This window comes from Mycolicibacterium canariasense (assembly GCF_002101555.1).
GTDB classification, from domain to species: domain Bacteria; phylum Actinomycetota; class Actinomycetes; order Mycobacteriales; family Mycobacteriaceae; genus Mycobacterium; species Mycobacterium canariasense.
Genome location: NZ_LQOL01000033.1, coordinates 1 through 84377, shown reverse-complemented (window position 1 = coordinate 84377; position 84377 = coordinate 1). Strand labels below are relative to the sequence as shown.

Annotated in this window: 117 protein-coding genes; 56 read left to right on the top strand and 61 right to left on the bottom strand. The window is 67.4% G+C overall.

Annotated features, from left to right (window positions below):
• Window positions 1-67: 67 nt before the first annotated feature.
• The 4 genes from AWB94_RS06120 to AWB94_RS06105 all read right to left on the bottom strand — a co-directional run bounded on the left by AWB94_RS06120 (window position 68) and on the right by AWB94_RS06105 (window position 2016).
• On the bottom strand, window positions 68-319 hold the full coding sequence (locus tag AWB94_RS06120) for a cyclic-phosphate processing receiver domain-containing protein (protein WP_062656020.1): 252 nt from the start codon (window positions 317-319) through the stop codon (window positions 68-70).
• Window positions 316-570, bottom strand: a complete 255-nt coding sequence (nrdH, locus tag AWB94_RS06115; protein WP_062656169.1) for a glutaredoxin-like protein NrdH — start codon at window positions 568-570, stop codon at window positions 316-318. Before nrdH ends, AWB94_RS06120 begins: the two co-directional genes overlap by 4 nt.
• A gap of 190 nt (window positions 571-760) precedes the next feature.
• Complete coding sequence (locus tag AWB94_RS06110) at window positions 761-1513, bottom strand: hypothetical protein (RefSeq protein ID WP_230021246.1); 753 nt, start codon at window positions 1511-1513, stop codon at window positions 761-763.
• A 197-nt stretch (window positions 1514-1710) separates the two neighbouring features.
• Window positions 1711-2016 (bottom strand): hypothetical protein, encoded by a 306-nt coding sequence (locus AWB94_RS06105; protein ID WP_230021217.1) that lies wholly within the window; start codon window positions 2014-2016, stop codon window positions 1711-1713.
• A 167-nt stretch (window positions 2017-2183) separates the two neighbouring features.
• Here AWB94_RS06105 and AWB94_RS06100 point away from each other — a divergent pair, with 167 nt between their 5' ends.
• Entirely contained in the window at window positions 2184-2417 is a 234-nt protein-coding gene (locus tag AWB94_RS06100; protein ID WP_131805240.1) for a hypothetical protein, read from the top strand.
• 9 nt (window positions 2418-2426) lie between these two features.
• On the opposite strand, the gene AWB94_RS06095 is transcribed toward AWB94_RS06100, so the two are convergent.
• The 13 genes from AWB94_RS06095 to AWB94_RS06040 all read right to left on the bottom strand — a co-directional run bounded on the left by AWB94_RS06095 (window position 2427) and on the right by AWB94_RS06040 (window position 16958).
• Window positions 2427-2609 carry a hypothetical protein gene (locus AWB94_RS06095; protein ID WP_036376390.1) on the bottom strand — a complete coding sequence of 61 codons (183 nt, stop codon included), beginning with the start codon at window positions 2607-2609 and terminating at the stop codon, window positions 2427-2429.
• Window positions 2606-4693 (bottom strand): hypothetical protein, encoded by a 2088-nt coding sequence (locus AWB94_RS06090; protein ID WP_230021220.1) that lies wholly within the window; start codon window positions 4691-4693, stop codon window positions 2606-2608. Before AWB94_RS06090 ends, AWB94_RS06095 begins: the two co-directional genes overlap by 4 nt.
• Window positions 4694-4810: 117 nt before the next feature.
• The gene (locus tag AWB94_RS06085) at window positions 4811-5800 is read right to left on the bottom strand and encodes a C40 family peptidase (protein WP_062656023.1); all 990 of its coding nucleotides are present in this window, start codon (window positions 5798-5800) and stop codon (window positions 4811-4813) included.
• 3 nt (window positions 5801-5803) lie between these two features.
• Complete coding sequence (locus AWB94_RS06080) at window positions 5804-6175, bottom strand: hypothetical protein (protein ID WP_062656024.1); 372 nt, start codon at window positions 6173-6175, stop codon at window positions 5804-5806.
• A 13-nt stretch (window positions 6176-6188) separates the two neighbouring features.
• Window positions 6189-6539 (bottom strand): hypothetical protein, encoded by a 351-nt coding sequence (locus AWB94_RS06075; RefSeq protein ID WP_062656025.1) that lies wholly within the window; start codon window positions 6537-6539, stop codon window positions 6189-6191.
• A 351-nt stretch (window positions 6540-6890) separates the two neighbouring features.
• Window positions 6891-9293 (bottom strand): PE-PPE domain-containing protein, encoded by a 2403-nt coding sequence (locus AWB94_RS06070; protein WP_062656026.1) that lies wholly within the window; start codon window positions 9291-9293, stop codon window positions 6891-6893.
• Window positions 9294-9334: 41 nt separating this feature from the next.
• Window positions 9335-9754, bottom strand: a complete 420-nt coding sequence (locus AWB94_RS06065; protein ID WP_064961263.1) for a helix-turn-helix transcriptional regulator — start codon at window positions 9752-9754, stop codon at window positions 9335-9337.
• A 49-nt stretch (window positions 9755-9803) separates the two neighbouring features.
• Complete coding sequence (locus tag AWB94_RS35010; RefSeq protein ID WP_165605291.1) at window positions 9804-9965, bottom strand: hypothetical protein; 162 nt, start codon at window positions 9963-9965, stop codon at window positions 9804-9806.
• A gap of 116 nt (window positions 9966-10081) precedes the next feature.
• Window positions 10082-10477, bottom strand: coding sequence for a hypothetical protein (locus tag AWB94_RS06060; protein ID WP_131805241.1), 396 nt, complete (start codon window positions 10475-10477; stop codon window positions 10082-10084).
• 295 nt (window positions 10478-10772) lie between these two features.
• Window positions 10773-12299, bottom strand: a complete 1527-nt coding sequence (locus tag AWB94_RS06055; protein ID WP_207626217.1) for a PE-PPE domain-containing protein — start codon at window positions 12297-12299, stop codon at window positions 10773-10775.
• A 95-nt stretch (window positions 12300-12394) separates the two neighbouring features.
• Window positions 12395-14536, bottom strand: a complete 2142-nt coding sequence (locus AWB94_RS06050) for a cellulase family glycosylhydrolase (RefSeq protein WP_165605293.1) — start codon at window positions 14534-14536, stop codon at window positions 12395-12397.
• A 122-nt stretch (window positions 14537-14658) separates the two neighbouring features.
• Window positions 14659-15867: a hypothetical protein gene (locus AWB94_RS06045; protein WP_207626216.1), complete on the bottom strand. Its 1209-nt coding sequence runs from the start codon at window positions 15865-15867 to the stop codon at window positions 14659-14661.
• 218 nt (window positions 15868-16085) lie between these two features.
• The gene (locus tag AWB94_RS06040) at window positions 16086-16958 is read right to left on the bottom strand and encodes a chymotrypsin family serine protease (protein ID WP_062656032.1); all 873 of its coding nucleotides are present in this window, start codon (window positions 16956-16958) and stop codon (window positions 16086-16088) included.
• An 882-nt stretch (window positions 16959-17840) separates the two neighbouring features.
• Here AWB94_RS06040 and AWB94_RS06035 point away from each other — a divergent pair.
• The 3 genes from AWB94_RS06035 to AWB94_RS06025 all read left to right on the top strand — a co-directional run bounded on the left by AWB94_RS06035 (window position 17841) and on the right by AWB94_RS06025 (window position 20720).
• A complete protein-coding gene (locus AWB94_RS06035; protein ID WP_062656033.1) occupies window positions 17841-20009 on the top strand; it encodes a helix-turn-helix domain-containing protein in 2169 nt (722 codons plus the stop codon).
• Window positions 20010-20022: 13 nt separating this feature from the next.
• Window positions 20023-20283, top strand: coding sequence for a type II toxin-antitoxin system RelB family anti-toxin (locus AWB94_RS06030; protein ID WP_062656034.1), 261 nt, complete (start codon window positions 20023-20025; stop codon window positions 20281-20283).
• Between the two features lie 92 nt (window positions 20284-20375).
• Window positions 20376-20720, top strand: a complete 345-nt coding sequence (locus tag AWB94_RS06025) for a hypothetical protein (RefSeq protein ID WP_062656035.1) — start codon at window positions 20376-20378, stop codon at window positions 20718-20720.
• A 556-nt stretch (window positions 20721-21276) separates the two neighbouring features.
• Here AWB94_RS06025 and AWB94_RS06020 read toward each other — a convergent pair.
• From AWB94_RS06020 to AWB94_RS06005, 4 genes are read right to left on the bottom strand one after another with little or no spacing between them, the layout of a single operon-like run.
• Window positions 21277-21504, bottom strand: a complete 228-nt coding sequence (locus tag AWB94_RS06020) for a hypothetical protein (protein WP_062656036.1) — start codon at window positions 21502-21504, stop codon at window positions 21277-21279.
• Window positions 21504-21719, bottom strand: coding sequence for a hypothetical protein (locus tag AWB94_RS06015; RefSeq protein WP_131805243.1), 216 nt, complete (start codon window positions 21717-21719; stop codon window positions 21504-21506). Before AWB94_RS06015 ends, AWB94_RS06020 begins: the two co-directional genes overlap by 1 nt.
• A complete protein-coding gene (locus tag AWB94_RS06010; protein ID WP_062656038.1) occupies window positions 21698-21916 on the bottom strand; it encodes a hypothetical protein in 219 nt (72 codons plus the stop codon). The genes AWB94_RS06015 and AWB94_RS06010 overlap by 22 nt, the downstream gene beginning before the upstream one ends.
• Complete coding sequence (locus tag AWB94_RS06005) at window positions 21916-22146, bottom strand: hypothetical protein (RefSeq protein ID WP_062656039.1); 231 nt, start codon at window positions 22144-22146, stop codon at window positions 21916-21918. Before AWB94_RS06005 ends, AWB94_RS06010 begins: the two co-directional genes overlap by 1 nt.
• 370 nt (window positions 22147-22516) lie before the next feature.
• On the opposite strand from AWB94_RS06005, the gene AWB94_RS06000 reads away from it, so the two are divergent.
• From AWB94_RS06000 to AWB94_RS05915, 19 genes are all read left to right on the top strand, one after another.
• The gene (locus AWB94_RS06000) at window positions 22517-23356 is read left to right on the top strand and encodes an ATP-grasp domain-containing protein (RefSeq protein WP_230021225.1); all 840 of its coding nucleotides are present in this window, start codon (window positions 22517-22519) and stop codon (window positions 23354-23356) included.
• A 187-nt stretch (window positions 23357-23543) separates the two neighbouring features.
• Entirely contained in the window at window positions 23544-23765 is a 222-nt protein-coding gene (locus AWB94_RS05995) for a hypothetical protein (RefSeq protein WP_230021226.1), read from the top strand.
• On the top strand, window positions 23762-24088 hold the full coding sequence (locus AWB94_RS05990; RefSeq protein WP_109762102.1) for a hypothetical protein: 327 nt from the start codon (window positions 23762-23764) through the stop codon (window positions 24086-24088). The genes AWB94_RS05995 and AWB94_RS05990 overlap by 4 nt, the downstream gene beginning before the upstream one ends.
• A 639-nt stretch (window positions 24089-24727) precedes the next feature.
• Complete coding sequence (locus AWB94_RS34030) at window positions 24728-25048, top strand: hypothetical protein (RefSeq protein WP_131805244.1); 321 nt, start codon at window positions 24728-24730, stop codon at window positions 25046-25048.
• 93 nt (window positions 25049-25141) lie between these two features.
• Entirely contained in the window at window positions 25142-27214 is a 2073-nt protein-coding gene (locus AWB94_RS05980; protein WP_230021228.1) for an ATP-binding protein, read from the top strand.
• A gap of 44 nt (window positions 27215-27258) precedes the next feature.
• Entirely contained in the window at window positions 27259-28476 is a 1218-nt protein-coding gene (locus AWB94_RS05975) for a hypothetical protein (protein ID WP_062656043.1), read from the top strand.
• A 161-nt stretch (window positions 28477-28637) separates the two neighbouring features.
• A complete protein-coding gene (locus tag AWB94_RS05970) occupies window positions 28638-28994 on the top strand; it encodes a hypothetical protein (protein ID WP_062656044.1) in 357 nt (118 codons plus the stop codon).
• Window positions 28991-29332, top strand: coding sequence for a hypothetical protein (locus tag AWB94_RS05965; protein ID WP_062656045.1), 342 nt, complete (start codon window positions 28991-28993; stop codon window positions 29330-29332). Before AWB94_RS05970 ends, AWB94_RS05965 begins: the two co-directional genes overlap by 4 nt.
• A gap of 3 nt (window positions 29333-29335) precedes the next feature.
• The gene (locus AWB94_RS05960) at window positions 29336-29566 is read left to right on the top strand and encodes a hypothetical protein (RefSeq protein ID WP_062656046.1); all 231 of its coding nucleotides are present in this window, start codon (window positions 29336-29338) and stop codon (window positions 29564-29566) included.
• 277 nt (window positions 29567-29843) lie between these two features.
• On the top strand, window positions 29844-30314 hold the full coding sequence (locus tag AWB94_RS05955; protein ID WP_165766687.1) for a hypothetical protein: 471 nt from the start codon (window positions 29844-29846) through the stop codon (window positions 30312-30314).
• 172 nt (window positions 30315-30486) lie between these two features.
• Window positions 30487-31176, top strand: coding sequence for a hypothetical protein (locus AWB94_RS05950; protein ID WP_062656048.1), 690 nt, complete (start codon window positions 30487-30489; stop codon window positions 31174-31176).
• Window positions 31173-31667 carry a hypothetical protein gene (locus AWB94_RS05945; protein WP_062656049.1) on the top strand — a complete coding sequence of 165 codons (495 nt, stop codon included), beginning with the start codon at window positions 31173-31175 and terminating at the stop codon, window positions 31665-31667. Before AWB94_RS05950 ends, AWB94_RS05945 begins: the two co-directional genes overlap by 4 nt.
• 1 nt (window position 31668) lies before the next feature.
• The gene (locus AWB94_RS35005; RefSeq protein ID WP_165605294.1) at window positions 31669-31824 is read left to right on the top strand and encodes a hypothetical protein; all 156 of its coding nucleotides are present in this window, start codon (window positions 31669-31671) and stop codon (window positions 31822-31824) included.
• On the top strand, window positions 31824-32270 hold the full coding sequence (locus AWB94_RS05940) for a phosphatase domain-containing protein (RefSeq protein ID WP_062656050.1): 447 nt from the start codon (window positions 31824-31826) through the stop codon (window positions 32268-32270). The genes AWB94_RS35005 and AWB94_RS05940 overlap by 1 nt, the downstream gene beginning before the upstream one ends.
• 95 nt (window positions 32271-32365) lie before the next feature.
• Window positions 32366-32629: a hypothetical protein gene (locus AWB94_RS05935; RefSeq protein WP_131805246.1), complete on the top strand. Its 264-nt coding sequence runs from the start codon at window positions 32366-32368 to the stop codon at window positions 32627-32629.
• A gap of 38 nt (window positions 32630-32667) precedes the next feature.
• Window positions 32668-32949, top strand: a complete 282-nt coding sequence (locus tag AWB94_RS05930; protein WP_062656052.1) for a hypothetical protein — start codon at window positions 32668-32670, stop codon at window positions 32947-32949.
• Window positions 32950-33064: 115 nt separating this feature from the next.
• The gene (locus tag AWB94_RS05925) at window positions 33065-33256 is read left to right on the top strand and encodes a hypothetical protein (protein ID WP_062656053.1); all 192 of its coding nucleotides are present in this window, start codon (window positions 33065-33067) and stop codon (window positions 33254-33256) included.
• Window positions 33257-33261: 5 nt separating this feature from the next.
• The gene (locus tag AWB94_RS05920; protein WP_036376474.1) at window positions 33262-33501 is read left to right on the top strand and encodes a hypothetical protein; all 240 of its coding nucleotides are present in this window, start codon (window positions 33262-33264) and stop codon (window positions 33499-33501) included.
• A 237-nt stretch (window positions 33502-33738) separates the two neighbouring features.
• Window positions 33739-34527: a hypothetical protein gene (locus tag AWB94_RS05915; RefSeq protein WP_085122394.1), complete on the top strand. Its 789-nt coding sequence runs from the start codon at window positions 33739-33741 to the stop codon at window positions 34525-34527.
• Window positions 34528-34583: 56 nt separating this feature from the next.
• Here the strand turns inward: AWB94_RS05915 and AWB94_RS35000 are convergent, their stop codons facing one another.
• Window positions 34584-34724: a hypothetical protein gene (locus tag AWB94_RS35000; protein WP_165605295.1), complete on the bottom strand. Its 141-nt coding sequence runs from the start codon at window positions 34722-34724 to the stop codon at window positions 34584-34586.
• Between the two features lie 198 nt (window positions 34725-34922).
• Between AWB94_RS35000 and AWB94_RS34995 the strand changes: the two genes are divergently transcribed.
• From AWB94_RS34995 to AWB94_RS05885, 8 genes are all read left to right on the top strand, one after another.
• On the top strand, window positions 34923-35084 hold the full coding sequence (locus AWB94_RS34995) for a hypothetical protein (RefSeq protein WP_165605296.1): 162 nt from the start codon (window positions 34923-34925) through the stop codon (window positions 35082-35084).
• Window positions 35081-35311 (top strand): hypothetical protein, encoded by a 231-nt coding sequence (locus AWB94_RS05910; protein WP_062656054.1) that lies wholly within the window; start codon window positions 35081-35083, stop codon window positions 35309-35311. Before AWB94_RS34995 ends, AWB94_RS05910 begins: the two co-directional genes overlap by 4 nt.
• 106 nt (window positions 35312-35417) lie before the next feature.
• Window positions 35418-35654 (top strand): hypothetical protein, encoded by a 237-nt coding sequence (locus AWB94_RS34990; protein ID WP_036376486.1) that lies wholly within the window; start codon window positions 35418-35420, stop codon window positions 35652-35654.
• A 40-nt stretch (window positions 35655-35694) separates the two neighbouring features.
• Window positions 35695-36186 (top strand): ribonuclease HI, encoded by a 492-nt coding sequence (gene rnhA / locus AWB94_RS05905; RefSeq protein WP_062656174.1) that lies wholly within the window; start codon window positions 35695-35697, stop codon window positions 36184-36186.
• The gene (locus AWB94_RS05900) at window positions 36183-37109 is read left to right on the top strand and encodes a hypothetical protein (protein ID WP_062656055.1); all 927 of its coding nucleotides are present in this window, start codon (window positions 36183-36185) and stop codon (window positions 37107-37109) included. The genes rnhA and AWB94_RS05900 overlap by 4 nt, the downstream gene beginning before the upstream one ends.
• A gap of 217 nt (window positions 37110-37326) precedes the next feature.
• Window positions 37327-37569: a hypothetical protein gene (locus tag AWB94_RS05895; RefSeq protein WP_062656056.1), complete on the top strand. Its 243-nt coding sequence runs from the start codon at window positions 37327-37329 to the stop codon at window positions 37567-37569.
• Window positions 37570-37583: 14 nt separating this feature from the next.
• Window positions 37584-37976, top strand: a complete 393-nt coding sequence (locus AWB94_RS05890) for a hypothetical protein (RefSeq protein ID WP_062656057.1) — start codon at window positions 37584-37586, stop codon at window positions 37974-37976.
• Entirely contained in the window at window positions 37973-38320 is a 348-nt protein-coding gene (locus AWB94_RS05885) for a DUF4031 domain-containing protein (protein ID WP_064961265.1), read from the top strand. Before AWB94_RS05890 ends, AWB94_RS05885 begins: the two co-directional genes overlap by 4 nt.
• Window positions 38321-38348: 28 nt before the next feature.
• Here the strand turns inward: AWB94_RS05885 and AWB94_RS05880 are convergent, their stop codons facing one another.
• The 8 genes from AWB94_RS05880 to AWB94_RS05845 all read right to left on the bottom strand — a co-directional run bounded on the left by AWB94_RS05880 (window position 38349) and on the right by AWB94_RS05845 (window position 40990).
• Complete coding sequence (locus tag AWB94_RS05880; RefSeq protein WP_062656058.1) at window positions 38349-38621, bottom strand: hypothetical protein; 273 nt, start codon at window positions 38619-38621, stop codon at window positions 38349-38351.
• A 24-nt stretch (window positions 38622-38645) separates the two neighbouring features.
• Window positions 38646-38828 carry a hypothetical protein gene (locus AWB94_RS05875; RefSeq protein ID WP_062656059.1) on the bottom strand — a complete coding sequence of 61 codons (183 nt, stop codon included), beginning with the start codon at window positions 38826-38828 and terminating at the stop codon, window positions 38646-38648.
• Window positions 38825-39112, bottom strand: coding sequence for a hypothetical protein (locus AWB94_RS05870; protein ID WP_062656060.1), 288 nt, complete (start codon window positions 39110-39112; stop codon window positions 38825-38827). The genes AWB94_RS05875 and AWB94_RS05870 overlap by 4 nt, the downstream gene beginning before the upstream one ends.
• A 51-nt stretch (window positions 39113-39163) precedes the next feature.
• Window positions 39164-39439 carry a hypothetical protein gene (locus tag AWB94_RS05865; protein ID WP_062656061.1) on the bottom strand — a complete coding sequence of 92 codons (276 nt, stop codon included), beginning with the start codon at window positions 39437-39439 and terminating at the stop codon, window positions 39164-39166.
• A 39-nt stretch (window positions 39440-39478) separates the two neighbouring features.
• Window positions 39479-39820 carry a hypothetical protein gene (locus tag AWB94_RS05860; RefSeq protein WP_062656062.1) on the bottom strand — a complete coding sequence of 114 codons (342 nt, stop codon included), beginning with the start codon at window positions 39818-39820 and terminating at the stop codon, window positions 39479-39481.
• Window positions 39821-39870: 50 nt separating this feature from the next.
• Window positions 39871-40314 (bottom strand): DUF4190 domain-containing protein, encoded by a 444-nt coding sequence (locus tag AWB94_RS05855; RefSeq protein WP_201029521.1) that lies wholly within the window; start codon window positions 40312-40314, stop codon window positions 39871-39873.
• Window positions 40315-40493: 179 nt separating this feature from the next.
• Window positions 40494-40739, bottom strand: a complete 246-nt coding sequence (locus AWB94_RS05850; RefSeq protein ID WP_062656063.1) for a hypothetical protein — start codon at window positions 40737-40739, stop codon at window positions 40494-40496.
• Window positions 40736-40990 (bottom strand): hypothetical protein, encoded by a 255-nt coding sequence (locus AWB94_RS05845; protein WP_036376516.1) that lies wholly within the window; start codon window positions 40988-40990, stop codon window positions 40736-40738. Before AWB94_RS05845 ends, AWB94_RS05850 begins: the two co-directional genes overlap by 4 nt.
• Before the next feature lie 125 nt (window positions 40991-41115).
• Between AWB94_RS05845 and AWB94_RS36245 the strand changes: the two genes are divergently transcribed.
• The 3 genes from AWB94_RS36245 to AWB94_RS05830 all read left to right on the top strand — a co-directional run bounded on the left by AWB94_RS36245 (window position 41116) and on the right by AWB94_RS05830 (window position 41988).
• Window positions 41116-41394 (top strand): DUF4160 domain-containing protein, encoded by a 279-nt coding sequence (locus tag AWB94_RS36245; RefSeq protein WP_084395070.1) that lies wholly within the window; start codon window positions 41116-41118, stop codon window positions 41392-41394.
• The gene (locus AWB94_RS36240) at window positions 41360-41674 is read left to right on the top strand and encodes a DUF2442 domain-containing protein (RefSeq protein ID WP_409371351.1); all 315 of its coding nucleotides are present in this window, start codon (window positions 41360-41362) and stop codon (window positions 41672-41674) included. The genes AWB94_RS36245 and AWB94_RS36240 overlap by 35 nt, the downstream gene beginning before the upstream one ends.
• An 83-nt stretch (window positions 41675-41757) precedes the next feature.
• Window positions 41758-41988 (top strand): hypothetical protein, encoded by a 231-nt coding sequence (locus tag AWB94_RS05830; protein ID WP_062656064.1) that lies wholly within the window; start codon window positions 41758-41760, stop codon window positions 41986-41988.
• A 41-nt stretch (window positions 41989-42029) separates the two neighbouring features.
• On the opposite strand, the gene AWB94_RS05825 is transcribed toward AWB94_RS05830, so the two are convergent.
• The 15 genes from AWB94_RS05825 to AWB94_RS05755 all read right to left on the bottom strand — a co-directional run bounded on the left by AWB94_RS05825 (window position 42030) and on the right by AWB94_RS05755 (window position 53549).
• The gene (locus tag AWB94_RS05825; RefSeq protein WP_036376526.1) at window positions 42030-42254 is read right to left on the bottom strand and encodes a hypothetical protein; all 225 of its coding nucleotides are present in this window, start codon (window positions 42252-42254) and stop codon (window positions 42030-42032) included.
• Window positions 42251-42943, bottom strand: a complete 693-nt coding sequence (locus tag AWB94_RS05820) for a hypothetical protein (protein ID WP_062656065.1) — start codon at window positions 42941-42943, stop codon at window positions 42251-42253. Before AWB94_RS05820 ends, AWB94_RS05825 begins: the two co-directional genes overlap by 4 nt.
• 71 nt (window positions 42944-43014) lie before the next feature.
• Window positions 43015-43302: a hypothetical protein gene (locus tag AWB94_RS05815; protein WP_062656066.1), complete on the bottom strand. Its 288-nt coding sequence runs from the start codon at window positions 43300-43302 to the stop codon at window positions 43015-43017.
• Window positions 43303-43323: 21 nt separating this feature from the next.
• Window positions 43324-43677: a DUF6283 family protein gene (locus AWB94_RS05810; protein WP_062656067.1), complete on the bottom strand. Its 354-nt coding sequence runs from the start codon at window positions 43675-43677 to the stop codon at window positions 43324-43326.
• 2 nt (window positions 43678-43679) lie between these two features.
• On the bottom strand, window positions 43680-44198 hold the full coding sequence (locus tag AWB94_RS05805) for a hypothetical protein (RefSeq protein WP_062656068.1): 519 nt from the start codon (window positions 44196-44198) through the stop codon (window positions 43680-43682).
• Entirely contained in the window at window positions 44195-44611 is a 417-nt protein-coding gene (locus AWB94_RS05800; protein ID WP_062656069.1) for a hypothetical protein, read from the bottom strand. Before AWB94_RS05800 ends, AWB94_RS05805 begins: the two co-directional genes overlap by 4 nt.
• Entirely contained in the window at window positions 44608-44916 is a 309-nt protein-coding gene (locus AWB94_RS05795; protein WP_062656070.1) for a hypothetical protein, read from the bottom strand. Before AWB94_RS05795 ends, AWB94_RS05800 begins: the two co-directional genes overlap by 4 nt.
• Window positions 44916-45770, bottom strand: a complete 855-nt coding sequence (locus tag AWB94_RS05790) for a hypothetical protein (RefSeq protein WP_062656175.1) — start codon at window positions 45768-45770, stop codon at window positions 44916-44918. The genes AWB94_RS05795 and AWB94_RS05790 overlap by 1 nt, the downstream gene beginning before the upstream one ends.
• Before the next feature lie 2 nt (window positions 45771-45772).
• Window positions 45773-46114 (bottom strand): hypothetical protein, encoded by a 342-nt coding sequence (locus AWB94_RS05785; RefSeq protein WP_062656071.1) that lies wholly within the window; start codon window positions 46112-46114, stop codon window positions 45773-45775.
• Window positions 46115-46235: 121 nt separating this feature from the next.
• The gene (locus AWB94_RS05780) at window positions 46236-46505 is read right to left on the bottom strand and encodes a hypothetical protein (RefSeq protein WP_062656072.1); all 270 of its coding nucleotides are present in this window, start codon (window positions 46503-46505) and stop codon (window positions 46236-46238) included.
• 1 nt (window position 46506) lies between these two features.
• On the bottom strand, window positions 46507-46800 hold the full coding sequence (locus AWB94_RS05775) for a hypothetical protein (protein ID WP_062656073.1): 294 nt from the start codon (window positions 46798-46800) through the stop codon (window positions 46507-46509).
• Window positions 46801-46937: 137 nt separating this feature from the next.
• Window positions 46938-47711 (bottom strand): YdcF family protein, encoded by a 774-nt coding sequence (locus AWB94_RS05770; protein ID WP_131805247.1) that lies wholly within the window; start codon window positions 47709-47711, stop codon window positions 46938-46940.
• Between the two features lie 24 nt (window positions 47712-47735).
• Window positions 47736-49874, bottom strand: a complete 2139-nt coding sequence (locus tag AWB94_RS05765) for a DNA gyrase subunit A (protein ID WP_062656075.1) — start codon at window positions 49872-49874, stop codon at window positions 47736-47738.
• A gap of 15 nt (window positions 49875-49889) precedes the next feature.
• Complete coding sequence (locus AWB94_RS05760) at window positions 49890-51923, bottom strand: toprim domain-containing protein (RefSeq protein WP_062656076.1); 2034 nt, start codon at window positions 51921-51923, stop codon at window positions 49890-49892.
• 96 nt (window positions 51924-52019) lie between these two features.
• Window positions 52020-53549, bottom strand: coding sequence for a hypothetical protein (locus AWB94_RS05755; protein ID WP_131805248.1), 1530 nt, complete (start codon window positions 53547-53549; stop codon window positions 52020-52022).
• 245 nt (window positions 53550-53794) lie between these two features.
• On the opposite strand from AWB94_RS05755, the gene AWB94_RS05750 reads away from it, so the two are divergent.
• The 5 genes from AWB94_RS05750 to AWB94_RS05730 all read left to right on the top strand — a co-directional run bounded on the left by AWB94_RS05750 (window position 53795) and on the right by AWB94_RS05730 (window position 57605).
• Window positions 53795-54148: a hypothetical protein gene (locus tag AWB94_RS05750; RefSeq protein ID WP_062656078.1), complete on the top strand. Its 354-nt coding sequence runs from the start codon at window positions 53795-53797 to the stop codon at window positions 54146-54148.
• Window positions 54149-54455: 307 nt separating this feature from the next.
• Entirely contained in the window at window positions 54456-54836 is a 381-nt protein-coding gene (locus tag AWB94_RS05745; protein WP_062656079.1) for a hypothetical protein, read from the top strand.
• 163 nt (window positions 54837-54999) lie between these two features.
• A complete protein-coding gene (locus AWB94_RS05740) occupies window positions 55000-56289 on the top strand; it encodes a WGR domain-containing protein (RefSeq protein ID WP_062656080.1) in 1290 nt (429 codons plus the stop codon).
• Window positions 56290-56363: 74 nt separating this feature from the next.
• Window positions 56364-56957 (top strand): hypothetical protein, encoded by a 594-nt coding sequence (locus tag AWB94_RS05735; protein WP_131805249.1) that lies wholly within the window; start codon window positions 56364-56366, stop codon window positions 56955-56957.
• 66 nt (window positions 56958-57023) lie between these two features.
• Window positions 57024-57605, top strand: coding sequence for a hypothetical protein (locus AWB94_RS05730; protein WP_062656082.1), 582 nt, complete (start codon window positions 57024-57026; stop codon window positions 57603-57605).
• A gap of 239 nt (window positions 57606-57844) precedes the next feature.
• On the opposite strand, the gene AWB94_RS05725 is transcribed toward AWB94_RS05730, so the two are convergent.
• Window positions 57845-58087 (bottom strand): hypothetical protein, encoded by a 243-nt coding sequence (locus AWB94_RS05725; RefSeq protein WP_062656083.1) that lies wholly within the window; start codon window positions 58085-58087, stop codon window positions 57845-57847.
• A 253-nt stretch (window positions 58088-58340) separates the two neighbouring features.
• Between AWB94_RS05725 and AWB94_RS05720 the strand changes: the two genes are divergently transcribed.
• A complete protein-coding gene (locus AWB94_RS05720; RefSeq protein ID WP_062656084.1) occupies window positions 58341-59285 on the top strand; it encodes a helix-turn-helix domain-containing protein in 945 nt (314 codons plus the stop codon).
• 203 nt (window positions 59286-59488) lie between these two features.
• Here the strand turns inward: AWB94_RS05720 and AWB94_RS05715 are convergent, their stop codons facing one another.
• The 4 genes from AWB94_RS05715 to AWB94_RS05700 all read right to left on the bottom strand — a co-directional run bounded on the left by AWB94_RS05715 (window position 59489) and on the right by AWB94_RS05700 (window position 61219).
• A complete protein-coding gene (locus AWB94_RS05715) occupies window positions 59489-59725 on the bottom strand; it encodes a hypothetical protein (protein ID WP_062656085.1) in 237 nt (78 codons plus the stop codon).
• On the bottom strand, window positions 59725-59928 hold the full coding sequence (locus tag AWB94_RS05710) for a hypothetical protein (RefSeq protein WP_062656086.1): 204 nt from the start codon (window positions 59926-59928) through the stop codon (window positions 59725-59727). The genes AWB94_RS05715 and AWB94_RS05710 overlap by 1 nt, the downstream gene beginning before the upstream one ends.
• A gap of 80 nt (window positions 59929-60008) precedes the next feature.
• Window positions 60009-60734, bottom strand: coding sequence for a DNA adenine methylase (locus AWB94_RS05705; RefSeq protein ID WP_165605297.1), 726 nt, complete (start codon window positions 60732-60734; stop codon window positions 60009-60011).
• A gap of 95 nt (window positions 60735-60829) precedes the next feature.
• Complete coding sequence (locus AWB94_RS05700; RefSeq protein ID WP_006246584.1) at window positions 60830-61219, bottom strand: heavy metal-responsive transcriptional regulator; 390 nt, start codon at window positions 61217-61219, stop codon at window positions 60830-60832.
• Between the two features lie 105 nt (window positions 61220-61324).
• On the opposite strand from AWB94_RS05700, the gene merA reads away from it, so the two are divergent.
• From merA to AWB94_RS05675, 5 genes are read left to right on the top strand one after another with little or no spacing between them, the layout of a single operon-like run.
• Entirely contained in the window at window positions 61325-62749 is a 1425-nt protein-coding gene (merA, locus tag AWB94_RS05695; protein ID WP_006246583.1) for a mercury(II) reductase, read from the top strand.
• A gap of 37 nt (window positions 62750-62786) precedes the next feature.
• Window positions 62787-63446 carry an organomercurial lyase MerB gene (merB, locus tag AWB94_RS05690; RefSeq protein WP_006246582.1) on the top strand — a complete coding sequence of 220 codons (660 nt, stop codon included), beginning with the start codon at window positions 62787-62789 and terminating at the stop codon, window positions 63444-63446.
• Window positions 63447-63477: 31 nt separating this feature from the next.
• Window positions 63478-63771: a mercuric ion transporter MerT gene (locus AWB94_RS05685; RefSeq protein ID WP_006246581.1), complete on the top strand. Its 294-nt coding sequence runs from the start codon at window positions 63478-63480 to the stop codon at window positions 63769-63771.
• Entirely contained in the window at window positions 63768-64292 is a 525-nt protein-coding gene (locus AWB94_RS05680; RefSeq protein ID WP_006246580.1) for a TlpA family protein disulfide reductase, read from the top strand. Before AWB94_RS05685 ends, AWB94_RS05680 begins: the two co-directional genes overlap by 4 nt.
• Before the next feature lie 3 nt (window positions 64293-64295).
• The gene (locus AWB94_RS05675) at window positions 64296-65174 is read left to right on the top strand and encodes a cytochrome c biogenesis CcdA family protein (RefSeq protein WP_048472691.1); all 879 of its coding nucleotides are present in this window, start codon (window positions 64296-64298) and stop codon (window positions 65172-65174) included.
• 48 nt (window positions 65175-65222) lie between these two features.
• On the opposite strand, the gene istB is transcribed toward AWB94_RS05675, so the two are convergent.
• From istB to AWB94_RS05660, 3 genes are all read right to left on the bottom strand, one after another.
• The gene (gene istB / locus AWB94_RS05670; RefSeq protein ID WP_006246577.1) at window positions 65223-66032 is read right to left on the bottom strand and encodes an IS21-like element helper ATPase IstB; all 810 of its coding nucleotides are present in this window, start codon (window positions 66030-66032) and stop codon (window positions 65223-65225) included.
• On the bottom strand, window positions 66029-67747 hold the full coding sequence (gene istA / locus AWB94_RS05665; protein ID WP_008720624.1) for an IS21 family transposase: 1719 nt from the start codon (window positions 67745-67747) through the stop codon (window positions 66029-66031). Before istA ends, istB begins: the two co-directional genes overlap by 4 nt.
• 308 nt (window positions 67748-68055) lie before the next feature.
• On the bottom strand, window positions 68056-69009 hold the full coding sequence (locus AWB94_RS05660) for a hypothetical protein (RefSeq protein ID WP_131805250.1): 954 nt from the start codon (window positions 69007-69009) through the stop codon (window positions 68056-68058).
• 133 nt (window positions 69010-69142) lie between these two features.
• Here AWB94_RS05660 and AWB94_RS05655 point away from each other — a divergent pair, with 133 nt between their 5' ends.
• From AWB94_RS05655 to AWB94_RS05630, 6 genes are all read left to right on the top strand, one after another.
• The gene (locus AWB94_RS05655; RefSeq protein WP_062656089.1) at window positions 69143-70036 is read left to right on the top strand and encodes a phosphoribosyltransferase family protein; all 894 of its coding nucleotides are present in this window, start codon (window positions 69143-69145) and stop codon (window positions 70034-70036) included.
• A 14-nt stretch (window positions 70037-70050) separates the two neighbouring features.
• Window positions 70051-71592: a nicotinate phosphoribosyltransferase gene (locus AWB94_RS05650; RefSeq protein ID WP_084395071.1), complete on the top strand. Its 1542-nt coding sequence runs from the start codon at window positions 70051-70053 to the stop codon at window positions 71590-71592.
• Between the two features lie 56 nt (window positions 71593-71648).
• Window positions 71649-72338, top strand: coding sequence for an NUDIX hydrolase (locus tag AWB94_RS05645; RefSeq protein WP_131805251.1), 690 nt, complete (start codon window positions 71649-71651; stop codon window positions 72336-72338).
• Window positions 72339-72427: 89 nt separating this feature from the next.
• Complete coding sequence (locus AWB94_RS05640) at window positions 72428-73702, top strand: hypothetical protein (RefSeq protein WP_109762105.1); 1275 nt, start codon at window positions 72428-72430, stop codon at window positions 73700-73702.
• 56 nt (window positions 73703-73758) lie between these two features.
• Window positions 73759-74106 carry a hypothetical protein gene (locus AWB94_RS05635; protein WP_085122389.1) on the top strand — a complete coding sequence of 116 codons (348 nt, stop codon included), beginning with the start codon at window positions 73759-73761 and terminating at the stop codon, window positions 74104-74106.
• The gene (locus tag AWB94_RS05630; RefSeq protein WP_062656092.1) at window positions 74106-74330 is read left to right on the top strand and encodes a hypothetical protein; all 225 of its coding nucleotides are present in this window, start codon (window positions 74106-74108) and stop codon (window positions 74328-74330) included. Before AWB94_RS05635 ends, AWB94_RS05630 begins: the two co-directional genes overlap by 1 nt.
• 515 nt (window positions 74331-74845) lie before the next feature.
• Here AWB94_RS05630 and AWB94_RS05620 read toward each other — a convergent pair.
• The 6 genes from AWB94_RS05620 to AWB94_RS05595 all read right to left on the bottom strand — a co-directional run bounded on the left by AWB94_RS05620 (window position 74846) and on the right by AWB94_RS05595 (window position 77769).
• Window positions 74846-75040 carry a hypothetical protein gene (locus tag AWB94_RS05620; RefSeq protein ID WP_062656094.1) on the bottom strand — a complete coding sequence of 65 codons (195 nt, stop codon included), beginning with the start codon at window positions 75038-75040 and terminating at the stop codon, window positions 74846-74848.
• Between the two features lie 454 nt (window positions 75041-75494).
• Window positions 75495-75782 carry a hypothetical protein gene (locus AWB94_RS05615; protein ID WP_064961280.1) on the bottom strand — a complete coding sequence of 96 codons (288 nt, stop codon included), beginning with the start codon at window positions 75780-75782 and terminating at the stop codon, window positions 75495-75497.
• A gap of 50 nt (window positions 75783-75832) precedes the next feature.
• A complete protein-coding gene (locus AWB94_RS05610) occupies window positions 75833-76120 on the bottom strand; it encodes a helix-turn-helix domain-containing protein (protein ID WP_062656096.1) in 288 nt (95 codons plus the stop codon).
• Window positions 76121-76182: 62 nt separating this feature from the next.
• Window positions 76183-76458, bottom strand: coding sequence for a helix-turn-helix domain-containing protein (locus AWB94_RS05605; RefSeq protein ID WP_062656097.1), 276 nt, complete (start codon window positions 76456-76458; stop codon window positions 76183-76185).
• A gap of 125 nt (window positions 76459-76583) precedes the next feature.
• Window positions 76584-76799, bottom strand: a complete 216-nt coding sequence (locus AWB94_RS05600) for a hypothetical protein (RefSeq protein ID WP_036376616.1) — start codon at window positions 76797-76799, stop codon at window positions 76584-76586.
• 163 nt (window positions 76800-76962) lie between these two features.
• On the bottom strand, window positions 76963-77769 hold the full coding sequence (locus AWB94_RS05595; protein ID WP_201029523.1) for a DUF6884 domain-containing protein: 807 nt from the start codon (window positions 77767-77769) through the stop codon (window positions 76963-76965).
• A 110-nt stretch (window positions 77770-77879) separates the two neighbouring features.
• On the opposite strand from AWB94_RS05595, the gene AWB94_RS05590 reads away from it, so the two are divergent.
• The 5 genes from AWB94_RS05590 (at window position 77880) to AWB94_RS05570 (ending at window position 80574) form a co-directional block, all read left to right on the top strand.
• Window positions 77880-78113: a hypothetical protein gene (locus AWB94_RS05590; RefSeq protein WP_131805252.1), complete on the top strand. Its 234-nt coding sequence runs from the start codon at window positions 77880-77882 to the stop codon at window positions 78111-78113.
• A complete protein-coding gene (locus AWB94_RS05585; RefSeq protein ID WP_062656099.1) occupies window positions 78113-78484 on the top strand; it encodes a hypothetical protein in 372 nt (123 codons plus the stop codon). The genes AWB94_RS05590 and AWB94_RS05585 overlap by 1 nt, the downstream gene beginning before the upstream one ends.
• Window positions 78485-78528: 44 nt before the next feature.
• Entirely contained in the window at window positions 78529-78738 is a 210-nt protein-coding gene (locus AWB94_RS05580) for a hypothetical protein (RefSeq protein ID WP_062656100.1), read from the top strand.
• Between the two features lie 355 nt (window positions 78739-79093).
• A complete protein-coding gene (locus tag AWB94_RS05575) occupies window positions 79094-79582 on the top strand; it encodes a hypothetical protein (RefSeq protein ID WP_234811639.1) in 489 nt (162 codons plus the stop codon).
• Between the two features lie 464 nt (window positions 79583-80046).
• Window positions 80047-80574: a hypothetical protein gene (locus AWB94_RS05570; protein WP_131805253.1), complete on the top strand. Its 528-nt coding sequence runs from the start codon at window positions 80047-80049 to the stop codon at window positions 80572-80574.
• Here AWB94_RS05570 and AWB94_RS05565 read toward each other — a convergent pair.
• Window positions 80544-82376, bottom strand: coding sequence for a BamB-related PQQ repeat family beta-propellar protein (locus AWB94_RS05565; protein WP_062656102.1), 1833 nt, complete (start codon window positions 82374-82376; stop codon window positions 80544-80546). The genes AWB94_RS05570 and AWB94_RS05565 overlap by 31 nt on opposite strands.
• Window positions 82376-84130, bottom strand: a complete 1755-nt coding sequence (locus AWB94_RS05560; RefSeq protein WP_109762107.1) for a PQQ-binding-like beta-propeller repeat protein — start codon at window positions 84128-84130, stop codon at window positions 82376-82378. Before AWB94_RS05560 ends, AWB94_RS05565 begins: the two co-directional genes overlap by 1 nt.
• Window positions 84131-84377: the final 247 nt, after the last annotated feature.

Here is an 84377-nt window from a genome sequence, read left to right as displayed (position 1 = left end):
TGTGTTCCTCGTTGATTCCGCACCCTCAAACCAAGGGCGGTCACTGTCTTACACACAGCGATTCCCGTTACAGATAATGTACGCGCACCTGGTCGGGCCAGTACCGTCGCCGCGTGTGCGCAGCGTCCATCTCGCACAGCCACAGCACGATCGGACGTGTCGTCTGCGGCTCGTTGGTTTCCGGGTCGATACCGAGATCGTGGTCCAGGCTCAGATCGGTGACGGTTCTGGTGGCCAGCGCTCTGATCGCCTCGGCGGGCCGGGTAACCCACACCCAGCCCTCGGGTGCGGGGCGTTCGTCGTCGACCCAGAGCTTCACGCCGACAGTGTGCGCGGGCCCGCCAGCGCCTTCACCCTGTCCGGACGGAATCCGGACCAGTGTTCGTCCCCAGCGACGACAACGGGTGCGCTGAGGTATCCCAGGGCCGTCACATAGTCGCGGGCATCGCTGTCGCGGCTGATGTCGATCGTCTCGTAGGCGACACCGGCCCGGTCGAGTGCTTTGGCAGTAGCGGTGCACTGTACGCAGGCGGGTTTGGTGTACATGGTGACGGTGGTGAAGGCGGACATGGTGAGTTCGTCGCTCCGTTCTCGAACGTTGTGAGCCAGCAGAAGAGTCAGTGCAGGCAACCCCACGAGGCGCATCCGGGCGCCCCGCAGAGTTGCGGACAGGTGTTCTCGGTGTTGGCCTCGGTCAGTCGATCTATCTCGCGGTCCAACTGCGCGCCTGGATCGTTGGGCCGCGGGTCTGCTCGTCCGGTCACGGAGCCGGGGGAGGAGGGGGCGCAGGTGCGGGCTCAGACACCGTCAATCCGCCGGAGGTGCCCTCCAGACGCCCGGGTACCTCGACCTCGGTGATCGCGGTCTGCAGCCGCGCGGTGGTGTCCTCGGCACGCGAACTGGTCGCCGTGCGCTCGGCCACCGACAGCTGCACCACGCCCTTGTCGACCAGCTGAGCTGTCACGTTCCCGTTGCGGTAGACCGCGATCGACGGATCGGGGGTGGCCGTCTCGATCCTTGACTGCGGTGACGGGGCGATGCCCGCGACTGCCTCTTTGAGCGGAAACTGGATCCGGCCCAGCTGATTTCCGATGTCGACCCAACCCACGAAGGACGTCGGCACCCCGATCGTCGACCAGAACGCCGAATTGGCTCGCAGGAACGTCGAACCCGCTGCGACCAGAAGTTCAGCGGTTTCGGACCCGGACTTCACCGTGCCGATCGAGTCTCCGCTGGCGGCCTGCACCGCCTCGGTCACCTCGAACTTGGCCACGGGCGTGGTCACCTGATGGGTCAGGGTGATGTACCCCTGTGACAGCCGCTCGGAGACCAGCGTCGCGGCCAGCTTCTCGGTGACGGTCAGCTCCCGGTCCGGCGGCGGCGGAGGTGCCGGCTCGGTGCGTACCGCCAGCCAGACCGTCAACGGAGCGGCCACCAGGGCCCACACCAGTGCCAGCACCACACCCGAACGGATCAGTTTGGTCTTCACCGTAGAGCTGGGCAGCTCCCACATCTCGCGCACTATTCGGCTCCATTCTCCGCATGTAGCCCCGTCCCAGGGGATCTCGCGCGAAACGTAGCCGTGCACCGCGGTCGGTGGCGTGCTGCGGCGCGCAGTTGCTGAGTCGCAGACAACGAAACACCGTCGGCCCCGAAACCGGGGCCGACGGTGTTTGTCGGTGTGGTCGGCGCGGTGGCCGGCAGACAGGCCTACACAGCCAGGATCGCCGAGGACCCCAACGCCTGCAGCGTGTCGAACGTGACGTTCTCACTGGTGGTCTCAGCTGCGCGCTCGCCCAGCTGCTCCAGGCCAGCCGCCAGCATCGAGACGAACTCCGCGGTAGTGGTGCCCTGCTGCGCCACTGCTCGCAACGAGTCGGCGTCGTTACCCGGCGGGGTGACCGCAGCTGCGGCAGCGGTTGCGGTGGATGATGCCGTCGCGAAGCCGGTGGTCTCGGCAACCAGGCCAGCGACCTGGCTCACCACGTCAGCGAAGCTGGAAACTCCGGTGATCATTGTGTTCTCTCTTCCATGGTCGGATGATGCAGTACCCCATTGTCTCATCAGTCGCGCACCAGATGCATGTGCAACGACATCTGCATCGCAAATCGCTGCACACAGCGAGCCGGCGCGGTGAGACCCCGGAGTCAGCGTCGCCGATGGAAGAGGCCACCATAGACGCCGTGAGCACCGATGCGAGTTCGTTCAGCACCCGCGAAACGCCACGACGGCGACCCGCAGGCGAGACCGTCGCCGACTTCACCATGCTGGTGCGCGTACCCGGGAAGCCGGCCAGTTTCCGTGCCTTCACCGAACCGGAGCGCGGAGAAGCCGAGCAGTACGCCGAACGGACAGGTGGCACCCTGATTGAGCTGCCGCTACCGCTGCCGGACTCTGCTGCGGTGCCGCCCGCGTGAGCGTGGATCTCAGCCCACCGCGCGCGGCTGAGGAAGGCTCAGCGGACGCGGGAACTCCGCGGGATCCTCGGTCATGAAGTGAATCGAGGACATGACAGCCGCGGCCAGTTCCGCCCCGGTGCGCTCGGTCACCGGACCTGCCAGCCGCACCAGCGGAAGCCCGCCCACCACGCGTACATCGATCTGGGTCATCGCTGCCCCTGCGTTGCCGCCGGCACCCGCAGCGCGTTGCGCAGGCAGTAGCGGGCGTTGTCGACATCTCCGGCCTGCAGGTCGACCAGCGCCGCTGACAGCAGGTAGCGCACCCATGTCTGGGCGTAGCGCTCACGGCCCAGTCCGTCACCGCTCCATCGCGCCGTCACGGCACGCTCGAGCAGCTCTGCCGGTGCCACCGACGGCCTGCCCCACACACCGCACAGGTAGTCGAATACATCCTCGATGTCGCCGGTGTCGATGGCGTCGAACGCGTGGCGTTCCGTGGTGGCCGGCGCGGTGTTCACCTCGTCGACATCGGCCGCGGACAGCACCAGCACGCCCAGCTGGGACGCCGACAGGTCCGTACTCACCAGCGAATCCAGGGGTGCGATCAAGCCCACCTCGGCTGCCGCCAGCAGCGGACGCCACGGCTGGGCACATCCCAGCCAGCGATCGACGAACCGGTCAGGCACCGCCGTGATCAGCGGTGTCAGGTGCGCAGGTGCTTTCACCCCCGGCGCGAGGAAACTCAGCCCGTCGCTGGTGGCGAACACCGCCTGCGAACCGCTCAAACCAACGGCCACCGTGGTCGGTTCGCCGCTGCGCTGATGGCCGTGCACCAGCGATGCCGCCATCGAGGCTGCGATGTGCTGCATGTCGGTGGCGTGGACGAGCCCACGCCGTTCGGCGCCGAAGTCGACCAGCGCCGTGTCCGCGGGAGGTTCCGGCCGGTAACCGGGGCGTCGGTCCTCGACGTCAGTGCCTGAACCTCCACCCGCGCCCTGCCCGGCCGAACCGCCGCTGGCCGGCTGCGCGGCGGGGCCGGGCGCAGCACCGCCCATCATCGGCGCCATCATCGGGCCCATCATCGGCGCTGCCCCGACGGGAGCCGCACCGGTGGGGGCTGCGGCTGAACTCAGGGGCGCGGCGAGGGTGGCGGCCTCACCGGAAGACACCCGCGTCTGCGGGGAGGCCAGTGTGTCCGACCCCAGCCCGCCACCACCAGAAGACAGTGTCGTGCCCACCGAGCCCGACGAAGGCAACGACGTCGCCGGGGCAGTGGTCGGCACACCGGCTTCGCCCGTCGACAGGGCAGCGGCACCGGCCTCGGTGCCGGGATAGGGCGCAAGATCCTGATCCTCGCCGGTCTCGGACCCCGCCGCGGGGGATCGTCCGCCGTTCTCGCCGGCGGTGCTGCCGCCGCTGAGCGGTGAGGTGCGTGCAGCAGGGCTCTCCTCACGGCTCTCTTCCGAAGACTCGCCCCGCGCACTGGAAAGCGACGCGCCCTGGTTTGTCAGCCCCGCGGCGGTGGTCAGCTTTTTCAGTGCGTCGTCGGTGACCGGAACGCCCCCACCGCCGGCCTTTTTCATCAGCTCCTGAATCGCCTGCTGCGCGGACTGCGCCATCGGCTGGGCCATCTGGCCGAGGTTGGGCATCGGCAGATTCGGTGGCTTCATCATCTGGCCGGCCACGTTCTGCAGCAGCGACCCCATGGCGTTATCCGGCATCCCCGGCACCATCGGGTTCGATGACGAGGTGGGAGCCATCGTCGAAGGAACCTCCGGAGTCGCACCTTTCTGCACCCCGGACACCAGCTGGTCCTGGGTGGACTTGTGATCCTTGCCGATCTTCTCGGCCTGGTCTTTGGCCTGCTGCAACAGCTCCTGGTAGCGCTGCTGGAACTCGGCCTGGTTCTGCGGGGAGCTGGGACCCCCCGATCCGGCGTAGGAAGAGATCAGCTCCTCGACCGCAGCCTCGAAACTGAGTGCAGTCCCGTTCAATGCCACTTTGGCGTTGAGGATGTCCTGGGCCATCACCGAAGCGCCCTGACCCATGTTCAGTTGCCGCAGCGAGCGGTCGAACGCCGCACGCTGGTCCTCGGTGAACTCCCCGAGCAGCGCGGTCGGGGTCTGGCCCGTGGCATTCGCCTCGATTAGGGCATGCATCACCTCAGCGGTGCTGCCTGTGCCAACCGACTCGGCTGCCTGCTCGAACAGCGCGATCACCGATGCCACCGTGCCGGTCTCCGAGGTGGTCGGGTAGTTGGCCCCGATGATCTGCGCAGAATGCGGGGTGGTCACCGGAGGCAGGTCAGGCGGCATCTCGGGTGTCCTCTCTGTCAGCGCCGCGTGCCCGCAGCGGTAATGGGTGTGCTCATCGTGGCTGCCAGGGTCGGGGTGTCACGCCTGCGGCGCGGATCACGCGGCGTCAACCACGCGCACGTACTGAGTGACGCCGCGCTGTGCAGCGTCGCTGAACATGATGTTGGTCCCGGATTGCTGTGCCTCCACGACCTTTCCGTCACCGACGTAGACCATCACGTGCTGCCCCGGGTTGTTGTGGAACGCGAGATCGCCCGGGCGCGCGTCGGCCGCGCTGACCAAGTACCCCGCGCCGTACTGGTCCCCGGAGACACGGGGGATCTCGACGCCGGAGGCCTGATACACCAGGTATCGCGCCAGGCCCGAGCAGTCAAAGCCCTGCTTGGCGTAGTCGCCGGCCGCGTCGGCGGCACCCCCGTCGTGGATACCTTGACTGATCCCGTCGATGGTGCCGCCGCCCCACGCGTACGGGATACCCGCCGCGACCACCTCGTTGGCCAGATCGATGATGCGCTGCTCGTACTCGTTCTGCCCGGGTGTAGTCGGTCCGCCCTCGCCGCCGGCCCCGCCGCGGCCGAGCGCGCGGCCGACACCGCCTCCGGCTCCCGCGCCCGATCCACCGCCCGCCCCACCGCTGAGCAGTGAGGCCAGCGCCTGTGACGGATTGGCTCCCGAGAGCAGACCGGGCAGTGACTGGCCGGCTGAGGCCGCGGGAACCTGTGGCATCTGCGGCATCTGGGCGCCCTGCCCCCCGCCGCCCTGTCCGAGTGCGCCCATCAGACCACTACCGGCGCCACCGAGTCCGGCCAGAAGAGCAGGCCCGATATTGTTGATACCGTCGGAGCCTTCGGCGTCGATCCCGGTCTTGCCGGTGGAGTCTCTTTTGGTCGTGTCGATGCCGCGGTCGACTTTGTCTCCACCCCGGCGGTTCTGCTCAGCCGTGTCGTCCACGGCGACGGCCAGACGCGGGTCGACACCCGGGGCGTTGGCCCGTCCGCCACCGGTGCGTGCGCTTTCCAGCGCGGCCGAAGCCTGTCCGGACCCGGACTGGATCGCGCCGTCGTCGGTACTGATCGATGAGGTCATGGGCTAGGCCCCCTGAATTCCGGATTCGCCGCGGTTGTCCGAGCCGGTGATCCCGTCCTGCAGCGCACCCAGATCGGTGATCACCGCCGAGAGCGACTGCGATGCCGCGCGGGCCGCGTCGGTTGCCGCTTTGATGGCAGCGCCGGCGGCGGAGAGGGTTTCGGCAGCCGCCGGTGCCACCGTCTTGCCGCCGGTTGCGGCCGCTGCGCCGCTGCTGGAGACCACGCCCGCACTGGCCGCCGCCGTGAGTGCGTCAGTGAGCTTGGTGCCCTCGGATGTGAGTTTGTCCGCCTCGGCCTGCAAGGTACGCAGATCCTGCAGGCCGGCGCGGTAGCTCTCGTGCGAGGTGATGGAAATCGTGGAGGGAGAGGTCATGTCACGTCCTGGTCTAGGTGTGGTGGATGTCGGCAGCAGCGGTGATGTCGGTGCCGGTCATGGCGGTGAACTTCTCGCTGATGGTGTCGGCCGCGGCTTGGGCCTGGTCGGCGACAGAGCGAGTGAGCGCCGCCGCGGCCTTGGCCCAGGCGTCGAGGCCCTCCAGTGTCTGGGCGTATATGGGCGCCGGCATGCCATCACGAGTGAACTGCATGGTCTCCGTGCGTGCGGTATCCGCGATCGTGCCCAGCTCCCCGGCGATGGCGGAGAGGCCCGCCGCGGCTTCGCGGATACGTGTCACTTTGGCAGGGAAACCGTCGGCGTCGGCGATCTCGATCGTGGTCCCTGATGGACTGTTGCCCACTATCTCTCCTCCCGCGGCCTGCACATGTGCCATCTCTTTTGCCGCATGAAATGCACGGCCTCTCTGGGCAGTGTATGGGCGCGAGCGCTGCATCGACGGCTGATACGCGTCTAAGTGCACGCATCGGATGCCGATGCAAATGCACGGGCGCCGGATGCGTGCTGGACGTGACGCTGACTGAGCGGGAACGCCGCTGCGATCATCGCTCTGGCAGGAACCGGACCCAGCGCGGTGGCGGATCGGGGAGTCGGTGCCTGCGCAGACTGAGCAACCGTGCGGACCGGCGCGGGGCGATCACGGTGGCCACCGCTGATAGAGCGGCTACGGCGACCAGGAGGAGCACTGGGCCGCTCATGCGTCACCGGAACGGCTGCCGCCTGCGTCCGCACCTGAGCGTGCTCCCTTCGGTTCGGCGGCCGTGCGTGCGGACCGCGGGCTCGACGACGTCGCGTCGGTGTCACGATCCGGACGCAACGAGACCCGGGGAGCGCTTGTGGACCGCTGGGTGTCGCGCGCAGTGCGCGTTCGCACGGCGTCGGTGCGGCTGGTCACCGGCGAGTCGGCGACCGCTGCCGGTGCGTCCGCGGCTGCATCGGGATCAGCCGTCGTGCGGACTTCCCGCGGGGCGGATCTCTTCTCTGCCGCGGTGGACTCAGCTCTGTCTGGCGACGGGGCCGTGGCTTTCCCGGTGTCTTCAGTGGCGGCGGTGTCCTCGGGTGCGTTCACCTCCGCTGTGGTCGCCGCGGTATCGGTGGTGGGGATGGTTCCGGCGTCGTCGGCGTCGGCGGGCGCGTGTTCCTCCTGTTCGGCGGTTGCGTCCAGAGGGAGCATCGTGGAATCCGGTGCTCCCAGGGTGTCGGTGATCGTGGGGACCTGATGCGCCGCGGTGGCCGCCGTCTGCAGCTGGGCCCCGTTGCCGGCCGACCGCAGCGCGGGTGGCGTGTCGATGGGCTTCAAATTGAAGATGCTGCGAATGCCGTTGTTGATGCCGTCGCCCACCTGGTTGGCGAGACGGTTGGCGTCGAGCATCGGCCCGTTGAGGTCCACCCCGAGATCGGTGACCGCGCCCAGGCCGTCGTCGATGACCCGGTTGACCTCGGCGGTGGCGTCGTCGAGTGCTTTGGCGATCGGGTTGAGCGCGCCCTGCGCGTCGTTGATCAGCGGGTTGAGTGCATCGCGCACTTGCTCCAGCGCCTGTGAGATGAACTGGGCGGCCGCGACACTGACCGCGTTGCGGTAGACCAGGTTCCCGATCTCTTTGTTGCCGAAGATCTCAAACTCGCCTTTGGCCGGGTCGAGAAGGTTGTCCTGCAGCCCCGAGATCACCGAGTTGAACACGGTCTGCGGGGTCTCCAAGCCCATCTGCCAGGAGACCGGATTCTGCCAGAATTTCGCCTGTGTGCCGGCCATGTCCCAGCCGCGGGTGAAGGTGGCGACACCTTCGGCGTCCACGGCCATACCGACGTCCTGGTAGCCCTGGGCGACCAGCTGGGTCAAGACATCGGCGAACGAATCCGACACCGTGGTGGAGAACCCGAATCCCGGCAGGTAGCTCAGCGTCCGCGGGATGAACTGAATGGGCTCCAGCAGGGGCAGCCGACCCGAGTCGTAGGTGACATACAGGTTGCCGTCCCCGCCGACGTCGACGTGCAACAGGCTCGCGACGTCCACGGTCTCCAGCAGATGGTTGATCGTCCCGGCGCTCAGGGTGCCACCGGTGAGATCGCCGATCACTTCGAAGAACGCGTCGACATTCGGCGGCAGCAGATAGGTCGGCATGACCATGCCGACACCGCTGTTCAGCCACGCCAGCGGATTGAGCAGTGTTGAGGGCGCGTCGGAGACGATGTCGTAGGCGGCGCCGAAGTCCCACACGGTGACGTTGCCGTCCATGACCGTGATCGGCACCCCAAATCCGTTGGTGCTTCGGTGTGATGCCGTGCCATCGGCGTTCGACAGATTCAAGCCGACTGTGGATGACAGCGGGTTGAGCAGCGAGAGAATGCCGCCACCGGTGCGGCTGGGGTTGCGCAGGGCGATCGCCAGGATAGCGGTCTGAGCGAATGCGGGATCGTTGAGGAACGTGGGTGAGGCGAGTGCGAAGTTGGTGCCGCCCAGGCCGATTGCCGGCACGATGGCGAGCTTGCCGGCTTTCGAGAAGAACGGCCCGTCCCAGGCGCCGGGCACGTTGAGGGGCAGGTCGGCCACGAGGGTCTCGATGATGTCGGTGTCGATGCCGGTGATGTCGTCGAGTAGTCCGATGATGACTGCGGCGGCGTCACCGGCGGCCAGTGCGGTCTTGAGCGCCGACAGCGTGCCCTGGGTCAGCGTCGACCACTGCAGCGTGTTGATCTGGTCGATGGTTCCGGCCGGTCCCATCGGCGGCACGGCCATCTCGGGAATCGAGATGTTGCCCAGCAGGGGCAGGTTGATGCCGGTCTGCAACGCGGCGACCAGGGCAGCCAGGTTCTCCACCGTCTGCTTGAGCCCTTGTCCGGCATCGCCGGGAACGATCTGCGCCAGCCCGGCCATGCCGTTGAGGAAGTCCTGCGCGGTGCCCATCCCCATGGTGCGGAAGGCCTGCGGGATGGGTCCGATCGGGTATATCCCGGTCGACGCGGCCAGGCGCACCTGAGCATTGACTGCCGACACCGGGGCGGGCGAAGGTGCGGGGGCGGCTGCCGCTGTGGTCAGCGCGGTGACGGTGGCCGCTGCCACGACGGTGGTGGCCAAGCGGCGCGAGGTGGTGGACATGCTGCTCCTAGAAGGGTGTTGGGGCTGGTGGGCAGGGGTGTTCAGATCCCGACGTCGGCCATGAGCCGCTCTCGGGTGTCGGTGTCCAGGTCGGTCAGCATGGTGGTGAGCCTGCGAACGTCGGGGTTGCGTGCGAGGGCGAGCCACTCGAGTTCGGCGTCAAGCCGTTGCCTATAGTTGCCTTCGGGATCGGTGAAGTATTCGCTGCCGATCCCGAAGAACTCGGCGATCAGTTCGATCATGTACTGCGAAGGCCGCTGACGGCCTCCAGTGCGGAGCTGGGACAAGTAAGGTGCCGATAGCCGCATACCGCCGGCGTGAACCCACTGGATGAGTTCCTGACTGGTGAATGGACCGCGACCTGGCGGATAGATCGTCTCGAACAGCTGATTGAGTTGTGCGGCAAAGCCATCCGGCACGCCGAAGGTTCCCTTGTAGGTCGCCGCGCTTGTTGTCGTCATCGTGTGAGTCCCCTGTCTGTCTACCTGTTGTGCTGCGCTGCGCTGTCGTTCACCGCGGTGATGGGGCGGCCCGCCGGATCACCACTTCGAGGTCTGCGTCGTCGCCGAAGGCGGCAATCATCCGCTGGATGACATCGCCGACGCGGTTGTATTCCGGTGTGCGTGCATCGAATTCGCCGGGATCGGTGATGTCGCTGTGGCAGCGGGCCACTTTTGGCGGCCCCTGACGGTGCGTGGTACGCGAAGTGGGTTCGGATCGCGATGACGGCGGGCTTGGATCGGTCGCTGAGCAGGCGGTGTTCGCACGGCGGACGTGCGTCATCGGAGTCAGCCACGGTGTGCCCATCTCTGGTAACCGGCGATGGTCGTCCAGGGCGGCTGTTGACGGTGGAACAGGCGGGCGGCGCGAACGGAATATGCGGTCACCCATGCCCAGGCGGTCGCGGCTAGGACTGCTGGCCACAGCCACCGTCCGGTTCCGATAGATGCGGCAAGCGCCCGGTCATCGATGGGCGGACTGGCGATCAGATACGGCACGAGAATCACCAGCAGCGCCAGTACCGCTCCCGTGACGGCGATCGGCAAGGCCAGCAGGGCGGGGCGCTGAACAGCGGTGTGGCGACCGTAGCGAGCGAGGATCGCCATCGCCGAGAACGCTGATACGGAGAGGATCACCACGGAGAGCCACGGCCCCACGCCACTGGCAAACGCTGTGCCGTTCACAGCGAATCCCTTCGGTGCCGGAGCCAGCACACGGTGCCGCGCTGTGGCTGCGGCGACAGCGAGAAGGAAGCTGACCGGCCCGATCACGGGGTGCGACCGTGAGGGGCGGCGGGCGTGGTGCACGGGTTGGCATCAGGGCCGGCTGTTGGTGCCTGCGTACCGGCCGCTGGTCGGGGTTCGAAAGTGTCGGTGCAGTGGCGGATGTGGGCCGAGGCCGCTCGGACGCGGCGCCGCGCCTCCCAGCACAGGAAAAGAACACCCGCGGCGCCGACCAGCCAGCCCACCGCCGTGAGAGTCACGACTCGGCTCCTGAATCCTTCGCGGTGCGGGAGGAGTCTCTGCGCGGTGACGATCCGGAGAGGCTGCGGCCGCTACCGCGATCGGGGGAGCCGGACCGGATCGCCGTCCTGGCCGTCTTCGGTGCCCGCGGCCGCGACACGGCTTCGGAGCCGCCGCCGCCGACCTGGCGGGTGTGCAGCCGCGTACGCGTGCTGGCGGTCACGCCGGCGTCGGCGGGCGCAACCGTCGCGCCGTCGTCGCCTTCGGTGGAGTCGCCGCGGTCGGTGATGCTCGTCGCGTATTCCTGCGCACCGGCCGAGTCCGTGGCTGCCAGGTCGTCGCTATCGGCGACGGCATCCAGATCGTCGGTGAGCACGGTGGCCGGTTCTGCCGGTATGTCCGGTTCGGCCGGTGGGGCCGGTGCGGGGACCGGCTGGCTGCCGGCATCTCCGATTGCTTCCGTATTCGGCTGCAGCACTACGTGATCGGTGTCTACTGCCGGAGCAGGGCGCGGTTCCCGCGAGTCTGATACCGCCACGACCTGTGTCAGTGACGGCGGTGGCGGGTCATGCTCTGCTGGGCCCGCCGCCGACTCCTCGCCGGTGTCCGCCCCCGCTTCGACCGCCGGTGTCGTGCGGGCCCGGTGTGCCGCGTCAATACGGCGCAGTGCCGAGCCGATCCCGTCTGCCATGGCGGTGATCTGGTTGACCACCACCCGCACCATCGACTGCACGACCCGCGCCACCATCGGCGCCTGGCCGGGATCGTAGGCGGAGTCGATGATCGGTTTGAGGGTTCGGTTCCAGTCGTCGAGAAGGCCGGCGCTGACTCCGAGCGCTTGCAGTGGCCGCAGCAGCGGCAGCAGCCCCGTTGCCCGGATCAGGTAGGTCGTCGTGGTGGCCCCGAGAGAGTTCACGGTGGTAGTGATGTCGGATTCCGGGAACGCCGACAGGTCCACTGCGTAGGCGTTCGGGTTGTGGAACGTCAACGTGCCCATGACCGCGTTGAGCACCGCCAGCACGTTGAGCTGGCGGACCGGCCAGTGCCCGAGACCGTCGTATTCGTGGTTGAGCACGACCTGATCGAACGGCGATTCGTCCGGCCGCGTGACGAACGACAGCCCGGGGAGCTTGAAGCCCCAGTTGCGGCCCATCACCCCGGTGTCCCCGGACGGGCCGGCCATCCGCACGAACAGCACGTCGCGGGCCTCGCCCGCCGCGAGCAGCGCCTGCTCCAACAGGCTCAGCACAATGTCGCCCTGCGAGACCCCGATCAGCACCAACCGATCTCCGGCCGGCGCGGCCTCCAGCGCCGCCACGAGGTTCGCCAATCCCTCGGCTACCGAGGCGTTCAACGCGGTCGCGCCCTGGAACGGAAACAGCGCCGCCGCATAACCGATCTGCAATGCCTGCTCACCGAAATACGTAAAGGCCGCACCGATGTCGGCCAGATCGACCATCTGCTGCGGCGCAGGATTGTCGCGGGTCCCGGAGAGATGGAACACCGAATCAGCGGCCTGCGCAGGTGCAGGGCTGATCACCACCGCGGGCGAAACGATCAGCGCTGCGCACACTGTCGCCCCGATCCACCGCCTCGTCCGGTGCGTGTGTCGGCGGCTTCGCTGGGCCCGAGCGGCCGTCATTCGCCAGCCCTGGAATTCGACCGGCTGCCCTCGCGCCCGGATTCCCGCGGCGCGGACCGCGCATCGTCCCCGCGATGGCCGCGTTGGGCCGCCGGCGAGGTCGACCTGTCAGCCGATGGCGCCATGGCCGTGCGCGGCGCCCGACGCGGGGACCGCTCAGACTTCGCGGCACTGCCCTCGCCAAGGGCTTCTTCCGCTCGCTGTGACTCAGCCTCGGTGTCAGTGCCCTCACCGGTGACCGTGGCGTCGTTCGTGGCGGGTTCAGCCTCGGTCTCGGTGTCGCCCGCAGGTTCGTCGGAGCCGACCGTTTCCGTCTCGGCTGAGGAATCGACGACTTCGGCTTCGGTGTCGGTTTCGATCGGAGCTGGGTCGGAGCTGGGTTCGGTCTCCTCGACTGGTTCGGTCAGGGAATCCTCGACCAGGGCGGGCTCGACTGCCGGCTCCTGTGCAGTGTCGGGGTCGGAGATGGTGACCAGCTCACCGGCGACAGCATCGGCGGTCGGGGCCCCGACTGGTGCAGCATCGATGTCGTCGGACACCGCGGCGGCCTCGCTCGTCGGGTTACCAGTCTCCTCGCCCGCGTCGTCGTTGTCGGCCTCTTCCTGCGCCAGGGCGGTTGTCTTGTCGTCTGTCTCGTCCTCGGTGGCGTCGGTAGCGGGAGCGGGAGTCTGTGGCAGAGCGCGGATTACCAGGCCCAGCGCTGCCTGCACGGCCGGGGTCACCGCGATCGCGACCTGGGCGACGACCGCCGAGACCGCGTTGGCTACCGCGGTGAACGCCTTGCGCAGCGGGCCCGGCATCAGGTTGTAGATCACGGCGATCGCTGCGTTGGGAATGATCAGCGCGGTATTGGCCAGCCCGAATCCGACCGATGCCAACTGTAAGTACAGGTCCCGTGCGGCACCCATTTTGGGCGCGGTGTAGTCGGGTAGCTCACCGAGGCCGCTCGCCGCAATCAGCTCGGCGAGCACCTGCGCGGCAAGCTTGGGCGCACCAGAGGAGGTGAACAGTCCGAAGTTGTACTCGTGGTTGAGAATTCCGGTCTGCGCGTCCTGGGACGTGTACACGAACGCCGGCCCGGTGTAAGACAGCTTGGACCAGGCGGTGAGGAAGTCCCGCAGCAGCGCCGCCTGCTCGGTCTGGGTGACGCCCCAGCCCGGAGTGGTGGCGGTGCCGTATTCGGTGGCCCAAATCTGTTTTCCCCCATCGCCGTTGGCGACCATCAGCTCGTAGAGCGCTTTGACCTGCTCCAGCGGCGTGTTGGCGGTACCCGTGCCCGCGGAGAAAGGGAGCGTGTAGTGGTAGGGGTGATAGGACAGCGCGTCGAAGTAGCCGGCGGCGCCGGCGGCGTACATCTGTTCCAGGAAACGCTGCGGAGTCACCGAGATTCCGTTGACGTTGGTGGTCGCGCCCAGTGATCCGGCGAGGACCGCCGCATCCGGATTGGCGGCCTTGATCGCGGTGTATGCGGCCTTGAGCATCTCGGTGTAGCCGGAGGCGCTGACCGGGGCGTAGAACATCACACCGTTCGGCTCGTTCCAGATCTCATAGCTCGCGATCTGCGAGCCGTACCGTGCCGCCACCGAGCCTGCGAATGCGGCGTAGGTGTCCGGATTCGGGGCGCCGGCCAACGGCAGACCGGCCCAGGTCGGCGTAGCGGTGACTGCGCCTGTCAGGGTGAACCCCATATCGCTGGCCTTGGCCACCAGGGCGTCCATCTTCGACCAGTCGTATGTGCCGGCCGCAGGTTCGATGTAAACCCACGGAACCGCGACCCGCAGGTCGGTCACGCCGAGGCCACGCAGCTCCGTCAGCCGCGCCGTGAGTTCCTCGGGGCCAAGGTTGTACAGGTGAGAGTCGGCGACACCGAAAACCGGCGCGGAGTCGCTGATCTCGGACAGCAATGTGACAGCTACCCGGTGAGTCGGCCGCAACAGATCATTGGTTGCCGTTGCGGGCGCAGCGGTGAGCACCGAGGCCAGCGTGACGGCCGCGACGGTGCCCGCGGCGAGCTTGGCCCGCAGGAGGGGGGTGGGTACGCCCGTCGTGGTGGAGACATGTCGGGCCTGATCGCGGGACTTCTGACCTGCAACTTTAGGGCTCAGTGCGGGACGGTCAGGCTGCTTACGTGAGTTCACGCGCGCATGCGACCACATTCACGGGTGTGAATCGCACTGCGGCGCGTCGCAGGTCAGACGCGGGAATGGCCGAGAGACTGGGCGGGTTAAGCAGCGAACCTGCAGCTAGAAGACCTGGGCTGTCAGTCCAACTCGCGACGTTGCGCGATCGTGCCGCCCCGCACCGCTTCGTTGATGGAACTGGCGCCGTGGTCGCGGCCGCTGTCATAGGCGGTCACCTTCGATCCGTCACCGCCGCGGGATCCGCCGCCGCCGGCCCCACCGCCGGGCATTCCGCCCATCGGGACCATCGGCATGTGTGGCATCCCCGCACCGACGCCCATGCCGCGGCCGGCCAGCGGCGTCGCCGGAGCAGCCGCTGAGCCAGTGGCGTGCGAGGTTGTCGTGGTCGGGTTGTAGGCCGTGCGTGCAGGCTCGGAGCGCCCCGAGGTGTCTGCGGCCGTCGACAGGTTGTTGGCCGAGGTACCCGGCGTCTGCGACACCGGCGCGGCGGCGGCGGCAGCCGGTGCCGGGGTGGACGGACTCACCGTGGCCGCAGGCGATCCGCCGCTGGCCAGGCCCAGACCGACCGGTGCGGGGGCGATGGTGCCCCCGAAGTCATCGGCTGTCAGCGCGCCGGAGGTCTTCGCGTTCTGCGCCGGCCCCGCCGCTGTCGGCGCGCCGGACTGGGCGGCTGGCTGCGGCGCCGGCTGCTGGGGCGGTGCTGCCATCTGTGGCTGCTGCGGGTTCTGGGCCTGGCTCGCCAGCAGTTTCAGCGCATCCGCGTTCAAGCCGGGGGAGGAGGAGCTGGTACTGGGCGCGGTGGCCGGCGGTGCCGATGACGGACGCGTCGCCGGCGGAGCGGACGGTGCCGGAGTACCGGGCGCTGGAGCACCAGGTGTCGACGGGGCGGCGGCCGGCGGGGTATCGAGCTTGTTGGCCGTGGTACGTGGAATGTCGGCATCGGTGTCTTCGCTGCTCTGCGGAACACGCCGCGGAGTACCACCCTCGGGTAGCTGGCACTTGCCTCGAGTGCCCAGCTTTTCCGCTGCGCGGCGACACGCACGTTCGTAGGCTTCGTCCGCTGCGGCACGACGAGACTCCAACTCCCGCAGCTCATTCTGAGCAGCGGCCAACCGCTCCTGAATCAGGCTCGCCGGCAGCCCCGACAGCGCCGCCAGCTGCATCTCTGCGCGAACCGACGCCACCTTCTGCTCGGCGCGCTCTAGATCGGCCTGCTTGGGGGCATCCCGCAACCAGGCATCGCCGCCGGCGCGCATACCGCGCATCGTCTGCGCGGCTGCGACCGCAGACGTCGCACCGCCGTCGACGGTGTCACGCGTTCCGGCCATGTCGCCGAGCGCACCTTCAAGTGCCTCACCGGTCGCCACTGAACCGAAATGCGTGCTGCTCGCCTCCACGCCGCGGCCGAAATTGTCCAAGGCCGCTGCCATAGCGGCAGCCGCGGCGACCTCTTCGGCTGTGGGTCGCGATACGTCTAGGTCAGGCGCTGCTGGCATGCATCCAGCATGGCATCGCGGAGGTCAGTTCCACCGACGAGACGCATCGATCAGCGCGGGAGTACGGGCTGCGCAGAAAGATCGGCAAGCACGGGTGCGAGGTACATCGCCTCGCTCCATTGCGGGACAGTACGTCCGTCAGGGCGGTCAACCACCCATTCGCCGCCGAGGATTCCGATCAGTCGGGCTCGCCCATCGTGGTCCACGACGAACACCGGAGCCCCAGAGTCGCCCCCTGTAGTGATCGGCCGGAACCGAATGCTCTGCTCATCGGCCTGAATCAGGGGACTGCACTTGACGCCAGAGACTGCGCCGTTGACGCAGATAGGTGTGCCAGGACGGAGGCCCTGGACATCACTGACCGTCATCGCGTCGAGGACCGGCCACTTTCCGGCGACCCAGCCGTCATCTGCTGCTTCATCTGTCCAGATCACTCCACTGTCACGCACAGGCCGGGCATCGACAGCGACCTCGACGGAGACGACAGCGCCGAGCGAGTCGTCAGCGAAATCTCGGTCTCCGATCTGCACGTACTGGTCAGCGCCGTTGTCCGAGCAATGGCCGGCGGTTACGAAACCTGATCGACCAGCATGCGTGATGATTGCAGGACCCAGACTGCAGCGCTGAGGGGCATCCTGTGCATCCCTGCGTGTGATTTTGATGCCGGGGGCCGGGTCGCCGTACTGGGCGGGCAAGCCGGAGGTATCGAACGTGAGAGCGAGGGGTACGTCGCTGACATCGACGTACCCCTGCGGCTCTTCGTTGGACGGCTTCGTCTCGGGCTGCAGAAGCTCGGGGGAGGGCGTCGCAGTCCCAGCGGTCGACTGCACGGCGATCCCGTCACCCGGCGAGCAGGCAGCCAAAGCCGCGACAGCTGCGACAGCTGCCGTCAGCCTCGTGACCTGCGCAAATCGGGTGGACATACCTCCATGGTCACACGGGGATGACAACTCGGCAAATATGCGATCACCGCCGCGACCTGCACTTTTGTCGCGGCGGTAGCGTTGAAAGCAAATCATCCACGGTTTACGCATCGGTCACGGCCCGCTGACCTGCGGATTCAGCAGCCTCCTCCACGCTCACCTGCACCGCCTCCCAGCAAAGGCCTTTCCACGGTTTCACTGTCACGTCCCCCTTTCGTCAGCTGATCATGAAACCCCATGCGGGCCGGTCTGCGCACCCCTCAGCGGTCGAGGCAGCGCCGGGGTTCCGCTGGCGCAGATCGCACGAACTTCTCCGGTTGGCGCACCGTTGACCTGTGGAAAGTGTCAGAGTTTTCGGTGATCTCGGCGTGAGCTGGACAGGTGCGTTGGTGTCGCCAGAGGAGGGAGGGGGTCTGACGGTAACCGTCTCTACACCGTGGCCTGTGGCGTGGCTCACAGCGGTTTATCGGGGCGGTGAATGGTGACAGTTTCTCTTACTCGTTCATATTTTTAGTTAGTGTATCTAGTTATATGTATCTATCAGGCACTTCTACTTTTACGCATCCGACAATAAGACCGTTGTTGTAGCGAAAAGTGTTTCATTGAATTTCTTCATGATTGACGACCCCCTCCCCCTTCTGGCGACATGGATGCTGCGCTGCAGGTAGCTCGGAGATTGCACGCGGTGCTGACAGTTTCCGCTGGTCGAAGGTGCGTCAATCGAGAATACTCGTGCGTTCTACGCCAGCGGTTTGGCGTCCGACAACTGTCTACGAAATCCTGTGAGATGAGTCACGCGATCGGCAGAGTCTTCGCCGCGACACGGTGATGCACGTGCATCTAGCGGCTGCACTGCGCGATGCATCCGCTACCGTGTGCGCCATGACCGACGCCGACAGCAACTGGATCGACCCCGCGGACTACGCGGACGAAGTGCTGCCATCGTTCTGGTCCCGGCCTCCACACTGGCAGCAGGAGATTCTGCGCCAGCTGCAGGCCAGTCGCCGCCATCAGGAAGCCGAAGCACAGCGCTGGCGCGAACAGGAACTGCCGACCCCGCCGGACCCACCGCGCGCCACCGCGCTGGAAGCCGCCGCCTCGATGTTCGGCCAGCCGTGGCACCCCGGCATCCAGCTGCACCCTCTGCCGGCGCAGCAGCAGGCCGAACTGGAAGCCGCTGCACTACGGGCCGGCGGTGTGCGCCAGATCGACGGCCCCGTCTACAGCCAGCAGGTCCGGATGCTGACGATCGCCGAAGCCGCAACGGCACTGGGCACCAGCGCCAGCGGTGTACGGCGCTTGATCAGTGGCGGACGCCTACCCAAAGTGACGTTCGGGCGCACGGTGCGGGTGCGCTCGGATCTGGTGTGGGCGCTGACACATCGTCCCGACCTGAAATTCGGCGCCGACGTCTACTTCCGCACCGACACCGCCGCCTACCGGCCCACCGCCCCTGCCGTCGACAGTGACCTGGGCGTGCCGCTGGCAGAGGTCGCCAAGACCATGCGCGTCAGCGAGGAGACCGTGCGCCGCTGGTCGCGCCAGGACCCGTTCACGTTGCCGATCGTGGGGCGGGGCCCGCACGCGCTGATCAAGGCCTCGCTGCTGGCCACGCACACGGTGCCGTTCAAGTCTTCGCAGCTGCAGTTGATCGATTTCGCCAAAATCGCGCTGGCCAAACGGAAGACACCGGAAGCCAAGCGCGCCTACCTCAACGCGTTGCGTGTGATGGCACCTGCGATCACTCCCGACCAAGTGCGCCGCACCGACGAGGTTTTCGACACCGCGGCGGGCAATGCGCTGTGGCCGATGTCCAAAGTCGCGGAGACACTGCGGCTGTCGCTGTCGGGGGCGCGGAAGCGTGTGGCCGCCGCCGGGATCCGCACGCAGGTCATCGGCGGCGTGGCCCGAGTGCGCGCCGACGACGTAATGCACCTGATCTATCTGCGCCAGGAGCTGTACGCCAAGCAGCAGGGCCGCCCTCCTGTCGACCCTGACGACCCGAACCACATAGACCTGCCCACAGCTGCGGGCAGGCTGGGGGTCACGGTGCGCACACTGCGGCGCTGGATCGCGGCTAAGCGCATCGAGGCGATCACCCGCGCCGACAAACTGTGGGTGCGTGCCGATGACGTTGTGGCACTGCGCCGCACGCTGCGCATCGACAAACACAACGACCGGGTGGCAAAGGCCCATGCTGAGGCCGCACCGAAGCGGGGTGCGGCGCTGACCGCCGAACACATGAACAACTACATGGCCTGGCTGGAAGAGACCATGAAGCTCGAGCGCCCCTCGGAGTGGATCCACACCCGCCGCGCCGCCGCTCTGCTTGCCGGCTGCCGCAAGTCGACCATCGAGACCCTGGTGCGTGAAGGGCTCATCCCGGCGATGCGCGACGGTCATGAGCTGCGCATCCGTCACGGTGACCTGTACGCCGCCGGCGTGTTCTCGGCGCGGGTTGCTCGGCTGTGCCCAAACTTGCGGCCTTCCGGCGCCGATCATGGCCGGGCGATCACCCGCGACTTTCTGGCCCTGGACTTCGCCGCACGGTTCCTCAACCGCCCGCTCTCACAGGTCAAGCAGCTGATTCGGGCGCGCAAGCTCCACAGCGTGCATTTCGGCACCGTGCACCGCATCCACGCCAGCGAACTGCTGGGGTTGGGCCGCCAGAAACTGGAATACGCCGCGGGGCACTACCCGCGATTGCGAGTCGACCGCTGGGACGGGGTGCTGACAGTCGGCGAGGCGGCTGACCGGCTACAGGTCAGCGAGCGCACAGTGCAGCGCTGGTACCGCCGCGGTGCACTGGCCGGCGGGCCCGCGACCAAACCGAAGTGGAAGCAGTTCCCGAACGGTGCCTGGATCGAGATCGGCGTGCCGATCAACCGCGGCGGCCTGCTGCTGTTGGACCGCCACGTGGAGGCCGCCCGCCGGGCCCGACAGGTCGAAGGAAAGGTTCCGCGTGACCCGGTGCCGGTCACCGCGTCGCAGGTGCGCAGCGAGCATCTTCCGCAGCTGATGCCGTGGCAGCAGTTCGCGGTGAGTCACTGATCGGGGTGTAGCTGTGCTGGACTCGGTGGCGCGGCGCGCAGCTCGGCTGTCGGCACGCGCGCAGGTGGCGTTCACCCGCGACCTCGCCGCGGCACGCGCCGCCGCCGGACTCAGTCAGGCGCAGCTGGCGGCGCTGATGGGCGCGGACGCGACGACCGTGGCCGGCATGGAGCGCCTGGACAGTGACCCGCGGCTCTCGCAGCTGCGCCAGTACCTCACCGCGTGCGGCGCGTCGCTGGTGCTGTCGGTGGTGGCTCCCGCGTCTTCGGAATAAGCGGCCGCACGACTGGGCGGCACACCCATGCCGCGAAGTGGCGTCGCGCCGCGGCGCAGCGGTGTTGGGTGCGTGAGCTTAGTTTGCCGCCCATGCAGGTCGTAGTGAAGCCGACAGCGCGGCAGCACAGTGTCACGGACGCCGAGATCAGGTCGGTCATCGAGCACTTCATCACCCGGTACCCGATCAATGCCGCCTTCGACCCCACTGCGAACGCATACATGTATGTGGGACGGATCGGGGGCGAACCATGGATTGAGGTTGCGACCGAAGAGACCGAGCGGGTGGAAGTTTTTCATGCGATGTTGTTGACCAAGGCTGTGGCCGAAGACCTGTTTCGGATCAGCCGCGGATCGCTAGACTTGCGGGGAATGCTCTCGGGGCAGCGTCCGTACGTTGGCCCGCAGACCGAGCCCATCGACTGGCCACTCGGGTAGAAGGGATTCAGCGGTGACAACGAGTTCTGATCATCCGGTGCGCGACGACGCGTACTACGCACAATTCAGCCGCGCAGTAGAGAACCACGAATACACAGTCGGGGAACTGGAGTGGGGACCCGCCGCGGGAGAAGTGGGCGTGCCATCCGGCTGCCCAGTCTGGGTTCCAGGAGAAGTAGCGGCGCGGCTACGACTTCGCGCAGAGCGTGAAGGTGTGAGCCTGGAGCAAGCTCTGCAGGATGCTTTGGACCGCTACCTGGCTAACTGACAACTCGCTGCGCAAAGCGCCGGTGCCTGTAGCGCCCGCAACCTGTTCGCCCGGCAGCTAAGTCGCGAGTTGAGCGCGTTCCCCGCGCGGGCTCCGGATCCTCATCGCACGGCTGCTGCAATGCGCGGCGCCGGCACCTTCACCGCCGCCCCCGTCGCGTCGATGGGTTGCGCCACTTCGGCCACGGGGGACTAGCTGCTGCTGCTGCTGGGGCTGGGGCCGGCGCATCGCCCCGATTAACACGGCTGGTGCACCGGCGGTCTCTCGGTCCCGGGATCTCGCCGGTATTCAGCGGCGCAGGCGGGATCCGGCCAGTTCGTGGTCGACGGCCTCCTGCAGCTCCTCTCGGCTGTAGTTGCCATGGCCGGAGTGGACTTTCACGTGGTACCCGCACGCGGCGTAGGACCGTGCCGGCTCGTTGTGGTCGACGTAGTCGTAGGGCTGACCGTCGGCGGTGTAGACGGTGGCCACCGGGTAATCGGGGTGAAGATCGTTGGGATAGCGGGGGAGTGGCATCAGGCTTTGCGCTCCGCTTCGTCAGCGGCGCGGCGCAGTCCCTCAGCAGCGACGGTGTGCTTGCCCTCGCGTTCCAGGTTGCCGGCGATGACCCGCGCCTGGTCCGGTGTCAGCCGCGCGTCGAGGGTGACGTTCAACTCTGCCTGGGCGTCGCGGACGAAGACGTATCCGGGGTAGGTGTCGGTGTCGGCGATCACTTCGCGTTCACTTCCCATTTCGCGACCAGATCGGTGAATTCCTCGTCGGTGCAGTGGTCGCCGTAGAAGTCGGTCCCGGGCAGGACGCGGCACAGCTGCGGGGAGCACGGACCGGCGTAGGCGGGTCCTCCCTCACAGACAATCTCGGCGGTGCGTCGTCCTCCTCCGAGGCTGCTGTGTGTCTCGCACAGATCGAACACTGTGGTCTTTCGCATCACAGGCCCCATTCGAATTCGCGGCCCACCAGGTCGGGGCGATCGGCGAAGACGGTGATCGTGGCGAAGTATGCGGCTCGTTCGTGGGCGCGGCCGTCACCGGTGCGGGGAAAGATGTTGTCGTAGGCCCAGTCGTCGAGATCCCCGGATGGTGGTTCCACGTCGAAGGTTTCGGTGCGCTTGTACTCGCTGCCGTCATAGAGATCGGTGAAGTCCACGGTGATCTGCATGGGATGGGTCCTTTCGCTGTGGGCGGCTGTGCGCCGACACGGTGTCAGCCGGTCCGGTGTCCGCGGGTGCGCGGCGCGTGAGGGGCAACTTTCCGGAAAGTTCACCTGACTCTGACGGCAGCGCTGCTGCTGCTGTCACGTCCCGCCGATTCAAAACGCCGGCGGGCGCCGGCCGGCCGCTCGAAAGCAGAGAGCCGTGTCGACCGCGAAGATCGAATACCGGACTCTCCTGAAATCTGAACCAATACATCACCGGATGCACCTCTGACCTTTTGTGCGAGCGAGTGTGTCCTCGCCCATCTCCGCGCCCGGTTGCGGGCACTGCTGCCCACGGCGCTACCGTCCGCGCCGAACAGAGGAGCCCGATCCCGTGCCCATCCCCGCGCCGGTCATCGCAGAGCTGACAGTGGTGACGCACGCCAACTGGCGCGTGCAGCAGCTGTGCGAGCACACCGCAGCCCGTCAGCATTTCGGCATGGACCTCGATGGTGCCGACGATCCCTGCGCATTGTTCTGGTGCCCGGGGGCCTGGGCCGCAGCGGCGACGACGCGCTACCCGCAGCTGCGGTTGTCCTCGGCGGGGCCGCGCTGGCTCGACACGTTGCCTGTCGCGGTGACCGGGCGCGAAATAGTCACGCGCACAGCAGGTGCCGTCGCCGAGACGGCAACAGGTGTCGGGTCGTCGGTGTTCGCGAAGTTGCCGGAGTCCAAGCACGACTGTTTCGCGGCAGCAGTGCGCACCCCGCGGGAGCTGGCCGATGCGTGTGCGCGACTGCCCGTCGACGAGCCCGTCCAGCTGTCCACGCCGGTGCAGTTCGCCTACGAGCTGCGGTGCTGGGTCCGTGACGGGCAGGTGGTCGCGTCCAGTCCGTACTTCGTTGACGTCGACCGGCAGGTGTGGCCGCAGCGGCAGATGCGCACTTGCGATCGCGAAGGTCGCGGCTGGCTGCAGTCGGTGCTCGACGCCGGACTCGATGTCCCGCCCGCGGTGGTGCTCGACATCGGCTGGTGCGCTGCGCCGGCGACGGGGCCGCCCGGGTGGAAGATCGTCGAGGCGAATGCTGCGTGGTCGTCGGACTGGTACCTGGCCGACGACATGGCGGCGGTGTGCGCCACGGTCGCCGCCTCGCAGCGCGATGTGCCGGACCGGTGGCTCTGGAGGCCCAGTCCGCTGTTGTTCACGACGTGCCGGGCGCCGCTGCGCCGTTGAGACCTGTGAGCCGCGGCATTACCGCGGCGGGCACGGTCGGCGTGTCGGTGCGTGCGGGTTGGTCGAACAGCGCAACGGCGGCTGAAATGCGCCTGTTCGGGCACATGGCCCGCGGAACGACAGACGGGGTGCGCGAATGCTCAGCGACTGGGAGGCCTGTCCACTACAACCCGGGCAGGTGGCCGACATGTCACCGAGGCATGCCCCTGAGATCCGCTTTCGCCCACACACGGTGAGCGCCCGGCGTGATGCTTCCGGCGCCGTGGTGGTGCTGAGGATCAGCGGTAATCGGCTGCCGCCACGCGGCGGTCTGCCGATGGCCGGCACGCTCGACAGCTGGGAATGGGACCGCACCCGCGACCCCGCCGAAGACTGGCTCGACGCCGTGATCGCGGGACTGGACCGGTGAGCGCACCGATGACCGCCCCGTGCCGGTTCGTCACCAAGCGGCGGTTCGAATCCAGCGACGCGGCGTTGGCCGGCGCCGAGACCATCCGGGGCGCCGTCCAGGCGCGTGGGGACCGGTACGAGCAGCTGCACCCGTACCTGTGCCCGGACGCCGCTCACTGGCATCTGTCGCACTACCCGCAGGGCACTGCTGTGTGCCCCTGTTGCGGGGAGGAGGTGTCGGCGTTCGATGTCGGCGCCGGCTGGGTGGTGTCTCCGCACGGCGGGCAGGACACGGCGTGCCTGGGGGCCGGGATGCAGGTCGAACGAATCGTGGCGTCGTGATGTACGCCTCCGACGACCTGTACTGCGAGGGGTGCGGCGCGGTGGTCGATCAGCAGCATCTCCAAGAGTGCTCGGTGTGGCGTGAGTTGCGTGAACGCTGCGGCGTCGCATGAGCAGTGTCGCGACGCAGTTCCCTGCGCGCACCGATTCGAACGGCAACACCTGGTATCGCCCGGTGCGTGACAAAGGTATGGCCCACGACCAGTGGGGGTGGACATCGAACCCAGCGATGGCCGATCCGAGCTACGCGCAGGACGTGACACTGTGCGCGATCGGTGATGTGACAGCCGGTGACCGCGCCGCAATCTTGGACTTCGCCGCGGCACTGGCCTCCAAGGCGAAAACCGGTGCAACCGAGACTGAGTCGGTTTGCGCAGCTGAGCCTGTGGTGGCCACCTGCGCGAATGCTGCATCGGCGACGTGCTCCCCAGCTGTGACCGGGACTGAGTCGGACCCGCTGGTGCCCGTGCTGCCTGCGACGGTCCCGGGATGGTTGCCCGCCTGGACGGTCCACCAGGACTGTGTTTGATGAGCGAACTGTCACGTCCCCGCTCGTCTCGGCGTGTCGGTCCGCGCGGGTAGGTGCGCGGGACCGGCGGCTGATGGACTCACCGCGCCCGGCCTACCCGAGGAGAAGCGATGTCTGTCACCACATCACGAGCGGCTGCGCAGGCGGCGATGTTTCTGGAGGGCCGCAGTGCCGATGATCTCGGTTGGCCCGACCGCGACTGTGTGGCACGGCAGTTCGCCGCGGCGGTGCTGACCGGTCTCGGTCCCGAGCAGTGGGGCACCGATCCGGTCACATGGTGCATTGAGGTGCTGGAGCCGGCCATCGAGCGCCGCATTCCCGGTCCCCACGACGACCTGCGCGCGTTGGGTTGGCCGCACACTCCGACGGTCGCGGCCAACCTCGTGCAGTGGCTCGTCGACGACGGAATCCTGGCCGAAAACGACGGATGAGCAGCACCGTTGGATGAGTGTTCGCACTTGTCGGTGGTCGCATGTATTCTCTAAAACAGAGAACGATCCACACCCCAAACAGGAGTTTTGACGATGCGCCTTCCCGCCCCCGCCTCCACGCTGGTCACCGCTGGCGACGCCGCCGACGCCGCGCCGACGATGGCGAGTCGCGTGGACCCCGAAGGCGCGCGGCGCATGATGGACATCCTCATCAACCTCTACGCCGACCGCCGACTGGCAGTGGTCCGCGAGTACGTCTCCAATGCCGTGGACGCCACCCGCGCCGCAGGCAGCGCCGCGCCAGTGCGCATCACCAGCCCCACCGAGCTGGAACCCAACCTCGTCGTCGCCGACGCCGGGGTAGGCATGTCGGCAGCCGAGGTCGAAGACACGTTCCTGGCGTTCGCCGCCTCGACCAAGCGCGACAGCAACGACCAGATCGGCGGACTCGGTGTCGGCGCGAAATCCGCTCTGACCCTTGCTGAATCATTCCTTGTGGACACAGTGAAGGCCGGACGGCGCACCCTGGTGCGCGCCGCACGTGACCTGACCCATCAGGTGCTGCTGGCCGACTCGCCCTCCGACCTGCCCAACGGCACCACGATCACCATCGCAGTGGAGGTCGCCGGCCAGCTCGACACGTGGAACACAGTCATCACCGAGGTGGCGTCCGCACACCCCGCAGGGGCGGTGTTGGTGGACGGCAAGCCGGTCGCGAGCCTGACCGGCGGACTGCGCTGGATCGGCCCGGTCGGCTGCCTGCGCGCCGGTGCGCGCACCGTCGCCGTGCTTTCCGGCGGCACCCTGTTCAGCGCGGTCCCCGAGGTCACCAATCGGGTGCTCGGCGCGACCAAGTTGCAGGGCGCGGTCATCGAACTGCCCATCGGTTCGTTCGACCACACCCCGAGCCGTGAGTCGGTGGTCGCCACCGAACGCACGATGGCCGCGGTGGACGCCGCGCTGGCCGAGTTCGCCGTCCTCTACGCCGACCTGGCTGAGCAGGTGGCGACCCTGGCGCTGACCGACGTGCACGCTGCGGCCACCCTGCGCGCCAGCGTCCTGGGTGACGTGGCCCGCGCCGATCTGCTGCCGGTCCCGTTCCACGCGGCGGTGCCCGCCGGCGCGGGTGTGCGGCACGGGTCGGAGAAGGGACGGCGCACCCAGCGCCGCCGCTGGAAGATCGCCGGAGAAGACGAGGTGGTGTTCACCGCGCTCTCGGCTGAGCGTGCGCTCAAAGACGTTGTGGTGGTGACCGGTGTGCCAGCACGGCGCGGCCTGCGCAGCTTCGCCACGATGATGGCCGACACACACCCCGAGGCTCGGTGGGTGGTCCCTATCGTCGAAGGCCAGGATCGTGTCGAGTTGCCCATCCTGGGTGAGGGCGACACCGCCACCGGACAGGTATGGCCGATCAGCGCCGACACCCCCGGCGTCACCGTCTACAGCTTCACCGAGTGGCTGGCCGCTACCGCGACCACGCGCGCCCCGCGCAGCGGTCTGGCCGGATACATGACGATGCGCGTCATCAGCGATGACCGTCCGCAGCACCAGGAGCTGTTGACCGGAGCGGAGATCGCCGCGCTGGGACTGCCGGTCTTCTACCTCGAAGAGGACTGCGGCCGCACCTACGACCAGCGCATCGCCGGGTCCAACGCGGTCGCCGTATACCTCGGTCGCCGTAAGTCGGGGCCGCTGCTGGCCGCAGTGCCTGCCGCACAGACCTACCACGAATGGGCCAAGGCGCGGTTCGTCGTCGAGACCGCCGGGTGGACTGAGACCGAACTGGTCGCCGCTGCCATCGACTCTCAGTCCTACTGGCACGGCGACCGCGTTCGCCTCACGCTGGCCGCGACCGCCGCGTCGCAGGTGAACGCGACCCACCCGCTGCGCGCCGTGCTGTCCCGGGCGGCGGAGATCGAAGCTGCGTGCAAGGCCGTACCAGCGGCGCACACCGCGGTGATGGAGCGCGCACGCAGCATCGGCCTCGCGGGCCAGTACATGCGCGAGGTCACCGACCTGTTGACGGCGATTCGGCGCGCGTACCCGCTGCTGGAGCATCTGCGCGGTTCTGCCTTCGACAACGAGAAGCAGGGCTTCATCGACTATCTCGTGCACACCCCGCCGCGGATGCCCGCAACGCCCAACTCCACCGCCGACGCCGCCTGACCGGCCCGGACGACCAAGCCGCGAAAGACAAGGAAACACACATCATGCGCGCATTCATCGACGCCAGCTCCATCATCGTCACAGAGGGCGATGACACCGTGATGGTCGGATCTGCAGACCCGGCCTACCAGAGCGTGCGGTCCTACCTGGTCGATGACCACGGCCAGGACTTCGCCACGATCAAGACCATGGTGGACGTGGTGCGAGTCACCGTGAAAGCGGCTGTCGCCGAGGCGGTATCGGTGGTGGACGGAAACGCCGACGACGCTGACAATGCCTACCGGATCACCCACGGCGACCCGGTGGCTGAGACGGTGCTGTCCACCGCACTGCGGTTGGCCCGGGAGAACTCTGACCTGGCACCGCTGGGGGAGTTTCTGCGCCGGTTGGAGCGCAACCCTTCCGAGGCGTCGCGCTCACAGCTGTTCGGCTGGCTCAAGGCCGGCGGATTCACGCTGACCACCGACGGTCTGATCGTCGGCTACAAGTCGGTGCGCAACGACGGATTCTCGGCTCACGCCGGTCGTGAGGCGGTGACCGTGCTGCACCAGGATGGCACGCGAGAGACGATCACCGGCAACGTGCCCTACCCGGTCGGTGCGACGGTGTGGATGGATCGCGGGTTGGTCAACTCTGACCGTCATTCCGCCTGCTCGGTCGGCCTGCATGTCGGCACCTACAGCTATGCAAGCCATTTCAGCGATCAGATGCTGGTGGTGCTCGTCGACCCCGCCGATGTCGTGTCGGTGCCCGCCGATCACAACGCCGAGAAGATGCGTGTGTGCCGGCTGACTGTGGCCGCGCGCCACGACGGTGAGCAGATCTCGGACGTGGTGATCGAGCGCATCCGCACCGTTCCCGATTTCGAGGCCTCCGACGAGTACGCCAGCCGCGAGGAGAACCAGCCGCCCCGTCGCAGTTTCGCCGTGGCGGGCATCGGTGACACCGACGACGAGGACGACGACAGCACGGACTGGGGCGACGACTACGACAGCCACGGCGACAGCGACAACGATGACGACACCGACTGGCCCGCCGACTACGACCTCGACAACGAGGAGTACGGAGGGTCCGATGACGATGACGATGACGATGACGATGACGATGACGATGACAGCGGCGCTGATGAGGACACCGCTGATCGGGCAACGGAAGCCGAGCCCGTTGTCCGCGATGTTGTCCCGCTCGTCCCGCGCGCACGTTCGTTCATCGGACCGGTGACGCGGGCCTGGACTAACCGCAAGCGCGGAGCAGGGGAGTAGATAGCAGTGCTTCACACAGACTGCCGCCGCTGCGGGCACAGCTACACCTCCCACCAGCACCACCGCGCCGGAACCGACTGCTGTGCACCCTTCTGCAGTTGCCGCGTCTACCGCCGTCGATGGTCGCCGATGCACCGGCTTCGCGAGAGCCTGGCGCGGCGATGAGCACCACCTACGTCCCGCTCACGCTCGGGGAGCTGGTCGCCCATCTTCGCGAACTCGGTGACGCGCCGGTGCGTGGACTTTCCGGAAACGTGCATTCCCACAGGGCGTTCTACGACCGCAGTGCGACGGAGCCGACCGACGATGTGCGTAACGGTGCCTGGCTGGCCGAGGCCTACAGCGCCGAGATCGATACGCCGCTGCCCGGCTATGGGGGCGGGCAGTACCGCGTCAGCGCTGACAAGGTGGTCTACTACGCCCGCTACGGCCACGACGGGCCGGTCATCATCGGATTCGAGCGCGCCGCCGACGGCGTTCACGAACTGGTGCTGCTCGATGACAGGTACCGGCTGTGACGATCCCGTCGCTTCGGCTGCCCGCACCACCGACACCGGCGGTCGCCGGCCGATTCCGTGCACGAGCAGTCGACGTCGATGCTGTGCGCGTCGTGCTCGGCGTGACCACCAAAGCCGACATCCTGGCGCTGTGTCCGTCGGCCAACGTCGGTGTCGGTGGCTGCACCGACAACCCGGACAGCGCTGATCTGCGCTGGGTCATCGTCGCCACCAGCACCGGTCCGGTCCCGGCGCTGGACGGTGACTGGATCGTCGCGCTGTCCGCCGGGTTCGAAGTGCTGTCCAACGCACGATTTCGGGCACGCTTCGCCCCACTGGGCGACAGCGACGGGAACTGAGCCATGGACACACCCACATCGGTGATCGAACCCGCCAGCGCCGCTGCTGGCCGTGTCTATCGCATCTCTTTCCACGACGACGACTGGGATCACTGGACCGGCCCGGAGCAGTGGGCGACCTACCTGGGCGTGCGTGACCCCGCGTCGGGTCACTGGCAGGTGCGCAGTCTCGACGGGACGCCCATCGACTGGACCTACGCCGACGACGAGATCATCGTGCTGGGGCAGGCGTGAGCACCCGGAACCATGCGCCCGGCACTGAACCCGGTGCAGAATGCCGGCTGATCCGTGAACTTCGCCCACGGTGCTCGTGCGGCCAGCCCCTGCACGGCTGTACCTGTGCCGGCGAGCCGAGATGTGGACGCGACTGCATCGAGTGTGAGCTCGAGTGAGCCGGACAGGTGCCGAAGATGCGCTCATCGCGCGAGTTCTCAGTTGCTCGGATAGCCGTGGGTGGGACCAAGCGCGGCATGAGTGGCAGGTGATTCGCGTTGAGGACACCGGAGAACCCGTGCACACCTGCATCTGCACGCACACGGGTCTGCGTTACTTGTTCACGATTCACAATCATCGCAACGGCGCACAGCTGTACCCGGTTGGATCGGTTTGCATTCACCGATTCGACGTGCCGGCGATGCGCGACCAGCTCCGGGATCTCACAAACATTGTTGAGCTGGAGGAGGAGGTCCGTCGTTCCGGAGGTCTGACGTTGACCTCGAAGGGGGTCAGTCGATCTGCGTTGCAGAGCCTGCATCGCTACGGCGCGTTCAGGGCGACTCAGTGGAATGGGGGGCGTCCGCGCCGCGATTACCACTTCCTTCTGGATATGTTCAACCAGCGGCGTCCGTTGAGCGAGCGACAGGCGGGGAAAGTGAACGCGATCTTGAGCGGCGTCAGTGCGTTTCTTCGTGAAACGGCCTCTGGTGCACAGCCGCGCACGGCGGTGAATGTCCCTGACGGGTACTGGGGCTTTTGGCCTTAGCGGATCGGTCACCGTTCTTGATCCGGCGCGGGCGCGGCAGATCGTCGATGCTGGCGACGCCGCTTGTGGCCGACGGGGGACGTGACATCTCCCGGTGGGCGCTGCGTTGCGCGCTGTCGACATGTACGGCTAATCTCTAAAATGGAGAACAGAGGATTGGGGAGCCGCTCGTATGACCACCACCGCCGTCGCCGACACGCTGCGCGAGTTGGCACGCCAGACTGACCGGCAGCTGGCCGAGGTCGGCAGCCAGATCGCGCGCCATCAGCGTTCCCGCACCGGCCACATCGCGAGGCTGCGCGACCTTCTCGGTGTACACAAAGACACCGCCGCTGAGGACGTGCTTTCGCAGGCACATCGTTGCAGCGGCGAGGATTCCCGCATCGCGCTGCGGTGCAACGAGATCGCCACGATCGAGGAATCCCTGGCCGACCTGCTCGCTGAGCGCGCCGCACTCGATGATGTCTATGCCGCCAACGGCGGCTGGTCGCGGTTCTTTCTCGTCTCCGGCGGACACATCCACGCCAGCACCGCCTGCTCAACCTGCAACAAAGGCGAGACACCCACCGAGTTCGGCTGGCTGACCGACCTGTCAGCGCTGACCGAGGCCGACGCGGTGACCACGCACGGTGCGTTGCTGTGCACAGTGTGCTTCCCCAGCGCTCCCGTGGAGTGGACCAACTTCTACGAGACCCAGGCCGCAGCGAAGAAGGCCGCCCGGTGCCCCGGGTCGGGAACCCGGGATTACCCACGCGAGACAGCCCGGATGGGCTATGCCGCAGGCAACTACGGCACGTGCAGCCATTGTGGTCAGAACACCACCCTGACCGCCACCAACAAACTCCGGGGACACAAGCCGTGACGGCGACCATCCAGGGCGCCCCCACCGATCCGGCGGGGGCACCGGCACGCAAGCTGACCGGCGACCAGTACATGGAACTGCTGCTGGCGCGCCAGGCCGAGTTCATGGCGCAGTACGAGCCGCGACCGGGCGCGAAAGCGCTCCTGGCGCCGACGCTGGAGACGTTCGTGCGTGCCGGCGACGAGGATCTGGTCGAGTTGCCCGAGCCGCCACCGAAGCGGGTGCCGGCCCCGCGGCGCTACCGTCCTGCTTCGTTCTGGCGTGGGCGGGTCCAGGCGCTCGACGCGCAGATGGCCGCGGTATCGGCGAGCGTTGATCTCGGGGACCGTGCGGCGGCCGGAGGTGTCGGACTCGGACCGAAGCGCAACGCCAGGCATCGGAAGCGCATGGACGCGGCCCTGCAGCGCTACGTCGCGCTGAAAAAGCACAGGGACCACGCCGAGATGATGCTGCGCAGCGCGACAGCACGCGAACAGAAGCAAGGAGACTGAGATGGATCTGGAGAACGTAGCGCAAGGGTTGCAGGCGACGTTCGGGGTGTGGGGCGAGTCGCCGTCGTACCCGTCGGCGGACTGGAAGTACGAGGTCGCCAACGGCGACACCCGGCTGGGCTACTGGCAGTGGGTCGCGGCAAAGATGGAGGGCTGATGGCCGAGGCGGTCATCGTCGATGTCGACGGCACGTTGTGCGATGTCTCGACCGTGCGCCACCACATCGCGAAGCGCCCGAAGAACTTCGACGCTTTCCACGCCGCGTCCGCGCAGTGCCCGCCGATCGCGCAGACACTGGATTTCGTCGAACGTCACCACCGGGCCGGACGCACCATCGTGGTCGTTACCGCGCGCCGTTACCAGTGGGAGGGGCTGACCCGCGCCTGGTTGCAACGGCATCTGACTGTGCCGTTCGTCGGGCCGTTCATGCGCGGTGATGACGACGTGCGTCCCGACGTTGAGGTCAAGCGACGAATCCACGAGATCCTGCTGCGAGACCACGACTACCGCATCGTCGAAGCCATCGATGACAACCCGAGCATCGTCGCGCTGTGGCGGGAGCTGGGTATCCCGACGACCGTCGTGCCGGGATGGGCGCACTGACGGCACGCCGAGCGACATCGCCCGCGCCGCGTTCGCTCTGGGCGGCCGACGCAGAGCAGGATCGCCGCATCGCGACCGAACATGAAGGAGACTCCATGGCGACCCCGGACCGGCTGCAATTCATCCACGGCGACACTGACATCACCGCCGAAATCCACTGCGAAGACGACGCCACAGAGGTCCGCGTGTGGGACATCGCCGACCTGGTGCTGCTCGCGGTGGGTTGCCGCAGCGACGGCCAGTGGGAGTTCCGGGCCAGCGACTACGGTGCCGAGCCGGACAAGGACATGACACGTACCTTCGCGCGCTGGCAAGACGCGCTGGGCTACTTCGGCTACGCCGACCTGATCAGCCGCTGAGCGGCACACTGCCCGAACACCGTAAGACGAGGGGAACCGTGGGATTCTGGGAGAGCGTCGACGCGGCGCTGGTTGGCGCACGGCGGTCGAAAACCGCCGATGAGTTGATCGCAGCACTCAACGAACAGCACCCGCCCAGCAGCGGCGCTGCGTTCTTCGCCGGATCCGGCGGCGACCATCAGCTGATCGGTGCGCTGGACCGCACCTACTGGAAGGTGCACTCGGTGGAAGCTGACTACCACTGGCAGGCCGTGTCGAAGGTCGACGGCAGCCACATCGAATACGTCGAGGGCGACGTGTACCGCAGGGAAGGGAGCTGATCACCGTGGCAGGAAACGAACCCACCCAGTCCGAGATCGACGCCGCCATCGCCGTTCTCGCCCGCACCGACCGCTACAGCGTCAAAGACAACGACCGCGACGATTGGATCGCCTGATGCGTGAACTTCACTTCGACCACCGGGGCCAGACCTACCGGCTGGAGATCGACGACTACGGCGACCACGAGTCTTCGGACACCCTCACCGTGTACGGCCCCGACGACTGCGCGCTGTCCAGCTTCGACTCCACGGCACACACCGACGCCGCGCGCATCGCCGAGGCCAAGCGCGAGATCGAAGGACTGTAGCCGTCATGGACATCCCTGACTCGGTCATCGACCCGGCAGCCGCGACCCCCGACACGTTCCGCTACGTCGTCGCACTCAAAGACGACGACTGGGATCACTGGGACTCTGCGGGGCAGGTATCGAAGTACAACGGAGCACGTCGCGCCGGCACCGGGCGCTGGAACCTGCGCGATCTCGTTACCGGATCCCCGGTCGCCTGGGATTACGCCGACGACGAAGTGGTGGTGCTGGCGGTGCTGAACTGAGCCACCGCTGCTCCGGTGGTCTGACATTTCGAGCAGGCCACGGGGCGCTGTACCAGCATCTTGAACACGAGTCGGGTCACGCGTCATTCGCGCACTTCTGACCCTGCTTGTCCGCGTGTCGGCACTCGCTAGTGGACCTCGACGGCGCGGCGCCTCACACTCGTCGCAATCGACACCAATCAGCTTCTGCGCGGGTGCTTGTCGTAGCGCGCAGACCGTCGAAAGGAACCCGAGTTCATGTCGCGTGTAGAGATCACACCAGACGCGATCGCCGCTGTGCTCTCGGAGTACCCGCAGCTGACTTGGCACGGCTTCCGTGAGGACCCGAGTCCTACACCGTGGAGCGGCGATGCTGCCCACGCGCAGGTACAGCGGGTGGTCGATCATCTCGTGGCGACATATCCGCGCGGAACGCGGATCAACCCGAACGCATACTCCTACAGTCTCAAGCACGTCTACGAGCGCCTGGCCGGCGAGTACATCACCAACGGGACGTTCATCCTTGCCGCACTGCTGGCCGGCTACCGCTGCGAGCCCCAGGACCGCGGCCCGAACGCCACGTTCGACATGCGCCAGCGGGACGTGTTGCGTGCCTGGTCCGCGAGCCACAATCAGCCCCTGCGCCGGTCATGCACCCCCGAAGAACGCGCGGGGGACACGCAGCGTGAGTTCGCGGTCGACTGGGATGCGCTCGTCGATACCGGCCGTTACCGTGTTCCCGCCCGCGATGCGCTGGAGGCGATCATTCTCGACTGCGTGATTGATACCCGCGGCGCCTATGACCCGCTTGACGAAGACGACCCCGCGGCGGTGTTCGCCGAAATAGTGGTCGACGATCTTCGCTCGGACGGGGCGGAATCGCGGATCGGTCAGCAGTTCGGCGATCTGCTGGCCGCAGCGCCGATCGGTGTTGACAGCGCGGAGCCCGGACAGGACTGCCCCCGGGGTTACTTTCGCGTCACGATCGCCGGCGAGGCTTTCGAAGGTCCGCTCGTCGACATCCCGTGCAGCTACGTCTTTTCCTGATGCTGTTGCCGCGTGTGCTGCAGTCGTGTTTGGTCGCAGCTGCGGCACAGGTGTTTTCAGTCGCCGAACATGGCCCGCTCGTAGCTGCGCTCGGCGCGCTCGGTCGCGGCCTCTTCGTCGAAGTTGTCTTCGCGCATCTGCTCGAAGTCGGGGTCGTCGGAACCGTAGTCGTCGTCATCGTCGCGTCGGCGGCTCATGGGATGCCTTTCGGTGCAGCAGCAGTGACGTGCGCAAGCTAGGCCGCCGATGCCGGCGCACCGGGCCCGCGGCGCGACTGTCACGTCCCGGCTGGCCAGAGGTGCACGTCCTGACCCCTGCCGCGCCGGGCACCCGGCCTGAGCGGCACCGGTTCTAGCGTGGGCGCAGGTATCCGCACCGAGAAAGCGAGTCACATAGTGGCGACCATCACCATCAACGTCCCGGCCAAAGACGCCCGCAGTTACCTCGAAGAGGTGTTGCGGCAGGTCGATTCCGGATTCACTTCTGGGCACGTCGACCGCGACACGAACTGGGATGCGAAGTTCGATGCCGGCGAACACGACGGCTTCGCGTCGTGAACACCTGGCCCGGATACGGCGGCTGGGCCGTCCAGAAGCAGGGCGACTGCGAGTACCACATCGCCACAGTGGCCGGCGGTCACCGTGCGGCGTATGTCACCCGCAACGACGCCGGAGAATGGGTCGCCGGCGTGTACGACCGACAGGGAACTGCGACGGTGGTCGGGTCCGGTTATCCGTCGCTACACGTGGCGAAGCTCGCGGCTGACGCCGCGCGCAACCCCTGACTGCTTCCGACACGGAACTCGCCGCGGTGTTCGGCGTGGCGTCGCGTGTGGACCCACCAGTGATGCGGGATCTGACACGATCCGGGCAGGCTACAGAGGAGAACAGATGTCCGAGGTTAAGCCGACGCTGCCGGCGCAACTGTGTGCCGGGGACCGGATCCACCTGGCACCGCTGACCCGTTACGCGCTCACCGAGACCACCCGGGAGCAGCGCGTGGCGGCGTGTGAGGGACCGGTCGAGGTCATCGGTCATGACCGCGACGGATCCCGCATCGTGTTGCGCACGGCCGTATTTGACGTGGCGGTCCCGTCCACCGTGGAGGTCGGCCGTGTCATTGGCTGACCCAAGTGCGGTGGCTATCGCACCTGCTGAGACCGTCGTCATCTACACCGACGGCGCCTGCCACGGAAACCCCGGCCCCGGCGGCTGGGGAGCGGTGCTGCGCTTCGGTGAGCACGAGAAGCAGATCCTGGGCGGGGACCGTCACACGACGAATAACCGCATGGAGCTGACCGCAGCGATCGAAGCGCTGGCCGTCCTCACCGTGCCCGGCTCGCGGGTGCAGCTGTGGACCGACAGCCAGTACGTCCGCAACGGCATCACCAGCTGGATCTCCGGCTGGAAACGCAAAGGGTGGAAGACCGCTGCCGGGCAGCCGGTGAAGAACGACGACCTGTGGCGCCGGCTCGACGAGTTGGCCGGCCGCTTCACCGTCGACTGGCGGTGGGTGAAGGGCCATGCCGGACACGAAGGAAACGAGCTTGCTGACAAGCTAGCCACCCGTGGCGCAGTCGAGTTCGGCGGTTCGACCGGTGCGGTCGGCGCACCACGACAGAGCCCTGGCCGACGGCCAGGGCGGGGGAGGCGGCAGTGACCGCTGATATAGCTAACCAGCTCTGGCCGGTGTACGTGCCTGGAAAACCCATCCCGGAACTGCTGAAGATCGCCACCTTTCGCATGGGCCTGCGGGAGTCCGGACTACTGCCGCCTCTCGGGCTGGACGAGGCGGTTGCTGCGTTTGTCGATGCGCTGAACAGTGAGTGGTTCTTTGAGCCGGACGGAACGTTCAACAGGGCGCGAGGTGCGGCCGCACTCGTGGAGGCATGGCGGGTCAATCCTGCGCCGTGTGCGTTTATGGGTGCGAGAGACTGGCTGAGCCTATTCAAGTTGGCGCAGAATGAGATTCATTCCGCCGGGTTCGGCTACCCGCAGGATGCCGGGCCCGTCGAGGTATTCCGCGGCTGCCGACGCGAACACGCTGTAGGTCTGTCCTGGACAAGCGACTTCCTCACCGCTGTGTGGTTTGCCATGCGCCAGCGGTCGAGGGGCTTCATCGGTGAGGTCTACCGGGCAGTTGTTCCAGCGGACGCCGTGCTCGCGGACTTTCGCGGGAACAACGGCGCCAGGCAGGGGATCATCACCGATCCCGAACAGGAACTCGTTATCGACCCAGGCAAGCTTGGAGCGGTGCACCGCGTCGTGATGCGCCTCGACGACAAGGAACTGCTGCTTCGCAAATGGCTCACGCGTGCTCGACTGATCGATGCTGCCGCGCGGGCGCGCGGGTACACACCAATGGCGCCGCCGAGTATCGCCATTGAGCCGGAACCGGAAGGTGGATGGGCTCCGTACCCGCAGTCCGTGTACCCGGAACAGCCGGGATACCGGGAATTACCCAGAACCCCAAGTCACATCATCTGGCCGCGCGCGGACGAGGTGGAGTTCTTCGCCGAAGGCGGAGGTGTCGGAATGGTGGGACGCGTCTATCACGACACTGAATCGGTGGTCCCCCAATGAGCGCACCCGCACTGTCACGTCCCGCACCGCCGCTCAGCGTCTGTGATGCCTGTGACGGCGATCACCAGAAGCGCTACGAGCCACTGAAATTCAACGGCACCACCCGCGACTGGCTGTGCGCCTCGTGCCGAGATGCGCTACTGGAACCTGCAGCGCCACGAGCAACCGAGCCAGCGCCGAACGGGCACACTGACAGCAGCGAATCGAACGGAGACTCATGCCCCAGGTAACCGCCGAGCAGGCCCGCGTGGCTCAGACGCTGACCTCGTGGTTCAACAACCTCGACGAGGCGGCGCGCATCGACGCGCTCTGCGCCGTGCCGTGGGACGATGTGGTGGCGCAGTGGGCGGACGCCACCGGGGCGAGCGCCGCGGACTCCGGCACCGCGAAGGATCTTGTGTCCGACGGCGTGATCGAAGTAGAGGACGGCCGGTTCTTGCGCACCCGCGCCTGGTCCTGAACGGGACCTGACGCATGAACCCCGATACCGACGCGCAGGCGTGCGCTTTGCTACTGGATCTGATGATCGACTGGAACGACCGCGATGTGGCCGCATACGCCGCGGCCAACGCGGGAACCGCGATACCTGCACTGCAGTGTGTCCTGGTCCGTTGGCGGGCGCACAACCTGTTGGCCGACAGCCCGATGCAATCTATAGCTGCGATGATCTACGTCGCGGCCTACGCCATGTTGCGCCTGACGATCGGCAGCGACTCGAAATCCCCTGAGCACCACTACACCGCACCGTTTCTCGTGCGCACAGCAGCGGCTGAACTCGGTCGCGAAGGCCGTGTAAACGTCCGTAAGCTGATCGACGACAGCTGGGCCGTCCTGTGCGCGGACACCGACAGCGCTGGTCCGCAGTGACCGTCTACGTCGACGACATGCGCCTGCCGGTGCGGACCGGCCAACACGAGGTGCACTGGTCGCAGTTGCTGGCCGACAGTGAGATCGAACTGCACGTCTTCGCGGCCCGACTGGGACTCGGCCGGCACTCGGCCCGTGAGCTGGAATCACCGATCGCGCACTACGAGGTCAACGAGACGATGCGTCGAAAGGCCCTGGCCGCCGGCGCCGTCGCGATCGGCTACCTGAGCCCGGAACGGGCGGAGCTTATCCGTCGCCGGCGCGCGGCGACACATGTGCCGGTGGACTCACGTGTCGCCGCGGCCATCGCCCGCACGAGAAGCGTTGACGCGCAGACCGGCTGAGTCGGCTCGCGCGGTCAACGATCAGGGGTCAGCTCACTCCGGCCCAGCGGCAGAACGCCCGGTATCGCTCATCGAGGTCGGCCCGCGCAGCGCTCGCCGGGCGAAGGTCGGACTCGTTCTTCGCGTACTGATCGAAGGGGTACGCCGCGGGCCCGACGCCGAGGACGTAGTAGCCCTGCTGTCCCGCGTTGAGGGGGATCGGGCCGCTGGACACTACCGCGGGGTACCAGAACGGGTTCCCGGTCTCGTCGCGGACGTTGGGTCCGCTGTACACCTCGACCTGCGTGCCCTTGGTGAACATGTCGATTCCTTTCTCGTCGAGCGACTACACGCGGAGCTTGGCGTTGAACTCGGCGAGGCGCTGGGCATCCACCAGCGCCGTGGCGTTACCGACCTGCTTCCCGTTCACCGCTACCACCCAGGTGCCGACCATCAGGGTCAGCTCGGCGGTGTTGCCGGAGGTGTCGCCGCCGGTCCACCGAAGGTCATCGATCTGCAACCAGTTCACGCTGCGCGCCCCTCGAAGTGCGTGGCCACGCGGTCGTCGGACTGCTGGACCTCGCGGTCGACACTCTTTCCGTCGTAGGTGGTATCGACGCGGACGTCGAACCAGAGTGCGTACCGGTTCTCGGCGCTGTTCCACTCGTACTCGGCGCGGTGCAGATCCACGACACCGCGGTCAAGGTTGTTGGTGAACACGCGCAGCCCGTCGGCGAGGACTACGCCGTCGGCGGTTTTCACCTGCTCGCCGGCGTAAAACTTGCGGTACTCGTTGTTGGGCGGGTTGGACACGGGGTTCTCCTTACGGTTTCGGATTGGTGCGACAGGGTGCGGGCTGTGGTGTCACGCGTTCCATGCGGAGATGGCGCCATGCTCCTGCGGGTTGTGCGCGGCCAGGAACGCCAACGCTTTTCGGTGTAGCGGTGTCTTGCCGGTGCGCACGTGAACCCAGACATCGACGTCGGCGACGAAGGGGTACGGCGAGGGAGCGCCGAGGTGCTGGTCCGGGTCGTCGAACTTCTGCAGCTGCCACGGTCCATCTTCAGATCCAGAGCACTCGAAGAGGCCCCATCCCTCGGCCTTCGCCTGCTCGGCGTCCTCAGCGGTCCATTCGGACATGTCGCACCTTTCAGGGTTGTCTGTTGTTTTGATCGCGCGTCACACGCCCGGGACTCGCGAGCCCGGATACTTCGACGCGATCTCGCGTTTGGCGTCGGAGGACAGGTAGGCATACCAGCTGCTGTCGAGTGGGTTGTAGAACGGGCGGTCAGTGTGCAGGCGCGAGACGACCGCCCATCCGCGCCCCACGTTGTCCGAACCCGTGGAGGCGATCCGGAAACCCATTCGCCCCAGCTCGTGCTCCAGGCGGGACTCATCCAGATCGGCGGCCGGCACAGTCACCGGGGCGGTGATGTGCGTGTTGGGGTCATTGTCGTCCCAGTGCACGATGATCTGACGCTTGTCTCCGTCGAGGGCGATGGTGGTCGTGTACAGCGACATGGTGCGTGGCTCCGTTCGTGGGGGTGGTGAGATGCGTTGCGCGTGCGCACTCAGTAGATGTAGGCGGGCGAGGAGCTTGTCCCCATGACGCCCGCCACCAGCGTGATCAGCAGCACGACCAAGCCCACCGCTGATACCAGCGTCATCAGGGCGCCCAGAGCGATGCCGGTGATCGCCATGCCGTCGCCGGACTCGCCGCCGTGGGATGCAGCGATCTGCTTGCGGGCTTTGAGGCCGATGATGATCGCGGGGATGCCGGTGAGAAAACCCAGGCAGAACACCGCGGAGAGGCCGAGCCACAGACTGGTTGTCGCGGCGGCGTTCGTCTTCGGGGACAGCGGGTAAGGCGGCGGGTAGCCAGGCGCATGGCCCGGTGTCGGCGACATCACCGGACCGGGGGCCGGGTGCGTCGAATTCACCACCTGCGGCATCGGTGGCATCGGGACCTGCGGCGCGGGCCCGTACACCACCTGCGGTGTCGAAGGGACGTGCATCTGGGTCATCTCCGGCGGCAACTGTGTCGGCGTCTCTGGGCAGGGGGAGCGCCGGCGGGTAGGGCCCGCCGAGACCCGGAGGCGCCGGATGCGGCACCGGTGGGACACCGTGCGGCAAACCACTGCTGGTGTAGGGGTCAGGGGTGGTCATCAGCTTCTCCAGTCGTGGGGTGTGCCGGTCAGGCGCGCAGTGACAGCCGGGCGCGCTCCACCTCGACGGTGGCGCGGTGGGCGGTGTGCTCGACGATGGCGTACTGCGGATGCCGCGACGGGCCCCGGAATGTCCAGCCGTCCTCGGCCGCGGTGACGTTGGAGCCGTGGCGATCTGGGGCGACCCGCACCGGCTGGCCGGGGTCGAAATCCGGGTAGGTGGCGGTCACCTGGCCGGCGAGGTTGGTGACGGTCAGCGTCTTCGGGGCGCTCACGCGGCGTCCTGGGCCCAGGACGTGACCAGTTCGGTCCAGTTGACGGCGGCTAGGTCGACCCAGCTCGGCAGCGTCGAGGCCACCGCGCCACGCACGGCGACCGAGTCTCGCAGTTGATCTGCGGCACCGGCGATGTCGCCTCCAAGCGCGACCGCGGTGATCCGCGCGACGGTGTCCTGGAAGCTGCCGGTGTTGTCGCAGGCCCCGGCCACTCCCCAGGTGTGGTCGTTGGTCCATCCGTTGTAGGTCATGGCTGCAGATGCTGCACGCCGAAAGCAGCAGCGCCCGCCCGCGGCGCGGAGCACGCCGATGTCACGTCCCTACGCTGACGGTGATGGCTGACTGACCGCCGCGGTCGCGTCTCGGCAGGGCGAGAATGGGCTGGCGGTCTACGTTCCCGTCCCATGCCGCGCATTGCCGAGTTCTTCGGGATCGTCATCTACATGTATGCCTAGAACCTTCGGAGCCGCATTTTCATGCGACGTACGCCGGCGATGAGGCGAGGTACGCCATCTCCGACGGGCAGCTGATCGAGGGAGAACTGCCCAAGTCGCAGGACAAGAAGGTGCGAGAATGGGCGCAAGCGCACCGCGAGCAGCTCTCCCGAAATTGGGATCTGTGTGAGAGCGGGCAAGCGCCGGAGCGCATCAGCTGACGGGAGGAAACCAAAAGTGGAGTATGGGTTGAAGCACGCGTGGAAGATCGTGCAGGTGGTACCCGAGTTTCCCAGCGTTCGAGTGCTTTTCGCCGACGGAACGACCCACCGGTTCGATCTCAGCTCCCTGTTCGAGCGTGGTCCACTGTTCCACCCGCTGCGGGATCGGGCGTTCTTCGACCGCGTAGGGGTCGTGAACGGAGCACTGACCTGGCCCAACGAAGCCGACATATCGCCGGACACGCTGTACGCACAAGCAACCGGTCGATCGGGCTGGTAGCCGCGCCGCGTCGTGTTGGCCGTGCCGCCGCTGCGCCAGGATGCGCACGCGGACGCCGGCCACGGCGCCGGGAAGGGGGCGCCGTGAACACCAACGACGTCGCGGTGCTGCCCGACGGCAACGGCGGATACACGATCCAGGTTGTGCGCCGGCCGGGCCTGGCCCACTCCGGCGAACGCTTCGCCGAGGCATCCGTGCACGACTGCCTGCAGCGGCTGGTGGTGCTACGAGACGCCGGCGTCGCGGTACCCAAGCAGCAGATCAACTGGTTCGCCGATCGCAGCGCGGGACAGGCCGCGGTCCTCGGGTGGTGAGATGCAGCAGCGCAACCGGATCGACTGCGCCGCTGCGGGTCTCAACTCAGGTACTTGTACTCGGCAAGCACATCGGCCCGCGCAGGGATCAACGCGCTGTCGGAAGCGGTGAACTGAACACCGATCGCTGCGCCGGTATCTGAGTCGATCTGCTGCAGCACGTACGGTTCGTCGCCGCCGGAGATGCCCACCACGCGGATCGCGGCGCGGTTCCACAACTCGTCGGCGACCTCCACAAGGTCACCGACGGTGAACCGCAGGCTCACAGCGGGTTGACGGCCGGCCGGGCCAGCGCGCCGACATCGGCCATCTTGAGCGCTCCGAACACCGCCGCTGGGTTGTAGGTGAACTCGATCGGGCCGCCCTTGGGGTGGGTGAAGACCGTCTCGACCAGTGCATCGTTGGTGGCCACGGCGAACACCTCCATCCATGCGTCGTGGGTCTCGATCAGGGCGTGCGCCTCGGTCGGGTCCAGCACGGACGTTCCGACAGCGGCGTTGACGTACGGGGCGACTGTCTCCGGCGCAGTCCGGCAGGCGTCCAGGTAGCGGCGGTAGGACGCCAGCGCGTAACTGGCCTCGGCGACACCGTTGTAGCCGGCAGCCGAGACGGTGGCCGCCCATCCCCGCGGATCGCCCCCGGGCCGCAGCTGCGCGGTGAACGCCGGTGTGGCGGCCCGTGACCGCGGGTCCAAGTCCACAGGGGCGGGGACATGGTTGATCGAGCAGATCGTGATTCCGCGCAGGGTTTCAGCGCTGCTGTCGTGGCCGAGCACGGTTTCCCACCGTGCAGTGTCATTCAGCGGCAGCGCAGCGGTGTCGATGACGCTGAATGGGGCGTCGGTGGGGGCCAGGTCGCCGGGATCTGCAGCGGCGGTGGACACCGAGCTGAGCAGTGCCGCTGCAGCCAGCGACAGCGAAGCGACCGGACGGATGAAGCGGCGAGTCAGGTTCATGGGCGGCACGGTAGACGTCTGCGTTGACGGTGGGCTCGCGCGGCGCGCACGGCGCTGTCGGCGGGGCAGTGTCACGTCCCGTTTTCGTCGCCTGTTTCAGGCACCGCGATCGAGGCAGGTTCGCCGAGGATGCGTGCGACAGTTGTGCGCTGGGCGTCGGTCAACATGTCTGTGGTGAATCCGTCAATTACCAGTGCCCACCAGACAGTCTGCTGGATCGGACAATTCGGACAGGTGCGGGCGCTGACGATGGTGAACGCCCCCATATGTGGCGGGTAGTCCCAGCCAGCGGCGTGCGCAGCCTCGCAGTCCAGCACCGCGTCGGTGCCACAGACCTCACAGATGTGCCGCAGCTGCATGACCTAGACGGTAGCGATGCACTACCGGTTCCTTTCCGCCATCTCGTCGAAGCTGCTGAACAGTTCGGGCCAGTCCGGGCCCTGGGCCAGCGACGTGGCAGGCAACCGGCCCATCGCCACTGCCAGGCGCACTCCCAGATGTGTGGAGCCGGCTACCGCCAGCCAGCCGGCGCAGGCACGGTCGCGGCCGGGGACCGTCTTGTGGCAGGCGAAGATCGGCGCGTCGAGACCGGCTTCCGCGCCCGGCCGCCCCACCGTTGAGCGCAGCTGTTCGTAGCGCTGAGATGTGAACTCGCCGGCGGGGGAGTCGCGGCGCCAAGGACAGTTGGCACACGGCTGCTGCCGGTGTGGAATCTCGGACGCTGCTTCGGCCACCGTCAGACCACCGTGGCGAGATCCACCGCGGTGGGCGGCGCGGTGGTGAAACTCAGATAGCAGTCAGATTCGTCAACCCACTCTTCGTCGATCTCCCAGGCTCCGATCGGTGTCTGTTCGATCTGCTCGGGCCACTCCGCATCAATTCCGGCGACGATGCAGCCGCGGTAGGGGACCGTCCATCCCCACCCGTTGCGCCAGGTATGGGTGACGCCGTGAAAGTCGAACTCCTCCTGGTCGAACCATGGTGGGCGCGGCCGGTTTCCGCCCTCGCCGGGTCCCTCGCCGAGACAGTTCGGGTGACCGTCTGGGCAGTCGCAGCTGTGCGGGCCGCACGCCGCCGAGATGCCGTCGAACTCGTGTGGCTCAGGGCATGCGGTCCAGCCTTCGCAGCGCTGCGGATCAGTGCACACAATCGTGTAGTCGCGCTCGTCGGGATGCTCGGGGAAGATGTGCTGTTCCGGATGTACCGGCCCGGGCCGGTGGTCGTCAAGACCGATCACCAGCACATGGCCGCTCACAGCGGATCAACCTTGCCGTCGGGGTAGCACACCAGCACCGGGCGCTTGATCGATACGGCGTAGTCGATGGTGTACCAGGTGCCCGATCCGCTGCGGCGGGGACCGTCGGGTGTGGCCAGCAGCAACGTGGATGCATCGACGATGTCGCGGTCACGGTCCAGGTAGTCCTTGGCCGGCAGCCACAGCGCCCGCGGGTCATACGGCATGCGCAGGCGCGGATTGATCGGCGGATGTACCGTCACGGCGTCAGTGTCTGGAGTCCGCTCAAATGCGAACGCGTGCATCTGCGCGTCCGCGCCGACACACCCGCCGTGATGCAGCAGTGTGCCCGGCGAGAAGACCGAAGGCAGCCAGGCGTGCTGGGCAGCTGACATCCCGTTGCGGGTTCCGGTGAATCCGATGCGGTCGGTCATGTGCTCTCCTGGGTTCGGGGGACGAGACGGGGTGTGAAGGTGACTACGTTCTTGGTTTGGGTCACAGCGGTGACAGGGTAAGGGTCACCACTGACTTCGACTCCGTCGTAGGTGGATTCACCGACCAGGTACTGCCACAGCCCGCCGTCGGGGTCGACGACGGTGATCGTGAAGTACACGTTGCTGTGCTTGAAAGTGGTGTATTCGCGGGCCACCGCTGTCCAGCCCCCGGTGGTGTCACCGATCGCGTTGAGCCACACGCCGTGCTCGGCGATGAAGCGGCGGGCCTGCGCGAGGGTGGCCATCAGTGTCTCTCCCGCACGCCATTGGCGAGGACCAGTCCCGCGCCCGCGCAGTGGTTGCACACGGCTGCCGGCTCAGCGATGCGGGCTCGGATGCTCTGGGCGATCTGCTCGACCTGCTCGTGGGCCTGGGCCAGTGTCTGCGCGGTCAGCACCACCGGAACCTGCTCGGACAGCTGCACATACTTCGTGTCGGGAACCGGGATGCGCTTGGCGTTGCGCCGGTTGTTGAGCGGATCCTTCTTCACCAGCTTCGTGCGCGCATCGGCGAAAGGGACCGAGAAGTTGACGAGCAGGGTGGTCTCCGTGGCACTCCACGCGGGTTTGTGCACCTGCACGCGGACACCGGGAATGTCGAGTTGGCCAGCGACCAGATCCGGTACGCCACTGAGCGTTCCGGGGACCAGGGCCGACAGCGGGGACAGGATGCCGAGGTAGTCCGGGGCCGGCGCCCATCCCGCAGCGGTTGCCGGGATGTCGTCGGTGTCGACGCCGAGGATGCGCATCTGCGCCAGGTCATAGACCGTTTCCGGGGTGTGCGTGGTGCGGTTGCTGTCCTCGACTCGGCGGTAGAACGCATCGACGTTCTCCCATTGGGCCCGCAGTCGGGCCATCTGCTGCTCGGTGTCAACGATGGCGGGCAGTTCGACGACAGCAGTGATGCGCTCGAAGCGCAACAGGGTCCGCGTCGTCTCGGTGCGTGCCGGGCCGGCCACGGTGAAGCCTGTGGACCCGGCCTCCAGCACTACGAAGCCGCTCGCGGCGTGCACGGTGGCTGACTCCCGAACAGACTCACCGGCGGCGAGCCGCACGGGTACCAGGGTCTTGTCGTTGGACAGCCGCAAGGCGACAGCCATGTTCACCACCCCGCGTAGCACATGGTCAGATCCGCGATGATGCGTCGGCGCTTCTCATCGAGCGCGGCGGCCACCGCGCCCGGACTGTCGGCACCGAGGCGCGTCAGCATCGCGGCGCCGTCGTCGGCGTTGTAGAAGCTGTACATGGCGGCCAGGAACACCGCCTCGCCGGTCGACAGCACGCCCAGGGCGTCGCTGATGCGGTCGAAGTTCGGACAGAAGTTCCACTTCGACGTGCGCTCGCCGCTGTGGTGTGAGGCGTAGAAGTACCGAGGTCCGGCGAGCTGGACTCCCCGGTGCCACGCCGCGTCGAATGCGGCTTCGTCGTAGAACGGGCTGGACATGTTTACTGCCTCTCGGCGGGGTGGTTGTCGGCCGGGTCGGAGACGGAGTCGAACTCGAATTCAGGATCTGCCAGGCACATTCGGCACCTGCCCAGATGTCCGCATCGGCGGCAAGGCGGGTTCATCCCACAAGCACATTCTCGTGCAGGTCGAACCACTCGCCGGGGTGTGTGCCGAAGTAGATCGCCACTGCTTTGTCCGCGTCGGCCGGCGGGTCAGCAGGAACGACGAGCGTGTGGCCGTCATCGTCGTACTCGCCGCCGGCGACTTCGGCCCACCACTGGTCCACATAGGCCGTCAGTGTGGCCTGTGCGCGCGCTTCGCTGGTGTGTGCCGAGATGTCGCTGCCGTGGCGGTGGTGGATCTCCAAGATCCAGGTCTGTGCGTCCATGTCAGAGTCCTTTCACCGCGGCGATCCACTTGTTTAGGGCCGTGGTCGTCACGACCCTGCGGCGGTTGGCGCCGTGGCCGTAGAACTGTCCGTCGGAGATGATGTCTCCGTGTCCGGCCACCCGAGCGATCTGGTGGGTCAATGCTGACTCGTAGACCGCGACAACCTTGCCGTCTCGCACGGCCACACGCGCGATGTCGTTGCCGAAACCGTTCCCGCCCCAGACGGACTTGGCGTAGACGACGATTCCGTTGCGGTACGGCTTCTGCGGGTGGAACAGCGCGTCGGTGGTCACTGCGCCCAAGTCTGTACGGACGCCGTTGGTGCTCAGGTCGCCGGATACGGCGAGACGAGTTCGATCCGTGATCATCCCGACTCCTTAATCTCTAAAATAGAGAATAGCGTGACGAGCCGACAGGGGCGAACCGGGTGCTAGATCCCCGCCACCGAACGGGCATCCGCGTAGATTCCCGACAGCTCCTGCGGGCTCGGCGGTCCATGGGCAGCGCCATCAGCAGCCAGCACCGCCTGCAGCGTGATCCCCGCGGTGAGAAAATCCGCGACCGAGCGGCGTAGGTGATTCGACGAGGTAACCAGCACCGCACCGGAGCCCAGACCGGCGATGCGAAGCAGCTCGGCGGTCTGCAATGCGTTCGTGGCCGTGGACACCGAGGTCGACTCCTGGTGTATCCGTAGAGGATCTAGGCCGCGGTCGATGAGCCAGGCTGCCATCGCTTCGGCCTCGGTCCGCCCGCCGCGGGGATTGCCGCCGGAGACCACCACCGGCATGTGCGGGTAAGCGGCGGCGACTGCCAGGCCTTTCTCCAGTCGCTCGACCAAGATGGGGCGCAGACCGCCGTCATCGAGCAGTCCGAACCCGAGCACGACGACCACGGACCCCGGCGCGATGCCCACCGGAACCCGGTCGGTGAGCGGGAAGCTCAGCGCCTGCGCGACATCACCCATCACCGCGGCGGTGCGGCGTGCATGCTCGACCGGAAGCTGGTCTACGGCGGCCTGGGCGCCGATCGAGTCGCCGGCGGCCTGCAACGCGAACGCCTCATCGGTGAGCGCAGCGATCGTAGACTCCGCGTGCGCCGTCGGTGCGGCGGCCAGCAGCACCGCCATCGAGAGCACCGCGGCGGCCAATCCCCGGCGAGGGCCGAGAATTGGGCGAATGCGGCCGCCGCTACCTGCGCGGGTCACGTCACTCTCCCGCCGGGATACTCGTCAGTTCGCGGGTTCGACACCGGTAGGGACTCCCTTCACGGTCGCCTTGGCGCGGGGCTGGGCGCGTACCGCCTTTCCATCGCGGACGAACCCGGCGGCCGAAACCTGCACCGAGACCAAGGTCTTTTCCCCGGAGACGAACGGATGGAAACCCACTCCGCCCCCGCCGCGGCCTTTCACCGGGATGTCAGTGCACGCAGTGACTTTCCAGCCCTTCTCCGAAGTCGACAGCAGCGCCGCGCCAGCCGAGTCGCGGATCGGCAGTGCGGCGATCACCGCGTCGTCGACATCCTCGGCGCTCAGCCGCATCCCCGCCACGCCATTACCTGCCGCACCCTGGGAATTCACCGTCCCCGGGTCGATCCGCAGCACCTTGCCGTACCGGGTGACCAGCGCCAGATGCACCCCCTCGGGCAGCACCCCCGAGCACAGCAGCCCGGTGATGTCCGGGGCCACCGGCATGTCGCGGATCTTGGTCGGCAGGCCGGCGCCCGTCGTGAACTTGACTCGGCCATCTGACCACACGGCCCACCCGGTGCCGCCGCTGAGAAGATCGCCGTGGCTGTCGGAGAAGACACCTCGGTCATCGAGACGCCAGTTCGGGTTGAGCTTGCGTTCGCGGGGGCCGTCCTCGTCGCCGCTGTGACCGGAGACCGGCACCGCATCGAACTCGAGACGGGTTCGTCGATCGAACTCAGGCCCATCGAACAACTTCGCGGTCTCGACGAGTTCAGCGTCGATGACGGCGCGACGCGCCACAGGGGAGGACACCAGCAGCTCCAACCGCGCTGCCTCAGCCGCGAGCCGGTCGGCCTCGGTCTGCAACTCCAGAACGTCGAGCCTGGTCAGGCGCCGCAGCTGCATCGCCAGCACGTGATCGGCCTGTCCGGAATCGATGCCGAACCGCGCGCACAGCCCATCGCGAGCGGCGTCGACAGTGTCGGATCCGCGGATGACCGCCACTGCCGCGTCGATGTCGACGTGCACCGACAACAGGCCGGCCACCACATGCCGGCGCGCGGCGACCTTCTCCAGGCGGTGCTCGCTCCGGCGCACCACCACCGAGTCGCGCAGCGACAGGAATGACGCCACCAGCTCGCGCACGGACCACCACCGCGGCACCCGGTTCTCGTCGAGCGCAACCAGGCTCGCGGCGAACGTTGACTCCAGCGGTGTGAGTGACAGCAGCGCAGTCGCCACGTCGGCCGGGTCATGTCCCCGCTTGGCGCTGACGACGATCCGCAGGCCGTTGCGCCGGTCGGTCAGATCTGACAGGTCCGCCACGCCGGGCAGCTCGCCACTGTCGACGAGTGCGCGGATGCGTTCCTGCACGGTGGAGCTGGCCACGCCCGGCGGCAGTTCGGTGATCACCACATTGCGGCCCTCCACGGTCAGGGATCCGCGCACGGTGAATGAGCCGCGTCCAGTGGTCACGTACTCCCGCAGGCCCGTCGAGCCGACCACCGAGGCTCCGCAGCCCCAGTCGGGGCCCGGCAGGAGTTCCATCAGCGCGTCATCGGAGAGGTCCGGGTCGGCCAGCAGTGCCCGGCACGCGGCCATCACCTGCCGCGGATTGTGTGCCGGAACCTTGGTCGCCCAGCCTTCGGCAATGCCTACCGCGCCGTTGCACAGCAGCACCGGGAAACGTGCCGGCAGGACCACGGGCTCGGTCCATTCGCCGTCGAACGTCGACACCATCGGCACCGCATGGTCGGACAATTCCGCAGTCAGTGCCGCGCCGGCGGCTGACAGCCGCATCTCGGTGTAGCGGTCGGCCGCGGGAATGTCGCCCTGAATGCGCGGGAATGCGCCCTGTCCGTCGATGATCTTGACGCGCTGAAACTCTGCGGCCAGCAGCGCCGCTGCGCCGTACATCGCCGCACCGCCATGCGGGTGAAGGTTGCCGGTGACAGCGGAGCAGACTTTCGATGACTTCTGAGGCTTGTTTCCGGGCAACAGGTTCGAGGAGAACATCTGGTACAGCAGTCGGCGCTGGCCAGGCTTGAGGCCGTCGTAGGCCGAGGGGATCGCGCGGTCGCTGACGCTGTACAGCGCGAAACTGAGCTGGTAGCGGTTCCAGTAGTCCTCGGCTGACTGGTCGTGGACCAGATCCGGGTTCTGCTCAAGTGTGGTGCTCACGGTTGTGACGGCTCCTTAGTCGAGATCCAGTGCGGCGGTGTCGATCCGGGCCGCTGCTGCCGCCATCCAGTCGCGGCGGCCTTCCGGCGGTCCTCCGAACAGCACGTGGTGCAGGTCCGCAGCCGTGGCGTCGGGGTGGATGCGGATGACGCTGCGCTGTGTGGGGTCCAGCACGGTGTTCCAGAAGTCGTCGGCGTTCATCTCGCCCAGGCCTTTGTTGCGCTGCACTTCGACTTTGCCCCTGGACGTTGTGCGCAGTGCGGCCACGGCTTCATCACGTTCGGCTTCGTCCTGGCAGTAGATGCGGCGGGTTCCGTCGGAGACCACGAACAGCGGCGGCATCGTCACGTACACCATGCCGGCGGCCACCAGTGGCCGGTAGAAGTCCAGGAACATCGAGATCAAGCTGGAGTTGATGTTGCCGCCGTCGGGATCGGCGTCGGAGGCGAACAGGATGCGGTCATAGCGGCACTCCTCGGGATCGCAGCGATCGCGCACCCCGCAGCCGAGAATTCGCTCGATCGCGTCGAACTCGTCTTTGCTGCGCGCCTTGGCCGCAGTCCAGCCGAACGTGTTGGGCGGCTTGCCTTTCAACGGGAACGCCGCCTGGAACGTGGCGTCACGCGCAGCTTTGACGGTGCCGAGTGCGGAGTCGCCCTCGCAGATGAACAGTTCGGCGCCGCTGCCGCGACCGCTTTCGCGGCTGGGCAGCAGCTTGGCCGGCAATGACAGGTTGGTGCCCAGCCCCTTGGCTTTCGATGCGGCGCGGGATCGGGCCTTGGCGCCTTCGGCGCTGCGGCGTGCGCGGGCGACCTCCAATGCCATCTTCGCCCACACCGTGATGGCCGGCATGTTGGCGGGATTGGCCGCCCACACCGCTACGGCGCGGGCAACATCGGGCGCCATGGCCAGATTCAGCGAGCGCGACGAAACGGCAGTCTTGGCCTGCGAATCCCAGGCCACGTCGGGGGCGCGGGTGTCCACGGCCAGTGATGTGACCGCGACGAAATCCTGCGCTTCGGGGCCGTCTTCGCCTTTGGCCAGACCGAGGTCGCGTATGCGCGACGCGCGGTCGGCCAGCCCTTCGGAGATTCCCTTCACGGCTGCTGACAGGTGTGAGCCGCCGTTGGCGGTGCGCACGGTGTTGCAGAAGGCGGACACGACGGGCGGCTCGGTGGGACCGGCGGTCAACGACCACCGGAACGGTGTCGACCCGCGACCGGTCGTATAGTCGCCGCGTCCCTCGATCGTCATGCGGGGATCGGGCCGCACGCCGCCTGACGCGGTGCACATGAGGTCCAGCAGCGCATCGGTGCCCCACGGGCCATCGAACGGTGCGACGAGCGCCTGCGGAATCTCGCCCAGCGGCCAGCCTGCGTCGAGGACGCGCAAGCGCACACCGGGGGACATGCGCGCCGCGGCGTGGGCCCGCAGCAACACCTCGGCGATGTCGATGGAGCAGTCCGGCGCGACTGCCGTGTCGAACAGGATGCGCACCGCGGTTCCGTGGCCGGTGTGTTCCGCGGTTCCGCTGCCGCGCAACTTCTGGGTATCGACACGCAGGAAATCGGCGTCCGGGTCGAAACCGGTGCCCGAAAACACACCAGGGTAGCCGCCGCCGAAGCTCTGTAGATACACCTTTCCGTCGCGGTGTACGGTCACATCCGCGCGCTTGGAGATGAACACCGCAGCTGCGGCACCGATGCCGTTGAGGCCAGCGCCGGTGGCCGCCGCGTCGGCATGAGCAGAGAACTTGCCGCCGGCCCGAGCGGTGCCGAGGGTCTTGACGATGCCGTTCTTTCCTGTGACCGGGTCGGAATCGACAGGCAGCCCGCGACCGTCATCGGCGACGGTTACCGAGCCGTCAGCGTGCAGGGTGATTGTCACCGTCGATCCGCCATGGCTCGGCACGGAGACCTCTTCGATGGCGTTGTCGACCAGCTCGCGCAGCGCGGTGTTGAGGGCGTCGAGGCCGAGGTTCACCGCCGGGCGCAGCCGCGTGTGCTGTACGTCGTCGAGTTCGGTGATGTCGGAGGCGGTGTAGCTCACCTGCGGTAGTCCTTCCCAGTCAACGTGTGTCAGCGGTGGTGGGCACCATGCCAGTCGTGCTGGTGCCGGGCAGCCTGCGCCGCGAGGACACGCCGGTCATGCCGCGCCCTGGGCGTCGCCATCGAAGAGCGCCATCTGGTTGGGGTCGTCGAACGGCACCACTGTCACGTCTTTGATGTTGTCCGGGTCCAGTGCCATCCGCTCGGCGGCCTCGGCCAGCTCCACCAGCCGCCACTGCCGCTCGGTGCGCTGGGCCAGCGTCCCGGACGGCAACTCCCGCGTGCGGTGAGCGGCTTCGCAGATGGCATCGGCGACGGCCTCGGCGACCGGTGCAGAGCTGTTGCGCAGCTCGCGCACCCCGCGTGAGATCTCTTCGACGGCACCTTGTTCGGGGCCGTAGACGCCGCCCGATCCGGGGACGCCTGTGGGAAGGTCGTAGTGATCGAACGGGTCGCCGGTGATGATGTGGCGCGGTTCGAGCAGTGTGTCCATCAGAATCCGGCGGGGCCCGGGGTCTGCGGCCGGCAACTCCGCCCACGCCGCGCCGGTGTCGGCCATCCAGCCGTTGGCGACCACCTCGATGCGGTGTGCCAGATCAGGGGAACACACCTTGTCCAGGCCGCGGGAGTTGCGGTACTCGAGTGGGCGATGTTTCGGATCATCACTGGGAAGCCGAGTGAGATAGCTCAGCGCGGCGGATTCCGACAGTTCGAGAGCATCCTCAGCGACCGCGTGACGTGCTGTTTCGATGTCCCCTTTGGCGCGAGTGAGATAGCTGTTCCAGTTGTCGGCGCCGATCGCCTCGGCGGGGGTGTAGCAGTTTCCGAGGTGAGCGGCGAAAGCCGTTGCAGCATCGGCGGCGTCCGGGTCGGCGAAGTGGGTCGCTCCGATGTCGGTGGTGCCTGTGAGACGGCCGTAGGCGGCGGTTACTTCACGCACGTTGCTCAGTGGCAGGGAGAGTTCATCGCCGTCGACGGTGCGGAAGTCGACATGTGATCGGGGTTTTGAGCGTGACTTTGAGCGCGAGGTTGACTGCGATGTTGACTGGCCAGGGCCTTCGGCTTCGGCGAGCGCGGCCGCCTCGTGGTCGCGCCAGCTCTGCAGCTCGTCGGGGTCGACATCGCGGCGCTGAGCACGGGCCGCGGCGACGCACAGGCCGGTGTAGTGCCGACGCTTGTCGGCGACCTCGGCATCGACGGCGTCGAGTTCGTCTGCGCTGGCATGCGGTCCGCCGGCACCGTTGATCTGCGCGGCCAGGTTGGGTGCGGCGAACGTGTCCAGCTCGACCTTGGCCAGCACGGCGACCGACGGCTCCTGTCCGGGGGCCGGCACCCGCACTGGCAAACTTCCCGTAGTCGAGGACGTGACAGTCGCGGCCACGGTCGCAGCGGATTCGGCGAGGTCGGCCTTGCGCGCAGCGGTGAACGCGCGCAGTGTCGTGGCGATGTCGTGATTCACACGGGCCGCGGGGGACACAGTGGAGATGGTGTGCGGGTTCAGCCCCAGTTCGGTGGCCAAAGCGGCCAGCGCCGAGGTGGGCGCCGTGGCAATCACTTCGAGCGTGTGTGGTCCAGCTACTTCGGCAGCAGCAGCAGCAGCGCTGACATCGGCGCGGTAGGTCCGCATGGCGACTCGGCGTTCACGGTCACGCTGGGCGGATCGGTGTCGTGGGCAGCGGCGGCCTCCGATGCGGCACATGGGCTTCTCCTCCGTCGGTGAGGTGATGTAGGCGGGGAACGGTCCCCTCCGGCGCACGGTAGCGCGGAGGGTCGGCGTCAACGTTGCTCAGCGGTGCGGCGCTCTTCGGCGTGTTGTGTACCGCTCGCCGGTGTGACAGTCTCTAAAATAGAGAATTCTACGGGGGAGTAAGTATGCAGTTCGGAAGCCTGAGTAACCTGGTCGCCGCTGGTTCGCGCAGTCATCGCCCCGAAGTCGGCATCGGAGCGACGATGCTGAGCTGGACCGATCGCCATGCCGCAACGGTGGTGTCGGTATCGGGGGACGGCCAGGAGGTGGGCGTCCAGCGCGACCTCGCCCGCCGAGTGGACGGTGGCGGTCCGACCGACGGCGGCCAGCGCTACGAATACACCCCCGATCCTGACGCGCGGAGCGACATCTACACGCTGCGCCGCAACGGTAATTGGGTGCGTAAAGGCGAACCGATGCGCAAAGGTGCTGTGCTCATGATTGGCGCCCGTGATGAGTTCTATGACTTCACGTTCTAGCATCGGCCTGTCGCCGGGCCGGTCTACGCTTCACCTCCGCTGCTGACCGGACCCGCAGCGTGTGGCGCCCAGGCGGACCAGCTACACGCCGCGGTTACGCGGTGGCCTACGTGCCGAAATTTCTGAGGAACGAACACTCCGGGGGGTTTGCGTGATGAGCAGCCGATGGCAGGCGACGTGCACGGGATGGGCGATCGCCGCAGTTCTGGTATGCCTCACAGGCTGCGCGGGCGAAGCGCATGTGCCTGGCGCCGCCGTGCTTCCGGGGCTCGCGGTTGTCTCTCCTGATCCGGCTCAACCGGCCGGAGTGGGAGAGGTGATAGACGGCAACTGGCCGGTGGCCGATGGCCGCCGGCTGATCGAGTTGGCCGAGCTGCTCGACGCCAAGAACGCCGACGCTCCGCGCAACGGTGCCGCGACCGGCGTGCTGGCGGTATTGGACGCCGATGTGCAGGAGTGGTTGCACGCCCGCAGCGTCCGGCCAGTGGCGAAGGTGGGCGGGGCCAACACTGCCGCTGCGCTGCGGTTGGCGGGGATGGCAGTGCAGGAGACGAAAGGGCGTATCGATGCCCTGGCGCGAAGCGACGGCCCCACTGATACGCGCGCAGAGCTGATCCGTTCCGCTGCGTCGGCGCTCGAGGATGTGCTGGAGCTGACCGGCGCGCGAGTGGGTCTTCCTGTCGGTTGACGCGACGGGGGAGTGGGCGTCGCGCCCACCCGTTCGATTGCCGTGTTTCGAATGATGTTGTGATGTGAGCAGTTCCGGTCCCCAGTGGGCGTCGATGGAGGTTGTCACCCCTCTGTTGTATTCTCTAAAACAGAGAATCGACGGCAGCAAGGAGACCGCTGAAATGACCACCCCAGCACCGGCAAACGCACTGGAAACAGTGATGCTCATTCAGGTCGATGCCCGGGTCAACCACAACAAGTTCTACGAGCTGTCCAAGCTGCCCGATGGCAACACGTTGGCTCGATGGGGGCGCGTCGGTGCTGGAGCCCAGTCTCGGGTCTACCCCGGCCACCACAGCTTCACCGCTAAGCGGAACGAGAAGTTGGCCAAAGGCTACGTCGAGTTCGGCACCAGCGATCGCGCCGGTACAGCTGCTCCCACCAACCGCCCTGACCTGCACAAGCTGGTGACAGCTGCGCTGCTCGGAGTGGCGGGTGGGTCGGCAGATCTGGTCTCCCACCTGATCGGCGCCAACCGCCACGCCATCGACACCGCCACCGGCGGCCGGATCGCGGTGTCCGACACCGGTGCAGTGACCACCGCGCTCGGACCCGTCTCGCTGGCCCAGATCGCCCGCGCCCGGCGCGAACTGGCCACCCTGCGCAAGGGTTACGACCGCCCAGCCGTGGAGAGCTATCTGACGCTCATCCCGCAGAAGATCGCCAGCGTGCGGGCCACAGACTGGGTCACACGCAGCTGGTGCCGCGACCAGGATGACCTGCTCGACGCCCTTGAGTCGGCAGTCACCATGTCGGCGACCACCACGAACACAGCCGCCGACGCGCAGCCGATTCACTTCCGGCACAGCATGGTAGAGATCAACAAGGGCGAACCCGGTTTCGCCGAGATCGCCGCGCGCTTCGAGAAGTCACGCAACGCCATGCACGATGCCAACCGGCTGACGCTGCACCGGGTGTGGGAACTGCGCGATGAGCAGAAACCGGCCTGGGATGCACGTAAGGCCGCGCTCAAGCACAGCCGCGTCCTCTGGCACGGCACCACCGCCGGAAACGTGCTCTCCATCCTGCGTACCGGCCTGATCTGCCCGCCCTCGACTGCCGGCGCCTACAACACCACCGGGCGCATGTTCGGTGACGGCGTCTACTTCTCGGACCAGTCGACCAAAAGTCTGAACTACGCGATCGGCTGCGCCCCCGGTCAGCGCAGCCGAGCAGGGGCCGGACACCCGATGATGTTCCTGGCCGATGTGGTGATGGGGCGCGAATGCCGCTCTGAAACCACCCTTTCCGGCTCTGCGTTGGTGTCCCGCTCCCGTACGGGTAAGGACGACAAGGGCCGCGGCTTCGACTCGCTGTTCGTCCGCGGCGGGCACTGCGGGGTGCGCAACAACGAGATGGTCGTGTGGAACACCGAGCAGATCCGGCTCACCCACCTGTGCGAGTTCCGCTGAGCGCCCGCGTCGTCGTCGGTCGTCGGCGTAGTTGATGGGTACCGTGCGCCGCCATGAAAGCAACGAGGCCGCTCTTGGCGCGGTTGACCGCCGCGGTCGGTGCAGGGTTCGTCGTGCTGTGCCTGTCAGGCTGCACGTCCGCGCCCCAGCGGCCGATGTGCGAGCCCACGCCCGGTATCGCGGACTACGCGGAGCTACCGTGCCGGCTCGCGCATGCCGATTACGTCGAAGCCATGAACCGCTCGACGGCGCAGAAGCTGCTCGATGGTGATCGCGACGAGTGGATCGCAGCGTCCAAAACGCTGTTCGGCGCAGCTCTGCTTGGTGTCGGCCTCTTCGGTCTGATTGCCGGGCGCCACGGCAGCAGTGGCGATGAGCGGCATCCCACGGCCGGGTTTGCGCGCACCGACGACGGCCCCGCGCCGCGCCCGCTGCTGCCGCTGGTCGGCACACACGTCACCCTGCGCGGAGAACAGTTCACCGTGCTCGATGACAGCGCGCCAGCAATGGATCCGGCACGTCGCTTCGGAGGTCGGGCCGCGGTGACGGCCCTCGACGCCCACGGTCGGGTCGGACTGCTGTTCGTCGGGTTCGACACCAACGGCCGCATCTTTGAGGCGGCCACCGGCGCTGAGCCGTGGGCAGCTGCGCATATCGTCGTTGCCTGATTCGGAGCCGGTCGGGACGTGACACCCTGCGGCTGACGTGGACAGGTCGCGGTAGCGTTCGCGCTCATGAGCACCGTGCTGCTACCGCTGCGGATCGCCGCTGTGATCGCTGCGGGAGCGGCACTGCTGTGCCTTGCGGGTTGCACGCCGTCGCCGAAAGACCCGCAGTGTTATGCCATCAGCGGGGCGACCGACGCCGCTTCGCAGCTGTGCCGGTCGCAGCGTGCGAAGTATGAGCGCCACGAGAATCAGTCATTTCTGCAGAAGCTCGTCGATGGCGACCGTGACTCGTGGGGCAAGGCCGCCCCGTTCATAGCCGTGGCACTCGGTGCCTCCGGATGGCTGATCAAGCGCGCGAGGACCGCGCCGGCATCTGCCCCCGCCACGCCGCAACCCCCACCGCCGCCGCCACCTCCGCCTCCGCCGCGGAAGATCGGGCTGGCGGGTTCCCGGATTGCGCACCTCGGATGCATCTACACCGTGCTTGACGATTCGGCTGTCACCGGTGACGGCCGCCGCAGCAGCGTCATCGCAGCAGATGAGGATGATCAGGCGGGGCTGCTGTTTCTCGGCTTCGACGAGACCGGCGCGGTGTGCGAAGCCCGCACCCGCGACGGCGCATGGGCCGCTGCCCATGTCATCGGTTAGGGCTCAAACCTGACGACGCACGGACCTGCGGACTCACCGCGGGGTTCCAGAACCCGCAGCTGCCGGGTCCGCACCGACCGGGAGCCATCAGTCGGTGTAGGCCAGGGCGCCGCACCGCGGGCACTCGCCGGCCGGCTCGGGTCCGTCAGTATCGACACGCAAGCTGTGGTCGCGGACGTCGTTAAGCTGCGTTTCGTCGCAACTGAACTGGCAGTTGTCGCACCGGGCATGGCTCACGATCAGGTCGCGTCGATGCCGCAGCCGGTGCACAGCAGCACTTGCCCGTCGTGGATCCATTCTGTGTCGAGGTGCCCAGCCGTGCATTGTTCGGGAGTGTTGGGCCAGTTCCGGCCAGGCAGCACGGCGACCAATCTGCGCGGCACTACGTAGTCGCCACCGTGGTTGCGGGGCTCTCGCGGGTCCCACTGTCCGCCTATCGCTGACAGGTCGGGGATGTCGTTGCGTTCGTAGCGTTCGCCCACTGCTGCACTCCTGGTCGGTTTCCGTCGGGGAGTGCACAGGATGCGGTGAGACCCGCCGCCCGGACGTCGGCGGCGCGGGGACACGCGGACAGAGCGGGCACCGCGGCACCCTCCCGTGACGCGCTCCAATGAGCATTCCTGGGCCGACACGGTGAAGGACGTGACAGGTCGGCGCGTGCAGCGGACTCTCTCGCGCGGATGTGGAACTTTGGTCCCAACTGCACTCGGTGAGACGGGTGGGAAGGAGAGTGCCATGGATCCCGAGGTGTCCCACCGCCGCCGGACCAAAAGGCTGTTGTGGACGATCCTGGTGTGCGCCACAGCCGCGAGCATTTCGGGGAACATCGCCCAGGCCGCCATGCACCACGGGGTGCTCCAGGCCGGCGGACCGGTAATCGCAGCGGCTCTGCCGCCGTTGGCGCTGCTGAGCCTGACCCACCTCACGGGCATGTGGTCGCGCATCACCACCAGAGGGATCGTCTACTGGTGCTTCCTGGTGGCGGTCGCTGCGATCACCACCGCGGCGTTCCGACTCAGCTTCGAGGCGCAGCGAGCACTGGCGGTGCAGTACGGATACAGCCGCGCTGATGCAGCGCTCTTCCCACTGATTCTCGACGGGCTCATCGCGGTGGCGACGTTGGGTCTGGTGGTGCTCGCTCGCACCGATGAACCGACCCTTGCACCGGTGCAGGCCGATGACGCGCACCGTGACGCACAGGAGTCGACCCGTGCATCAGCGGTGCGCACCGGTGAACCAAGTCCAGCTGCGCTGGGCGCCCCAGCGGGTGTCAACGGTGCGTCACTGGCTGCACCGGGTGCGCCGGCACAGCTGCCAGGTGGCGCATCAGCTGGTGCGCCGGCTGCAGCCATGCACCACGGAAACTCGGCATCGACCCGCGGTGCAACCACGCTGACCAGCGGTGATTCACCCGGTGCACCGCAGATGGTGCGCGCGTCAGCTACTGATGAATCGGTCGACGCGGCGATTCTGGGTGCTGACGGGGCTCTGCAGATCGCGCATCAGTTGATCGAGATGGGGCGCACCACTGCACCACTGGAAGCGGTGCACCTGGTGCTGGTGCGCGCAGCCTCTGGTGCATCGAGCCGGCCGGTGGCTGCGGAGGTCGGTCTGTCTTACAGCACGGTGCAGCGCATCATCCGCGCCGCGCGGGAAGTGAATCAGGACTGTTCCGTCTGACTCGCCCCGGTTGCCCCGATGCACCAGGGCAACCGGACGATGAACCGCGCCGGTGCACCATGCAGGGCGACTGCACCGGGGCACTGACGCGCGCACCAGCCGGTGAATCACCGTGGGCCTCACCGGCTGGTGGTCATGCACCGCGGGTGTTTGTCCGTGGGTCAGGTCAGCCAAGCAAGGGGGCGTGACACGACCCGTGGCGCTCACAGCCACTGCAACTCGGACACGGCGTGCGGGTCGGTCGACATCATCGTCGCGAACTCTTTGACGGTGAGCCCCCGCTTCATCGCTCCCTCATAGACCAGCTTGGGCGACAGTGCCCCGCACGTGATTTGCAGGGTCGAGGAGCACAGCCCTGCGATCTGACCCGCGGTGTCAGCGTGCGCCGCCCCTATCCGCCGCAGTGAGGTCAGCGCCTCGTCGTAGGTCGGGTGCGACATCAGGCGTTCTCGAAACGGTCCGCGGTCTCGGCGTCGAGCGAGGTGCCGTAGCCGCCGGGTCGGATATGGGCGCTGATGCTCGGGCCGTGGCGGTGCGCCCGGCCGGCCGACCCCGGTGGGTCGATCCGCGACACGGTGAGCACATGCTCCTTACCGACCTCACGGATTCTGTCGCCGACCTTCAACGTGAACACATCGACCACTGCTGGCTCCTCACAGACGGGGGTTCGGTTCCGTGACGGTGCCAGTCCGAGGCGTCGGATCCGGTGCGCGGCGCGAATGCTCAGCTGCGTTTCACCCACAGCACCTCGTCGCGAGCCGCGGCCTTCTCGACTCTCGGCGCCCGCAGCGTGATCCGCTCCCAATCTCCGAGCGCAGTGTCGTACAGGGTGCTCGCGTACCCGCTGAGAATGACGGCGCCGCGATGCTCTCGCAGCTGCGCCAACAGCTGCTCGTGATGGGCGTTATCGGTTTCGTGGGCATAGAGCTTCGCGGTGCGTGTCTGGCGCAGGTATGGCGGGTCGACGTAAAGCAGCACATCAGGGCGGTTGAACCGCTCGATGACCTCCAGCGCGTCACGGTTCTCGATCTCAGCGTCGGCCAGGCGAGCAGCGACGGCCTGCAGCTGCGCGGGAACCTTGCGCCATCGCTGCGACATCCCTGCCCGAGCCTGCGCCGGACCGCGGTTGCGCCATCCGGTCACCTTCGAGCGGACAGCGGCATGGGCCTGCCAGGTCCGCACCGCGAACCGCCGCGCTGCTTCTACCGGAGCATCAGCGGCCGCTGTGGAGGCCTCGTACTCGGTGCGCGACCACGGCGTGGTCTCCAGCGCCCAGCACAGATCCTCGGTGCGTTCGCGCAGCACTCGCCAGAAATTGACCACCTCCCCATCGATGTCGTTCAAAACCTCGTGTAGCGACGGTGGCTTGGTGAAGAACACCGCTCCAGACCCGAGATAGGGCTCGACGTAGTGGCTGTGCTGGCCGAACTCCGCGACTGGCTGTGTCAACCCGATCTGGGACCACGATGACGGCCTGACTGGGACCCACCTGGCACCGGCTAATCACGCCCTTGGTCTCGGTGGTCACTGCCGAGTGGCGAGGGCTATAGGTATCTGCAGACCTGATCGGGGCTACAGGTTTCGGGCTCTGGGAGGGCTGCATCGTCGCGGAGCGCAGCCACGTTGTCGCGAAGTGTTGTGAGGTCGGCGATCTGCGCGTCGATGTCGGCAAGGCGCGCGTCCAGCAGGTCACGTACGTGGCCGCAGGGAGCTTGGCCGTGGTCGCGGATGTCGAGGATCTGCTTGATCTGGGCGAGGGTGAGCCCGGCCGCTTGGCCGCGGTGGACGAAGTCGATCCGGCTGACCGCGTCGGGGGTGTAGTCGCGGTAGCCGGCCGGTGTGCGTTCGGCCGGGGGCAGCAGCCCTTGCTCTTCGTAGAACCGCAGAGTCTTGGTGGTCGTGCCTGCCGCCTCGGCGAGTTCTCCGATCCGCATCCCGGCCTCCATCGTGTCGCAGGTCTCGCTTGACCTTCCCCTTTACTGGAAGGTCCAGTATCGCTGCATCAGGAGCGTTTCCCAACAGTTCTGGGAGGAATCGGGATGCAGACCAGGTACGACCTCGCGATCATCGGATCCGGCGGCGGTGCGTTCGCGGCGGCCATTCGTGCGACCTCTCTGGGCAAGTCGGTGGTGATGGTCGAGCGTGGCACGTTCGGCGGCACGTGTGTGAACACCGGCTGCGTGCCGTCGAAGGCACTGATCGCAGCCGCGGAGGCCCGGCACGTGGCCGCGGACGCGCCGACCCGGTTCCCGGGCATCGCCAGCGTCGCGGGCGCGGTGGACATGCCGGCCCTGATCGGCGGAAAGCAGGATCTCGTCGAGGCCCTGCGGGGTGAGAAGTACGTCGACGTCGCCGACTCCTACGGTTGGCAGGTCCGCCGCGGCAACGCCGCGTTCGCCGGCACTCCGGATTCGCCCCTGCTCGAGGTCGCCGCGGCGGATGGCAGCGTCGAGACCATCGAGGCAGCGCAGTACCTGGTGGCCACCGGGTCCCGTCCCTGGGCCCCGCCGATCCAAGGGTTGGAGGAGGCCGGGTACCTGACCTCGACTACGGCGATGGAGTTGACCGAGGTCCCCGACTCGCTGCTGGTGCTCGGTGGTGGCTACGTGGCCCTGGAGCAGGCGCAGCTGTTCGCCCGGCTCGGGTCGACGGTGACCCTGCTGGTTCGGTCCCGGCTCGCGTCGAAGGAGGAGTCGGAGGTCTCCAAGGCGCTGCAGGAGGTCTTCGCCGATGAGGGCATCCGGGTGGTCCGCCGAGCGGTCCCGACCCGCGTGACCCGCGACGCCGCCACCGGCCAGGTGGTGGTGACCGCGGACGTCTCCGGTGGCGCGCAGGAGTTCCGCGCCGACGAGGTTCTGGTCGCTCTCGGCCGCCGACCGGTGACCGACGGGCTCAACCTCGACGCGGTCGAGGTGAAGACTGGCGAGGTCGGCGAGATCGTGGTCACCGACCAGCTGCAGTCCTCCAACCCGCGGATCTGGGCGGCCGGTGACGTGACCGGGCACCCCGAGTTCGTCTATGTCGCCGCCCACCACGGCACCGTGGTCGCCGAGAACGCCTTCACCGACGCCGAGCGGTCGGTGGACTACATGCGGCTGCCCCGGGTCACGTTCACCAGTCCCGCGATCGGCGCAGTCGGGATGACTGAGGCCCAAGTCCTCGCGGCCGGGATCCGCTGCGACTGCCGGGTGCTCCCGCTGGAATACGTGCCGCGAACGCTGGTCAACCGGGACACCCGCGGCTTCATCAAGATGGTCGCCAACGCCGACACCGGCGAGATCCTCGGCCTGACCGCGGTCGCCAAGGACGCCGGCGAACTGGCCGCCGCGGGCGTCCACATCATCGGCAAGACCATCGCCGAGGTCGCCGACGCCTGGGCGCCTTACCTGACCATGACCGAGGGCATCCGGATCGTCGCGAAGGCCTTCACCACCGACGTCTCCAAGCTCTCCTGCTGCGCCTGACCCGCACCCACCCCACTCAACGAAGGAGGCATCCGCGATGTCGGACCTCAGCACCCAACTGCCCCAACGACTCACCCGACCCGAGGAGACCGGCCTTGACGCCGGCCTGCTGATCCCGCTGCTGCGGCTGCTCGTCGACGGCGACCCCGTCACCGTCGAGCAACTCGCCGCGGCTGCGAGCCGCACCCTCGATGACGTACGGCGCGGTCTCGCGGCGGTGCCGGACACCGAGTACGACGATCAGGGCCGGATCATCGGCCAGGGCCTCACCCTGCGCCCCACCCCGCACCGGTTCACCGTGGCCGGTGAGGAGCTCTACACCTGGTGTGCGCTGGACACGCTGATCTTCCCCGCCCTGCTGGACCGCCCGGCAAAGGTGGAGTCGGCCTCCCCGGTCAGCGGCGAGCCGGTTCGGGTCAACGTCGACCCCACAGAAGGTGCAACCAGCGTCGATCCGCCCACCGCGGTGGTGTCGCTGGTGAACCCGGAGCAGATCACCTCGATCCGTTCCTCCTTCTGCAACCAGGTGCACTACTTCACCTCCCCCGAGGACGCCGCGGGCTGGCTGGCCGAGCACCCCGGCGCGGAGGTGGTCCCGGTGGCCGAGGCGTGCCGGATCGGGGCCGCCCTCGCCACCGGCCTGCTCAACCGCCTCCAGGCGCCCGCCGCGGCCGACGACAGCCACAGCTGCTGCTGACCCATACCCACTGAAGGGAATGAGAACACCGATGATGTCCAACCACGACGATCGCCCGGGAGGCAGCGGCCTGCTCCTCGGAGCCGGCGCCGCGCTGCTCATGGTCGCCTGTTGCGCCTTGCTCCCCATCCTCATCGCCGGTGGCGCGATCGCCGGTATCGGCGCGTTCCTCCGCAACCCGTGGGTCATCGGCGCCGGGATCGCCCTGGCGATCCTCGCGCTGATTGCCATCTCCCGCCGCGGCGGCGGCACCGCCGGCCACGGCTGCTGCCCGCCCATGCCCACCAACGAAAACGTCGACCCGAAGGACGAGCAGAACCGATGAGAATCACCCGCCGCCACCACGCCGCGCTCTCGATCGCCGCCGTACTCGCCGCCGGATCGCTGACCCTGACCGCCTGCGGCAACAGTGCCGACCCCGCGACCGCCGGTTCCGGTTCACCCGCCACCGTGACCAGCGTCGATGGCCAGCAGATCAGCCTGCCCGCCAACGGGAAGCCCACCGCGGTGTTCTTCTTCTCCGTCGGGTGCGGCGAATGCGTCAACGGCGTCCGGTCCCTCGGCGAGGCCGCCACCACCGCCGAGAACGCCGGCACCGTGGCAAGCTTCCTCGCCGTCGACATGGACCCCGGCGAATCCAAGGCCCTGATCGGCGACTTCATGGAGTCCGTCGACGCCGAACACGTACCGGCCGCAATCGACGATGGCGCGGCACTCTCCCGGCGATTCGAGGTGGCCGCTCTGTCCACCCTGATCGTCGTCGACGCCGACGGCACGGTGACCTTCCGCGCCACCGACCCCGACGCCGCGACGATCACCGCCGAACTGGCAAAGGCCGGAGCCTGACCCATGGGCGGACTGCTCACCCTCGCCTTCGCGGCCGGCATGGTCGCGCCCGTGAACCCGTGCGGGTTCGCGCTACTCCCGGCCTGGATCACCCACACCCTCGGCGACACCGATGCCTCAACGGTCCCGGTGCGGCTGCTGCGGGCGCTGCGGGCCGGTCTCGTGTTGGCGGTGGGGTTCGCCGGCACCCTCGCGGCAGCTGGCCTGGTAGTCAGCGCCGGCGCCCGAGGGCTGATTCGCGCCGCGCCGTCGCTTGGCCTGGCCGTCGGCATCCTGCTGGTGGTTCTCGGCCTGTGGATGCTAGCCGGACGCTCGGTCTCGGTGCGGGTGCCTCGGATCCCCGGCCGGGCAGCCGCGGGACTCCCACCCACTGCCCGGATGGCTGCGTTTGGGGTCGGCTACGCGCTGGCTTCGCTGTCGTGCACGTTCGGGGTGATCCTCGCGGTCATCGCGCAGGCGCAGGCCACCTACAGCTATGCCGGGCTCCTGCTCGTCTTCGGTGTCTACGCTGCTGGCTCGGCGACCGTCCTGCTGCTGCTCGCCCTGGCCACCGCCGCGGCAGGCAGCGGACTCACCCGCCACGTCGCGCGATTGGCCCGCCATGGCCCACGGGTCACCGCTGTCGTCCTGCTGCTCACCGGCGCCTATCTGGCCTGGTACTGGTACCCGGCGGCCACCAGCGACGCCCCGGTCGCCGCGGGCCGTGGTGGCGGACTCACTGACGTCTCCGCGGTGGTCTCCAGCTGGATCCAGACACGGGCGACACTCATCGGCGCGCTCGCTGCCGCGTCTGCGCTGGTAGTGCTGGCGCTCGGGGTTCTCCAGCGACGCCGCCGGATCCTTCGGGGGCGCCCGATGACCACGCGGGACAGCACGCAGTGACAGCCCACCGGGTGCGGCGTGCGCACGAAACAGGCTCGGTTGATTGCGTCACCGCGACGCGTTCCCTGACCGGGTCGACGCCAGCCGGTAGGAGTCGGTACCAGTTTCGATGATGTTGCCGCCGAAGGTGAGGCGGTCGACGATGGCCGCGCACAGGCGCGGGTCCGTGAAGGTCTTGGTCCAGCCGGCGAAGCCCTCGTTGGACGCGATTGCCACGCTGTTCTTCTCCTCTCGCTCGGTGAGGACCTGGAAGAGGAGTTCGGCGCCGCGGCGGTCCAGTTCCATGTAGCCGAGCTCGTCAATGCAGAGCAGGTCGACGCGGCCGTAACGAGCGATCGTGCGGGCCAACTGCTTCTCATCGGCTGCTTCTACAAGCTCGTTCACCAGCCTCGTGGCGAGGGTGTACTTTACCCGGAATCCCTTTTCCGCGGCTGCGGTCCCCATGCCGATGAGCAGGTGAGACTTGCCGGTGCCGGAATCCCCGATCAGGCACAGCGGCTGGCCCTTCCGCACCCACTCGCCGGTCGCCAACTGGTGGATGGTGGCGGGGTTGATGTTCGAGTTGGCGTCGAAGTCGAAGTCCGCGAGGAACTTGCTCCGCGGGAACCCGGCGCCGTTCACGCGCCGGATGGTGGACCGACGGTCGCGGTCGTCGCACTCGGCCAGGAGCAGCTCGGCGAGGAATCCGGTGTAGGTCAACTGGTCCTTGTTCGCCGCCGCGACCGCGTCGCCAAGCAGGGCCCGCATGGTCGGGAGCCGGAGCCTCCGGCAGGCCTGGTCGACCGCCGCTACGGCGGCTTCCTCGGTCAGGCCGCGGCGGCGGCGCAAGGTGGTGGTCACGCTGGTGACTGTGCTCATCGGGGTGCTCCGCTCTCATCGGGACTCATCGGGTCGGGGTGGTGGTCGGTGCCGGTGCGGCGGCCGAGCAGTTGCTGGTATTTCTCCATCGACGGCAGCGGCCGGGTGTCGGGCGGGAGGCCGGCGATGACCGCGGCCGGGTCGAGCAGCAGGCGTTCGGTGAGGGACACGACCTTCCGGCTGCGCTTGGCGTCGCCATCTCGTCGTTCGCCATCGCTGGGCTGCGCAACGGGATGACGGTCTGAACTGGCCCCGGTGGGCGCTGCGAGGGTGGTGTGCAGGCGTGCTTCGACCGCGACCACATCAGCTGAGACTGCACCGACGCTCACTGCGGCGAGCAGCCCGGCTTCGACTTCGTCGGCGGCCATGGCGCGGTGCAGTAGGAGCACGTCGATCAGTTCCCGGGTGCCGACCGCATCCCCGAGCCGCCTGCGGGCGTTCGCCCAGAACGCCTCATGCGCAGGCGTGAACGCCCCCGATTCGCGGGCCTGCGCCAACGCGGTGGAGCCTGGCAATGCGCCCGGCTTACCCTTGAGCACCTCGAGGTAGTGGTCGAGGTTCACCGACTGGCCACCCCTTGTGATGACGCGGGCGTGCCGGGCGATCTGGAGTCGGCCGTCGAACACGACGACCTCGGATGCGCGCAAGGAGACGCGGACGCGGCGGTGGATGAACCGCGCCGGGACGGAGTACCGGGCCATGCGGACGGTGATCATCGCGGAGCGGTCGACCATCGGGTTCAGCATCAGCCCGGGGTCGAACCCCTCGACCGGGAGCGGCGCGAGGTTCTCGCGTTCGGTCGCGAAGTCCTCGCCGACGGTCCGGATCCGCGACGAGATCCGTCGGCGGTCGTCGGCGGCGTCCAAGGCACGGACCTTCTCGTTCAGCTCGTCGAGCGAGTCGACGACGGGCATGGGCACGAGGTGCTGGCGGCGGAACCGGCCGACGTCGCCTTCCACACCGCCCTTCTCATGTGCCCCGGCGATGCCCGGCTGGCAGTAGAACGCGTCGAACCCGAAGTGAGAGCGGAACAGCACCCAGCGGTCGTTCTCTACCCGCTCACGACCGCGCGCGTTGACGACCCGGGTGACTGCGGCGGTGAGGTTGTCGTACCGGACGTGCCGGGCGGGGATGCCGCCGATCTCGTTGAACGCGGCGATGTGGCCCTCGAGGAACGCCTCTTGGCCTTGGGTGGCGTAGATCCGGTGCACCGCCTTCCCGGAGTAACTCAACCTGAATGTGAAGAGGAAGACCTTCGTCTTCACCCCGGCCAGGATGACGTAGAGCTCGCCGAAGTCGACTTCTGCTTCTGCGCCTGGCGCGTGCTCCTGGGGGATCATGACTTCGACCCGGCGGCCAGCTTCGAGGCCGATCTGCGTGCGGCGGATGCGGACGTAGTCGCGAACCGTCGAGTACGACACCTCAATGGCGTCGTGTTCCTCGATGAGGCGGACGTGGATCCGGCGGGCGGTGTGCCGTTGCTTCCGCGGCGCCTCAAGGTCGGCGCGGAGCATGTCGTCGATGGCCGACTTGAACGGATCCAACCGGGGCGAGGAACGCACCGGGGTCTTCCGCGGCGGTGGTTCCGCGGACGTGAGGGCCCGGCGAACGGTGCCGCGTCCGACTTGGTGCTTGCGTGCGAGCGCTCGGATCGACATGCCCTCGACCCGGGCGTCCCGACGGATCGCAGCGAACAGTTCCACACGCACCCTCATCCCGAAACCCACTTCCGGTGCCGCGAGGACCGCTGGATGCGGGTCCTCCTGACGCCACGGAAGTGGGTCCAGATCAAGCCGTCACGACGCCACGCCGAAGCCCGGGTGGGTCCCGAATCAGACCGTCACACTGGTCCCGAATCAGACTGTCACCGCCACGCGACGATGCGCGGCGCTAGCGTCCATTTCGCCCCCGGATATCGCAGGAGTGCGGGCTGCTGGGGCATAGCTGTGGGGATGGACACCGCGCGGAGTATTCGGCGACGCAACGGCGATCGATGCCTGCGGCGCGCACGGGCCCGGCTGGGTTACATCAGCCGACGAATCTCTCGGCTCCGCCCCTGGGGGTCGATGCGCAACTCCATCCGGCCGCCGGTGAGCGCAGAGAGGTTCTGTGCCGTCTCAGCGACGGTCTCGTCCACGGCGGCGGCGATTACTGGTATGGCGCGAAGGGCCACGTCTGTGGTGCGCGCGGTCAGGCCGTCGCCAGCCACATGGCGGCGCGCCGTCGCCGAGACTCGAATCCCGTTGGGATTGCCGGCGTGGTCGTACGTGTTCTCCGCGAATCCTGACTGCGCATCAACGCCGCGCACGGCCTCGTGCTCTTTGCGCCAACGGTGGGCGTTCTCGCCGCGGATGTCCATCACAGCTGACCATTCCGGTGACTTCCGCAGCCGATCAAGCCGGTCAACAGCTGGTCGGTGAATAGCCGGCAGGTTCGACCGGAGGGAGGCCAGCGTCTTCTCGCTGATGGAGAGCCACGCCTTTTCATCGTCAGTGACAAAGGGCTTGTAGGTGGGGCCGAGCTGCTCGAAACGGGCTATACCACCGAGCACAGCCTGGATCTCAGCGTCAGTCCGCGCTACTCGAACGACGAAGTTCACGAGGCGATGCCCGATGCTGACGGCGGTGTCGAGGACCGCGTCCGCCAGGAATCGCTGCGCGATCGCCATGCCCGCTGGCTCGCGTTCCTGCTCTATCAGCTTCGCGTGCCAGGACGCCTCGACCAAAGTCGCTGCGCAAATCATGAGTGATTCCGCCATGGATCCTGCGAGCGCGCACGTCTCGCGCCACTGGCTGGTGTGAAGATCGGTGAACGGGTCGGGCTCGAAATCGCTCCGGCTGTAGGCCCACACGCGGTCACAGACGCTGTGCACACCATCGAGGCCGAGGTCTGTCAGCTCCGGACGGTGTGCCACCGCTCCGCCATGGGCGCCGACGTGGCGGAGTTTTAGCCAGGCAGTGTCGTAGGGGGAACTCATGCCGGTGGATTGTTCCTGATCCGTATCAGGGTGCGGGGCGAGGTGCGCAACCCGGGTCGGTGCAGTGCCGGCGATCGTGGCGATCCGGCGAAGATACGGGCAATTCTGCCCGTATCTCTGATACGCTGCAGCAATGAGTCTCAGTTTCCACACATTCAATCGGGACACACGGCAGTTCTACCCCGCAGCGGGTGCAGTGGAGTCCTATCCCGGCGGTGACATCGCGGTGCGCCACCTGCAGCCCGCCCCGGCTGGTTCTGTTCCGGTCGCCTGGAATGCCGGCGGCACCCTTGACTACGCGGCGTTGGCACAGTGGGTGGCGTTCCATGCCGCTGTTAGCGGCATCGCGGCGCCGATCCTGGTGATGCCATACCTGCCTTCCGCTCGCGGCGACCACGACCCGACCGCGGACGCGCAGGTCTCCGCGCGGCTGACAGCGGCTACCGGGATCGGTCACGTGATCTGCGCCGACCCGCACTCACCGATATGGGCCGAGCACACCGGGTGGGACACCGCTGTGCACACCATCACTGCTGCCGACCTGATCGGCGGATCCACACTGATGGGCGCGCACTGGGAATGGGACGCGGTGATCGCCCCCGACAAAGGCGCCGTCGACCGCGCCGGCGCGGTGGCCCGGGTGCTCGGGGTGCCCCTGTTGACCGCAGGGAAGGCACGCGACGCCGCCACCGGCAAGCTCTCCGGTTTCACCGCACCCGACGGAATCGGGGCAGGGCGGTTCCTTGTCGTCGACGATATCTGCGACGGTGGCGGCACTTTTGCCGGACTCGCGCAGGTGATCGCCGCGGCGGTGCCGAAAGCCGAGCTGCACCTGTGGGTCACCCACGGGCTGTTCACCGGCCGCTGGCGCGAAAACCTGGCCCCGCACTACGTCTCGATCACCGCGGCGGACACCGCCGCCCCCAGCGAGCCCGCCGCTCTGCCGCCCGAGGTGCGCGCAGTCCCGCTGCTTCCCGCTGTACTCGACGCCCTCATCCACTTCGCCGCACCCGTCGCGGCTCACTGAATAGGAGACCCACCATGACCTACATCCCGGCCGACTACACCGCCGAAACCCGCGCTGCACTGGCTGTTCTCATGGACACAGATGCCTACAAGTTGGATCACCGCCGCCAGTACAAGACCGGCACCCAGTTCGTCTACTCCAACCTGACGGCCCGCAGCAGCCGCATCCCTGACCTCGACTGGACCGTGTTCTTCGGCCTGCAGGCCTACCTGCTCGACCTCGCTGAGCGCTGGGACCGGTTCTTCACCGGGGACATCGACGCCGTGTGCCGCGCCTACGAGGAGCGCGTCACCGACATCGTCGGCCCCAACGGTGTTGGCTCCGAGCACATCCGGGAGCTGCACGGCTACGGTCGCCTGCCGCTGCGGTTCCGGGCACTGCCCGAGGGGACGGTCACCCCGATCGGCATCCCGTACCTGACCGTCGAAAACACCGATGAACGGTTCTTCTGGCTCACCAACTACATCGAGACCGACATGTCCGCCGCGCTGTGGCAGCCGATCACCTCGGCGACCATCGCCTGGCGTAACCGCTGCCTGCTCGACGAGCGCGCTCTCGCCAGCGGTGTCGACACCGCAGCTGTGGACTGGCAGGGCCACGACTTCTCTGCTCGCGGTATGGCGGGGATGGCAGCAGCGGCAGCTTCCGGTGCCGCGCACCTGCTCAGCTTCACCGGCACCGATTCACTCTCGGCTCTGGGCTGGATCGACCGGTTCTATCCCGGTTCGCCGGCGGGCACGATCATCGGCGGATCGGTACCGGCGACCGAGCACAGTGTGATGACAGCGGGCGGCCGTGACGGAGAGCTGGCGACCTTCGAGCGGTTGCTGGACCTGTACCCCACGGGCATCGTCTCGGTTGTCTCGGATTCGTTTGATCTGTTCCAGGTGCTGACTGAGTTTCTGCCGCAGCTCAAAGACAAGATCATGGCTCGCGACGGGAAGCTGGTCATCCGCCCGGATTCCGGTGACCCGGAGCTGATCCTGTGCGGTGATCCGGCCGCCGCGGCGGGCAGCCCGCAGCGTAAGGGTGTTATCAACCTGCTCGCCGAGACGTTCGGCACCACTGGGCCCAACGCGGCGGGTTTCAAAGAGCTGGATCCGCACGTCGGGGCCATCTACGGCGACTCGATCACCACCGAGCGCGCTGATTCGATTACGGCGAATCTGATGCGCCAGGGCTATGCCTCGACGGTCCCCGTCTTCGGATTCGGCAGCTTCACATACCAGTTCGTCACCCGCGACACTTTCTCGCTGGCGGTGAAAGCAACGTGGGTGCAGGTCGACGGGCAGGGCCGCGACATCTTCAAAGATCCCGCCACCGGTGCCGGAAAGCGCTCAGCGAAAGGTCGGCTGGCGGTGCTCGGGGGGATGGACGGGTCGATGGCGCTGGTGCAGCAGGCCACGACTGACCAGGAGGCAAGTTCGCGGCTGTGCACCGTCTTCGACGATGGGCGGTTCCTCGGCACGCCGCGTGCGCTGACCGGCGTGCGCGCCCAGCTGCGCGAGAGCTGGGACTTGTGGGTGAACACTGCGGTCCGGCGGGGTGCGGCGTGACCGGCGGTCGGATGCTTTCACGCCGCGAGGCACCTGGGCATGAATATGGTTGGTTCGTGCCAGACCCCGAGCCGCCGCCCCCAGCCGAGAGGCGCACCTGGCTCTCGGTCGACCTGGTGGCCATCACCGACGACCCGAACGATCCGGCGCTGGTGCTCTACCGCAGGGAGAGGGCCCCGCACGCAGGGAAGCTGACGCTGCCCGGAGCGGTGATGGACCCGACCAAAGGACAGACGGTCGCCGAGACCGCGGCATGGATCGCAGCTGAGCGCGCCCACGCCGAGGTGGTGCCGGGCACGGTGCCGTTCCCGATCAGCGTGGTGTCTGATCCCAAACGCGACGAGCGCGGACACACGGTGTCGCTGGTGTGCCTGACCCGTGTCCGTGTGCCGGAAACAGGCAGTCCTGTCGTGCTGGTACGCACTGGTGGCCGATTTCCGAAGCGGATGCCGTTCGGACACAACGTGATGCTGGCGGCAGCGGCGTCACGGGCGCTGGACACTGTGTTCGTCGACGCAGCGGTGGCCGGGGCGCTGGTCTCGACGGAGGTGGGGCACGGTGTCACCGTCGGATCGCTGACCGCGACGTTGACGCTGCTGCACCACCTCGCCGGTGGCGATCCCGCTACTGTGCCCACCGCCGAGGCGGTGCGCCGGCGCCGGTCGCGGTCCGCAGTGCTCGCGGTGGGTGGGACTGTCGCCGCGGTGACGCGGCCCGAGGCGGTGCTGATCTCCGTGGCGGGCTGATTCAGCGGCCATCTGCACGGCGTGTGCGTTGCGGCTGCCTCACCTTCGGTCTATTCTCTAAAATAGAGAACCAATCGCGAGGGGTAGACATGCACAACGCAGACCTGACCGCCGAGCCCGACGTCACGGCACACGCCTGGGAGATCCGGGCCGAACGCGTCGAGGTGTTCAAGTCCAAGATCGAGCAGGCAAACCGCAAGCTGGAGCGCGCCGGACTCGACGCACGCTTCGAAGTGACCTACACCGACTTCGAGAAGCGGTTCGGACTCACCTCCGGAGCGGAGATCCCCGCCACGACCGCCGAGACGGTGTTCGTCACTGAGCCGTGGGTGCGTGCCGAAATGAGCGGGCCACTGAGCCTGGCGCACGGGCACTTCACCTTTGTGGCAGCACTGGTGCCCGAAGAGGCCGGTATCACCGTGCATTCGGCCCCTGGTCAGGAACTCGACGGCTTCGTCCCGCGCGGTGACAATGCGTGCGAGCACTGCGGTGTCGCGCGCAATCGCACACGGCTCTACCTCGTCCGCGACGAGCGCACCGGCGCCATCATCCAGCTCGGCCACACCTGCATCGAGATGTACACCGGGGTGTCCCCGAAAGGTCTGTGGGCGTTGACCTACGACGACACGTTGGCCGAGATCGCGCTCGATCGCGGTGGTCCGGCACGGCGTCCGCTCGGCGCATCGGTGAACGCGGTACTGGCCTACGCGTACGCGCACTCCGATCAGGGGCGCTCCTACCAGGCTGCGACCGGGTGGGGCGTGTCCACCGGCGGACAGGTCCGGATGAGCCTGTTCGGATCCATCCACCGGCTCAAAGATGCCGACCGCGCCTACTATGTTGCCAAGGCCGCAGAATCCGCGGGCTACGCTGCGGACACCACGCTGATGGGTGCCATCAAATCCAGCGTGGACACGACCGATGTCGACAGCGACTACGGCCGCAACCTGCGGGTGATCCTCGGCGCCGAGACCGTCACCGGGCGCAACATCGGCATCCTGGCCTCCCTGGTCAAGGTCTATGCACGGGCCAAGCAGCTCGAGGTGGAGCGCGCCGCGACGGTCCTGGCGTCAGGATTTATCGGCGAGGTTGGCGAACGCATCAAGAACATCACCGCCCGCGCCAAGACCGTGGTCTACACCGAGGGCATGTACGGCACCACCACTTTCCTGGTCGCCATCACCGACACCGGCCACACACTCGTGTGGGGTGCGAGCAAGAGTCTCGATGTCGCGGTCGGTGACTGGTTCACCATCGCTGCTGCCACCGTCAAAGAGCACGGTGAATTCAACGGCATCGATCAGACGGTGATCGCGCGCCCGTCGAAGTTCACGGTGCTGCACCCGGAAACGGCAGCGGCGTGAGTGTGAGCGGTCAGCCGCGCAGGCTCAGCAGACAGCAGGTTGAGGCACTGACCGCAGTGGCAGCCGGCCGGGTGCAGTATGGCGCGGAGTATCCCCGAATGGCCCGCCGTCACGGCACCGCTGTCTGTCCGGTGTTTCTGATCGACGGTCACGGTGTCTACGGCGGCCAGCACGCCACGTTCTCGCGGTTGTCGGAGCTGGGCTTCATCGTCGAGCGGGTTGACCTGCTGCCGACGAAGACCGTACCGGCGCAGACGAAAACCTACGGGACCGTGAGCGGCTCGATGACCCGCGACCTGCCCGAGCACCAGGCGCCCGCCGACGACGGTTGGCAGGCGGCAGTCGAACTAACCGCTGCTGGCCGCGCGGCACTGGAGTTCGCAGCACAGACAGAGACCCTGTGATGGTCGCAGACGACGATCACGCCGCGATCTGGGCGCTCGAATCCGCTGCCTGCCAGGCCAGCGCGTGGGAGCGCTGGATCGACCAGGTTGAGGCACTGCTGGGGCACAGCCCCGACGGAGATCTGCGTGCAGACCGATACTCGCTCGATTCGTTCTACGCGCACTGGAAGGCGGGAGTAACGCCATCGGACGCGGTGGCCGCGATCGGCAACGCTCCGATCTGACTGCACCAGCACGGAATCGATCAGCGGCACCGGTCTCGAATCCCGGCCATCGCAGCTTTCACATCGGCATTGAAATCGCTGCGCAGCACTGGATCAGGCGACTTTGCGCAGGCACGCATCGACCTACTGCCGCCGCCGAGGTGCCAGCGCCCGCCGCTGTCGCAGGCGCAGCCGCAGCGGCGGCAGATGAAGTCATGCTCTGGTGCTCGTCGTCCCATGTGTCGATCCCATCGGTGAGAGGGCGGGTGGGCTGGCGGGTTCCCGCGCCTGTCGTACCCGTACCTCTTAAGGGGGTGCGAGTGCGGCGATCGTTGCGTGCCGGTGGGCTGGCTCCGCCGGCAACTGCAGGCATCCCCGGTGCGCGGCGTACTGCATCCCGTGGCGACCCTCTCGGTACCAGACCCCATCGACATACACCCGGCGGCGGCTGCCGCACAGCGGATCTGGCGCGGTGCAGTCGTAATTGTCGGTGTAGTCCTCGGGAGAGAACGAGTCGGTGATCTCGATGCCGGCCATCAGACCGCGCAGGGCCGCGGGAACTCGTCGGGGGAGACGGTGGCGCGATCGATTCCGTTGGCGTCGGCAATCTGGTTCAGTGCGTCCTCGATCTCCATGCCACGCGCGCCAGGGGAGGCAACTCCGGTCCGGATCAGCTCCTCGACGAGTCGGCCGGGGGTGTAGTTGATGCCCTTGTAGATATAGCGGTCCACGCGTGCTCCTCCAGTAGCAGATGTTCGGGGCTTGCAGCGCGCGACTGTGGCAGCTTCTGACCGTCGCCGGGGCCCGGGGCGCGCACGTGGGCAGGTGGGCGGCCGACCGGCGCCGGGCGGGCGCCCGCCGGAGCACGGTGGCGATCGGCGCGGCGATCGTGCACTGTGGACGGCATGTGCGCACATCACACCGGATATTCCGGCACTGATGGCCGATCAGCGGTGTCAGCGGCGCATTCAATCATGCGCTCAAAGCAGTGCTCAATCACTTGCTCAACGGCGCGATCACAGCGACGCTCAAAAGTGCAATAAAGCGGCCGATCACATCCATGCTCAGCGGGGTGATCAGGATGTAGATCAATCCGCGGCTCAGCATGGCGCTCACAAGCGGCCTCAGCGCTCAGCTCAAGAGACAGCGCATGGATCGTTGCCGGGCAGCCGAGCTAGGAACGGGTCAGAGCAGATCCAGCTGGAGCCTGTCGGCGACTCCGCATGCAGCGGCGCGTGCACGCAGATGGTCGACCAGCTCTGCTGGCGCCGACGAGGTGACGCTCAGCGCCGCGGCGCAGCGGTCGACGAGTATCGTCCGCACGATCTCATCGGCGAACGATGCCGTCGCGGCGACGACGTAATCGCACCGAAGGTGCACGGTCCAGCCGGCCAGGTCGCCGTCTACCGCCGCGAGGATTTGGCGGGCGCGGGCGCGCGAACCGGCGAGCACGGGAACATTCAGCGATCCCACCGGCGCGAGTGCCGGCGTTTCGTGGTCGCACATGCGGTGTCGAAGCGCGCTCAGCTGCTGGCGGGGTAGTTGTTCAGCTTGCGCATCGCGGCCTTGTCGCCGAGCGCGGCTTGCAGCACGGTCTCTGGATCGATGTACGTCGCCGCGGAAAGCGCCACCATCTCAGTCACCCGACAGGGGCGCTCGCCCCGCTCGATCCGAGACAGCACCCGCCAGTCGATACCGGCCGCCTCCGCAAGGTCGCGTAGCTCGTATCCCGCGCCGTGCCGCGCAGCGCGCAGCGCCTCGCCGACAGATTCATCGGACAAGTCAAACTTGCGCTGCGGGTGCACAGGCATGCTCAGTCCTTTCGGGTGAAGTTCCAGCGCAGAGAGGTTAGCGTCCAGCCGCGCGTGCCATGTCAGGGACGTGACACAGCGTGCAGCTCGGTGCGACGATTGATCACCGTTTCCAGCAACTTCTCCGGTTTCGAGCCGCTTGCGTGTGCCAGCGCGACCAGCTCGGTCACACGGCACGGGCGGTCGCCGCGTTCAATGCGGGACAGCACCCGCCAGTCGATCCCGGCGGCGTCGGCCAGATCGTGGAGCTTGTGCCCGACACGCAGACGTTCGGCGCGTACAACAGCGCCGACAGCGGTGTCTGCCAGGGTGAATGTGCGCTGCGGGTGCACGGGCATGTCGGTCCTTTCCAGGGATTCTCCAATACAGAGACTAGCGCGATGGGCGCGCGATTCGCGGACAACGGCGATGAGGACGTGACACTGGCCGTCTGACCTGGTGACACGCCCCCAACGCCTGGCCGCTAGTCGGACTCGAAGATGCGGACGCCGTAGCCGAAAGCGCTGGTGTCCGCGCATCCGTAGCCGGCCACCGCCACCGCGGCTCGGATGTTCTCGGGATCCTCCCCGAGCTTGGTCAGCTCCGCGATCGCGTACTTCTCGGCGGCAGGGCGGTCCGGAAACTCCGCTTTGCCGAAATACTCACGGTTGCTGATTCGCTGGAACTCGCAGATGAACATGGAGCAGTGCCCTTTCGTGGGTGCGGATAGATCTCCCCGGGGGCACCCGTTGTGGCCTCCGGGAGGCCGGAGGCTGGCACGTTGGTCGGTTAAGTCACGGCTACGGCGCGGGCACTGCGTGTGGTCTGCAGTTGCGGGTGCGCGCCACGGTGAGTAGCCCGCATCACCCAGTTGCGAGCAGGCGCGAGGCCACCCGGCGCTGATAGCCGATACCGGGCGCATCGGCGAGCAGGTCCGTGGGTGCTGGAGCACCTGCGATGCCCGCCGCTTCATCGAGCGCGGTTGCATATGCGCGCGGGAGCAGCGCGGTGATCGACCGCGGAGCGATACCGGCCAATTGTTCGGCGATCGTGGCAGGCGTAACTGAGCGGGGGTCGCCCATCTGCACGTCGTAAGGCTCCAACTCACGTTCGCACTCGACCAGGCCGTGAAGCGCGGACAGGATCAACACCCGCCCCGCATGTTCGCCCGCGACGCGGCGCGCTGCGCGAAGCATCAGCGCGAAATGTGGTGACGTGTACAGCTCGGCTGCTGGCGCGCGCCGTTCCAACTTGGCCGCGCCACATGCGAGGACCACGATCGGCTCCGCGTCGGGCATGCCAGCGGGTTCAGCGTGTTCGGCAACTCCGGCCGCGACAAGATCGTGAGCGGCGAGCAAGTCGACGTGGGCCGGGCCGTTGACCGCGGCGAGCACAGCTGCGGCGAACTGGCGCCCGGCTGCCATCGTGGTATGCCGCGAATGCGCGGCCAAGACGCCGCCGGCGACACGGATTCGCATGAACCACGCGCCATGGGTGCGCGCCCCTTCGGCGTCGTTGACGCGGTACAGCTCGATGGTGTGGGTGTCGGTGGTTGCGGTGTGGATCGTCAGGGTGCCGCAGGGGTGGGGGACCGGACGGAATATCAGCGGCGGAGCAGGGCGTGTGTCAGGGTTCTCGGCTGCGTCGACGGCGTTGGTTGTCTGCGTCATGTTGTCCCCCTGTTTATTTCGTCGAACGTGATCGTCGAGCGATGCGTACTATTCTCTAAAACAGAGAATATATGTAGGAGGAGACAGTGGCTAAGGCGCACGCGACAATCGTGACCAGCGATGACCAGCGTCTGTGCGACGCGCAGCGGTTGGAGGCGATTCGTGAGGTTCTCGACGACCTGTGGATCGCTCAGCACCACAGCGCCAGGTGTGTCACCACCGCGGGCGCCGACGAGGTGCGCCACGAAGCCGTCGAAGAGATCCGGGCGATCACTGACAGAACCTGGCGCCCGGCTGCCAACCCCGCGCCCACGTTCTGGCGCCGTCCCAGGTTGGGCGCCTGATGGTCCCGGAGTTTCAGCGTGGCGACGCGGTGGTGTTCGTGCGCGCCCAGACGACACACACCGTCGGTGCCCCGAACGCGCAACGGGTCAGCGTCACCGTCGGCGTGGTCGTTTCCGTCACCCGTGACGGGCGTATCAAGTCCTACCGCAGCGGGGCCGACGGCTCACCTGTGCAGCTGCACCGGCACTCCGTCGAGCACCGCGCCCAGGCGTACCGGCTTCCGAGAACGGGATGGGACATCGACGCCATCGCGGCGTACTGCGCCGCTCGTCCCTGGGCGCACGCTCCCCAGCACCGCGGTGCGCCGTTCAACGGGCTGGACCAGGCACGCGCCGAGCTGCGCCAGTTTCGCCTGGGAGCCGCAGTATGAGCGCCCACCCGGGTGGTCCGGGTGCAGCAGGGAGGTGGGCAGCCGTGGAGATCGAGCGCCACGATGCCGAGCAGCCGGTCTACGTCGAGGGCGGCGACGGGATCAGTGACGACTGGCTTCGCGACGAGTGGTGGCGTGCCAACAATCCCGGCGCCAGTGCGGCACGGGGCGTTCTGTGCGCGATGGCCGCCGCTGCGATCCTGTGGCCGGCACTGATCGCCGCGGGATTCTGGGTGTGGAGCCTGTTCGCTTGAGCTTCCCGCCTGCGCCCGACGACCTGGGATGCGCTTCGAGAGGAGACCGCTGATGGCAATCGACCAGAAGTACCGACCCGTTCCGGAGCACCGCCGCGTCCGTGGCCGGACCGCGCCCGCGACCATCAGCGTCCGAACGCATTTCATGTACTCGGAGCCGGCGGTGAACACATAGTCGCATCCAGGGTGTGAAAAAGACGTGACGTTGTCTGCTCACCGCGGCGGTTACTCTTTCCAGAGCGCGCTGGGGTGGGTCGGCCTGGCAGCATCCGCATCCGCAGCAGCCGCCGAACCCCTGTGCGCGCCATTGACCCTCTCGGCTGAAAGAGCCGACCTCACAGAAAGGCCGGTGGTCGTGGCAGCCAGTGACGTTGACAGGGCGAACATCCTCCGGCGTCACAGCGCCCAGGCAGCGCTGGCGCTGCTGATGGCGTGCGTGCTCACGGCCTGTTCACCCGTCGAGGGCACCCGAGCCGATCCTGCCGAGCCGACGGTTAGCGTGCTCGAAGCGATCCAGACATCCGGCGAGTTCGGGCTTCCGGTCTGGCCCGAGATCCTCGGTGTCGAATCCGACTCAGGTGCCGACATCCGCTACCGGATGGCGATGCGACTCGATGACGGGCAACTCGAGGAATTCCTGTCTCAGTTTCTCCTCGGCCCGCAGCCCTCCGACATACCGAAGTCAATGTCTGTGATCGCCGGGCCGGCACTGGAATCCGCGCCCGACCCGCAGTACCTGCAGAACGGGATCGACTCGACCAACGGCGCGTTCGTCCGCGAGATCATCATCGACAAGCGCGCACCCGACGAGACGTACGTGCACATCTCGGTGTACACCCTCTGAGCGCGTCGTCGTCGTCGGTCATGCAGGCTGCGCTGCGGCTGAGGTCGAGACCGTGCTGATGCCATGGCCAAGCCGGTCGGGCAACGCGCGTCTCGCGGCTGTCACGTCGCCTACTGTGCAGGTTGGCGGGCAGAAAATTGTTGCGCACCAGGGTCTGTGACCCGGTTTAGGCTGAATGTAGGCCGTGCACAGCGGCATCCGACACATTCAGGGGGACATGTCACGATGACTGCGGACATCACCATCACCACCGCCTCCGTTCACTCTTCCCGCGGCGCTGACACGCACCCGGGACCTGTGAAAGCTTTTGTCCGGCGGGCAGTGATCGCGGTGGCGACCGGCGCTGTCGCATTCGCTGCTGTGGCGTGCGGGTCATCGGATGCCTCGCCCGACGAGGTGCGCGACATTCACTCCGGCAAGAGCAAGCCCACCTCAGCGTCCGCGCCGCGGTAGCTGCCCGGACAATGAGAGGCACCGGTGTCGCGGGACGTCGTCCGGCCGTGGCCGCCGCGGCTGTCCTCACGGCCGCCGCAGCTGTGGGTGCCGTGACGTGGACGTGCACATTGTCGTCGAGCGTGGACGGTGTGGAGATGGGCGATTACGGGCCCGGCAAGCAGCGTAACTGGGCACAGCAGCTGGTGACGGGCTTGAACACCCACGACGCGGCACAGGTTCCCGTTCTGTATGTGGGCGGGAAACTAGCTGCGGCGCAGGCCCGCACGATCGAGGTCGCCCTGCCGGCGCCGGGGTGCCGCTACGAGCTGGTATCGGTGCGCGATCGCGGCGACCAGGGGCGCCAACGCATTCCGGGCTTGGACGGCGAGAACTCGACGTACCAATTCGACATGACAGTCGAGCAGCACTGCCCAGCTGGACAGCCGCGTACACGGGTGCTCGGCGTCATGGCCGTGGCCGAGATGGGCTACTGGGAACCGTTCTACTTCGCGACCGACCAACAGGGTCAACGCATCCCCAGAATGTCCCAGCCGTGAATGTCCTCGCCGAGCGGAGGACAGAGCACCAGCGTCGCACCGCGCACGGCCATGATGCCGGCACCCCGACCGCCGGACACACGTTGCGGGCACGGCGACGGTGCACGAATGACGGTGCCGTCCGGGGCGACCGAGGCGACGAAGATGTCCTTGGAGTCGCGGGCCGCTGCGGTGACCATGCGGTCCCCGATCTGAGCCCATGCCAAACCGTCGATGAGTGAGGTCGATACCGAAAACCCCTCAACGCGTGTCACAGTGCGCGAGAGCAGCGAGTACACCTCGACCCACAGCTCGCCGTCTCGACCGCCCACACCCAACTGCACAAGCGGTCCCGAAACGGGTTCCCGCCTGCTGGACTCCGAAGCGCTGTTGATGAAAGCCACCGCGTCGGTGTCGATATCCACTGACAAGACGCCGATCCGCTCCCTACCCGCCGCCCCGGGCTCGGTACGCCCCCGGCTGCGCGTCTGCAGAAGAAGCATGCTGTCGTAGGCGCCCAGCGATGACACCTCTAGATCGCTGGCCACGACCGGTAGCGCCACGGGAAGGGAGATCAGTCGCTCCTGGCCGGTGTACCCGTCGGCCACGCGGATGTCGACGCCGTAGCAGGGACCGGTCACCACCTGATCGTTGATCACATGGGCGGTGCTTTCACACGGGCCTTCATCGCTAGGCCTCACCCAGCGCACCACACCTGTCTGCGGATCAAGCGAGCCGACTTCCTCGGCACGGCGGACCACCGCAACCACAGTGTCCGACGCTCCTACGCCATGGGCGAGTTCGAAACCCGCATTGTTGAGCCACAGCTGCTCGCCGGTGTTGGCATCGAATCCGATGAGAACCGGCTCATTGTCGGGGTTCACGGGTGCGATTTCGTGCAGTTGCGGTCGCATGCACTGGGCGATCACGACAGACCCGGCGGTGACGCCGGTGGAGCGCACCGCTTCCAGTCCGCAGTCTTTCGGGAACACCTCCGCCGCGATGTGCCAGCGCGGCACACCGGTGGCCGCATCGTAGGCGGTGATGGCCCCGTCTCGTTCGTAGGTCAGGTATCCCGGACCGGCGGCCAGAACATGCTCGGTGTCGAAGACCGGTATCGAGTACGCGACCCGGGTTCCCACCGCGGTGGGCAACGGGGCGACGGCGACGCGATCAGCAGTCGCGGAAGGGGTCTGGGTGCGTGGCCACCACCAGCCGGCCACCGCGACGCCAGCGACCAGGGACAGCGCGACACCCGCTGCGGTCCACGGGGACAGCAAGGTGAGCAGGGACCGTACCCCAGACTGCCGGGTGTTGATCGCCCATACCGACCCCACCAACAGCAGCGCCGCGGCCACGACGAGCAGCGGCCACCCGAGCTGAGCCAGTTCGGGGGCCGGCTGCGCCCCGAATCCGGACACGCGCACCACGATCGAGGCGGGCACCGACGAGCCGTAGGTCCAGGCGGTCATCGCGACCGTGAATGCCAGCAGTGTGGCCGCCCAACGGCTCACGGTGCGGCCCACCAGGGTGCCGATGCCGATACCGAGAACCGCCACGGCGGTCAGTGATCCCAGAATCAGGTACCAGACAAAGAACTCGGTGACCGGCGCGAGGGTGTCGGGGGCCCGGCCACCGCGCGGGACACGGATGGTGAAGCCGTAGGCTGTGACGGCGAGCGCGCCGAGGCTGGTGCCGATGCCCGCGGCGACCAACGCGCGGCTCAGCGGTGGTGGTCGGTCCTGCTGGCTGCGAGGGATGAACGGTGGCCACGGCCCGCCCTCGCGGTCCGAAACACCGGGATGTTCGTCGTGCTGTGACATCAGCGCACACCCACGATACGGTCGCCGCAGTTGACCAGCAACGCGCCGTTGATCGCTGCCACCCTGGGCACATCCGCACTCGTGCAGGGGCTGGGATAGGTCTTCATGGGTTCCTCGTGGCTGAGCACTTTGAGCGTCGGGGCCTGACCGGGGATGGGTACAAGGGTGACCCACTGCTCACCGACGCGGGCCCAGACGGCTCCCAACCCCTCGGTGAATCGCAGTGTGTCGGTGGCCAGTCCGGTCTCGATGGTGGTGCTGGTGGCGAGGTCCAGGATCGTCTGGCGGCCGGCCGGGCCGGTCAGCACCAGGGTGCGTGTATCGGGCACCTGCACGCGGGCGTCGTCGGGAAGGCGGTACACGACCGCACCTGTGGCCCCGTCGATCAGCGAGGACGTCCGCGACGTGGGGGAGATCGCGCCGACTTCGCTGACGAGCAGGACATCGGTGCCCGGGATGCCCGTGACATGAGCGTTTTCGGTGTCCACGACATCGAAGCCCACGTCTGCGGTGCGCAGTACCGCGCGGACCGCACCGGTTAGGCCGCTCCGTATCTCTGCCAGCGTGTCCGGACCGTCGCAGTGCGGGACGATTACGACACTTGCGGAGAGGCCGGGCAGCTTGTGGCAGCCCGCGGGGAGGTGAAATGACCACAATGCTTGCCCGGTCTGCAGCTCCCGAACCGTCCACTTCCACGCCGGCTGCGCGCTGGTCGGGGATGAACGGACCTGCTCGACGCTCAGGAATCGCTGCGCGTCCACGAGAGGGGCCATGTGGCGGTCACGGGTCAGCGCACCCACTTCGGGTTGTGTCCACAGCGGCGTCCCGGTGCCGGCGTCGAGCCCGATCAGGACCGGATCCTCATCAAATCGTGCTTGCAGCACGACCACGCCGCCGGGGCCGGGCTCACTGACTGCAGCGCGAAGCACCCACAGCTCCGGATACGACAACGCCCACACCCTCTCGCCGGTAGCCCCGGAGATCGCTTCCACGCCGTCTGGAGTGCTGCCTGAACCGGTGCTACGGATCAGCCCGGGGCCACCGGCCACCATGAACGTGTCCGGGTCGCTGTTGTCGGCGATCTCGTAGGCGACGGGGCCGCCGACATCGACGGTGGCGGTTTCGGCCGCGGCGGCGTTCACGTGGTGCGCGGTCGGATTCTTCAGGACCAGCACCGAGGCGCCGCCGACCGCCGACATCGTCAGCGCCACGATCAGCACCCCTGGCCCGGGCGAGTGCCGCTTGCGACGGTGACCGTCGGCGCCGGCAGCGGCACCGGCCAGCGCGATCACGGCCAAGCACGAACATACCCAGGCGATGGACGTCAATCCGACCACATCGACACCGTCCAAAGCAGACTGCTGGTCACGGGCGGTGCCGAACAGTTGGATGTTGGAATCCTGTACCCGCCACCACAATCCGATACATCCGAGCAGCGCCACGGTCGGAGACAGATACCGCAGCAGGGCGGCGCGGCGATGTGCAGTGTCACGCGTGCTGTCTCCGGTGCGCCAGAACGCCAACAATGCGTAGGCCGCGAGCACGACCAGCATCGCCGCACCCACCGCCGCGCTGCGCGAAAACACGGAGACGACGGCGGCGCGGTCGGCCAGCAGCAGCAGCGACGGTGTCTTCTGCGCTTGTGCGATCAGCCGGCATACACCGGAGGCCGCGGACAGGCCGACCGCGATCGCGAGCACGGGTGCTGTCCATCGCGCCAAAGGTCGCGGCGCCGGCAGATTCGTTTCGCTCATTTCGCCCTCGATGTAGTGAGAGCTGCTGTGCGCGGCCCTCTTCGAGCGTAGAACGTGGCGGATACCGTGTTACGCACGAGTTTGTCGGCCACGTCGATGGGCTTCGTAGAGACGCGAATGCGGCGCCCCTGGTGCTGGTCCAGGTGACGCCGCATTCGCGAGGTGTTTACTGAAGCATCCCGGGTTTGATGCACACCTCGTTTCGTGTGACCGGTGTGCTTCCCGATCTGGTGGTGAGGGTAGTACG

Coding starts and splice junctions, on each gene's coding strand:
- nrdH (WP_062656169.1), bottom strand. CDS start 570: ATGTCCGCCTTCACCACCGTCACCATGTACACCAAACCCGCCTGCGTA.
- AWB94_RS06110 (WP_230021246.1), bottom strand. CDS start 1,513: ATGTGGGAGCTGCCCAGCTCTACGGTGAAGACCAAACTGATCCGTTCG.
- AWB94_RS06105 (WP_230021217.1), bottom strand. CDS start 2,016: ATGATCACCGGAGTTTCCAGCTTCGCTGACGTGGTGAGCCAGGTCGCT.
- AWB94_RS06095 (WP_036376390.1), bottom strand. CDS start 2,609: ATGACCCAGATCGATGTACGCGTGGTGGGCGGGCTTCCGCTGGTGCGG.
- AWB94_RS06085 (WP_062656023.1), bottom strand. CDS start 5,800: ATGACCTCATCGATCAGTACCGACGACGGCGCGATCCAGTCCGGGTCC.
- AWB94_RS06080 (WP_062656024.1), bottom strand. CDS start 6,175: ATGACCTCTCCCTCCACGATTTCCATCACCTCGCACGAGAGCTACCGC.
- AWB94_RS06070 (WP_062656026.1), bottom strand. CDS start 9,293: ATGTCCACCACCTCGCGCCGCTTGGCCACCACCGTCGTGGCAGCGGCC.
- AWB94_RS06065 (WP_064961263.1), bottom strand. CDS start 9,754: ATGACGACAACAAGCGCGGCGACCTACAAGGGAACCTTCGGCGTGCCG.
- AWB94_RS06045 (WP_207626216.1), bottom strand. CDS start 15,867: ATGGCCGGAACGCGTGACACCGTCGACGGCGGTGCGACGTCTGCGGTC.
- AWB94_RS06040 (WP_062656032.1), bottom strand. CDS start 16,958: ATGTCCACCCGATTTGCGCAGGTCACGAGGCTGACGGCAGCTGTCGCA.
- AWB94_RS06035 (WP_062656033.1), top strand. CDS start 17,841: ATGACCGACGCCGACAGCAACTGGATCGACCCCGCGGACTACGCGGAC.
- AWB94_RS06025 (WP_062656035.1), top strand. CDS start 20,376: ATGCAGGTCGTAGTGAAGCCGACAGCGCGGCAGCACAGTGTCACGGAC.
- AWB94_RS06020 (WP_062656036.1), bottom strand. CDS start 21,504: ATGCCACTCCCCCGCTATCCCAACGATCTTCACCCCGATTACCCGGTG.
- AWB94_RS06015 (WP_131805243.1), bottom strand. CDS start 21,719: ATGGGAAGTGAACGCGAAGTGATCGCCGACACCGACACCTACCCCGGA.
- AWB94_RS06010 (WP_062656038.1), bottom strand. CDS start 21,916: ATGCGAAAGACCACAGTGTTCGATCTGTGCGAGACACACAGCAGCCTC.
- AWB94_RS06005 (WP_062656039.1), bottom strand. CDS start 22,146: ATGCAGATCACCGTGGACTTCACCGATCTCTATGACGGCAGCGAGTAC.
- AWB94_RS05995 (WP_230021226.1), top strand. CDS start 23,544: ATGTCACCGAGGCATGCCCCTGAGATCCGCTTTCGCCCACACACGGTG.
- AWB94_RS34030 (WP_131805244.1), top strand. CDS start 24,728: ATGTCTGTCACCACATCACGAGCGGCTGCGCAGGCGGCGATGTTTCTG.
- AWB94_RS05980 (WP_230021228.1), top strand. CDS start 25,142: ATGCGCCTTCCCGCCCCCGCCTCCACGCTGGTCACCGCTGGCGACGCC.
- AWB94_RS05975 (WP_062656043.1), top strand. CDS start 27,259: ATGCGCGCATTCATCGACGCCAGCTCCATCATCGTCACAGAGGGCGAT.
- AWB94_RS05970 (WP_062656044.1), top strand. CDS start 28,638: ATGAGCACCACCTACGTCCCGCTCACGCTCGGGGAGCTGGTCGCCCAT.
- AWB94_RS05960 (WP_062656046.1), top strand. CDS start 29,336: ATGGACACACCCACATCGGTGATCGAACCCGCCAGCGCCGCTGCTGGC.
- AWB94_RS05950 (WP_062656048.1), top strand. CDS start 30,487: ATGACCACCACCGCCGTCGCCGACACGCTGCGCGAGTTGGCACGCCAG.
- AWB94_RS35005 (WP_165605294.1), top strand. CDS start 31,669: ATGGATCTGGAGAACGTAGCGCAAGGGTTGCAGGCGACGTTCGGGGTG.
- AWB94_RS05940 (WP_062656050.1), top strand. CDS start 31,824: ATGGCCGAGGCGGTCATCGTCGATGTCGACGGCACGTTGTGCGATGTC.
- AWB94_RS05935 (WP_131805246.1), top strand. CDS start 32,366: ATGGCGACCCCGGACCGGCTGCAATTCATCCACGGCGACACTGACATC.
- AWB94_RS05925 (WP_062656053.1), top strand. CDS start 33,065: ATGCGTGAACTTCACTTCGACCACCGGGGCCAGACCTACCGGCTGGAG.
- AWB94_RS05920 (WP_036376474.1), top strand. CDS start 33,262: ATGGACATCCCTGACTCGGTCATCGACCCGGCAGCCGCGACCCCCGAC.
- AWB94_RS05915 (WP_085122394.1), top strand. CDS start 33,739: ATGTCGCGTGTAGAGATCACACCAGACGCGATCGCCGCTGTGCTCTCG.
- AWB94_RS35000 (WP_165605295.1), bottom strand. CDS start 34,724: ATGAGCCGCCGACGCGACGATGACGACGACTACGGTTCCGACGACCCC.
- AWB94_RS34990 (WP_036376486.1), top strand. CDS start 35,418: ATGTCCGAGGTTAAGCCGACGCTGCCGGCGCAACTGTGTGCCGGGGAC.
- AWB94_RS05895 (WP_062656056.1), top strand. CDS start 37,327: ATGCCCCAGGTAACCGCCGAGCAGGCCCGCGTGGCTCAGACGCTGACC.
- AWB94_RS05890 (WP_062656057.1), top strand. CDS start 37,584: ATGAACCCCGATACCGACGCGCAGGCGTGCGCTTTGCTACTGGATCTG.
- AWB94_RS05880 (WP_062656058.1), bottom strand. CDS start 38,621: ATGTTCACCAAGGGCACGCAGGTCGAGGTGTACAGCGGACCCAACGTC.
- AWB94_RS05865 (WP_062656061.1), bottom strand. CDS start 39,439: ATGTCCGAATGGACCGCTGAGGACGCCGAGCAGGCGAAGGCCGAGGGA.
- AWB94_RS05860 (WP_062656062.1), bottom strand. CDS start 39,820: ATGTCGCTGTACACGACCACCATCGCCCTCGACGGAGACAAGCGTCAG.
- AWB94_RS05855 (WP_201029521.1), bottom strand. CDS start 40,314: ATGCACGTCCCTTCGACACCGCAGGTGGTGTACGGGCCCGCGCCGCAG.
- AWB94_RS05845 (WP_036376516.1), bottom strand. CDS start 40,990: ATGACCTACAACGGATGGACCAACGACCACACCTGGGGAGTGGCCGGG.
- AWB94_RS36245 (WP_084395070.1), top strand. CDS start 41,116: ATGGGCTGGCGGTCTACGTTCCCGTCCCATGCCGCGCATTGCCGAGTT.
- AWB94_RS05820 (WP_062656065.1), bottom strand. CDS start 42,943: ATGAACCTGACTCGCCGCTTCATCCGTCCGGTCGCTTCGCTGTCGCTG.
- AWB94_RS05815 (WP_062656066.1), bottom strand. CDS start 43,302: ATGCAGCTGCGGCACATCTGTGAGGTCTGTGGCACCGACGCGGTGCTG.
- AWB94_RS05800 (WP_062656069.1), bottom strand. CDS start 44,611: ATGACCGACCGCATCGGATTCACCGGAACCCGCAACGGGATGTCAGCT.
- AWB94_RS05795 (WP_062656070.1), bottom strand. CDS start 44,916: ATGGCCACCCTCGCGCAGGCCCGCCGCTTCATCGCCGAGCACGGCGTG.
- AWB94_RS05790 (WP_062656175.1), bottom strand. CDS start 45,770: ATGGCTGTCGCCTTGCGGCTGTCCAACGACAAGACCCTGGTACCCGTG.
- AWB94_RS05785 (WP_062656071.1), bottom strand. CDS start 46,114: ATGTCCAGCCCGTTCTACGACGAAGCCGCATTCGACGCGGCGTGGCAC.
- AWB94_RS05780 (WP_062656072.1), bottom strand. CDS start 46,505: ATGGACGCACAGACCTGGATCTTGGAGATCCACCACCGCCACGGCAGC.
- AWB94_RS05755 (WP_131805248.1), bottom strand. CDS start 53,549: ATGCGGACCTACCGCGCCGATGTCAGCGCTGCTGCTGCTGCTGCCGAA.
- AWB94_RS05750 (WP_062656078.1), top strand. CDS start 53,795: ATGCAGTTCGGAAGCCTGAGTAACCTGGTCGCCGCTGGTTCGCGCAGT.
- AWB94_RS05740 (WP_062656080.1), top strand. CDS start 55,000: ATGACCACCCCAGCACCGGCAAACGCACTGGAAACAGTGATGCTCATT.
- AWB94_RS05730 (WP_062656082.1), top strand. CDS start 57,024: ATGAGCACCGTGCTGCTACCGCTGCGGATCGCCGCTGTGATCGCTGCG.
- AWB94_RS05720 (WP_062656084.1), top strand. CDS start 58,341: ATGGATCCCGAGGTGTCCCACCGCCGCCGGACCAAAAGGCTGTTGTGG.
- AWB94_RS05715 (WP_062656085.1), bottom strand. CDS start 59,725: ATGTCGCACCCGACCTACGACGAGGCGCTGACCTCACTGCGGCGGATA.
- AWB94_RS05700 (WP_006246584.1), bottom strand. CDS start 61,219: ATGCGGATCGGAGAACTCGCCGAGGCGGCAGGCACGACCACCAAGACT.
- merA (WP_006246583.1), top strand. CDS start 61,325: ATGCAGACCAGGTACGACCTCGCGATCATCGGATCCGGCGGCGGTGCG.
- merB (WP_006246582.1), top strand. CDS start 62,787: ATGTCGGACCTCAGCACCCAACTGCCCCAACGACTCACCCGACCCGAG.
- AWB94_RS05685 (WP_006246581.1), top strand. CDS start 63,478: ATGATGTCCAACCACGACGATCGCCCGGGAGGCAGCGGCCTGCTCCTC.
- AWB94_RS05680 (WP_006246580.1), top strand. CDS start 63,768: ATGAGAATCACCCGCCGCCACCACGCCGCGCTCTCGATCGCCGCCGTA.
- AWB94_RS05675 (WP_048472691.1), top strand. CDS start 64,296: ATGGGCGGACTGCTCACCCTCGCCTTCGCGGCCGGCATGGTCGCGCCC.
- istB (WP_006246577.1), bottom strand. CDS start 66,032: ATGAGCACAGTCACCAGCGTGACCACCACCTTGCGCCGCCGCCGCGGC.
- istA (WP_008720624.1), bottom strand. CDS start 67,747: ATGAGGGTGCGTGTGGAACTGTTCGCTGCGATCCGTCGGGACGCCCGG.
- AWB94_RS05660 (WP_131805250.1), bottom strand. CDS start 69,009: ATGAGTTCCCCCTACGACACTGCCTGGCTAAAACTCCGCCACGTCGGC.
- AWB94_RS05655 (WP_062656089.1), top strand. CDS start 69,143: ATGAGTCTCAGTTTCCACACATTCAATCGGGACACACGGCAGTTCTAC.
- AWB94_RS05650 (WP_084395071.1), top strand. CDS start 70,051: ATGACCTACATCCCGGCCGACTACACCGCCGAAACCCGCGCTGCACTG.
- AWB94_RS05640 (WP_109762105.1), top strand. CDS start 72,428: ATGCACAACGCAGACCTGACCGCCGAGCCCGACGTCACGGCACACGCC.
- AWB94_RS05630 (WP_062656092.1), top strand. CDS start 74,106: ATGGTCGCAGACGACGATCACGCCGCGATCTGGGCGCTCGAATCCGCT.
- AWB94_RS05610 (WP_062656096.1), bottom strand. CDS start 76,120: ATGCCTGTGCACCCGCAGCGCAAGTTTGACTTGTCCGATGAATCTGTC.
- AWB94_RS05605 (WP_062656097.1), bottom strand. CDS start 76,458: ATGCCCGTGCACCCGCAGCGCACATTCACCCTGGCAGACACCGCTGTC.
- AWB94_RS05600 (WP_036376616.1), bottom strand. CDS start 76,799: ATGTTCATCTGCGAGTTCCAGCGAATCAGCAACCGTGAGTATTTCGGC.
- AWB94_RS05595 (WP_201029523.1), bottom strand. CDS start 77,769: ATGACGCAGACAACCAACGCCGTCGACGCAGCCGAGAACCCTGACACA.
- AWB94_RS05585 (WP_062656099.1), top strand. CDS start 78,113: ATGGTCCCGGAGTTTCAGCGTGGCGACGCGGTGGTGTTCGTGCGCGCC.
- AWB94_RS05570 (WP_131805253.1), top strand. CDS start 80,047: ATGAGAGGCACCGGTGTCGCGGGACGTCGTCCGGCCGTGGCCGCCGCG.
- AWB94_RS05565 (WP_062656102.1), bottom strand. CDS start 82,376: ATGTCACAGCACGACGAACATCCCGGTGTTTCGGACCGCGAGGGCGGG.
- AWB94_RS05560 (WP_109762107.1), bottom strand. CDS start 84,130: ATGAGCGAAACGAATCTGCCGGCGCCGCGACCTTTGGCGCGATGGACA.